Below are 106,012 nucleotides of genomic sequence, written 5' to 3'. Positions count from 1 at the left end.
TGACCCCGGAACAATATCGGGGCCATCTGATCGCCGCATAGAAAACGTGGGCTTTTTATTAAACTGTCCATTTTACGGGGCTCAGTTCAAGTCTTATCGTGATGGGTCTTTTTAATAATGATTCGGCGGTTCTTTTCGTAAATAAACACATATGCTCCATTTTCGATTCTTATTGATTTGGTAATGTGACTGGGAATGGTAACCTGTCCGCTTTTTGTGATTTTCTTTAAAATGGCCATACTTCAGCCCTTTCATTCGATTTATTATGAAAGGATAGCTGCCCAAGGAGGGCTTAGGCAGTATCTCCCTGTTATTCAGGCTTATTGCCTGCATCCGGATCTGGTGTAAAACTTGGTGTAAAGCCGTCATACTTCACCATATTTACCATACCGGCTGTAGCATGATGCAAATCATGGCAATGGAATAGCCAGTTACCAGGATTGTCTGCCTTAAATGCTACGACAACTTCTTCTCCCGGTTTTAAATTTATGGTATCCCTAATGATTGAAGAGCCTTCAACCGGCTTGCCGTTTTTGCTCAGGACTTGAAAGAAGTGTCCGTGCAAATGCATTGGGTGGTCGTCCATCATCGAACTGTTGGTTAAAGTAACTTTTACAAGATCTCCTTCTTTAACATTAATATTGTCTGTCTCAGGAAAGGTCTTTCCATTGATGGTAAATACTTGCCCCTCTCCATCCATTTTTGTATTAAGATCCATTGTATACTCAACATCATAATCCTGTTCGAGTGTGAACTCAGCATCTTCAAACACACCGTAATTCATATAGTTAAATTCTGGGAGCTGCATTTCCTGGTTAGAAGTGTCAGTGGACCCTTCTGTATCTTCATATTTGATTAGAGTCTTCATGCCTGCTGTGCCTTCCATGTCACCATGACATTCAATGAACCATTCACCAGGGTTATCAGCCGTAAATTCTATATCGTAACGCTCGCCTGGTGCTATAGAGATTACTTGATCCTTAATTTCCTGTGGTTCATTCAACTCTTGCCCATCAATGGCAGCCACTTTAAATTTATGTCCATGCAAATGGATTTTGTGGGACATAAAACCCACATTGACCAGACGGAGGCGGACTTTTTCTCCCTCTTTCACCATCAGCGGCTCAATGCTATCCCCACTTTTACCGTTTATCGTAAAGATATCATAAGCACTCATGTCATGGCCCATGCCGCCCATGCCGCCTTGATCCATGCCCTCCATTTTGCTTTCTTCTTCATTGCCTGCTTCGGAACTCATATTGCTGTGGTCCATGTTGCTTTCGCCTTCTGCTTCTTCATTGTTATTCATATTATTATGCTCCATACCTTCCATTTCGGCGCTTTCCTCTTCGGGATTGCTCATCCATTCATCAAGCATCAAGGTATAGTCGCGATCATAAGTTTTTTCTTCAGGCTCGACAATAATGGCCCCATAGAGGCCTTTATCCATTTGTTCTACAGCGTTTTGGTGCGTATGGTACATATAGGTTCCCGGATCCTCAGGCGTAAATTCATAAGTGAAGGACTCACCAGGCTGAACCGCATTTTGGGTTACCCCCGGAATTCCATCCATTTCATTTGGAACAGTAATTCCATGCCAGTGGATGGAAACCGGTTCAGAAAGTTCGTTTTTCAAATTCACTTTGACTTTTTCCCCTTGTTTTACCCTTATCTGGGAGCCGGGAACGGAGCGGTTAAAAGCAAGGGCATTAACACTGACACGATCATTCAACTGATGTGTTCCTTCTTTGGCAACAATGGTAAATTCGTTCCCTGTAAGTGTCTCGGAACTTACAGTTTGAGCACCATCAACCTTTTCAGGATTAACCTTATTTTTAGTTCCTTCTTCCTTTTTCGTATTTCCATGATCCATGCCTTCCATATCGCCGCTCTGCTGGCTGGAACAGGCAGCAAGGAAAAGGACAGCAAGGAAAAGGACAGCAAATGCAAACAAAGCAAGCAATTTTCTTTTCATAACCATACCTCCTGTTGTTTTTCATCCTAATAATAGTAAAAAATGTTGCAGAAAGTATGGATAAAAATGATTAAAATAGCTCATTCACTACATTTTCGCAGTTAAAATATGAAAGTTAACAGAGTCTCCATAATTTAACCAAGCCTATATTTTAGAAAGCATGAAATTTCTGCAAACTTAAGGGTTAACATTAAAAGTTAAATAGGAGGGTGGTTAAAATGGAAAAGGTGAATAGGGGAACATTCATTTCCAGTTCCTTAAAGGAGCAGCGGGTCTATTTGCTATATCAGTTCTTCCCTCAGTTTATCTGCGTGCAGCAATAGAGAGAAAGTGGATACTAGTGCAATGGCCAGCCTGGGCCCGCTCAGTGAACTGGAGAAAGGTGACTTTCCCAAAAAAGTGTTTTATAAAACAACGGTTCAGGATGCGTGGGTTGAACAGGAAATGGAAGGGTTTTTGTATATCAATAAAAACAAGGAGGATAATTCCCTGTTAATTATGTCACCTATCTGCACACATCTGGGCTGTGCAGCAGGAAACGCAGAAGTGTCCATGAAGGAAAATGAAGGAGTCGAGTTTTATTGTCCATGTCATGGAGGCAAGTATGATGAGCAGGGAATCAATGTAGGAGGGCCTCCACCAAGGTCGTTGGATGTTTTTGAATCCTTTATCGAGGATAAAAATGTTTGTATTGCCATTCTCAGTCCTATGGTGAGGGAAAAGCGGAAAAAGTGAATGGAGGTGCTCTATGGCATGCTGTTCGAATCAAAAGGAAAAGCAAGGAAGAAAAAAACTCTCGCCGTTCGCTTTCCTTATTTTCTGGTCACTAGTAGTTGCGGCCGCCGGACTGGCTGGTCTTTACTTTAAATGAGCAACTACAAATATCCCCTAGAGAACAGGCCCTTAATGCAGGCCATGTTCTTTTTTTATGACTTGAAAACCTTCTATCTTATAGGCAGAATATGCAGTTTTAATGGATTTCAACAAATTGTACGATTTTAAAAACCTTTTATTTGCCAAGTGAAATATATCACAGTTGGTACAAAAATTAGCTGTTATGATTGCCTTACATTGATAAAGGAGGAGCTTTACATGAATAAAGTGAAAATGAGTATATTTATTTTTCTATTAATGCTGGGAGTTCTGGGAGTTGTACTAGCAGGGTGTAGTTCAGGCAACAATGCAGTTGATGAAGGCCCCAACAAAAAGGAGCTTGTTGCAGCAGTGGGAGAAAATGAGAAGCAAGAAGGGGAGAATACTGAAGAAATGGCTGGGAATACAGCTGCCCAATATTATTATACTGCAAATGAAGGTGGAAGCATTTCCAAAATTGACGCCGCAACCAACACAATTATAAATACGATTGAGCTGGAAGGTTCTGTTCATAATGTCCAAGTATCTCCAGATGGAAAAATCATTGGTGCAACCCTTGTACCGGAAACAGGCGGCCATGACGAAGAGGATGAAAGCCATGAAGAAGAGGGCGGCCACGGAGAGGGGAATAGTGGAAAAGCGCTTTTCTTTGATGTGGAAAGTGATGAACTAATCAAGGAAGTTGAAGTAGGAAATCACCCTGCCCACATCGTATTTACTGAGAACGGGAACTTTGCGGTCGTGACGAATAATGAGGATAACAATATTTCTGTCATAGATATGGCAAGCTACGAGGTTGTCAATACGGTAGAGACAGGAATAGGCCCTCATGGATTCAGGATTTCAGCCGATAGCCAGAAGGCTTATATTGCGAACATGGGAGAAGACACAGTCAGTGTGGTGAACCTAGAAACGATGAAGGAAGAAAAACGGATCAAAGTCGGTGCAGTTCCCGTTACTGCAGGTGTCACATCGGATGGAAAAACCCTTGTGGCCACTTTAAATGCTGAAAATGCGTTGGCTGTAGTGGACCTTGAGACTGAAAAGGTTGAAAAAATCGAAGTTGGCGTGGGTCCGGCACAGGTTTATGTTGATGTAAATGATGAATTTGCCTATGTGGCAAACCAGGGTACAAAAGACGCTCCATCTAACTCCGTCACAGTGATTGAACTTGCCTTAAGGAAAGCAACTGCTGAAATTATAACCGGAAAAGGGGCGCACGGAGTCGTAACCAGTCCGGACAATAAGAAAGTATATGTAACCAATATGTTTGAAGATACAGTGTCAATCATCGACAAAGGGCAAAACAAGGTAATCGAAACGATCGAAGTGAAAGGTGTTCCAAATGGTATCAGCATAACAGAATAACGCCAAGCCCCGCTGCCCACATTGATATGCTCCCCAATAGGTAGACAGATGAAATAACAAATCTGTTTATTCTATTGGGGAGTGTTTTTTATGGCGAGAAGTCGGCATACGATCGAACAAAAATTGAGTGCGCTGCGCATGATGGAAGAAGAAACATATACTTGGAAAGAAATCATGGAGGCTCATGGCGTCTCTAGGCACACCCTCCAGGTGTGGAAAGTGAAATTCGATACCGGTGGGATCGATGCGTTGAAGGAATCGAAGGCATGGAAATCTTACACCAAGGAACTGAAAATCGCGGCCGTCCGCGACTATCTCGATGGGTTCACTAGAATGGAGGTACTCTCCAAGTATCAGATCAGTGATTGGTCTGTTCTTCGTAAATGGATTAAGAAGTATACTAGTCATAGCGAGTTAACAGATTCGAGAAAAGGGATGGATCGAGCTATGACAAAAGGAAGAAAAACTACATTCGAAGAGCGCCTTGAGATCGTGAAATATTGTTTGGAGAATGGACGCAACTACCAGCAGACCGCGGAACAATTTCAGGTGTCCTATGCCCAGGTCTATGGCTGGATCAAAAAGTATGACACGGGCGGGGCAGAGGCGCTCGTGGACCGCCGTGGGCGTACGAAGCCAGAGGACGAACTAAGCGAAGAAGAGAAGCTTAAGCGCCGTATCCAGCAAATGGAGCTTGAGAATGAACTTCTTCGTGCGGACATCTTGTTTCTAAAAAAGTTAGAGGAGATCGAGAGGAGGTCATAATCAGCCAGGTACGGCTACAGCAACGATATATCGCCATCAAAGAATTGAACGAAGAGGAGGCCCTTTCGATCGTGCTCCTCTGTCGAGTCGCCGGCATCTCACGGGCGGCCTATTACAAATGGTTGAATCGCACCATACCGGTGCGTCAAGAAGAGAACGAGAAGCTTCTGGAGGACATCCGTCTACTCTATGACCAGGCGAACGGCACATACGGGTACCGTCGGATCACGATGACGATCAACCGGTTGCGCCGACAACAAGGACTGTCCCTGTTCAATGAAAAGCGAGTCTATCGCTTGATGCATATCCATGGGATCCAATCGGTCATCCGGCGGAAGCGGAAGAAGCATAAGAAGTCAACGCCGCAGCACGTGGCCGAGAGTTCAGCGCGTCCCGACCGGACGAGAAATGGTGCACCGACGTCACCGAGTTTAAATATGGTGCCGGGAAAAAGGCATACCTGAGCGCAATCATCGACCTGTACGACGGCTCGATCGTCGCCTATCGCATCGGAAAGTCCAACAACAACGTTCTCGTCTTCCAGACGATGATGCCAGCCATCACGGGGCTCCGCACAGGAGCGCGTCCGATGATTCATAGCGCCAATATACCTCGAGAGGGTTCAAACGCATGGTGGAAGACGCGGGACTGACCCACAGCATGTCCCGGGTCGGACGTTGCATCGACAACGCCCCGATCGAGAGCTTTTGGGGTACCCTGAAAGTCGAGATGTACTACCTGCGTGAGTTTCAGGCCTATAGCGAACTCACATCGGCCATCGAGACCTACATATCGTTCTACAACCATGACCGTTTCCAGAAACGGCTAAACGGCTTGAGCCCTGTCGAATACAGGTCTCAAGCCGCCTAGTTCGGTTTTCATTATTTGCCCTGTCTACTTGACGGGGGGCAGTTCAGTATCGTCCGACGCGAGATATTGATATTCGCGTGACGGAGGGCGTCGTGACACCTGAATTGAAAGAGGCGCTTCATGAATATGAAATTGAAATTGTCGAAGGGGTGATTCAGTTCCCACCCCGTGAAGACTTTAGGGAAAATGAATTCCGGCATAAGATTGAAGGGCTGTTCGAGGCGATTGATGTGTATATCCCCGACATTGAACTTTTAGCATGTACCAAGATTTTCTCCTCTCGCCAAAAGGATCTAGAGGATCTCGAAAAAACGAATCTATTGGCACTTTGCGATAAAGATAAACTTCTCGACCTTGTAGAGGAATACAAAGCAAACATGACGTGGGACGATCCATTTTGTAACGTGCATGACTTGAGTCGAATTTTTCAGGAAAAGGGTATATAATAAATCAAAAGAAGAGTAGAGGAGGGTGACCGATGTCAGACAGTAATCATGTACTTCTGCAAAGCGAGCTAGCGGATGAACTGAATCGTATGCAGGCAGGCGGGACAAGCTATCGCTTAGAGACGGCTCAATTGGCCCTGGCATTAAGTCGTCATGTATCGGTCCCTGAATCGCTACGTGACCGAGAAATGGCTCGCCAGTATGTTCGATCTTCACTGCATGATTTACAGGACGACCGGGCAGAGGATGTGGCAAAAATGCTTAGTATGGCAGCACGGCGTGCCTACAACACTCCTGAAAATACGTTCTCGGTAGATATGAAAGTGAAATTAGAAGAAAAGCGTAATCGATTCAAGGTGCGTGGATTGCAGGTGAAATCTTAATTGGACCAAGCGGAGTCATTTTTTATACTCTCATGAGGTTATGATTCTACGTGTGAATGAAGCATCTTTGGTCAAGTCATTGAACATGTATCAGACGATTTCTTCAAACCGTTAAATCCTTACTTTGTAATAAATATAAGGGTACTAGATTCAGTCACTGGTTGACTCAACCTAGTACCCTTTTCGTATCATTGTTTATTTTGTTGGGTGCTCCGCTCACGCAGGACCGCGAGCTCGACCTGTTCCTGTAACCGGTTCTCGAATGTCTCTTTCTCTCGACGGAGGAGCTGGACTTCTAAGTGCAGTTTCTGGTTCTCTTCTTCAAGCTGGTCAAGACGGCGTGTACGAGCTTTTAAGTCGTCGACAGCGTCCATAAGACTTTGATTTTGCCGATAGAGCTGGCTACGTTCATCTTCTAGCTTTTTCATGTCTCCTTCTAGATGAAAAACTGTTTTTTTCTGCTCTTTTAGTTCTTCTTTGTTAGACACACGTTCTGTTTCCAATGCGTCTTCAACGATTCTCTTTTCAGCGATTAGTTGGTTGATTTGATCTTGTAATTGAGTGAGTGCAATTTCATGTGACGACACCTTTCGCTCATACTCTTCTTGGAGTCGTTCAGCTTCTGCAATTACGCTTTGTTCAAGGTCATGAATGGTATTTTTATATCGCGCGTTGATTCGCTCATGTTCTTTTTGTTGCGTTTCTAGTCGAGTGATTCGTTCTCCTTGACGACTAAGGGGTCCGGTGACTGTTTATCGGCCAATGATATTAATTGCTCGAATAATTGGTTGGTTGATATTTGACGTTGCTCCATTAAACGCTGAATATGTTCTTTCACTTCTTGTGACACGCGGAATGACGTCACCTTGGTCTCGTTTGATTCCAATTCTAATCCCTCATTTGGTTATTATTTTGTATACAGCATATGTAGTTCCTATATTTAAATCATTTAAATACAAGTTGTTATAAAAAAAATCACTCATAAACTGGCACTTTGTGGTGTAGGAAGGTATACATTTCGACGTCGAAATGTATACCTTCCTACACTTTTTACTTATGAGAATGTCTCAATAGTAAGCTAGTAGTCGAATCATCTATTTAATCCTAGCGACTAAGCAACAAAACGCTTAAGACAATTCCTACTTTGTTTTATTACATCATATAAGAGATGACAGTAGTTAACAATTTAAAGCTGTATGAGTTCAAAATAAATACGACCCAACTAAGTACGAATCGAATTAGTGTTTTGAGAGAAACAATAAGCTTAAAGAAACATACAAAATGGACACGAATATATAGATTGACAAATAACGTTTACAGTTGTAAATTTAAATCGATTACAAACGTAAACGAAAAGAGAGGAGAAAAAATGCTTTCGAAATTTCAATTATCTGATTTGCAAATGGTTAATCACTCTACGCAGCCTGTAGTCTTAAAGTTCACCACCTATTGGTGCCCGGGATGCCGTCAGCTCGCACTACTATTTGAAAGCGTTGCTGAAGGATATCCAGATGCGTTTTCTAGACAAGAATATAGCCAATGAAGACTGAATAGCGAACCCAAAAACATAATGGTTGACAGACGACGTTTACGATTGTAAACTTAAATCAAACAAAACGTTTACGATTGTAAACTTAAAATTTGGAGGTTAGACAAATGGCTGAACATGTCGAAAAACAAATCACGGATTCAGAATGGGAAGTCATGCGTATCGTTTGGGCCCAAAATCACGTGACCAGTAAAGAAATCATCGAGGTATTGGAAAAGAAGATGAGCTGGAAGCCTGCGACGACGAAGACATTCATTGGAAGGCTCGTGAAAAAAGGGATGCTCTCAACCGAGGCCGAGGGGAAGAAATTCATCTACTCCGCGAACGTCGTTGAAGGTGACGTCATCAGAGAGACGTTACACGATCTACTCGATCATATCTGTGACAGGGATGTCGGGAACACAATCGGAACGATGATCACACAGGCGACACTGAGTGTACAGGATATCGAGAATCTCAAAAAAATCCTTGAGATGAAGGAAAGTGAAGCGGTGGAGGACATTCCATGCACCTGTACCCCGGGTCAATGCAGATGTCAGGACCATTCTTGTGGATCCAGACATTGAGTTTGAAATGATGTCATGAATGTAGTGAATAGGAGGAGACTCAAGATGAAAAAAACGATTTTAACGATTAAAGGTATGTCATGCGCTCATTGTGTCAACAAAGTCGAGTCAGCACTTGAAGGTCTGAATGGGGTTGAAAGTGCGAAAGTCAACTTAAAGAAAGGCATCGCAAAAGTGAAGTACGATGAAACACGACTAGATGTGAATGAATTTAAAGAAGTTGTGGGCGAGGTCGGTTACGAAGTCGAATCAGCCCAATAATAATGGAGGTAAGACGATATGGAGAGTAAGACATTTGCCGTGGAAGGGATGACCTGTGCGTCCTGCGTTCAGACAGTTGAAAAAGCAACAAAAAAATTGCCTGGCGTAGTGACCTCCAACGTCAACCTAGCGACTGGGAAATTGAGCATTCATTACGATGAGACGAAAATCTCGCCGCTGGATATTCAGACGACCGTCGAGAAGGCTGGCTACAAGGCCTCAACCGAGACCGAGCAAAGATCATTTGTCATCACAGGGATGACTTGTGCCTCGTGTGTGCAGACGATTGAGAAGGCCACGAGGAAAATGGTGGGTGTGACTGAGTCGAATGTGAACTTGGCGACAGAAAAATTAGTTATTCGATATGATCCTCAGCTGGTGACTGTATCAGATGTCATCCGAGTGGTGGCAAACGCCGGATATGAGGCAAGAGAAGATCAAGAATCAGCGGATAGTCAAGATACCGAGAAAGAAAAGAAACTGAAAAAAATTCAATCGATGTGGAACCGATTTGTAGGGTCGGCGATTTTCACGATTCCATTACTCTATGTGGCGATGGGGCATATGATCGGCCTACCCCTACCGATGGCATTGCATCCAACGATGAACCCAGAATTGTTCGCTGTCTTGCAGCTCATGATGACCATCCCAGTGATGTTATTCGGATGGAAATTCTTCTCCGTCGGATTTAAGACATTGTTCCGAGGGCATCCGAATATGGATTCACTTGTCGCCCTAGGGACGAGCGCAGCCTTCTTCTATAGCGTCGGTGCCACCATGGCTATCCTCTCAGGTTATGAGGGATACGTGAATAGCCTCTACTATGAGACAGCCGCAGTCATTCTCACGCTGATCACATTAGGTAAATATCTTGAAGTCCGGTCGATGGGTAAAACATCCGAAGCGATTGAAAAATTGATGGGACTGGCACCTAAGACGGCAAAGGTCGTCCGCAACGGACAAGAGTTAGAAGTATCAATCGACGAAGTCATCGTCGGCGACACGGTTATCGTAAAGCCTGGTGAGAAGATTCCGGTGGATGGCGTGGTTCTATCAGGTAATACGTCTGTAGACGAATCCATGCTGACCGGTGAAAGTATCCCTGTTGAAAAAAATGTGGGTGCTCAAGTCATCGGTGCCAGCATCAACAAGAACGGGATCATCCAATACCGAGCCACGAAAGTCGGTAAGGATACAGCGCTATCTCAAATCATCAAATTGGTCGAGGATGCACAGGGCTCTCGAGCTCCTATCGCAAAACTGGCCGATATCATCTCCGGATACTTTGTACCGATTGTCATCGTCGTCGCGATCCTTTCAGGAATTGCATGGTATTTAGGCGGTCAGACCGGCCTCTTCGCCTTGACGATCACGATTTCAGTACTGGTCATCGCCTGCCCTTGTGCACTAGGTTTGGCCACACCAACAGCAATCATGGTGGGTACGGGCAAAGGTGCTGAGAATGGTGTGTTGATCAAGAGTGGCGGCGCCTTGGAGACGACCCATAAAGTCCAGACGATCGTGTTCGACAAGACAGGGACGATCACTGAAGGAAAACCGAAAGTGACAGATATCGTGACAGTGAATGGACATCAAGAAGATGAGTTGTTACGCTTGACCGCTTCCGCTGAAAAAGGGTCTGAACATCCATTGGGCGAAGCAATCGTAAGAGCGGCAGAGGACAGAATGATGCGTGTCATGGATATCGATCGTTTTGAAGCCATCCCAGGGCACGGGATCGAAGTCCTGATCGACGGAAAAGTCTTGCTTGCCGGAAACAGAAAATTGATGAAAGACCGCGGCATCTCACTGGATGTCCTTGAAGGCGCTTCAGACAAACTCGCACACCAAGGCAAGACGCCGATGTATATCGCGATTGACCAACAAATCGCAGGGATCATCGCTGTCGCAGACACCGTCAAAGAAAACAGTCGTAAAGCCATTCAGAAACTTCAACGAATGGGTATCGAAGTAGCCATGATCACCGGAGACAACAAAGGTACGGCCATGGCGATTGCGAGACAGGTCGGGATCGATCGGGTACTGAGTGAAGTGTTACCTGAAGACAAAGCGAACGAAGTGAAGAAGTTACAGGCCGAAGGGAAGAAGGTCGCAATGGTCGGTGATGGAATCAATGACGCACCAGCCTTGGCCCAAGCAGACATCGGAATCGCGATCGGTTCGGGTACTGACGTTGCGATCGAATCCGCAGACATCGTCTTGATGCGAAGCGATTTGATGGATGTACCTACAGCTGTCGAATTGAGCAAGTCAACCATCCGCAATATTAAACAGAACCTGTTTTGGGCATTTGCCTATAATGTCATGGGTATCCCGTTTGCGATGGGGATTGTTTATCTACTTGGTGGGCCCTTATTGAACCCGATTCTTGCTGGAGCGGCCATGAGTTTAAGCTCAGTCTCGGTCCTGGTGAACGCACTCCGTTTGAAACGATTCCAGCCTTCGATGATCAAATAAAAGGAGGAATTGGGATGGATAGAGATCTACAGCTCGAACTTTACACGCGTCCGACGTGTTCAGATTGTCAGGATGCCAAAAAATACTTAAAAACAATCTCAGTCTCTTATGTGAACAAAGATGTGGGTGTGAACCTTGACCTTGAACAAGAAATGGTAGCGATATCAGGGAATCGAATCGTACCACTGTTTGTCTTCTACAAAAAAGGGATGCTCAGAAAAAGAAGAGTAGTGAAGTACTTTGTTGGCTTCGAGAACAACAAAGAAGAGATTCTAACATTGCTACGATAAGCAACGATAGCTCACTCTCAGAACCTGTTGAAAGCGTGTCGCGCAATGAGGGACACGAACATAAGGTGGCGAGGGTGTAAAAAAATCGATACTTTTACACCCTACCCATGTATGGTAATTAAATAATCAGGAGGAACATATAATGAAAAAATCAACATTTCAGGTAGCGGGTATGTCTTGTGGATCTTGTATCAATAAGATTGAAGGACACGTTGGAAAGTTAGCGGGTATTGAATCAGTGAAGGTCAATCTTTCGGCGGGAGAGGTGGACGTGACGTTCGATGAAAGCCAACTCACACTTTCTGAGATTGAAACCGCAATTCAAGAGACTGGCTACGAGGTAACGGAGGCGACCGTTAAAATCGGTTGTTCTTGCTGCAAGTAATGGAGGTCGAGTGACGGTGCGATCAAGGACTACACAAAGGAGTGTTAAACGTGAAAGACCATGGACATCATCATATGAAGAACTTGACGGGAAATGAAGTGTCTGTAGAAGCTAAATATGAATTCGGGAAAATCAGTATCGAGTTAAAGGATCAACATCAGCAAGCCCCGGAACTCGAAGTCAGCCATGAAAAGGAATTCCATTTGATTCTCGTGAACGAAGACCTAACTGAGTACCGACACCCCCATCCGTTTAAAAAGGGTGAGGGTCGATTCGAGCAACCCGTCCAACTTGAGGCAGGGGCGTATAAACTCTTCGTGGATATTCAGCCTAAGGGACTGGCATATCAAGTGAAGCCGGTTCACTTACAGATTGATCATCAGTCCTCTTCCTCTATCGAATCGTCACTTAAAGTGGATGAGCGTCTGACGAAGACGATCGAAGGTCATACCGTCGAGCTGTCGATTGACTCTTTAAAAGCGCATGTCCCGACTGTCTTCAGCTATGACACCAAAGAAAGTAACCCGGAGCCATACCTTGGAGCACTTGGTCATGTCGTCATCTTGGATGAAGCCGGAGAACAGTTTATCCATGTGCATCCTTCTTCTCATGATACGACGGAATTTGAGACGGTCTTCCATAAACCTGGCCTATACAAGGTCTGGGCCGAATTCCAGTTCCATGGGACTGTGCACACCTATCCTTTCGTCATTCGTGTCTCAGATTGACCATGAGCGACCCATGGTTCCTCGTTGGGTCGCTTTCCTGTAATCGTTGTAAGCATAATTTTCGAAGGAGAGGACTCAGATGATAGAAAGTGAGCGGCTGGACACTCATGGTGATCGAAAAACCAAGATGAAATTCATCCTTCTACTCGCGTTACCAGCGGTTGCCGAGAATTTTTTCCAAACGTTGCTCGGATTTGTCGATACGCTGTTCGTCTCAAGAATCGGCCTAGCAGAAGTGTCAGCGGTAGGAGTGACGAATGCCATCCTCGCCATCTACTTTGCTGTCTTTATGGCAATCGGTGTGGCAGTAAACGTTTATGTCGCCAATAACTTAGGCTCAGAACGAATCGAGCGCGCGAGACATATCGCGCAGCAGGCCATCGTCCTATCTGTCGTGGTCGGGGTGACCTTTGGGGTCGTGACGCTATTTTTCGCTGAGCCTCTCCTGCGGTTGATGGGGGTGGAGAATGACGTTTTAGAAGCTGGTAGCACCTACTTCAAAATTGTCGGGATCCCATCGATCGTGATGGCATTGATGTTTGTGCTCAGTAGTATCTTACGAGGTGCGGGAGATACAAAATCACCGATGAAGGTGAGCATCGTCATCAATGTCGTCAATATTGTGCTCGACTATATGTTGATTTTCGGTTTTTGGATCATCCCCGAACTTGGTCTCGTCGGAGCGGCACTCGCGACCGTCATCGCCCGGCTCGTCGGGACGCTCTTATTGATGAACTATATTCGTAAGACGGAAGTGATCGCCTTCAGGAAAGATTTCTGGAGACCGGATCTCGAACACCAGTTGGAGCTCGTGAACCTTGGAAGCCCGGCGGCTATCGAGCGATTGGTCATGAGAGCCGGACAGATCGTGTATTTCGGATTCATCGTGGTACTCGGGACGAACACCTTCGCCGCGCATCAAATTGCAGGGAATCTAGAGGTGTTCTCTTATATGTTGGCATATGGTTTCGCGACAGCAGCAACCATTCTCGTCGGTCGCAACATCGGAGCGGGAGACCACGAGACCGCCAAAGAATATGCCAGATTGAGCACGTTCATGGCGATGGGCTTCATGTCCTTATTCGGGGTCGTCTTATTCTTCTTCGGAGGATGGGCAGGTTCACTTTTCACCGACGATCCCCAAGTCATCAAAGACATCGATGTCGCGTTAAAAATAGCAGCGGTCTTCCAGCCTTTCCTAGCAGTCGTCCTTGTATTGACCGGTGGATTCCAAGGAGCGAACAATACGAAGTTTCCAATGTATCTGACCACGATCGGTATGTGGGTGATCCGGACTGGGGCAGTATATGTATTGGCGATTCAGATGCAGATGGGCATTGCAGGAGTGTGGATCGCCATCGGTCTAGACATCGTCTTTAAGGCGATCGTCCTTTGGATTCAATTCAGCCGTGGGCGTTGGATTGTAGTGGAATCCGAACCGCAGAAGCCCTGTCATCCCAAAACCAAGCATGAAGACGTGCGATGTATAAATAATTATTAACACTTGACTGAAATTGTAGGAAAGAGCAAAGTTGTTCTTTCCTTTTATCTTTTCTGAAAAAGTTATTAAAGGAGCCCGTCACGCCGATCTAAAGAAATCGAATCAGTGGTGAAAAACACACATATGTCATGCGGCCTATAGCTGCTCGATTATAAAAAATGGATATTTTTTGTTCAATATAGAAAAAACCTGGTCTTCGTCAAAAAGAACCAGGTAATTAAAAAAGTTATTGTTTATTCAAATCCATATTAGTTGTCAGTCGATGAATATGAACGGCTAGATAAGCTAGTTCCTCATTAGGAATTGTCACACCGTGCAACTGTTTAAGGTAGTCCCGTACTTTGAATGAACCATTCATGGCCTTTGGGTAGATGTTCGCAATCTGCTCAAATAGTTGATCGGATTCTTCATTCAACATTTTTCCAGCATAAAAGCGTTCAGCAAAATATTTCACATGTGTGATGAATCGTGAATAATGAATATCTTCTTCATCGGTTTCAATGTTGTAAGCATTATGAAAACGTCCAATCATGAGAATTTTATTCAATTTCTAAACGAGCGCCAAGAAGTAGTGGAAGCCCATCGTGTATCAGGAGAAGGATGTTACCATCTAAAAATAAAAGTGACATCTCAGGAAGAACTGAATCTCTTTCTAAATTCGATTCTTGAATACGGGAATTATACGCTTTACTTGTCTATCAACGAAATCAAGCGGCGTCTCTCGCCAATAAAAGACGTATAAAATATATCGCTAGCTGTACAAAAGTTGATAGAGACAGTTAAACACTTTAGAAAAATCATTTAATTCTATGAAAAAGCTCAAATTCTTGTGAACTGCCCCATAAAAATTGGACATAAAAAAATCCAACTTTGGGCTAACCTAAATTTTTGAGACAATATAAAAACACCTTCGCAGTGGTCCACTTTAAAAAAGTGCTGGCATCGGAGGTGTTTTTGCGTGGGCAAAAACGTATATTCAAGTGAAGTGAAGTGAAGTGAAGTGAAGTGAAATGGGCAGTGGTGAGAGACAAACTAAGTTGTGAGTTGACGACTAGAGAGATTATGGAGAAACACGGAATCAAAAATGAATCCCAGATTCACACATGGATGAGATGGTATCGGTCCAATGAAATCTATCGATTCGGCCAACCGATCGGGAAGCAGTACACCTACGGACTCGGTCCTGATTCCGCCAGCGAGGATGACAAGAAAGAGCGTCAACTATCCCACCTGAAGACGGAGAACGAAATCTTAAAAAAATTCATGGAGATCGAAAGAGAGTTGAGAAAGAAGTAGTCCTAAAGGTTGTAGAGCTCCTGAGGAGCAAATATACAGTCACGACAATCCTACGTGTGATAGACGTTCCGCGGGCAACCTATTACCGTTGGGCCAGAGAACCGGTGAAGCACCCTTCGGTGCTAGAGCAAACAATCGTCGCAGTATGTAAGCTTACAAAGTATCGATATGGACATCGAAAGATAAAGGCCCTGTTAGAACAAACCTATGAATTGGCAGCAAACCGGAACACCGTACAGAGAATCATGAAGAAGCACCATCTCCAGTGTCGGATCAAACCCAAACGAAAATGGAAGTCTCAGGGTGAGAGTATCGTCATCGCCCCTGACCTTCTCAAGCGAGACTTCACTGCCAGTAGACCGAATAAGAAGTGGGTGACGGACATCACCTACATCCAATACGGGGGCACGACGAAGTACCTCTCCACGATCATCGACCTATTCAACAATGAGATTGTTGCCTATAAGCTATACGATCATCAACAGACGCCCCTCGTCATCGATACGTTAAGGATGGCGTTGGAGAGTCGGAACAATCCCGAAGGGGTTATCATCCATTCAGATCAAGGAAGTGTCTATACATCATATGCCTTTCAAGATTTCGTAAAGAGGAAGTATCTGACGAGCAGCATGTCTCGAAGAGGCAACTGTTGGGATAATGCGGTGATCGAATCGTTTCATTCGAACTTGAAGTCTGAGGTGTTCCAGTACGTCAAGTTCAACTCGTTAAGCGACTATGAAGTGCGTGAGCGGGTGAATAATTACTTAACTTACTACAACGAAGAACGTATCCAAGAAAAATTAGGCTACCTCACACCGATAAAATATGGTGTGGCGGTAGCCTAATCAAGGTATTTTTATTAGTGTCTCATATAGCTAGGTCAGTCTAATCTTTTCTTTTTTTTAGGTTACAAATAGTTCATTGGGTTGACACTATTCGCTGCAGAATAACTGCTGTATTTATAACTGTTTTTATGAATCTCAAAGTGCAAATGATTTCCGAACGAGTTTCCTGTATTCCCAACTGTTCCAATCTTCATACCTTTAGAGACTGTCTGACCACTTTTTACCGAAAGGCTGTTCATATGAGCATAAACGGTTACGTATTTTTGATTCTGTAGACTATGTGAAATCATAACGTGTTTACCGTATGCACCGCTGTTTTTAGATGTAATGACTTTTCCACTGGCAGAGGCGTAGACGGGTGTGCCTTTTGCTGCAGCTAGATCAACGCCATTATGGAATGTATAACCGTAAGCACCATTAGAGTTTCCGTATCCTTGGGTCAGCCGACCTTCTGTAGGAGAAGCAAAAAGAGAGTTATTATATGATGTTTTTTTGGCAACGTGGCTCTTATATTTTTTTAGGTAAGAACTATAGATATACCGTGTGTTTCCTTTGTAAAGTACTTTTGTCCAAGCTCCTTTTTTTCCTAAATAAGAAAAGGTCTGCCCAGTGTTAGTGATGCCGACAATTTTGTGATTGAGAGAAGGACCAGTCCGAACACGAAGATCGTCTGTCTTCACTTTTATGTTATATGCACTACTTGCTTCGACTTTTGGACTATGCATCGAAAAAGTTGTTGCGAGTAAGACACTAGAAGCGATAAGTATTACCTTGTTTTTCATTAGTTGTACTCCTTTAAAGATACAGTGACGAACGATTTGTTAAAAGGAGTATAGCATCACTATATTACAAAAAAGTATATCAAATTCATTTCAAACATTGACAAGAGATTTAATCAAAAAATGCATAGTTTTTTCACAAACGGATTTTATGATAAAAGTTAAACGCATTTCTTTTTTATAAATATTCCAAAAAATAGATTTATTTTTTGTGTGTAGGAGGAATTTGATGGAATTATCTTTTTTGTTAGCTTTTGGGGCAGGGTTTTTATCTTTCATTTCGCCATGTTGTCTGGCTTTATATCCCGTTTTTTTATCTTACATTACAGGGGTTTCAGTTAGAGAGTTAAAAGAAAATGAAAAGTGGAACTGGAATGGAGTTCCCCATACATTAGTTTTCCTACTTGGATTTTCGAGCGTATTTTTAGTGATGGGTTTTTCAACGTCATACTTGGCTGATTTTTTTATAGTGTATAAAGATGTTTTACGGATGAGCGGTGCACTTATTTTATTCATATTTGGTGTTATTCTAACTGGTCTATGGACTCCAACATTTTTACTTAAAGAGCGAAGATTGAACTTAGGAACAAGAAAGCGTGGCTATATCGGAACGTTTTTGGTCGGAGTCGGATCAGCTGCTGGATGGACTCCTTGTACAGGACCAATTCTCGCTGGAGTTATTGCTTTGATTGCCACAAATCCTGGTAATGGATTTTTATATATGCTCTTTTATGTTCTAGGTTTCTCCATTCCATTTTTCTTAATGTCGTTTTTGGTCGGGAAATCAAGATATTTAATGAAGTATTCTTCAAAGGTTACAAAAATAGGTGGAGGGTTTATGATTTTATTAGGTATCATATTGTATTTCGATGGTCTAACGAAACTAACTACAATATTGATTGATTTTACAGGGTTTAGAGGGTTCTGACGCTCTATTTTCTATTTCAAGAGGAGATGCATCGTAAATGTTTCGTAAAAATGTCCTGATAATGGGAGTAGAGGAAAACTGGAAAGTGATGGAGAACATAAAACAACTTAAACCCTCAGGTATAGATATTCATATTTCTTCAAAAGAAGGATGGGTTCGAAAGCTACTTCCTGATTTTAAATATTTTGATTCATTTTCAAAAAAAGAATCAGAAGAAGGGTATATTAGTAATCTCATTGAATATTGTACTTCTCAAAAAATAGGCTGGATTATTCCTTTAAGCGAACAAGAAGCAACTACGCTATCGAAACACAAGTTAAAAATGAGAGAAAATAACGTAATGTTTATAACATCCTTTGATTTGGATAAAACAATACTTCATGATTCATTTTCGGTTCAAGGTAATACCTTTACTTACTCTTTTGACCTAATAAAGAATGCGCCTGAAGGTGTAAAGCTGGGGAAAATTGATACATATATCGATTATCGATCTGATGAAGTGATTTGCTGTTTTTATGAGAGAAGAGTATGAACGGTACCAAGATACTGTTCTTTCATACGAGGTGTTTGCCAACTCGATTTTAGAGGAGTGCGTAGCAATAATTGCTCAAAGGCTTAATATAAAGGGTTCTTTTTCTTTCGATTATCAACGTGATTCGGAGGGAATGTATACGATTACAAAAATAGAATGTTTCATGACGCATTCTACTCGTGAGGCTATTTTTAGTGATTATGATTTCGCTAATTATTTGTGGAGCAATATTCAAGGAATTGTCCTTTTAAAAGAATCAAATGATAAAAGCTCTTTTGTGTATCGCCTAAATGAAGAATACTTTCTTTTCTAAATCTCAACAGTTTGTTTTTATATGTAATCATCTTAAATGAGAAAGGTACTTTATGAATAAACTTTCATTTAAAATAACGTTATTTTATTTTTTCGGGATTCTCATGATTTTCATTCTCTCATCTGCTATTGTATACAACATTCTTGAGCATCAACAAGTAGAAAGTGAACTGGAGAGCCTTCAAGAGAGAGGCAATAGTCATCGAGATGTTCTTTCCACTAACTTCGACAAGCAAACAGTTGAACACGTTGTTTTAATGGAGGAAAAGGCGATGACTGATGTGATTATCTTAGACAAAAATAATCAAGTCGTCGATTCATCTAACGACGCTGAACAATTTTTGAACCTGGATTGGATTCAAAAAAAGGATGGAATCGTAGAAGGTAATTGGAGAGAAGGCAAATTTTTAGTGACGGTGAGTAATATTGAAGATGGCGGTCAAATAATCATGTTAGAGCCGACGAAGTATATACAGCATTTGATGGGGGAATTGAAACAACAAGTAGTGTTCTCTATATTCTTGTTAGTACTTTTTCTATTAGTAAGTGTTTATTTTTTGAGTTATATCATTATAAAGCCACTTTTATCAATGAAAGAGGCAACGGTAAAGTTAAGTAAAGGCGAGGTGCTGAAAATCAGAGAAGCTGAGAGAAGCGACGAAGTAGGAGATTTAGCACGAGCGATCACTAAGTTATCTGTTGATTTACGTCACATTCAAAATACAAGAAAGCAATTTCTGACTTCAATCACACATGAATTGCGTACGCCGATTACCTACATCAAGGGATATGCAGGACTCCTCAAAAAAGACGAATCGAGATTTGGAGATATTATCTATGAGGAATCCGAAAGACTTCAAGAACTGATTGAGGATTTGTTTGAACTTGCTAGATTGGAAGAGCCACATTTTCAAATAGATCCTCAGATTACAGAGATGAATGATTTCTTAAAACAGATCAGTGAAAGAATAATTGTTAAATTTGAGGAGAAACAAGTGAAATTAATTCTTCAAATTAATAAAACTCCCATCTACAAAGAGATAGACCAAGCTAGATTCGATCAGGTTCTCTTAAATTTACTGGATAACGCGCTAAAATATACACATGCGAACAAACGCGTATTTTTAAAACTTGATGAAAACTTTATTGAAGTTACGGATGAAGGTGGTGGTGTGGATGAACAATCACTCCCGTATCTTTTTGATCGTTTTTATCGAGTAGATTCTTCACGAAATCGTGAAACAGGAGGTACTGGGCTCGGTCTGGCTATCACGAAAGAAATAGTTGAAGCGCACAAAGGGACCATCGTAGCTATTAATGTAGAAAACGGGTTGAAGGTTGTCATTGACTTGAGGGGGATTCCAGGATGAGAACCATTGCTTTAGTAGATGATGAGAATCGAATGTTAGAACTGATTGAACTCTATCTGCAAGACAGTTATACCTGTATTAAGCTGAACAACGGAAGAGAGATATTGAACTTGATTGATGTAGATGAGCCTGACTTAATCATATTGGATGTGATGATGCCTTTAATGGATGGTTTTGAGACTTGTCAAAGGATAAGGGAAGTTTCGAATGTACCAGTCATTTTATTGACAGCACTCGACGGAAAAGAAGAAATCGTAAAAGGATTACAACTGGGAGCAGATGATTATATTGTGAAACCGTTCGACGAGGCGGAATTGAAGGCAAGAATTCAATCGATTTTCAGACGAACTACAGTTTCTTCAGGATCAAAAATCGAATCGTCGGGTCTAATCTTAAATGAAGACGCCCATGAGCTGTATTACGATAATCATTTAGTCAAAGTCACACCAAAAGAATTTTCATTACTTGCTAAATTATTAAAAAATCCAGAACGTGTCTATTCAAGAGAGGAACTGCTCTCAAGTTTATGGTTAGCAAATGAGTGGACAGATGAACGAACGGTCGATTCTCATGTAAGAAACTTAAGAGAAAAGCTTAGGAAACTCGAGTTTCCTATTGAAGAACACTTTCGCACAGTATGGGGAATTGGTTACAAGTGGGTTCCTTAAATAAGGAGAAAGAAGACAAGAGAGGAACGGTTAAAAAACCGTTCCTCTCTTGTTTATCGTTTATTCTACAGATAGTTCGTCTTCAGTCACCCATTTATGATTTTTCACTTCTTCACCTGTAGTCGATTCAAAATCAATCATATACACTGTTGTTTGCTTAGCTGAATCGATAGTGGCCGTAGCATCCTTCATTCCTTTCATATGATCCGCGTCTACTTTTACTTCATCGCCTACTTCATAAGGAGATGATTTAGGATCTACAATCTCTTCTTGAATAATCCACTTATGATCCATGACACGTTTCCCACCATTTGTAGGGTCATAAGAAATGCTATAAGCAGTAGTATCATAAGCACCTACAATTTTAGCCTCGGCCCCTTTCATGCCTTCCATATGTGCTTCTTTGATCATCGCCATGTCGCCAACTTTAAATTTAGGGTTTTTAGCCTCTTGGAGCCCTTTCGGAACCTCTTTCGATCCAGACATGTCCATCGTCGAATGATCCATACCATCCATATTTTTATCCATGCTTCCTGTTGATTTAGAATCATCACTATTGCTTCCGCACGCAGCGAGTGCTAAAGAAAGCGAAGTAGCCATAGTTGTCATAAAAATCTTTTTCTTTAATTTCATAAAAATTACCTCCAATTGCTTTTTTATGCTTTCCATAGACTCTATCACATAAATTTGCAGAAACATTGCAGAGAGCAGAAAAGTAACACATTGAAAAAAACTATAAAATTCATGGGTAGAAAGACACAGTTCTTTCACAATCATTCTTTAAGTTAAAGATAATAATTGATTGGAAGGAATGATCCATATGAAGATAACATGGTTAATCGCAACTATCGGTATCTTCACTCTCATGATTATAGTGGGCGGTTCGTATTTACTTCTTACCCGAGGTACTATGTCAAACAACAAACAGCACATGGGATCTATGATGAATGGAGGAAACACTACTACAAATCAGAATATGATGGAAGGTATGGGACATGGTGCGAGTGTCGATTTAAAATCAACTGAAGAAAAAGAGCGACGATTAAACATCCCTAAGATACTAAAAGCCGATCGTGAAACCAAGAATTCCATTCAATACACGATTGTCGCTAAACAAGGGGAAACAAAGTTCTTTCGAGATGCTAAAAAAAACTAAAACTCTAGGATATAACGGAAATTATTTAGGTCCTGTAGTGGAGTTAAAAAAAGGGAAAACAGTAACAATCCGTACGGTGAATCGCTTATCAGAAGCCACTACATCCCATTGGCACGGTCTTGTTGTACCATCATCCGTAGATGGTGGACCACATCAGGTCGTGAAAGCTGGTGAGACGAAGGTAGTAAAGTTTAAAGTGAAGCAAAATGAATCGACATTGTGGTTTCATCCACATCCAATGGGTAAGACTGCTGAACAAGTATACAAGGGGTTGGCAGGATTGTTATACGTAAAAGATGAAAAAACTAAAGAGACGATGCTACCTCATAAATATGGTGAAAATGATATTCCATTAATTCTTCAAGATCGAAAAGTTAAAAATAGGAATGTCCTTGAATATGCTGATGTAGAAAAAATAGATGGGGCTTTAGGCGATACCCTCCTCGTAAACGGAACGATTAATCCGTATTTTAACGTGAAATATTCGCAACTTAGGGTCAGGTTGATAAATGGTCCAATGCACGGAACTATGCAGTGAAGTTATCTGACGGCTCATCCTTTAAAAAAAATTGCTGATGATGGTGGTTACATCTCAAAAGCGAAAAACGTGAAAAAATTTGAATTAAGTCCAGGCGAACGTATAGAGGTATTGGTAGATTTTTCAAAAAGAAAAATTGGTGAGACTGTTTCATTTGAGACGAATGGAGTAAGGGTCGTTAACTTCAAACTGAAGGATAAACAAGGGGCGAACCTAAGTGCATTGGCGCTGAAAAATGGATATGAAAAGCCGCTAAAGACCTTGTCTACAGTGAATCAAAAATTAACTCTTTTCGGAATGGGCAAAAATGTTGAAATCAATGGGAAAAAGTTTGATAAGACGAGAATTGATATTAAGGCGAAACAAGGAGAATCGGAAATTTGGGAGGTCTATAATAAAAAAGACATGATGGGTGGAATGACTCATCCCTTTCACATTCATGGAGTCCAATTCAAAGTATTAGAGCGAAACGGACAGAAACTGGATAATCAAGAAACAGGTCTAAAAGACACTATCGCTATAAAACCAGACGAACGAGTTAAGATTCAGATGACTTTCAAGGAAAAAGGGGTATTTATGTACCATTGCCATATCCTTGAACATGAAGAGAACGGAATGATGGGTCAGTTGAAAGTGGACTAAAAAATAGGTGAATGTTTTCATCTTTTCTTCACAAACTAAGGGAATAGGCTTTGTGTAAGTCAAAAAAGACGGAAAATGGAGGTATTTTAGAATGAATACTGGACAACAAGAAATCTTAGGTGCCCTACACAACTGTATAGTGACTTGTAATGAATGCTTTGATGCGTGTTTGAGTGAACATCATGTTTCTTCGATGGCAGAGTGTATACGTCTAGACAGAGATTGTTCTGAAATTTGTAGTCTTTTAGTACAAGCTATTTCTCGAAACAGCAGCAATATTGATGTTCTTGCAAGAAGCTGTGTTGAAATTTGTGAAAGATGTGCCGACGAATGTTCGAAACATGATCATGATCATTGTAAAAAGTGCGCTGAGGCCTGTAATGAATGTGCAAAAATCTGTCGTAAATTAATTGCTTAAAGCGAAGTGTTAAAAATGAAGGAGCATCTATGTCGCCATGCCGAAAAAGGTATGAGCTAAAAAGCTGATGCTCCTTTATCTATAAAAACTACGGTACTTAGTTATGAAAAATTTCATAACCTTTATAGACCAGTAGTATGGTGAGAAAAAAGAAGGATACATAGAGAGTAACGATTAAACTCTTCATAAATGCTTTCTATATAATCAACTCCATCCTATAGTTTGAGTTGATTATATAGAAAGTTCGTGAAAATAATGAGGAAATAGATTGACAATCATTTATTATTAAAAAATTCTAATGTAAGAGGTGGTGGCTAGGATGGATAAAATATTAATTGTTGATGATGAAATAAGAATGAGGCAATTATTAAGACTTTATCTAGAACCAATAGGATATGAATGTAGTATGGCGAATAATGGGATCGAAGCTTTGGAGAAAATGAAAAAAGAAACTTTTGATTTGATTTTATTGGACGTCATGATGCCAATGTACAATGGAGTCGAAGTATGTAAGAAAATAACGGATTCTCACCCGGAAGTCCCAATCATCATGATAACGGCTCTAAATGATGCTGAATCCATCGTCAAAGGACTAGATGCTGGAGCTACAGATTATGTCACAAAGCCGTTTAATGGGGACGTACTTTTAGCAAGAGTTCGATCTGTCATGAGAAGAAAAGCAAAAGAACCCGTTATATACCACGGACTTACGTTCGATGAGAGCAACGATTTAATTGTGTTAGATGGTAAGTCGATTGATTTCACACCCAAAGCACATGCGTTACTGAGATTATTTCTTCAACATCCTGGAAGGCTATTCAACAGATTGGAGCTTTATGAATTCGTTTGGTCTTATACATCAGAATCGGATCCAAGGACAGTGGACTCTCATATTAAAATGATCAGAGAGAAGTTAAGAGAGTTAGATTATCCAATTGATAGCCACCTGAAAACAATTTGGGGGAGAGGATATCGTTGGAGTGAGGATGAAACAAAATGACACCTTTGCTATACAAGTAAAAGTGTCATTATAAAAATCATAAAGGAGTGGGTGTCGGTTTCGAGTAGCCATCTTTATACGAAGAATCGATTTCAGAACGAATATCTTTAATCGATTCTCCATCCCGTTGCTTCAAAATAGACTTTACAGCAATCTCAAGACATGTGCTGCATGTTGTTCCGTGGCTTGTCCATTTCACCGACCCATCCGTCGTATTTTCTTCTATGAAGCAATCATAATTATTTTTGTGATTGACTGTTTCACCACAGCCACAATAACAAGGCATTTTCTCTAGTAGTTTACGATTTTTTGATACAGCTTGATAAACATTTCGTACATCTTCAGGTTGAGTTTTTAAAAATGTAGGAAGTATCACCGATGATGATGTTTCTTCAATCTTGTCACCGCTCAAATGTTTCGCATGATCGGCTTCCTTTGAATGATTGGGAGTAGAAGACTTCGTCGTGTCTTGAGCACAGCCGACCGCGATCAAGGACAGGCTAATAAGGCTTACTCTTTTTAAGAGTATGTTAAGTTTCACGATTCGATTCTCCCTCGAGATAATTTTGTAGGCGCGCAAAACAAAGCGTGTGAATTAGCATTTTTCGTATTTTCTAGTAGCTCTTTTTTCTGTTCAAGATAATACCTATTCATTCATTTGACATAGTTTTCATTGATTCAGTTAATTCATGAATCGTCATCAATCGTTTGATGTATACCTCGAACTTGTCCTTCAATTCCTTTTAAAGTTCCAGTACTTGTGTTTTTCACTCTAAATAGTCTTCTTTAAACAAAGGGTCTCATTTTAAAAGATATACCCTACTTGTATGATAGTTTTTAATTTTTAGTGTGTCAAAATACATTTTATATATAAATATAATTTAAAGAAAAAACGATATGTCACTCTATATAGACACCATACACGTATATATGAACTGAACCCCGAATGATGGACACTTGAAAAAAGTGCCTCACTCGGGGTTTTTCGTGTGCGCACGAATCGCTATAATGAATTCTGAGTGTACCGCTTTTTTTAGGTTATGCCTTTTTGTGTGGACAAGCACCTAAAAGAGAGGGACCTAATATGAAAGTTGTGAAAGTTTTTAACAATAATGTCGTTTTGATTGAAAATGATAATAATGTTGAAGAAATAGTGACTGGAAGTGGCATTGGTTCGGTATTCGAGAGGGAGACACCTTGAGAGATGTCAAAATCACACAAAAGTTTGTACTAGAACAACAGGCATCTGTGCATGAGCTGGAAGCACTTCTACAACGAATCGATGTGAAGGACATCGAATTGGCCGGCGATATTCTCCAACTTTATGAAACTGAAGTAGGGAATACGGTCAACAACATGGCTCTCCTTGGACTAGGTGATCACATTAATTTTGCGGTCGAACGTGCGCGAAAAGGGATGAACTTCCGTTCTGCGTTAGAGTGGGAAATTAAGCAGTTGTATGCGAAAGAGTACTCGGTCGCATCGGCGGAGATGAGTTCGTGATCCTTTCGCCTTATCCTTTGGACTTCAAGAAAGCGACATTTAAATACGAGCTCTCAATCGGAGATGTGCCGGTGACGCTCGATGCTTCAATTGGAGAAGCTGCTTATCCGACAGACGGGGACTCACTAGAGACACTGATTTTGGTCGCAGATGATGCGATGTACATACAAAAATATACATGATTGAGTCACGACATGCCATGACTCGACAACAAAAGAGAGTGTACACGTTTCGACGTCGAAATGTATACACTCTTTTATATATCCATCAAAGTGGAGTCGAATCGATTGTCTGGAAAGCACTCTGTCCCTTTAGAAATATACACATCTCAAAGTATTGTCGTCGCTTTTGATTATATATGACCATATATCATTTTTTTGTATACAAAAATCTAGATTGATCAGGAGAGGTAATTATCGAGATTAGGCGGTACGAGCGTAAGGTTAAGAAGGGCTCGATGAACGCATCAAGGACTCTTCCAACAACCGAGACTCTTCTAATAGTTCTTTTAACGTATTGCTATACGGGTTCAATGAGATTTGAGTATGTCCGATGCTTCCAAAACTGAACGAACGCTGCATCAATACACCCAGGAATGTCAGCTTGTCTGTACTCGTGTAAAACGATACGAATTCCGGGTCGTCGCTTAGCCTCGCCAGGAGGGCAGCCTCACGTTCTTGAGGGGGAAGTTGTTGAAAGACTGGATCACCGATCGATTGATAATAGGCGTCACAAGCGTAAACTAGTGTAAATTTAAGTTCGAGAGCAGCCGCGTGGTCATAGATGAGTTCAAAATGGCGAAGGTCGTTGTCATTCACTTGTGACAGAAGATGTAAGAAGAAAGCGGACTCACTATTCGCAGCGAGTTCTGGCCGGGCGAACACTTTCGCAGAGTAGATGGCCAATAGAATGGTCGCCTGATAAGAGTGATTGATCTCCGAAATCTCTTTAGCACGGGCGATGAACAGTTTGACGACATCGTCGCATGTCTTGAACTCTTCCATGAGCCAAGACATGTTCTCGAGGGTCATATCGCCCTCCGAATACAGTTTCCATGCGAGATAGTCCATGAAGCGGTGTCGGTATCTCACATAAGGAGACTTTTCGAGCTCATCGGAAAGACTGACCGAGAGAAGTTTGATTGGGTTAGTTGCTATTTCACAAGCAAGGGCTCCGTAATGACCGAGTGACACAGCAGACTCTAAAACAAGTTTAGGGGCATATTTGACGACTTTGCGGATTGGTTTTCGTTTCTTTCCCATGTAGCATCCTCACACCTTCCTGTAAGGGCTGGTCAACAAACGATTGGACGTCAATAGTGGCCGAACAATTTTTTGAGGGACCTCCACTTCGGCGGGTAAGCATTGCTGCCGCTATAGGAACTAGTCTCCCCCCCCTTCTTACAGACCTCCAACTTCCACTGGGTCCCATCGTGAGTGATTGTTTCTGTTTCTACGAACAACTCCGGCCAGAGATGCGTCTTAAAAGAATTGAATTTCTTTAAGACTTTTGCAGAGTCATCCTGGTTGTACCAACCGGATTCTATCCGTTGTTCCTCGCCAAACGTTTGAAGAATCAAGAGTTCTCGTTTAACGAAACCGTTCGAATGAAAAGTCAAAATGGACTCGTTATAAACGCCAAAACTCCCGATCCATAGCGTCACTTTCATGATAGGGTCTGTTAGTGTTAATTCACTAAGCGGAATGGTTGGCTCTAAAGCTGAAGACTGACGACGTTTGTTCTTTAACTCTGACTCCTGAAATTCCTTCTTGTCGAGAGAATCATCTTTTTTGTGCATCCTAATTCCTCCCGTTACATAAGTTTGATGTTGTACGAAAGTCATTTGTAATGGAGAATTACATAACTGTGTAGAATAAAGGAAGTAATTATCCGAAATGACTTTTCATGGGCTCATCACCATAAGGTGTGGTTGACACATAAAATCCATCGGATTTTGAATTGAACATAGAAAAAAAGCGAAAACCCCGGTATCGTAATTGTTGCTTAGACAAACCACGATTGGAGTTTTCGCTTTGTCCCAACAGTTTATCAAATTACTTCTTCCACTTCCAGCCCTTTTTCAGATCCAAATGTCGTCAGACGAAGAACCAAACGTTTTTCCGGTCATCCCGGGTCGACATGACATCCCTTGTCCGCTGTGCCAGAGAAAGACCATCCTGCATTCGAAAAAGCGGCGTCGCTTTCGACACGGTCATGCGTGGTACGTCGGTATACTCTGGATCGAACTGGATGTCCCACGTCAAAGATGCACCTCTTGTGATTTGACGTTCGTGTATGACTACGGTCTCGGGCTCGTCCGCACTTCCACCGAGGTTTTCCGGAAAGGCATCGCAAAACGTTGCCACGGACGGACAATCTCAGATGTCGCACGCGAGTACGGTCTCCCTTATACGACGGTGGAGCGCTGGTTCTATCAGTAGCTTCGGTGGAGCGTGCAACGCATGTCTTGGTCGACGAGTTCGCCACGAGAAAGGGGCACCACTATGCGACGATTGTCCTCGATGCCAAGAGTGGCCAGCTTCTGTCCATTGTCCCGGGCCGGGACGTGGCAGCCATCACGGCAGCACTTCAAGGCATATCCGGGGATATCCGTTCTGTCGTCAGTGATTTTGCACCGGCGATGGCGAAGGCCATCAACCATGTCTTCCCGGAGGCAGAACATGTGCTGGACCGGTTCCACCTCGTCCAGTTCGTCACGGACGCCCTTCGCCGACGGCGTCGTTTTTTGAACGAGGCAAGACGCCATCACCACGTTCGCGTGATCGATCGTTCGCTCGCGCGTCGCCCGGAAACACTGACTGGGGAAGACCGGGAGGTCGTCCGTTCCTGTATTCAGGAAGATCCATTCATTCGGAACCTCTATCAAGGGCTCCAGCATATTCGGTATGTGCTGAAGGCGACGTGCGAGATACAGGCGCAACGGCGGCTGTCGGACTGGTTGGACCGTTATCAGTTCCATCCGTGCGGGCCCCTGGCGAAGATCGCGAAAGCAATCCGGGTCCGGGAGCAAGCGATGCGCCAGACCATCGTGTCAAGGCTGTCGAACGGGAAGATGGAAGGGACGAACAACAAGATCAAGCTCATCAAACGCCGTGGTTATGGCTATCGAAACCTCGAACGATTCTTTTTAAGATTGCGCCTCGAGATCGGTCGTCAAAATAGCAACCACGAGTTATGGTGATGAGCCAGAAAAAGAGGATGAATTTATCGAAGTTTTCTCAAACAGGGGGTAAAATTACAAAGAATTTTTTCTTTTGTTCTTTGCCCAGATCACTAGAAACGATAGAAAGATCAAAATAAATAAGCCGTACTGATAACCGGGAGGTATGGATTCTACAAGGCCATAAACAACAGCCACTTCAAGAGAAACGGCCGGAATTTTACCGATGGTGCTGGCAATAATGAATAAGCCACCTGGAATGGGCGTCAAGGCCGCCCCTGCTGTTACCAGACCTGATGGGACAAAAGGAATTAAGCGCAGCAAGATGATTGCCCAGAAGACGCGGCTTATTGAAGAACTCTGGATGTACCTCCAGAACGGCCGCTTTAACCACTTTGGATTAACTTTTGAAAACCCATATCGATATAGGTAAAATCCGACGATAGCGCCAAAAATCTCCCCCGACAAAGAAAGGATGACGCCAATGGTTAACCCTAAAGAACTGATATTGAGAGACGTGAGCAAAAAGCTTGGGAAAAAGCCAACTGCACCCATACTTATGTTGAAAATGAGAAGCAGCAGAAATTCTAAAACGGGGAACTGAGTGTTTATGGTATAATCCGCCTCCTGCGCTGTTTAAAAAATTGATGGTATATAAAAGTTCAGTTGAATGAAATTTTAAGATAGAGAAGAGCGTTCTATATCCGTTTTTTTCGAATTCGGTAATACACTAATCCTGAAAAGCCAACGACGAGGAGGAACAAATAGATTGAACTTAAAATCCCAGGTGGGAAAAATGTGCGAACGTCTTCAGAATTAGAAGGAAGGTTTGTCTCAGAAGCACTGACAACGGGAAACTGATAAGAAGACAAAAGAGTGCCATCCTGATCAGTAATCCTTAATAGTCCATCTTCTTTTACAGCGATTGTCACTTGCTCATCTGTTTGGTGTGTATAAAAGAAATCGCCTGGCGTAATGTATTCCACATCACCGGCAAAAAAGCTGCTTTCTTTCGGAATGCTCACTGTTTTAAAATTTTCAAATCCAAAATCCAAAAGTTGAATAGTGTCAGCATAAGCTTCTGCCTCTGTGTCGCTTTTTAAGGTGACGACAATTAAATTCAGGTTTTCTCTTTTGGCTGTCGTGGCCAGCGTGACGCCTGCTTCTGGCACAAACCCGGTTTTACCACCCGTAACGCCTTCATAAGGTTTTTCCCTTAATAGTTTGTGGTGGGTATAAAGCGTGGTATCCCAGGATTCACCGTTCCAGGGCAGTTCTTTTGTTCCAAATATTTTCATGAATTCATCGTTCTTCATCGCATATCGGGTTAACTTCGCTAAATCTTCGGCTGTCGTAACATGCTCGGGATCAAAAAGACCGTGGGGATTTTCGAAGTTCGTATTCCGCAGGCCAATTACATCTTCTAAATATAAATTCATATCAGCAGAAAATAACTCAACGCTGCCGCTGATGTGTTCAGCAATGGCGACGCCGGCATCATTTCCAGAGTTGACTAAGAGGCCCAGCAACAGTTTTTCTAAAGTCACTTGTTCTCCCTCTTCCAAATAAACACGGGTGCCTTCCGTATTGCGTGCTTTTTTACTGATGGTTACAACATCATTTAATTTTCTGTTTTCAATTGCATAAATGGCTGTGGCAATTTTTGTTAGGCTGGCAGGATACATCTGCGACTGTGCATTTTTTTCATAGAGGATTTCTCCAGTCGTTGCTTCCATGACAATAGCTGCTTCACTGGATACGTTTGGCAGGGACGGGTCATCAGTTTTACTGAAAACGGACGAAACGATTAAAGTGTTGATCATGATTAAAATGGTTGAAACAACACTTAGTTTTTTCATAACTACTCCCTCCTGAGTGATTATTTTAGTTCTGCTTTATTATATAATTGACGGTTTCCCGGTCCGAATCAGTCGGTAAATGAAAGGTTTGCTGGTATTTCTCGTGTCCTTTACCGGTAATCACAATCCAGTCGCCTTCCTTGCTTTCATGGATTGCTTGCTGAATGGCGAGTGTACGGTCTGGAACGATGCTGCCTTTTGAGTTGCCGTATGTTTCATTTAGTTGGTTTAAAACTTCCAGCATATCTCCTGGAGAAACATTGTTCAGGTCGTCCAACGTTAAAATGTAGCGGTCACTCATTTCAGCAGATATGGATAGCATGTGCTTTCTCTTGCTGGCATCTCGATTTCCACGAAAGCCGAAAATATGGGTTATTCGTTGGGCCCCTTGTGATTTTGCAGTTTCCAGGCAGTAAGAGATGGCATCCGGAGTATGGGCATAATCCACAATAACGATCGAGCCCTTGGCCAGTTTCGTGATCTCAAAGCGTCCATCGACTCCCTTGAAATGGTGAATGGAGTTTAAGAGCTTTTCTTTGGGGATACCCAGCAACAATGATGTTCCGTAGGCCATTAAGGTGTTATACATATTGTGCATTCCGGTCATGGCAGCGACCATTTGATACGTTTCGTTACTTTCAATCACCCGCATAGTGGAGGACAGTGAATGAAATTTTGCAACACGCAGGTTGCATTCAGTGGATGTGCCAATTGCATAAATCGGTTTTCCCTTTGTTTGCAGGATTCCACAGAGCTTTCGTCCCCACTCATTATCTGTATTCACTACAGCAATCCCATGTTCTTTCATCTGATTGAACATTGTAAGCTTCGCCTGAAAATATTCTTCCATGGAACTGTGATAATCCAGGTGTTCATGGTGAAGATTGAGGAACAAGCCGTAATCAAATTCAATGCCTTCTAACCGATACTGGGCCAGTCCATGAGAAGAAACTTCCATAATGACGACCTCATCCTGACTGAGGGTCAACAGTTTATGGAGAGCGAGTGAATTTGGTGTGGTGTTCGAGCTTTTCATTTTTTCGCCATTGATAATATTTTGGTTGGTACCGATGACAGAACAACTCATACCGTTGCTTTCCAGAAAGTGCTGGAGCATATAGCTCGTCGTCGTTTTTCCGTTGGTGCCCGTAATTCCAATCATTATTTTCTGGTCAGATGGACGGCCATAAAAATTCCTGGCCAGGATGCCAAGCGCTTTCCGGCTATTTTCCACCTGTAAATAAGGGACACCTAACCGGGTAATTTCTTGTTCTCCGATGACAAGGGCTGCCCCTTTTTCAATTGCCTGGTCAATAAACCCGTGACCATCAATTTCAAATCCTTTAATAGCAACAAACACAAAACCTTTTTCCACATCGCTTGAGTTATCGGCAATCCCCTTGATGTCTAATTCTAATATTCTGGAATCTAATCGGGAGATTAGACCGGATTCGTTCAAAAGCTGATTTGTTTTCATAGATTTGGTGACCTCTCTAAAACTATTTAAATTTGATTTATTCTATTATAAAAATGTTGAAAAAATGTGCAGAATTTATACGGGAAGCCTAACTACTAAAACTTAATGTTTTTGTAATACAAACGAAATCGAATCCTTTATGAACCATTACAGATAAAAACCCGGGATCTTGTTGACAAGATCCCGGGTTTTGGCGCTTTTATTCGGGTGACAGTTCGCTTTCAGTCACCCATTTATGATTGGTGACTTCCTCGCCTCCGGTGGTCGGGACGAAATCAACCATATAGACGGTCGTTTCTTCGGTAGAATCAACCGTAGCCGTTGCGCCGTCCATTCCCTCCATATGGTCAGCGGCAATGGTCGCTTCATCGCCCGTTTCCAATGGTTCATCACCTGGATTTTCCAATTCTGCGTGAATCACCCATTTGTGATTTTCAACCGGCTCGCCTCCGTCCGTCGGCGTATAGGTCACTGCATAGGCGGTTGTATCATAAGCCCCGACAATTGTGGCTTCAGCACCTTTCATGCCTTCCATATGATCGGTTTCAATAATCGGCTGGCTTCCAACTTCAAAGGTTGGATTTTCGGCTTCCTGCAAATCATCCGGGACTTCACCTGAACCGGAATAGAAGAAACTGCACAGAAAATCAAGAATTAATCGGTAAACTGGATTGGTTGACGTCTTCTGGAACGGTTAAGCAAGCACGGGGAAGTAGAAGTTAAGAGAGGGGCTGTATTTAATTTTACATACCTTGAAATTCCCCGAGTCTTATATAGAAAATTTCATTTGATTCCTTAAGGGATACAAAAATGATAAAGAAGAGGATTCAACTTACTGTAATAGGAGGTGTACAAGTGGCGGAAATTAGTTTGTATCTTGCGTTTGGCGCAGGGCTTTTATCATTTATCTCTCCATGCTCCCTTCCTTTGTATCCGGCTTTTTTATCCTACCTTACTGGAGTTTCAGTCAATGAGTTAAAGACGGGCAAGGGAATGATGAGGAGCACGGCTTTGATTCATACGGTTCTATTTTTGATAGGTTTCTCCATCATTTTTTTAGCGTTGGGCTTGTCGACTTCGCTTATCGGAAACTTCTTCTTGGAATATCAAGTTCTTCTACGTCAATTGGGCGCTATTTTGATGGTGTTTTTTGGCTTGGTCCTAACCGGTATTCTGAAATTCGACTTCCTGCTGTCGGATAAGAAATTACAGTTCCAGAAAAGGCCCTCCGGATACGCGGGTTCTGTTCTGATCGGCATTGGCTTTGCAGCTGGATGGACCCCGTGTACCGGTCCCATACTTGCAGGAGTTATTGCACTCGGAGTAGCGGATCCGGACAGTGGCTTACTCTATATGCTGTTTTACGTTCTGGGATTTTCCATTCCTTTTCTCTTGATGTCGTTTTTTATTGAGAAAATGACTTTCTTGAAGAAGAAGAGCGCTCTTTTCATGTCAATAGGAGGAGCATTAATGATTCTGATGGGCGTTTTACTTTACTTTGACATGCTGACAGAAATCATCGCTTTTTATCGCAATTTACGGGTGGATTTACAGGGTTTTAATGGACTCAACCCAGCATCTAGGAAGGACGTGACAGTGTATGGCTGCTAAAAAGGATAAAAAGAGAAATCGCTTGATTATGAGGACAAGTATTTGTTCATTCTGGTTGTCGCTATTGCATTTACCATCTACAACGGATTAACAAAAGAGAAAAACGAATTGCTGCAAGTTGGAGATTCGGCACCCGATTTTGCGTTGACGGATTTGAACGGGGAACGGCATCAGCTGTCTGAGTACAAAGGGCAGGGGGTGTTCGTGAACTTTTGGGGTACTTGGTGCAAACCGTGCGAAAAAGAGTTCCCGCTGATGGAAAAGCAGTACCAGGTATACAAGGATCAAGGTGTGGAGATACTCGCTGTCAATATTGCGCAATCCGATTATGAAGTGAGACAATTTGCTGAACAGCGAAATTTAACGTTCCCGATTGTTATCGATAAGGACAAAAGTGTTATGGAAGCTTATAATATCCGTCCATTGCCGACTACTCTGTTAGTCAATCAAGAGGGCAAAATCAAGAAAATTATTACGGGTGAAATGTCCGAAGAGGATATCGCGAGTTATATGGAACAGATCAAACCGTGCTGATACCTCTGAATTTCCCAAGCATAATGCGGGCCACGTTATTTTGAAAAATGCTGCAAAGAAAAAACGAGAAAAAAACATTTCTTTAAAGTGGACTAACCGAAAGAAAAGAAATGTCAGGTGTAGAAAATTTATAAATAAAAATCAGGCAAAGATCCTCCACCGGACCGATTGGAAGGATTATTCCTTTTGGGTCAATTGTAGAGGGAATGGATTAGCTGTTTTGAAATCAAGATATCTGCACAAAAAGTCGAAACTTTTTCGTTAAACTTTAAGAATGTTATACTTATAAAAAATAAAAAATGACATATTCGGAGGGCATCTACATGAAAAAAAAGAGAATAGGAACGGCAGTGCTGTCGGCTTTTCTTTTGCTGGCAGGCTGCAGCAATGATACAACGGATTCATTTGAAGTGCCGTTTGAAGGGGAACTGAACCATGTTCATGGGATGGGTTATGCAGGAAATGAGAACGGACTGTATTTTGCCTCGCATACCGGGCTGAAAATTTACCGGGAAGAGGGCTGGTTCGAAACGGCGGATAATTTTCATGATTATATGGGCTTTAATGCAACAAATGAAGGATTTATTACGTCGGGCCACCCAAGTGCAGACTCAGAATTACCCAATCCCCTAGGGATACAGCGAAGCATCGACAGCGGTAAATCGATTGAAGAGATTGCATTTCAAGGAGAAACGGATTTTCATGCCATGGCGGTGGGATATAACAGTAACGACATTTTCCTAATCAATCCGGCCAAGAATTCCCTATTGGAAGCCGGCGTATATAAAAGCGGTGATGAAGGCGAATCATGGAAAACTGTGAAGGCTGAAGGGCTGGAAGGCGAAGTGACTTCGCTCGCTCTTCACCCGGCTGACTCAAACTTCGTCGCTGCAGCTACGGCTGCAGGGATTTATTTCTCACGGGATGGCGGAGAAAATTTTAAAGCCATTACAGACGGAAGTGAAACAGGCACAGCGGTGCATTTCACCGAAGACCATTTGTACTTCGGAAGCTACGGGACAGCGGCGGCTCTGGTGAAGTATACTATGGAAAATGAAGAACTCGAGCCGGTGAATACACCGGACCTTTCACAAGATGCCGTCGCTTTTATTGCACAAAACCCGATGGATGGAATGGAACTGGCGATCTACACATTTGAAGGCAATGCCTACTTGTCGGAAGACGGATTACAGACCTGGAAAACGCTGCTGGAAGAGGGAAAAACCAAGTAGAAACCAGCTAGCCGTTTGAAAGACGAACCGAATCCAACAGCTTTCGGCAGCAGTCTTTGTCTTGATTGCTGCTAACCAATCGACTTAAAGAGGGATGCCATGTTAAACAGGCTTGCATTGAAAATAGGTTTGCTGTTTTTTGTGTTTATTATCATCATTGAATTGGTTTTGTTTCTAACCCTGTACGTTACTTTTGTCAATGAACGGGTGGATGAAGTCATGACCAACCTGCTTGCAAGAGGGAACACCCACAGCGAAGTATTGGAAGACAGTTTTGAACCGGCGACATTGAACCATGTGGCGTTGATGGAATCGGCCTCCGATTTCATCGTCATCATCACGGATGCAGATGGCAACGAATTGACCCATTCCGATCTGATTGAACCTGAAATGAGGGAAGTGTTGGAACACACCGATTTTGATGAGGTTCTGCAGGGAGGGAAGGTCGTGGAAGAGCGATGGGACAAAAAAGAGTTTATTGCGACGGACAGCCCAATCACCATTGAAGGAGAACATAGAGGCCACGTGTTCATGTTTGCGGAAACCAATCATATCAAAGGGATGGTCAGTCATTTGCGAAACCAATTCCTGATTGTTGGCCTGATTGCTGTCGGGTTGACCGTCATCACAATTTTTCTGCTATCCCGATTGATTACGTTGCCGTTGATTCGGATGAAAGAAGCGACGGAACAGTTAAGCGAAGGGCACCACGAGGTCAGCCTGAATATTGGCCGAAACGATGAGTTGGGAGAGCTGGCGAACGCCATCACTGCTCTATCCAGTGACTTGGAACATTTAAAAAATGAGCGGAATGAATTTTTGGCGAGTATTTCGCACGAGTTGCGGACGCCGTTGACCTATATCAAAGGATATGCCGATATCGCGAGCCGGCCGGATGCATCCGAGGAAGAGAAAAAGGAATACATTGGCATCATCCGGGAAGAGACGGCCCATTTGACGGAATTGATCCGGCAGCTGTTTGAGCTGGCTCAGATGGATCATAACCAGTTCGCCATTCAAAAAGAGGAATTTTCACTGGAGATGCTTTTTGCATCCGTCGTTGCCTTGGTTCGGCCAGCTTTTGACGAGAAACAGATTTCATTGGCTGTCCATTGTGAACATGAGATTGTCGCCTTCATTGATCCCGAACGTTTTCAGCAGGTATTGCTGAATGTCTTGGACAACGCCCGCAAGCATTCTCCTGAAGGAACACAAGTGGTATTACAGGGAGTCCAAGATAAAGGTACCATCACCATAAGCATCCGTGATGAAGGAGAGGGCATACCGGAAAAAGATCTTCCTTTTGTCTTTGAACGATTGTATCGGGTCGATAAATCCAGATCCAGACAGTACGGAGGAAGCGGTCTTGGCCTGGCGATTGCGAAAGAAATCGTCGAATCGCACGGTGGTCTCATGACGCTTCAAAGTGAGTACGGACAAGGGACAACCGTCCTGATAGAATTGAAAAGGGGGGATTCGCTTGCAGAAAGTGCTGTTGGTTGATGATGAACAACGAATGCTGGATTTAGTGGCTTTATATTTGAAGCCGCATCAGTACCTCTGTAAAAAAGCACTGGGAGCTCATGAAGCCCTCGACTATTTGGAATCGGAACCTTTCGATCTCGTCTTACTGGATATCATGATGCCGGAAATGGATGGCTGGGAACTGTGCCGCGAAATCCGGAAATTTTCGGATGTGCCAATCATTATGCTGACGGCGCGGGAACAACAGGAGGATATTGTTAAGGGATTGAATATCGGGGCGGATGATTACATCACAAAGCCGTTTAATGAAGATGAGTTGCTGGCCCGGATGGGGGCGCTGCTTCGCAGGAGAACTCCGAAAAATACCATTGAAGTGGACGGTTTGGTGTGGGACGAAGACCGGTTTGAACTTACGTACGGCAAACATATCATCAAATTGACGCCAAAAGAATTTCTGATGGTGGGCCACCTGATGAAGAATGCCGACAAAGTGTTTACGAGGGAGCAGCTGATCCAGTTAATTTGGGGATTCGACTCAGAGACGGAAGGGCGGACCATCGATTCGCATGTGCGAAATGTTCGGGAAAAAATCCGCCAGTCCGGTTTTCCGGTCGATGATCATTTTCTCACGGTTTGGGGAATCGGCTACAAATGGATCCATGAAGCAGAATGATGCTTGATAAAAGAAAAGGTCCGTCGGAAAATATTTCCGACGGGCCTTTTTGAGTAAGGTTATGCGGCGTTACGGCAAGCTTCTGCACATCTACGGCAAGCTTCCGCACAGCGTCTGCAATGTTCATGATGATCGACGTGCTTCTCACATTCCTCTGCGCAAGCTTCGCAAATGGTTGCGCAAACGGCTGCCAGTTCGGAAACGAACGGTGAATTGTGAGTAATGGCATGTTCCAAAAATGCACAAATGTCCGCGCATTCCCGGTCTAATCGAATGCACTGTGCTAGCATCTTCACATCGTCTTCCTGCAGACAAGCGTCAAAACAATGGTTACATTCCGCTGCACAATCATGTAATGCCCGAATCAATTCCTGATGTTGTTCATGAGCCAAGTTAAAACCTCCATTTCTTATTTTTGCTTCATTTACTGAATTTCCCTCTCCTTTCCAAACTAAACAGAAATACCGAAACTCCATAGAAACTGCACATTTTATAGACAAGTAATCAAATATTAAAATCAATGGTGCGGTTTTTTTGGGGGGTCATTGTGAACTTCTAAATTAGAGTCATGGAAACAGCGATAAAGTAAAATGATACTAAACACTTGATATACCCTATCGGGGTATGTTAAGTTTAAGGAAATATTACTTTAGGAGGAATAATAATGATTGAAACATTAAAAGTACAAGGTATGTCCTGCGGCCACTGTGCAAACTCGGTTGAAACGGGCGTCGGTGAACTCGAAGGGATTTCATCTGTGACAGTTGATCTTAAAAAAGGCGAAGTGGCAGTAGACTATGATACTGCCAAGACATCATTAAACGAAATTCAGAAAGCGATTGAAGAACAAGGGTATGACGTCGTATAAGGGTGCTTTCACAGCACACTTTACTTTTAAATGAAATATACCCTCGCGTGGTATATTCGGCAAGAACTTTGTGAATGTTAAGAATGTAAATAGGGTTAAATAGGATAAGAACCACTAGTTTGGAGGAGGCGCACTGAATGGCTAAAAATGATAAAGACCATCACCACCATCAAGACGAACAGGTAGATCACAGTAAAATGGATCATTCCAAACATGTTGGGCATTCGTACCATGAAGACCAAGTGAAAGAAGGCATTCAAGACGACAGCAATCCTGCCAAAATTCATGATGATCATGCCCATCACAATCATGGTGGCCACGATCATAGTGACCATGGACATCACCATCATGGGAATTTCAAAGAAATTTTCCTGAAGTCGCTGCCCTTGGGCATTGTCATTCTATTATTGTCGCCGATGATGGACGTTCGGCTTCCTTTCCAATTTACTTTTCCATACTCGGATATTGTGGTCGCTGTATTAGCAACTATCTTATTGGTTTATGGCGGAAAACCCTTCTATCAAGGTGCAATCGCTGAATTTAAGGAAAAAGCACCGGGCATGATGGCCCTTATTTCATTAGGGATATCCGTTTCCTATTTGTACAGCATTTACGCCGTGCTGGCACGCTACGTAACCGGCGATCACATCATGGATTTCTTCTTTGAATTCGCGTCCTTGCTGTTGATCATGCTCCTTGGACACTGGATCGAAATGAAGGCTATCGGAGAAGCAGGAGACGCGCAAAAATCGCTCGCCGAATTGGTGCCGAAAGATGCACATGTGGTATTGGAAGATGATTCGATCGAGACGCGTCCCGTAAATGAGCTGAAAGTCGGAGACCTTGTACGGGTTCAGGCCGGAGAAAACGTCCCTGCCGATGGCATCATCAAAAGAGGCACCTCGCGGATCAATGAAGCTTTGCTGACGGGGGAATCTAAACCCATTGAAAAAGGAGCCGGAGACAAAGTGATCGGCGGTTCCACGAACGGTGCAGGCATCTTATATCTTGAAGTACAGGAAACCGGCGACCAATCGTTCATTTCCCAAGTACAAACCCTGATAAGCCAGGCGCAGGATCAACCTTCAAGAGCTGAAAATCTGGCTCAAAAAGTAGCCGGCTGGCTGTTTTATATCGCCATTGCGGCGGCTTTCCTCGCTTTTGTCGTTTGGCTGTACATTGCTGACATTCAAACCGCTGTTCTTTTTACGGTTACGACATTAGTCATTGCATGTCCACACGCTCTCGGCCTTGCCATTCCGCTGGTTATTGCACGAAGCACCAGTTTAGGTGCAAGCCGCGGGCTGTTGGTGAAAGACCGCGAAGCATTGGAGCTGGCAACTAAGGCTGATGTAATGATACTGGATAAAACGGGTACATTGACTACTGGCGAATTTAAAGTTTTGAACATGGAAACACTGGATGGTCAACATACCGAAGCCGAAATCGCGGCGTTAATGGCAGGGATTGAAGGCGGGTCCAGCCACCCAATCGCCCAGTCAATCGTCCAATACGCTGAGAAACAAGGGATTCAGCCTGTCCACTTTGATTCGATTGATGTTGTGTCGGGTGCGGGTATAGAAGGAAACGCCAATGGCCGCAAATACGAATTGATCAGCCAAAAGGCACTTGGAAGAGATGTAGCGGTGGATGTTCCCAAAGGGGCAACATTAAGTATACTAGTTGAGGACGGGAATCCGATCGGTACGGTCGCATTAGGCGATGAATTGAAAGAAACGAGCAGAACGCTGATACAGGCATTGAAGCATTACAATATAAAACCGATTATGGCTACAGGTGACAATGAAACGGCTGCCCAAGGAGTAGCAGAGGAACTGGGCATTGAATACAGAGCCAATCAATCACCGCAAGATAAATATGGTTTAGTGGAATCACTGAAAAATAATGGACAAACGGTTATCATGGTCGGCGATGGCGTCAACGATGCACCATCCCTTGCAATAGCAGACGTTGGGATAGCAGTCGGTGCCGGAACTCAAGTCGCCATCGATTCCGCTGATGTGATTTTGACTCAGTCGGATCCAGGCGATATTGAATCCTTTATCGAATTGGCCAATAAAACAACCAGTAAAATGAAACAGAACCTCGTGTGGGGAGCCGGTTATAACTTTATTGCCATTCCCATAGCGGCGGGTGTTCTAGCCTCCATTGGGATTACGTTGGCTCCTGCCGCAGGAGCAGTTCTGATGTCCGTGTCCACGGTTATCGTGGCTATCAATGCGATGACATTGAAACTAAGAAATAGAGCTGTTTAACACCGTGTTTAATTGTCGTACACGAAAAGTGCTGCCTCCCAAAAGTTGAATTTTCTTTAACCTTGGGGGCACAGTTTTGTATTAGGTTAAAGTCAAACGGAGGTTTGAAGACTTTGGATAATTAAATATATTTTTATAGTTAACATATGAGATATTATCAGTAAAAATAAAACTCCGTCTCAATTCTTTAGTATACTTAAAGTAGTGAGACAGAATGTGAAATTTGACGAAAGGGATTCAAGTTCGCGTAAAACGGATCAATGTGACGCCCGGTTCGGGTTCAAACTCGGCACTCGGTTCGAACCCGAGCTTCGTGTACAGTTTCTTGGCCGGTCCGTTATGTTTGCCGGTGTGCACATAGACGAGTTTGTCCTCGTGCAAGCTGAGCACGTGTTCGAGCAACGTCGTCGCAAGTCTCGCCCTGAAATATCTAGGATCGATGCACAGTTTTGTGACCTCGACCGTGTTCTCAGCCGCTTCAATCGTGATAAAGCCAATCAACCGCCCGTCGTTATACAAACCGTAGCTCGTACCGGGCAGATTCTGGATCACCTCGACCGTCTCATAACGCGCTGGGATCTCATCGAAGCCGATCAGCTCGGCCTCGACCGCATAAGCGTTTCGTTGAATCTCGAGCATTTGCTCGGCCAGTTGATAATCTGTCGTCTGAATCTCGCGTAATTCCACCTGTGAGCACCCCCGGATTATCGTAAAAATAGACGTGCTTGCTTGCGTTTGGCCCGCTTCAGTGCCAAATAGAGCCGATGTGTCCCGGCGACTGGTTGTCCATGGCCGACGAACGTACGTTGCGGTGCGAGATCGAGCAACTTCTCCGCATGCTCTAACGCTGCACGCTTATCCCATGTCGCGATACCCGGCAGCGGGAACAACGGACGGACGTCCCCTGCCACGGCGACTCCCCCACGCGTCTGAAATGCATCTCCCGCAAACAAAATCCGCTCTTTCTCATCGAAAAAAGCAATCGAACCAGGGGTATGACCCGCTGCCGGATAGACCCGTAAGCCGAACAGCCGCTCACCTGGGTCAAGCAATTTATCCGGCAAGGAGTGGATTTTCGGGAGAGAACCCTTCAGTTTGAGAGCCCGCTCGTCCGAGTCAGTCGTCCGGTCCCCTTCAAGGAGACGGGCGTCGCGCCTCGAGACGTACAGCTCGGCATGAGGATGGGCTTTCAAAATCGTATCGACACCGCCGACATGATCTCCATGGGCATGCGTCAACAAGATAGCGAGAAGCGGGCGTTCGAACGTCTCGATATACGCTAAAATCGATTCCGCGTTCTGCGCGAGCCCTGTATCGATCAAGACAAGCCCGAGCTCACGTTCAATCAGTTGGACGTTGATTGGTAAGATGGGTGCGAAAAACGTCAGTTGATGGACGTGATCAAAACGTGTGACTTTCATGGAATCCCCTCCCCTTAATCGAATAACGTGGTCCAATCTTCTTGCCAACGGGCCTCAAAACACATATAGAGCTGCTCTCGCGTGTTCCGCGCAAGTGACAAAGGTGGTAAGGCGTCTCGTGTAAAGAACGCAACCTCGCTCGTCTCATGACTAATTTGCGCCTCTCCACCAATCAACTCGCATTCGATAAACAGTTTATAGTAATGCTGCGACAACGGCGGATGGTCGTGATGATGCATATCGAACAAGGCAAGCAGCCGAATCGGTGCGACGTCGAAACCGGCCTCTTCCTCGATCTCTTTGATGATGTTCTCTGCCGGGGACAGTCCGATCTCACAAAAGCCACCCGGAAGCGTCCAAAGTCCGTCTGACCTTTCCTTGACGAGTAACACTGCGTCATCCTTGAAGACGACGCCTCGGACGTCGAGCTTCGGTGTCGGATAACCATCGACGTGGGTCAATTCGGTGATTTCATGCAAAGCAAGATTAGATTGTTGCTCGAACATCTCGGTCGCGATTCGTTGGAGTTCGAGGTAACGTTCTCGATCGAACTCGTCTTTCGTAAACGTCAAGCCAGCCTGTGACAGCGCCTGTAGCCGCTTGGCCCAATCGAGCCACTGTGACATACGTATCCCCCCATGATTTGTCCTCCTGTCCCATTCGCCAAAAGGGATCGTTGTTCCTTTTAGAAATACCCGCTCCTAAGAGAAACTAATGTGACATGGAGTTGAAAAAATCAACTGATGCCCCCGTGTTATACTGGATAGAGAATCAAATCGAAGGAGGTTGGACATGCCGATTTCACTGTTATCCCAGTTCAAAGCAGACTTGGACGGCTATACCGAGCGGCAGCTCCGTTATCAGGCAGCAGCAGACGTCTGGTCAATCGGACAGATGTACGACCATATCATCGTGGTGGCCGAGGAATATGCGGACGAGATTGACCGGTGTCTCGCTTCCACTGAAGAACAACCGCTCGGGAAGACCGAGTTCGGTGAACGATTGTTCCGGATGGGTGGTTTCCCACCGGTCAAAATCCGCTTACCTGATGAGATGAACCAACCCCCGAACAACACGGACAAGCGCGAGACGCTCGAAGGACGAATCGACGAGTTATCTGCACGCTTGAACCGCCTTGAACCGCTCGCCCGCGCGGCAAACCCTGACGTCAAAGCCCGACATGGCGGTTTCGGTTGGCTGAACGCCCAGGAATGGTACGACCTCATCGAGATGCATAGCCGTCATCATTTGCGCCAACAGGCCGATTTGGAGCGCTATCTGATAAAGGCGGAGCTTTGAATCCATAAGAAAAACCCTGTAGCAAAGACAATCGTCTCTGGTACAGGGTTTTGTTCGATCTCAATCGAGGTACACGTCCTCAATCTCACCGAACGTCTCTTCATCAAATACGAATGAGCCGTTGGCGTAGCGGTCCAAGAGCGTCAATTGCTTCGTCTTGACCGTCTTCGCTTTCTCTTTCCCGATGATGTGGAGCGTTTCATCGTCATGCACCGGGAGCACACGACGAATCTGGTGCGGTTTCGATTTGACTTCGCGGATGAGCATCGTCCCGCGCAAGTTGCGGTTCGTGCAGTCGAACTGATCCTCGAGCTTCATCTTCTTGACCGCTCCACGTTGCGTCACGAGGACGAACAGCGGCGGTGTGAAGAAGGCAAAGGCATCGGCGACCACATCGCCATCTTTCAAGTTCATCGCTTTGACGCCGGCGGCACGTTGGCCGACGACCGGAACGTCGTCTTCTTTGAACCAGAGGCCATAGCCGCGCTCAGAGACGAGGAACAGTTGTCCTGGACCGTCACTGATGCCCGCGAAGACGACCTCGTCGTCACCTTTTAACTTGAGCGCCATGAGCGCTTTCGACTTGCGTTGGGCGTCATAGTCACGGAGCGGCGTCCGTTTGACCATGCCTTCACGCGTGACGAACAGGCAATGCGCGTCGGTCTCGAACGTCGAGACGACATCGGCCGAGACGACTTGTTCGCCTTCGATCGGCACAAGGTTGGCGACATGCTGACCGGCGTCTTTCCATTTCGACTCTGGAATCTGATGGACCGGGATGAGCAAGTAACTGCCTTTGTTCGTCCAGACGAGCAAGTGGTCCGTCGTCATCGCCTGGGTGACGAGGACGGGACGGTCTTTCTGCTTCATCTCCGGCATCTCGTCGCTCGAGGCGCCATATGAGCGCATCGATGAACGTTTGACGTAACCGTCGCGGCTGACGAACACCATCGTCTCTTCGACGGCGATCATGACCTCTGTCTTCAGTTTCAACTCTTCGACCTCGGACTCGATGACCGAGCGCCGTGCGTCGCCGAACTCGTCACGGAGTGCGGTCAACTCTTTCGAGATGAGCTTCCGTTTCGTCGCGTCGACGTTCAAGATGTTGGCGAGGCGAGCAATCTCTTTTTGGAGCGCCTTCGCCTCTTTTTGGAGCTCGACGATATCCGTGTTCGTCAACCGATACAGTTGGAGCATGACGACCGCTTCGGCTTGACGGTCCGTGAACGAGAACCGCTCCATGAGCTTCTGTTTCGCCTCGGACTTGTCTTTGGCCGAACGGATGAGTTCGAGCGTCTCGTCTAGGACCGAGATGGCCTGTTCGAGCGCGTCGACGATTTCGGCGCGTTTCTTCGCCTGGTCGAGCTCGAACGTCGTGCGACGGGTGACGACCTCTTCGACGTGCTTCAAGTACGCGTCGATGATCGACAAGAGTCCCATCTGTTTCGGTGTCCGGTTGACGATGGCGACCATGTTGTAGTTGTAGGCGAGCTGCAGATCGGTATGCTTCAAGAAGAAATGGAGCACACCTTCCGCATCGGCTTCCTTCTTCAACTCGATGACGACGCGGACGCCGGTCCGGTCGGTCTCGTCACGGACTTCGGCGACACCTTCAACTTTGCGGTCGAGACGGAGCTCTTCCATCTTCTTGACGAGGTTCGCCTTGTTCACCTCATACGGGAGTTCGGTGATGGTGATCTGTTCACGGCCGCCCTTAAGTGGCTCGATGACCGATTTGGCACGGATGATGACCTTGCCTTTGCCGGTCTCGAACGCCTTCAAGATGCCGTCTTTGCCCATGACGATCCCGCCAGACGGGAAGTCAGGTCCTTGCATATAACGGAATGCGTCATTCGTCGTCTCGACCTCACCTTTCAAGCGGGCGATGGCGAGGTTGAGCACCTCGGTCAAGTTATGCGGCGGAATCTCGGTCGCATAACCGGCAGAGATCCCCGTCGTCCCGTTCATGAGCAGGTTCGGGAGGAGTGACGGCAAAACGAGCGGCTCTTCGGTCGAATCGTCAAAGTTCGGCGTATAGTCGACCGTGTTCTTAGAGATCGACGTCAGCATGACGCCGGCAATCTTCGACAGACGGGCCTCGGTATACCGCATCGCGGCGGCCGAGTCGCCGTCCATCGAGCCGTTGTTCCCGTGCATGTCGATGAGCGGGTAACGCAACTTCCAGTCCTGCGATAGGCGTACCATCGCCTCATAGACGGAACTATCACCGTGCGGGTGATAGTTACCGATGACGTTCCCGACCGTCTTGGCCGATTTGCGGTACGGTTTCTCGTTCGTGTTGCCTTCATGGTGCATCGCATACAGGATGCGGCGTTGAACGGGTTTGAGCCCGTCGCGCGCGTCCGGGAGGGCCCGGTCCTGGATGATATATTTCGAGTAACGCCCGAAGCGGTCACCGACGACCTGTTCGAGCGACAAGTTTAAAATATGTTGAATCGTCGACATCGTTACATCACTTCCTCAATCGCTTTAGTCACGTGTTCATTGGCGATGATTGAATCATCTTCCTGGAGGCCGAAGGCGACGTTCTCCTCGATCCATTCACGGCGATGGGCGACATTGTCTCCCATGAGCACCGAGACACGCTTGTCGGCGACGGCAGCGTCGTCGACCGTGACACGGATGAGCGTCCGTGTGTCCGGGTTCATCGTCGTCTCCCACAGCTGGTCGGCGTTCATCTCACCGAGACCTTTGTAGCGCTGGAGGATATAGCCCTTCTTATACACTTTGACGAGCTTCTCGAGCGCCTCTTCGTCCCAGGCGTACTCGAACTGTTCCGACTTGCCTTTCCCTTTCGAGATGCGATAGAGCGGCGGCAAGGCGACGAACACTTTGCCGGCCTCGACGAGCGGGCGCATATAACGGAAGAAGAACGTCAACAGGAGCACTTGGATGTGGGCCCCGTCCGTATCGGCATCAGTCATGATGATGATTTTGTCGAAATTGCAGTCCTCAAGGTCGAAGTCATGGCCGACCCCGGCACCGATCGCGTGGATGATCGTATTGATTTCCTCATTCTTCATGATGTCCTGGAGTTTCGACTTCTCCGAGTTGATGACCTTCCCGCGCAGCGGCAGGATGGCCTGGAATGTCCGGTCACGACCCTGTTTAGCCGAACCGCCGGCCGAGTCACCCTCGACGAGGAACAGTTCGTTCTTGGCGGCGTTCTTCGACGTCGCCGGCGTCAGTTTTCCGTTCAAGATGCTCGAACGTTTCTTCTTCTTGCCGTTGCGCGCCTCTTCCCGGGCTTTCCGGGCGGCTTCACGGGCCTGGGCGGCGCGGATCGCCTTCTTGATGAGCATCGTCGCCATCTGCGGGTTCTCCTCGAGGAAAATCGTCAGTTGTTTGGCCATGACACCATCAGCGCTCGTACGTGCCTCGGGCGAACCGAGTTTCGATTTCGTCTGCCCCTCGAACTGGAGGAATTCTTCCGGGATCCGTACCGAGACGATGAGCGTCAAGCCTTCGCGGACGTCACCGCCGTCGAGGTTCTTGTCTTTTTCTTTCAACAATCCGTTCTTACGGGCGTATTCATTCACGATGCGGGTCATCGCCGTCTTGGCGCCGACCTCGTGTGTGCCGCCGTCACGAGTCCGGACGTTGTTGACGAACGAGAGGACGTTCTCAGAATAGGCGTCCGTGAACTGGAAGGCGAGCTCTAGCTCGATATCGTTCTCCGTCCCTTCGAAGTAGACGATCGGATGGAGCGTCGCCTTGTCGTCGTTCAAATATTGGACGAACTCGGCAATCCCTTCCTCGTAATGGAACGTCTCTTCTTTATCCGAACGCTCGTCCGTCAACGTGATCGTCAATCCTTTTAACAGGAATGCCGATTCACGGAGCCGTTCAGCGAGCGTGTCGTAGTTATATGTCGTCGTCGAGAAGATCGAGGCGTCCGGTTTGAAGTAGACGCTCGTCCCCGTCTGACGCGTCTTTCCGGTCTCGAGGAGCGTCGTCTGCGGAATCCCGCCGTCGGCAAACGTCTGCTCGAACACTTTGCCGTCGCGATAAATCGTGACGAGGACCTTGCTCGAGAGTGCGTTCACGACCGAGGCGCCGACCCCGTGGAGTCCACCTGACGTCTTGTAGCCACCTTGGCCGAACTTACCGCCGGCGTGGAGGACCGTGAAGATGACCTCTGGCGTCGGTTTGCCGGAGGCGTGCATCCCGGTCGGCATACCACGCCCGTGGTCGCGTACCGTGATCGCGTCATCTTTATGGATGGTCACGTCGATTTGGCCACCGAATCCGGCGAGCGCCTCATCGATCGCGTTATCGACGATCTCATAGACGAGATGGTGCAAGCCGCGATGGTCGGTCGAACCGATATACATCCCCGGACGTTTCCGAACAGCAGTCAGTCCTTCGAGCACCTGGATGGCGTCTTCATTGTAATTAAATAAGTCTGTTGACATCTTCATCACCTCAATTTCGAACACACGTTCGTTTTTCTATCCTATTGTATAGCTGTTTTTAGATTCTGGCAAGCCTCCCTCCGCGAGCGGGGCTCGTGAAAAAAAGGAGACCTACCAAGGAGGTAGGTCTTAACCGAGAAGGCGGGCGTGCTCGACATAGATGCATCGATTTTCGATGTAGTCGAGTCCGGCATCGCGAGCGATCCGCTCGGCGTCCGGGCTGGTGAGCCCGAGCTGGTTGAAGACGAGACCGACATCCCCATGTCGGACGGCATCTTCGGCCACGCCGGCCAAATACTCATTGCGTCGGAAGACGTCGACGATATCGACGCGCCCCGGGATGCTCTCGACCGTCGGATAGACTTTGCGTCCGTTCCACGTCTCGAGCGTTGGATTGACAGGGATGACTGTGTAACCTTGCAAGATCAAATAGTCTGCGATTTGGTTCGCGGTCTTGTTCGGGTTCGCTGACACGCCGACGACAGCAATCGTCTTCGCCTCGGTGAGCCATTGTTTCAAACGTTGATCGTCCATCCTGAAATCCCCCTTTTGTTTACGTTCTCAGTGTACCTTTACCTGAATCACCGTTTCAAGCTTTATTTTCTTTTATCATACAACTGTAACTCTTTCAAATTTTTAAAACAAATCAATTGGTTCACCATAACTTATTATGTAAACCGGATTATATGACGTTATTTCTCCGGATCACAGGTCGATGTGTGTCTCGGATGAAAATGAAGTGTGAGCGAACGTTGCGTGAAATAGATATTTCACGCAATCATAATGACGTATTCAAGACGTTTTCGAGGTTGGGATTGACTTGATTCTCGAACGCCCATGGGCAAATCGATGACAGTTCGGTATACTAAGATTCAGGAGGTGTTCGCGTGGGAACTGCCTATGAGGAACGTCGCGGTACACTATATAATTACCGCATCACTTTTTACGGGAACGCGCTCGCTTGGCTCATCCACGTCGTGTTCTTGATCACGTTTTGGCAACTCGGCGTCACGGTACTCGCCTGGTCGAATCTACTCAGCATTCTCTATTACACGTTATCCTTTTATTTTGTACATAAACGATTGTATCGGGCGTTCTTCGTCGGTCTGTTCGTCGAAGTCGTCTATAACGCGATTATCTCGACGGTCGTGCTCGGTTGGGGTGCGAACGTCCACTATTTCATCATCATGGTCGCCTATGGCGTATTCTTCATGCCGAACGTCAGTCGGTCCATCCGGATTGCCTCGACGATGCTCGCCATGACGATTTACGGTTTCCTCTACCTGAACGTGACGACAGGGACGCAACCGCTCACGTCGTCGTTCGAGCAAATATTTGGCCTCTTTTGCCTCTTGTCGACGATTGCTTTGATTGCTGGGTTATCTTTCGTCTTCGAAGGTTCCGTCGTCGAGGTGACGTCCGAGCTTGAACGGACGAACGAACGGTTGCATACGCTCGCCTCAAGGGACGGGCTGACCGGTTTGTATAACCGGACGACGGGTTACCGTTTGGTCGAAGATGAGATTCGCGAAGCCGCCATCAATGGACGGCCATATGCCGTCGCCCTCGGGGACATTGACCATTTCAAGGCGTTCAATGAGCAACACGGTCATGACTGCGGCGATCTCGTCCTCAAACAAGTCGCCTCCGCGCTTGCCCGAACCGATGGGATTGCCATCCGTTGGGGCGGCGAGGAGTTCCTCATCTTCTTGACGGATAAGTCAGCTACAGAAGCCACGGAGACGATTGACCGCTTGCGGCAACGCATTAAATCACTCGAGACGATTTATGACGGCCGCCGACTCAGCGTGACGATGACGTTCGGCGTCACGACGCGGAGCGGATTCGAGGCCGTCGACACACTCGTCAAAGAGGCGGACGACAGGCTCCGGGCCGGCAAACAGGAAGGCAAGGACCGAATCGTCACGTCAATCCATCAGTAAGCAAGGAGAGATCTTTTGAGTATATTTCGCAAGCTCGGACAAGCGCCGACCAAGACCATGACGAAACGCTTTAACTTGAGCGGCTACGAATGCATGCCCAGCTTCATTCAACGTTTCCTGAACCACCTGGCTGCCAAACACTACTCCGAACAGACCGCGCAGCGCTATCTCTATGACTTTTTAGACTTTTTCCGTTGGGTCGAGGCCGCCAGCGCATCCGAGGTCGACCCAGCGTCGGTCGAGATTGACTCGTTCGTCGAGTTCGACCACGCGGGGGCCGAGGCGTACGCGACATATCTCGCTCTCGAGCTCGACAACGCGCCGAGTGTCATCAACCGCAAACTGTCCACGATGCAGTCACTGTTCAACCATTTGATTGAGACGGGCGTGACGGCCCATAACCCGTTCCAGGCAGTCGAGCGGCCGAAGCGCGCCAAACGCAACCCGGTCTATTTGACGGAGCAGGAATGGCTCGACTTCTCGACGCTCGTCCGTAGCAACGTCGGCATGTCCGACCGCGAGGCGAGTTGGTACGAGCGTAACCGGGACCGGGATTTCTTGATGATTCAATTGCTCGGGTTGACCGGGATGCGCGTCTCGGAACTCGTCGGCCTCGATTGGAACGATATCGACCGCGAGAGCGGGACGATTCGCGTCATCGGGAAAGGCAATAAGGAACGGGTCATCCCGATCGCCTCGCCGCTCGAGCCGCTCCTCGACGCCTATCGACGTCACGGGTCAGGTCCGCTGTTCCACTCGGAGCGAGGCAAGCGCATCTCGGTGCGGACGGTGCAACATACGTTGAAGGGGCACATCGACCGCTTGAAACCGTATTTGCCGTTTTTGACGCATAAACAGGTCACGCCGCATAAACTCCGGCATACGTTCGCTTCCCGGCTCGCCATGAGCGGAATCGATGTGTTGACGATTCAGCAGTTGCTCGGCCACGAATCAGTGGCGACGACACAAGTCTATGCCCATATCGGCGACGAGAAGAAAAAACAAGCTGTGATAGGTTTACGATAACTTATTATGTAAACCATTATAAAACACCTGAATCAATCACATCGATTGGTTCAGGTGTTTTCGTTATAATTGCTTCGTCGATAGAATCACAATCGTCTCATCGAGGACCGTATAATAGGCATCTTCGAACGTTTGCCGCTCGTTTGTCTCGAGATTGAACACGGTCACACCCCCACCTGTCTCATCTGCCGCCGACTCATGGATGAAATAGTTCGAGGCGAGCACGCGCTCGAATGGAGCCGTGTCGAGGAAGCGGGCACCGGTCGTCGCGTCAATCAATTCGGTGTGGTCCGTTGATTCTTCCACTTTAATGAAAATCGTCGAACTAACATCGTCATATGTGAAGTCAATCGGCTCGTAGGCGCCCCAGTCGACCACCGCCACCTCGCGGAGCACGTCCGGAGCGGTCAATTCATAAATCGTCTCCTCGTTCGCCTCGTCGACGAAAGTCGAGAACCGAAGTCGCTTGTCCCGTTCACCCAAGTATTGGACCGTGTCCCCTTCCCCGTGCAGACGAATCAAGTCCTCGAACGGAATCTCGTTTTGACGGGACCTGATCGCCTCGACCGCCTCGTCGAGCGAACAAATCAGAATCGCCTCCGAATGGTCGATCGCATCGTCCGGGGAGACCCGACCGTCTTCGAGTGCCTCGTAATAGGCAAACTCGTCCAAGCGGGCGTTGCAGACGATATATGGAATGCCATCGAGCTCGGTCGAGAACAGATAGAGCTCACGGAAATTCCCGGCATGTCCGACGAGTCGCTCGTCACGGATTCGCTCTTGGAACGACGTCTCCGTATCATACAACCATGCCTCATCGGTATCTCCGAAACTCGTCAGGAAGAGGAAGTAACGGTCCGCGAGAACCCAATAGAGCGTGCTGTTACCACGTTTCTCGAACGTCGCGAGCACATCTTCTCGTCCAGAGCGATAGTCGAACGCAATCAACTCCGTGCGGACGACACCCGTCCGGTCTGGTATCTCATTCAAGAAATAGACGCGGGCGTCACTGACGAAAAGCTTCGAGATCCCATAGTCTTCATAGGCGCGATGACTGATCGGCGTGACGGTACCGTCCGCTTCATCATAGCGATAGATCGAGAAACTCGTCTCGCCGGTCTTCTCTCGATAGTAGATGGACGTTTCGGTGACGGCGATCAAATCCTCATGGCTGATTGGCATGGCACGTGCGTCAACGATTCTCATAGGGCACCTCTCTCATAGGAAGATTCAACCGGCTCGACGGTGACGATACCGGGTGGTCGTTTCGGGAATGAAATCCGCAAATGGGCGAACTCGATGATGGATTGGTGAGGATCGGTCTTCTCGACCCAACGGACGCGTTGGCGGTTCGCCAACGCGTGGCCAATCTTTTCTTCAATTTGGAACTGGGAAATGCCACGATAGGCGACTTCTTGGATATAGGTCGATTCATCAGGCTCGAACTGTTGCCAAATGCCCATCACGAGCTGTCCGAGCGATGAGACCCGTCGCTCAGGCAAACGGACCGTCCGGAGCGTCTGCTCCACTTCCTTCAAACATTCGAGCGGGTCGTCCGCGACGGCGAACAACCGCTTAGCCGAGTTGTTCATGACTCGGTAACGTCGTTTCCCGCTCTCGAGCCGGAGCACTTGTGCATACGGCTCAACCGGAACCCCGTGGAAAAACGTATCTGTCCCACCCCAGGAATAGCCGAAGGCAGGGTCGAATTTCTGAATCGTCTTCATGAAGGCGAGCATGAAATCCTCGACCTCGCGACGCTCAAGCCGTAACCATTCGGCGAGCGCGAGCGTGCCGCGGTCCTTTTTGATGCGATGCACCGGGAAGAATAGGTCCCCTTCGGCCAGTCGATGCGGTTTGAGCTCGGTCCCGTCGGCGCGATAGTCCGTCGCCGGACGACCGCTCCGGCCCGCATAGATAATCCATTCGTCCTCGGTGCTTTCGAACGCGTAGGCTTGGTGCGCCCAAGGTGGTGTCACATATAGGGCCGGATACTCTTCATACGTCTCGAGGTGCAGATAGGAGCGGTCGGTCCACAGTTGCGCGAGCAAGCGCACGATTTCTCCCGTCTCTGATTCTTTCGGTGCGATATAGTTGCCGGTATTGCCGATATACGTCAAGACATGGAAGTCATAGGCGTGATACAAGTGTCGGACGATGCGCTCGAACACGGCGGCAATCATCCGTTCGAACAGCGGATGGTCCTCGTTCCGGTCGACCGATGTCGCATCGACCGTGCACATGAGCCACCCCATGCGGACGTACAGGCGAATCCGGAGCGGATACGAGATCAATGGGGATGATGACGCATGAATCTCCGTCAGACCGAGGTTGGCCATGTTCTCGACTTGTAACGTGAATCCGCTACGCCTCAGTTGTTCCTCCATCTTCTTTTTCCAATTGATCGTCTCCATTCACATTCACTCGCTTTCCGTGGCCATCGTTCTCGTGTGGCTCATTGTGAAATTTTTCCCGTTTCTTGATTCATACAAACGCCTTTCCGTCAGCATGTTCACGGAGACGTTTGAACGCCTCGTCGAGAATGGCGCGGGACGTCCCGAAATTGAGGCGTTCGAACGTCTGGCCCGACTCGCCGAACGGGCGACCTGGCGACAAGAACAGGCGGACGTCCTCATGCAGCCACTTCTTTCGCGCTTCCGGTTCTAAGTTGAGCGCCGCGAAGTCGATCCAAAGGAGATAACTCGCCTCAGGCAGGAACGTCTTCAATTGGGGCAATTCTTCCTGGAACCGCTCGACGAGGTAACTCGCCTGCTCCTCGAGTTCGGCCGTCAACTGGTCGAGCCAACGTTCGGCCCGCGGGTCCGCATAGGCGGCGGTGATGGCCGTGTTCGCGAACGGTGTAGGCAGCACATGGTGTTTGTTCTGTACTTGGATGATCCGCTTGCGCATCGCATCGTCCGGACAGATGATATACGATGCGAACAACCCGGCGATATTGAACGCCTTCGATGGGGCACTCACCGTGATGACATCGTCATCGAGGCGGTTGAGAGCGGTGTGTCGTTGTGACGGATAAGTCAAGTCGGCATGAATCTCATCCGCGACGAGGATGACGTCATGGCGACGCGCCAGTTCGACAACTTGCTTCAGCTCGGCCTCGGTCCATACCCGTCCGACCGGGTTATGCGGCGAGCAGAGCAAGAACAGTTTCGCCTTGCGCATCTGCGTCTCAAGCGCATCAAAGTCCATCTCGTAGCGGCCATCAGTTTGACGGAGCGGGGCATCGAGCAACTCCCGTTTCAACCCGGTCACCAGTTCATGAAACGGTGGGTAGACGGGCGATTGGATGACGATTCCGTCTCCTTCCTCGGTCAACGCCTCGACGATGTGTGTCAATCCAGGCACAACGCCGTTCGAGAACAGTACGTGATCGGCATCGACCTTGAGCTTGTGACGGCGGTCGTACCATGAACTCACGGCGGCTTGCGCGTCTCTCGAGAACAGCGTATACCCGAACTCCCCTGTCGCTGCCCGTGCCGTGAGCGCCTCTGAGATGGACGGCGCTGTGCGGATATCGATGTCTGCGACCCAGAGCGGCAGGACGTCGTCCTTGACGTGGAACCACCGGTCGAGCCCGTCCCATTTCACCGAATCTGTTCCCGTCCGGTCAAGCGATTGATGTAAGATTGATTTCATGTTCATCCCTCCTACTCCTACTGTAACAAAAAACGAGCGCATGAGTCCGCAAAACGATGGCAGATTCGGGGCGTGTCGGCTATAATCGACCAAGATACTTCAAGGAGGTGAACCCGATGACCGTGACCGTCATCCGCCATAAACGCCGGAAACGAGCAGCTTTTTTCGTGACACCGGACGGCATCGAGCTGCGGATTCCGGCGCGACTCCCGAACCGGGTCGTCGAGACGATTTTATCGAATCATGCCGGCTGGATCGCGGAACGCCTCGCGGCACTACCTAAGCGTGACGTCTTGCCCGATGACAGACTGCTTCTTCATGGGGAGACGTTCCCGCTCATCAAATGTGATTCCGAGACGACGTTCCGCTTCGATGGCGAGCGATTCTATTGTCCACTCGCGTGGGACGAGTCCTCGCTTCGGGAAGCGTATGTGGCCTGGCTCCGCGAACGGGCTCTCACTTATGTCACGACGCGTGCGCCCCATTATGAACGTATGCTCGGCGTGAAGGCGAACCGGATTCGCATCGGCCATCAAAAGACGCGCTGGGGGTCGTGCAGTTCGACCGGTACGATTTCCATCAACGTCCGGCTCATGCTCGCTCCAAAAGAAGTAATGGATTACGTCATCGCCCACGAATGGGCCCATCTCGTCCATTTCGACCACTCGAAAGCGTTCTGGTCGACGCTCGCATCAGTCTATCCTGATGTCACCGGCGCGATGGCCTGGTTGAAACAGTATGGCCATACACTGCAAATCAAAAAAACCAATTGAACGTGCCCTTCTCACGGGGCATGTCCGATTGGTTTTTTAGATGGCGGACGTGAACCGCTCGGCCGTGCCGTTCAGTGATTCGGCCGACTGTTCGATATGTGCGAACCGCTCGAGCGTCTGTTCCATGATGCGCACACTCTCTTGGATGTCTGCACTGGAGCGAGTGACACCGTCGACGATCGAGACGAGTTCTTTGTTCATCCCGTCCGTGTTCGCACGCACTTCGATGACGGCACGTTCGACGAGACGTGACAAGCTCCGGACCTCGGTCGCGACGACATTGAAACCGAGTCCGTGCTCCCCTGCCCGCGCGGCCTCGATGGCGGCGTTGAGTGACAACAGGTTCGTTTGGGCGGCAATCTCTTTAATCGTACTGGCGATTTTCGTGATCTCGGCTGCCTGCTCCTGCAAGTTCGCAAGCATCTTCAAGTTCTGATTCGAGTCCGCGTCGAGCCGTTCGATTGTCTGCTTCAGCTGTTGACTCTCCTCCATGCCACGACGGGCCCGGTCGTCAAGGTTATCGGCCATGTCACGAAACGAGCGCGCATATTCCTCAATCGTTTGTTGGCGACTCGTGATGTCGGAGGCGATTTTTACGACACCGACGACCTCGTCTTGTTCATAAATTGGCATATACGTCGCCTCGAGCCAAATCGAGTCACCTCGGGCGTCAATCCGTTCGATTTTGTCGGCCGAACTGAATCCGTCGAACAGCTTGTTCCAAAACGCTTGATAGTCGGGGCTGCTGACGAAACTTGGTGTGCAGAACAAGTGATGGTGCATCCCAATCATTTCATCACGTTTATATTTCATCGCCTTGGCGAACAGATCGTTCACATCGACGACGCGTCGTTGACGGTCGAATCGGATCATCGCCACGTTGGCTTCGAGGGCGCGGAGCACGTCAGGGGATGAGAGGCTAGCGGTTGTTGTCAGTTGCATTCCGATTATTCCTACCTTCTTTTCTCGATTTCCTGTAGTGCTTTCCTCCTGTAATGTAGCGGAATTCTAGTGTACCTTGTGCGAAAAGTCCTGAATAGCATCAGTTTTTGAAATCGAGTCAATATCTTGAATTTGAAGTGTTTTCCAGTCATTCTCGATGAGACCACAATCAAAAGGACCCGTGCTTTGCACGAGCCCTCAATCATTTCGATTTATCGAAGATGGCTTGCAACCGAGTGACCAGTTCGGCCGTGAGTTCGCCCCGGCTGTCCTTCGGATTGATGCCGCCGATTATCTGTTCTTCGTACCAAATCCCGAAGTCGAGCGAACGCTCGGGCGCATCGTCCGGCGTATAGACGAACGTCGCTCTCACATCCGGGTCCCGCTCGATTGGAACGGGTTGGTCTTCCCATTCAACCTCATCCGTCGTTCGATCAAGCTGAGTAATCGTCTCAGCGTCGGTAATGGTGCGTATCGGTCCATAGGCACCATCCGAGTTTAACGGCTGATAGTCGATGCGAGACGGATCCAAGTCTTCCTCGCTACTGGCACAACCGCCAAGAAGCAGTCCCATACAGATGACACATCCTGACAACATGCGTTTCAACAGGGCATCCCTCCTCGATTTACGTCCAATCCATTCATTCGAACGCCTGCGGGAACAGCTGTTGGAACGTCACCGCCCCGGCGCTCGACAGTTTGAACACTTTCCCGGTCTTCACGTCCTTCACATAGACATCGACTTTTTTCGACCGTTGCTGATAACTGACTTCGAACTGTTGACCGAGATTCCCACGCAACAGCGTCAAATACTTATAGTCATTCATTTCACCACTCTTCGTCGACGGGCGCGCGGTCTCGACGGCTTCGACCAACCGATCATAAGCTTTGCCGCTCACGTTCACAGCATCAGGGTAAGGGAGCGGGACTTCCCGGTGATACGGATACTGATGGAGGTAAGCGACCGCTATCTCGTCTTGATCTGCAGAATCGGTCAAGAGAGGGCTCGTTCGATAGCGCATCGACACGGTTTTTGTTACGTTTTGTCCGTCCACGTCAATCGTGACGTCATATAGCGGATAGGCTGTCATCGGTTCCATCGTGCCACCGTTATGGATTCGACGGAAGGTTAAACTGTCAGCCCCGTTGAGCAAATCGGCATCTTGTAAAATGGAGGAGGAATAGCGAGCCTTGTCTCCACCATAAGACTGGAGCAGATGAGGCATGTTCGTGGCCTTATCTCGTCCTAATGCGATAAACACATCGGACGGTCTAAGGTTCGGCAAAAAGTGGAAAGATGGGGTAAAGTACCCCCCTTCTTCAATCCCAATCTCGACCGTGCCACTAAATCCAGGCGAAATCCTCATAAGTGTGACCGGATACGGTTCGATGTCTTGTTCATTGTCATAGAAGGCGTCCGGCTTATGTAACGCAGCCCGTTCATTTTCGGTCGCGATATAGACGGTCGGAAGAGCAGACATTTCAGTTCCGACCTCGTCTTTCAAGTAGGCAGGTCTTTCTGCAAGCTCGACGGCCCGATACCCTTCCATCCCGTCCATCCGGTCTGATTTACAGAGCGCATAGATTGTATCCCCCTCGACATAGGTCACTTCATTAAAACTATATCCATAATAGTCATCATTCATAAGCGGGGCCCGGGTCGCATACGCCATTCCAAGCACGGAAAACGTCTCTCCATTCAGTTCGGACAGGGGTTCACCGTCTTCACATTGGTTCAATATGGCTTCGGCATCCACTACAGGCTCCTGACTGTTCATCGTAACCCGCTCGGCCTGCCAATGCTCCTCGATATGGCCATAGCGGACGACGTCAACGTCTTCCGAGCAGCCTGCCGTCAACCATAACAGTGACAATGCCATCAACGCTCGTTTTTTCATATTCAACCCACTCATTTCTTCTTCAAGTCAGGGAAGTAGGACAAGAACGTCTCGGCCCCTTCGCTCGTCAGTTTGTACGTTTCGTCGGTCGAGCGGTCGGTCACGTAAATATCCAGCTTCTTCGAGCGCTGTTTATACGTCACCTCGAACTCTTGTCCCTTGTGTCCATCGACGATTGTTAAAAGCGGATAGTCGCCTTCATCACCTTGACGCTTCGTCGGTTCAGCGGAATTGATCGCTTGGACGAGGTCATCCATCTCGTTCCCCGCTGCTTTTAAAAGAACCGGGTATGACAACGGAGATTCCGGGTTGAACGGCTGTTGATGAAGATAAACGAGCGGACCGACCACAAGTGGCATGTAGTCTTCGTCAGGTTGCGTCTCGAGCTGCTTTCGTTCCGCTGTCGATAATAAGTCAGAAGTGCGGTATGTGAACGTCATCGTCTCATTGACGACTTTTCCATCACGAGTATAGGTGAACTCATACAATGGATAAGTCTGGTCCGGGACGAGCTCCGCCTCGAGGGGGATGCGCTCGACGCTCAACGCTTCATATGTAAGCCCTTCTGCGGTTTGGTCAATCATCGACTCGAGTGGAGTCACCGAGAAATAAAGATCCGCAAACATGAGCAGCAAATACGGTTTCTCAGTAATCGTGTCGTAACCGATCGCTACTTTGATATCTTTCATGCTGGCCATCGACGGATCGAACGAGAACAACGGATATGGACTCGGCATTCCCCCGATTTCTACTTCAATCTCACCGTACAGAGCCGGGGAAAAGGCGACGAGCGTTTCGAGGAACGGTTCAATCGGGTTGCCTGACTCGTTCAATTCATCGGCATCCCGTAAGGCGGTTTTGGCGGACTTATCGGCCGGACCGACGACTGGATAACGACCGATCGGTGTCCCTGTTGATACGTCCACATCGTCAGGGAACGACTCGATCACTTCCGCCGAGTAGCGGTTCGAGGCCATGTCACGACAAAGCACATAATTCTCATCCCCTTTCATATATGATACGGCCTTGAACGCATACTCCTCACCCGTGTCCGTCATCGGATAGCGGTTCGCCACGATCGTATCGAACACGATCAAGTCGCCTTCCAGCTCGGTCGTCAACTTACCGCTACAGGCTTCAAGCGTCTCATCGGCTGAATGAAGGGAAATCAACTCCTCCTTGGCATACTTGCTGACGGTCCAATGCGCGTCGACGTAAGACAAGTTTACGACGTCCGGCTTTTCCACACCGCAACCAACCAATAAGCCTGTGGATAGTACAAATAAACCGACTAACTTTTTCAAATCATCCGCCCCTCACCATTTATTTGTACCAATTTTACCATTATATTACTTTAGGAGGGAACACGAAAAAACCCGTCCGACGACCTGGACGGGTTCAATGACCGTTACACAGTTTTATCGATGGCTCGGGTCAATCTCGTCTCGACATCGCGTGCTACAGCTTGGAGCGACTCATCCTCGATCAGTTCGATCAGTTTCGTCGGCTTTGGCATCCCGACATGGGTCGACCCGTCTTTCGTGAAGACGGCGAGCTTGCATGGGAGGAAATAACCGCCTTCCCGGTGCGCCGTGATGACTTTTTTCGCTTCTTTTGGATTGCACACTTCGAGGATGCGGTAGTCCCCATCAATCGCTTGACCTTTCTCTTCGAGCGTCTCACTCAAATTGAAGTCCCAAAGCACCCCGAACTCTTCCTCTTTGAGCGTCGTTTTCAGTTTCTCGACGACCGCTTCGACCGTCTGATCGGTCTTGACCGTGTAATCAAACATGTGAACCTCTCCTAAGATGTAGTCTCTCTCGTTTTGTACCCGAAGTGAGGACCGACAAATTGTCTGTTTGGTCGAAAAAAGTATATGTGATTTGAAACATATTCGATGTCCGTCACGTATGTATGAGAGAAAATAAAGAAGTCCAACCTTACGTAAAGGAGAAGTGGTTGCCGTGACGGTCACCGTATTCACACATACAAGCTGCAGTTCTTCCCGTAAGACGATCGATTGGTTACGCGAACAGAACATCCCGTTCATCGAGAAAAAATTGACCGACCAAGGGATGTCATTCACCGAGTTCAAAGATATGCTCCGCCTCACCGAGAACGGGACGACCGACCTGCTGTCCGTCCAAAAGAGCGTGTATAAACAAGCGGCGGATCAACTCGACGAGATGTCGCTCCGTGAGCTGTACAGTTTCGTGGCGTCGCATCCCCAGATTTTAAAAAGTCCCATCGTCGTCGACGACAACCGGATTCAAATCGGGTTCAGCGAGAAAGAGATCCGGACGTTCATCCCGCGCCATGACCGCATCGCCGAATTGAAACGATTACTCGACAACAAGTAAGAGCCCTGCCGAAGCAGAGCTCTTTTCTTATGCCTTCTTGAGTCGGGCCGCCAAGCGGTTGCCGAACGATTGAATCGATTGGACGAGCAGAATCAAGACGAAGATGGTCACGTACATGACCTCCGGCTCGAATCGAAGATGCCCGTACTGATAGGCGATATCGCCGAGTCCACCGGCCCCGACGAGTCCGGCCATCGCGGTCGCCCCGATCAAACCGATCGTCGCGATCGTCAAACCGAGCACAATCGAGGAGCGGGCCTCCCGAATCAATACGTACCAGATGATTTTCCGGGTCGAGATGCCCATCGCCTCATACGCCTCGACGACGCCGCGGTCGACCTCGAGCAGCGCCGACTCCATGAGTCGCGCGATATACGGGGCCGTGAACACGATTAGCGGTAACAGCACGCCTTGGACGCCGATCGTCGTTCCCATGATGAAGCGGGTGAACGGGAGGATGAAGAATAAGAGAATGATGAATGGGATTGAACGGACGACGTTGATGACGCTCGACAAGATGCCGTAGAAATAACGGTTGGCGAGCCGCCCGTGCGGTCGCGTCAAGACGAGCAGCGTCCCGAGCGGCAGTCCGATCAACGTCGAGATGACGAGCGCGATGCCGGTCATCGTGAGCGTCTGAATCGTCCCCGTCCAAATCAAGTCACCCCAATTTTCCCAAAACTGAAGCATGGTTCGTCACCTCCTTCACTTTCACACCGCTCGCCTCTAAGAAACGGACGGCTTGGTCGGTCTGGGCCTTATCGCCGTCCAAATGGACGAGCAGATTACCGACGAGACCACCTTTCAACTTTTTGATGCCGCCCCCGATGATGTTCGGCAGTAAGCCGAACCGTTTCGTCAATTGGGCGAGCACGGCCTGTTCACTTTGATGGCCGATGAACGACAAGTTGACGAGCGTCCCGTGCGTGCTCAATTCGTCGACGACCTCTTTCGGGACATCGAGGTTCGTTTTCAAGAATTTGCGCGTCGTCGCATGCTGCGGGTCAGAGAACACGTCGAGCACGTTCCCTTCTTCGATGATCCGGCCGGCCTCGATAACCGCGACCCGGTCGCAGATGCGCTCGATGACTTCCATCTCGTGGGTGATGAGGAAAATCGTCAGCCCGAGCTCGCGGTTGATGTCGAGCAACAGGTCGAGGATCGACTCGGTCGTCTCTGGGTCGAGCGCGCTCGTCGCCTCGTCGCTGAGCAAGATGTCCGGCTCATGCGCGAGGGCGCGGGCGATGGCGACACGTTGCTTCTGTCCGCCCGACAATTGCTCCGGGTAATGTTTCCGATGGTCCGTCAATCCGACGATGTCGAGATACTTGTCGACACGCTCACGGATCGTGCGCTTATCAAGCCCCTCGAGACGGAGCGGGATGGCGACGTTCTCTTCGACGGTCGCCGTCTTCAGCAGGTTGTAATGTTGGAAAATCATCCCGATGCGATGACGCAGCTTCGAGAGCCCTCGTTTGTCGAGTCTCGTGATGTCCTGTCCTTCGATTTCGACCTGGCCCGACGTCGGGCGTTCGAGCAGGTTGATCATACGGATGAGCGTGCTCTTGCCGGCCCCGCTTCGCCCGATGATACCGAAGATTTCGCCTTTATCGATGGTGAGCGAGACGTCGTCGAGTGCGGTGACGGCACTTTTATTTACCGTGAACGTCTTCGTGATGCCTTTAAGTGCGATCATAGGCCCTCCTTAAAACGCCGGGACGATCGAGCCGTCGAACGTCTCTTCGATGAACGTCCGGACCTCGTCCGAGTGATAGTACGATTTGAGCGTGGCGACGACTTCGTCATCCTTGTTGTCGGTGCGGACGACGACGTAGTTCGGATACGGGTTGTCGACCGTGTCCTCGTGGAACAAAGCGTCCTCGTTGATGGACAGGCCGGCACCCATCGCGAAGTTCGTGTTGATGGCCGCGAGCGCGACTTCCGGGAGCTGGGTCGGGAGCTGCGACGCCTCGAGCTCGATGAATTCAAGGTTGAGCGGGTTCTCGGCAATATCGCGTTTCGTCGCCTTGTCCGTCAAGCCTTCCTTCAGCGTGATGAGTCCCGCTGTCTCATACAGACGTAGCGCCCGCAACTCGTTCGCCGGGTCGTTCGGGACAGCGACCTTGTCGCCTTCTTTTAAATCTTTAATGTCCGTCAACTTCTCTGAGTAGAGACCCATCGGGAAGGCGACGGTCTTGAACACGTCGTCGATTTTATAGTCTTTATCGGCTTTTTGCAGTTCGAGGAATGAGAGCGTCTGATAGCTGTTGACGTCGAGGCTGCCCTCGGCGAGCGCTGTGTTCGGCGTATTGTAGTCGTTGAACACCTTGATATCAAGCTCGAGTCCGTCTTCGGCCGCGAGTTCTTTCACTTTCTCGGCGATCTGTTGGTGCGGCCCGCCCGTGACGCCGATCGTGAGCGACTCCGTGCTGAGCGCCTCACTTGCGTCCGATTGTCCGCATGCTGAGAGCGCGATGGCGGCGAGTAGTGATGTTCCTGCAAGTACTGTTTTCTGTTTGATGTTCATTTGTTTTCCTCCTCCAAAATGAAAGCCCGCTACTCATTCAGAGTGGCGGGCACGACAAGTCAAAGTCGGACACGCTCATCTCCCAGACGATTTCGTCTGTTGGAATTAGCACCATGATCATTACGATCTGGTTGCCGGGTTTCACAGGGCCAGTCCCTCCACCACTCTTGATAAGCAATCGGTCTATTTAGTTGTTATCATCTTACTTTTAATTGGTTTAATTGTAAATAGATAATTGTAAATTTTCAAAAATTATTTTCAGAAAATCTTTATCGAGCGGTGCCGGCAATTGTTGCAGCTCGGTCTCCGTCATGACGGAGTCGACCAGTACCGGGATGTCGCTCGACCCGACCCCGAGCGCCGCGAGCGTCGTCGGGGCACCGAACCGTTTCAACCAGGCTTCCAAATACGGGGCATCGGCCGAGCGCCGCAAGCGCTCTTGGACGATTAGGCCGAAGCCGACCTTGTCTCCGTGCAAGAATGAGTGGGTCGACTCGAACCGGCTGAGCGAGTTATGGACCGCATGGCCTACGGCGACGCGTGTCCCGGCGTCACCAAAGCCACCGACGGCGCCGCCGATGGCGAGCACGTGATCGACCGCGAAGCGGACGTCGTCACTATACGACTCAAAAGCGTGCTCGCTCAATTCAAGTTCGACGAGACGCCCGCACTGTTCGGCCAAGACGAGTCCGGTGTTGACGCCGGCGTCAGCTGAGCTGTCACCACTCAAATAACGGGCCTCGTAAAACTTCGCGACCGTGTCGATGACACCTGCCCGGAAGTATTCATATGGTGAGCGAGAGATGACCCGTGAGTCGACGATGACCCGTTCGATGACGACGCGGAACATGTCGTAGCGGTCGTAGCTCCCGTCCTCCTGATAGACGACGCTGAGCGGTGTGAACGCCGCACAGTTGGAGGCGAGCGTTGGGACGACGATGAGCGGGACGTTCCGTTGATAGGCGACAAGTTTGGCCGTATCGACGAGCTTGCCGCCGCCGATGGCGATTAACACGTCGGCGTCAAACGGTTTGAGCCGTTCGACTTCCGAGTCCGTGCACTCCCCGCTGAACCTTGTTGCCGGATAGTCCGCGATTCCCGGATCGATTTCCCGAACGATGCCATATCCGTTCTGACCGTGCAGGACGTGGGCACGTCGGCCGTCGACTAAGTCATCGAGACGGTCGAGCGCGTCATCGGCGTGGTCATATTCAAGGACGGCCTGACGAATCATGCCCGCACCTCCTCATAGGCGGCAAACAACCGCTCGATTCGTTCGACGGCCTCGTCAATCTTCGGTTCCGGTGAGACGAGGCCGAAGCGGACGTATCCGTTCCCTTCCGAGCCGAAGAAATAGCCCGGGGTGACGGCGACACCGGCTTCATGCAGCAGTTTCCGCGAGAACGACTTGGCATCACCCTCAGGCACTTTCGCCCAGACGAAGAACGAGCCTTCCGGCGGTTCGACGGCCCAGCCGGCCCGGTTCAACCCGTCGATCAGGCGATCACGCCGTGCCTCGTACAGTCGTGCCAAGTCATCGCGAATAGTACGGGGCGCCTCGAGTGCGGCGACGGCCGCCGCCTGGATGGCCGAGAACACGCTGACGTGGACGTGGTCCTGATACGTGTTGATCGCCTCGATGATGTCCGCGTTCCCGACGGCGAAGGCGACGCGCCAACCGGACATGTTGAACGCTTTCGACATCGTATATACCTCGATGCCCACTTCTTTCGCCCCTTCCGCCTGCAGGAAACTCGGCGGGACATGTCCATCGAATCCGATGCTGCCGTATGCGAAATCGTGGACGACCATCAAGTCCCGCTCCCGGGCGAAACGGACGGTATCGTCAAAGAAAGCGGGTGAGGCGACGGCTCCGGTCGGATTGCTCGGGTAGTTTAAATACATGAGTCTTGCCTCTTGCGTATCGAGCGTCTCATAGTCCGGCAAGAAGCCGTTCTCTTCCCGGAGGACGAGGTCACGGACGACGGCACCGGCGAGGCGTGCCCCCGAGATGTAATCAGGATAGCCGGGATTCGGTAGCAAAATCCCGTCGCCAGGTTCGAGTACGCATTGCGGCAACGTGATGAGACCTGATTTTGAGCCGATGAGAATCGCTACTTCTGTCTCGGGATCAAGTTCGACTCCATACTCATTCAAATAGAACGTCGCCACTGCTTGCTTCAGGCGGGCCTGACCGCGGAACGGACCGTATTGATGGGTCGAGGCGTCGAGGAGCGCCGTCTGAAGCGCGTCACAGATCGGCTCAGGCGTCGGCAGGTCAGGCGTCCCTTGTCCGAGTCGGATGATGTCGCGGCCGGCTTGTTCGAGTTCGGCCACCTCGTTCGCGAGTCCGACGAAATGTTGAGGTGGTAACGTTTTAAGTAGATGTGAGCGTCTGTCAGTCATGAATAGTCCTCCTATGCAAAAAACACCCCTTTCCGAGGAAAGGGGTGTCGAGATACGGACGTATTCAAACAACCACCTTTCCATCTCTCAAGGTCACCTTGCTGGAATTAGCACAGTATTGAAACAATCTGTTGCTGAAGCTTCATCGGGCCAGTCCCTCCGCTTCTCTTGATAGAAAGTGTTTTATATGCGATTTGTCTTTTTGTAATATGTCACTTAGTTAACCAAACGTTACCAATCTTGTCAATCCTTTTTTGAAAAAGAGCATGTCCTCTTGAATCCCGATAAAAAAACGTTCATAGTGAAAGTGAACGTTATTCTACAAAATTTAAAACATGAGGGGATGGACCATTGGAACTAAACCGTCAATTGATTTGGAAGTTGAGCGTGATCGGCCTGATCTTGCTCGTGCTCTGGAAAGTCATCAGCGAACCGGATACGATTTCGCAGATGATGCATTATACGTTCCAGTTGCTGACGCCGATTATTATGGGAATCGCCATCGCGCTGCTCCTGAATACCGTCCTGTCCTATATAGAAGAACGGTTTCAACTAAAACGATATCAAGGCTTGCTGATCGTCTATATCATTTTTATCGGGATTCTCGTCATCTCTGCGGTGACACTGTTCCCACGCATTTATTCGAGCCTCGCCTCGCTCATCGAGGAACTCCCGTCCTACATCCGTCAGATTGACGGGTATCTCTCACAGTTGAACACGTATTTGAAAGAGTATAACGCGACAGTCGCCCAGGCCATCGATTTCAGCCGGTTCGAGGAGCGCTACTCGGGCTGGGTCGAGACGGCCGTCTTGTCGTCGGTCAGCTACGTGTCGAGCTTCACGATGACGCTCATTAACTTCTTGATTGGGATCGTCATCTCGATTTATCTTTTAAAAGACAAAGAGATTTTTGCCCGCATGTTCAAGCGGCTGTTGTATGCGATGTTCCCGGTCGCGTCAGCCAAGACGACGATCGACATCTTCCAAGAGATGGATTATATCTTCAAACGCTATATCATCGGGAAGTCGCTCGACTGCCTCATCATCGGGGTGCTGGCCGTCGCCGGTCTGTTGATTATCGGTGCGCCATACGCGCTTCTGCTCGGCGTCATCGTCGGTGTCTTGAACTTCATCCCGTACGTCGGGCCGCTGCTCGGGATTATCCCGGCGTTCATCATCACTTACTTCTATGACCCGTTCACGGCGCTCATCGTCCTCTTGTTCATCTTCTTGTTGCAACAATTCGACGGACTCTGGCTCGGGCCAAAGATTCTCGGCGACAGCGTCGGCATCACGCCGTTCTGGGTCATCACGTCGATCATCATCGGCGGCAGCCTGTTCGGCCTCGTCGGAATGTTCATCAGCGTGCCGGTCACGGCGATGATTCAAGTCGTGTTCTCGCGCTTGATCGACTACCGGCTCAGTCGCAAGAACTTGAATGAATTGTTATGACACATTGACGATTTAGGTTGACACATTTCACAGAAATATCATAATCTTGAAGAGAAGACAGTCCAATGCAGAAAGGAGAGGTACCGATGTCAGTCATTCAACGCTCGCACGTCCAAGTCCATATTGACCGGCAGGCGCCTCTCCGTGATTTGAATCCGTGACGTTCCCCTGCCTTCCGAGGCATGTCTAAGATCGTAGGGACGCGTATGCCTTTGTGCATGTTGCGTCCCTTTTTTCATTCCAATAATTAAAGCAGGTGAACCTAATGATTCAATCACTCAAACGACTCGACCGCAATATTTGGATCCGTTTCCTCGGGGAGACGATCACCGGCGTCATGATGTTCATGATCGCGCCGTTCCTCGTCCTCTATTACAGTGACAAGCTCGACAGTTATATCCAGGTCGGTGTCATCATGGCGACCGGTCCAATCATGGCCCTCATCGGTTCGGTCGTCGGCGGACGGCTCGCGGATTTGTATGGCCGCAAACCGATCATGATGATCGCCATCCTCGGCGATGCGCTCGCGCTCGTAGGTTTCGCGTTCGCCGAGACGTTTTGGCCGCTCCTCCTTTTGAACGCCATGCTCGGCTTGACGAACTCGTTGTTCCATCCGGCCGCGAGCGCGATGGTGGCGGACGTGACCGAACCTGAACAGATGAACGAGGCGTTCGGCCTGTTGCGGATGGGCCATAACATCGGGGCTGCGCTCGGTCCGCTCCTCGGCAGTGCCGTCCTGTTCATCGACCGGCAGTATATCTTCTTCTCGGCGTCATTCGTCTTTATCCTTTATGCGCTCGTCCTCGGCCGCTTCATCCGGGAGTCGCTCCCGGAGACAACTGAGGCCGACACGCCGTCGAACCGAGACGTGCTACGGGTGTTCTATAACGACAAGGTCTTCCTCGTCTTCATCTTCGCCGGTGTGTTCATCTCGATGGGCTTCTCGCTCATCGAGAGCATGCTGCCGCTGTTCTTGCGTGAGTCGATGCCGTCGTTCACTGACCGTGAGAACCCGTTCGCCTATATGCTCGCCTTGAACGGTATCATGGTCGTGTTGTTCCAGTTCCCGATTGCCTCGAAACTCGGGCGCAAGCCGTTCGGCAACGTCATGCTCGCCGGGGCGACCATCTTCGGGGTCGGCATGATCCTGATTGCGGTCATGCCGCGTCTCCTCTACTCCCTCGGGACACCGTACCTCGTCCTCGTCAGCGTCTTGCTCGCGGTATACGCGTTCTATACGCTCGGTGAGATGATCATGTCCCCGGTCCAACAGACGTTCATCGCCTTGATCGCTCCGGAGAATATGCGTGGGGCCTATAACGGGGCCGCCAGTATCCAATGGTTGATCGGCGGGGTGACGGCTCCAATCATGGCGAGCCTATTCTTCGATCAGCGGGCCGGTCATATCGCCTTAATCCTCGTCGGGGCGGCCAGCTGTGTGTCAGGCCTCATCTACTGGCAGCTCGGACGTCGCGTCAGTGCGGCCGAAGCGAAACAAAAGACGGCTTGACCTATATAAATCACACTGAACCTAGTCGTTTAGTGTGATTTTTTAATTCGTTGCAAATTCGTTAAATTTTGAATATTTGCTTCTATTATTCTTTACAAACATAATGATTCTTTTTATGATAATACGGTTAAGGAGGGATCTTTCATGGAAAGGATCGATAAACAGAAAATTGTGGACAGCGTGCCACAAAAAGGTTTTTTCGGACAGCCTAAAGGGTTGTTCACGCTATTCTTCACTGAGTTTTGGGAACGGTTCTCGTATTACGGGATGCGTGCCATCCTCGTCTTCTACATGTATTACGAGGTATCAGATGGCGGTCTCGGTCTCGACCAGAACGTCGCCTTGTCCATCATGTCGGTGTATGGCGCACTCGTCTACATGTCGGGGGTCATCGGGGGATGGCTCGCTGACCGTGTGTTCGGGACGTCCCGGTCCGTCTTCTTCGGCGGTGTGTTCATCATGCTCGGTCATATCGTACTGTCGATTCCTGGTAGCCTGACGTTCTTGTTCATCTCGATGGCGTTGATCGTCATCGGGACCGGTCTCTTAAAACCGAACGTCTCGAGTATCGTCGGTGACCTGTACAATGAGACGGACCGTCGTCGTGACGCCGGGTTCAGTATCTTCTATATGGGGATCAACCTCGGTGCCTTCATCTCGCCTTTGATCGTCGGTGGGGTTCAAAAGAGTTATGGCTTCCATTGGGGCTTCGCCCTCGCCGCGGTCGGGATGTTCATCGGTCTCGTCGTCTTCATGGTCACGAAGAAAAAGAATCTCGGTCTCGCCGGTTCATACGTACCGAACCCGTTGACGCCGTCTGAAAAGAAAAACGCGATCAAGTATACGACGATCGCAGTCGTCCTCATCGGTGGTCTGTTGGCTGTCTTGATTCCACAAGGATTGTTCACGATTAACACGTTCATCGGTCTCGTCGGTGTGTTCGGGATCGCGATTCCGACGATTTATTTCATCGTCATGTATCGTAGCCCGAAAACGACGGAAGTCGAGCGGTCACGGATTATCGCCTATATCCCGCTCTTCATCGCCTCGGTCATGTTCTGGGCGATTCAAGAGCAAGGCGCGACGATTTTGGCCAGCTATGCCGATAAGCGGACCGACCTTGAATTTTTAGGGTTCACGCTGTCACCTGCCTGGTTCCAGTCGCTCAACCCGTTATTCATCATCATGCTCGCTCCGGTGTTCGCATGGCTTTGGGTCCGACTCGGTGACCGTGAGCCGAGCATCCCGACGAAGTTTGCCTTCGGGATTTTGTTCGCAGGGTTAAGTTTCTTGGTGATCTTGCTCCCGGCCTACTTCGGTGGCCCCGACACGCTCGTCAACCCGCTCTGGCTCGTCCTCAGTTACTTCATCGTCGTGCTCGGTGAGCTCAGCCTGTCGCCGGTCGGTCTGTCGGCGACGACGAAACTCGCCCCGGCCGCCTTCTCGGCCCAGACGATGTCACTCTGGTTCTTGTCGAACGCGGCGGCACAAGGGATTAACGCCCAGCTCGTTCGTTTCTATTCACCAGAGAACGAGATGCTCTACTTCGGGATTATCGGTGGAGCAGCGATTGTACTCAGTATGATTTTGTTCGCTCTCGCCCCGGTCATCAAAAAGTATATGCGCGGGATTCATTAAGCGTAAAAGCCCATTCCTCGGCCGAGGAATGGGCTTTTGTATACGTTGCTTATTTACGGACTTGGATGAGCGACAAGTAGCGGTCAATCAAGTCATGGTTGAAGTAATCATGGAACCGGTCCGACTTGAGCGATTGAATTGACTCATGGAACGTCGCCGGGAGTGACGAGATGCCTTGGCTCTCGATTTGCTTCGCCGAGTACTCGAACAAGTCGTCCTCGTTCGGTGCCGACGGCTCGAGCTGTTGCTCGATGCCCTCGAGTCCGGCATAAATCAATGCCGCAAGCGCGAAGTACGGGTTCGCACTCGGGTCTGGGTTACGGACTTCGACGCGCGTCGCGCTTCCACGTGACGCCGGGATCCGAATCATCGAACTGCGGTTCGACGGGCTCCAACAGATGTTAACCGGTGCCTCGAAACCTGGCACGAGACGCTCATACGACTCTGGGAGCGGGTTCGTGAAGATGGCCGTCGCGCGGGCATGCTTCAGAATCCCTTCGATGAAGTGACGGGCCGTGAGCGATAGACCGTAGTCTGACTCCGGCTCTTCGAATGCGTTCACCGTCGGGTTGCCGTCCTTGTCGTTCTTCCATACCGAGATGTTGAGGTGCATCCCCGAACCGTTCACGTCACGGAGCGGTTTCGGCAAGAACGATACTTTTGCACCTTTCTCTTGGGCTGCCAATTGAACGATTTCTTTGAAGAACTGGATGTTGTCGGCCGTGTGGAGCGCGTCATCATATTTGATCCCGATTTCGTGCTGGGCCGGTGCGACTTCGTGGTGGACCGCCTCGATGTTGAACCCGACTTCGCTCAAGCGGTTGGCGATATGTTGGCGGACCTCATACCCTTTGTCTTCCGAACGTGTCGAGAAGTAACCCGCCTCATCGTAAAATTCACCATTCTCGTCGAAGATGAAGAATTCTGGCTCGGCGCCGACGAAAATCGAGTAGCCGTCACGTGCAGCCCGCTCGAGGGCATCTTTCAAGACGTTGCGCGGGTCGAACTCGTAACGTTCGCCGTCCGGTGTGCAGACGTCACAGAAGAAGGCGAGAATGCTCTCGTCCCCATCCTGCTCGTAGCGTGGACAATCTAAATCCGGTCTCAAGAATAGGTCTGAGTTTTTGATGGAAGAAAAACCGGCGATGGATGAACCGTCAAACATCGTCTTCCCTTCAAAGACTTCCGGCAACAATTTTGCAGAGAGAGTCAGTAGCTTCAAGTCTCCAAGCACGTCGGAGAAGTACATGTGGATTTGTGTGATCCCATTCTCCTGAACCGTTTTTTCAATCTCTTCTTGCTTCTTCCTGTTGCCATCCTTGTCTGTTCCGAATAGATTAGCCATGATTCTAAAAAACCTCACTTAAGTTATTTGACAGATCAACACTGTCATGACGTATCCTTGCGTACGCTTCTCCTTAAGTCATAACCGACTTTAAAAATTGTTAAACCCCTAATTTTATTCTTTAGGTTGAAAGTGGCTCATTCCGTTGCCACTTGTTATGATGGGGAGAGACTGAAAAGAGAGGAAGAACGCTGTGAATATTTTTATGACCGGTGCGACCGGATTTTTGGGAGGACGGCTCGCCCGCGAGCTGATTCATTGTGGGCATACGCTGTGCGTCCTCGCCCGTACACCTGAGAAAATGGAGGCGATGTTCTCACGGGACGAACTTCGCTCCATCACCGTCCTAGCCGGGGATTTGACGGCCCCGTTCCTTGGAGCAGACGAGCGGTTCATCACCGACCATGACCGTTCCATCGACTTGGTGCTCCACATGGCGGCCCTCGTCAAATTCGATGAGGAGCTCCGTGAGGAACTGTTCGAGACGAATTTGACCGGGACGAGACAAGCGCTCGCGCTCGCAAAGGCGCTGCATTGCCCTCGCTTCTTCCACGTCAGCACGGCGTACACGCTCGGAGCACGCGAGGTCGGCGATGAGACGTTGTATGCGACCGACCAGACGTTCCATAATCCGTACGAGGAGAGCAAGGCGCACGCCGAACAGGCCGTCTGGGCGGAACGGGACCAGCTCGACGTCTCGATTTTCCGTCCCGCCATCATCGTTGGGGACTCGAAGACCGGCGAGGCCGACTCGAAGTTCACGATGTACGGCTATATGCGCGCCCTCGAGGTGTTCAAGCGCCGTCTCGAGCGCCGCGGGGCACCGGATGGACCGATTCGTCTGCTCGGCTCGGAGACCGGCACGTCGAACCTCGTCCCGGTCGATTACGTGGCCGATGTGCTCCTCGCCGCCATCGAACACGCCAAGCCGGACACGATTTATAACGTGACGAACGATGACCCGCCGCGCAATGTGACCATGCTCGACTATATGAAGCAAGCGCTCGCGTTCCCGCACTTGAAGATCACCGAGACGCCGACGTCTTCGCTCAGCCAAGCCGAACAGACGTTCAACGAGATGGTGAAAGTGTTCAACCCTTACTTGAATCGCAATATCGCGTTCGACGACGCCAACACGAAACGTCTGTTAGAGGACGCCGGGTACAAACCGCTCGACTTGAACGAGCGTTCGCTGCGCCGGATCGTGAACGCCTATTACGAGACAAAATGACGAAAAGAGCCGGGACTGACGAGGTCAGTTCCGGCTCTTTTTATGGTTTGTCGCAGACGAGGACGATTTTCCCGGCCTGAATCTCTCCTTCGAGCGATTCGACCATCTCTTTCGTCAGACCGAGGCTCTCGAGCTGCTCGATCCGGTCATCCGAATTTTTTGTAAACTTCGACATGAGTGACTCCCACAGCCCTTTTTCAGTGATGCGGTATGGTTGCACACCCGCTTCTGCAGCGAGCCGCACCGTCAATTCTTCATCTCTCGCAAATAAGTAAATGTGCTCGTTGACACATCCCCCTGACACCATCCCGTTCACTTCATGGTCGACCGAGGTCATATCCCGCACGATTCTTGTTTCTAACATATTCATCCTCCTAAACGTCCGCTGATCTAAAATCGAATAATATACTATTCCCGAAAAATGAGTCACAAAACCCATTTCGTTCAGCGATTTGAAAAAGAGGGGTTCAAGAAAACGTGGCAGTCCAGTCCTCGATTCCGAAATGGTCGACGATGCCTTGGATGCGGGTCCGTTCGTCCGATTCAGACGACACCTCTTCGCGACTGACCCGAACGATATTAATGCCGGTCTGCCAGTCGATCTTTCCAGACCGATAGCCTGCTTGTTGTAACAACCCGGCAACAATCTCGAGCTTCTCGCGCTCGGTCGATTTCAACGTATGGCTCACTCTCACGCGTGACACTCCTTCCCGTTCCAAACCGTATTGTATCATAGGGGCGGACAACAGATGCGACACCGATTTCTTTGATGCTATACTACATATAATGAGACAAGGAGTGATGTTGATGCCGAGACAGGATATGAACACGATCATGCTCGACTATATGAATGAGAAAGAAGATTACGAGGCGTTCGCAGCCAAGCTGAAGTTACTCCTCAGCGAGCTGTTGAACGACGCCGGCATCCAGTTCCACTCGATCGTCGCCCGGGCGAAGGAAGCCGAGAGCCTGTATGCCAAGTTATCCCGCAAACCGTATCAATACCGGTCGTTGCGCGACGTCCAGGATTTGGCGGGGATTCGGATCGTGACCTATTTCCACGACGATGTCCGTGCCGTGGCCCAAATCCTCGAGGATGAGTTCCGGATAGACCGCGAACAGTCGATTGATAAATCCACGTTGCTCGACCCGAATGAGTTCGGTTATTTGTCGGTCCATTACGTCGTCGGCTTGAGCGACACGCGGCTCGCCCTCGGGGAGTACCGTCGCTATGAGGACAAAGAAGCCGAGATTCAAGTCCGGTCCATCTTGCAGCACGCGTGGGCCGAAATCGAGCATGACCTCGGTTATAAGAACCCGAACGCCGTGCCACCGGAAATCAAGCGCAGCTTCAGCCGTGTCGCCGGGCTCCTCGAGATTGCCGACTCCGAGTTCGTCAATATCCGCAAACAGTTGCGGACGTTCGAACAAGAGACCGTCGAACGGATCGTCGAATCGCCCGATAAGGTGAGTATCACGCGAGATAATTTGAATTACTATATCGCCAATGACGTCACCGTCGAGAAGCTTGACAACGCCATCTTCCAGAGCGATTGGCTGCTCGACACCGACTTGTCGACGATCATCGAGCTGACGCGTATGTTCCATTACGCGGAGATTCGCACGTTCCAGGACTTGAGCGACACGCTCGACCTTTACTTCAATCGGGCTATCCAATGTGCGACGCTGTTGCCATCGTCTCTCCTGCCCCGTCAAGGGATGGGTGTCGTCTATGCCGTCCTCGCGAAATTGCTCGCAGAAGGCGATGACCAGCAGATCGAGTTCTTCTTCCGACGCTTCTATCCGGATTTGAAACATTACGACGAGGTCATCCAAGAACTTCGTACCCGCGAAGAGCCATCATAACTTTACAGACATCATGTTTTTGTTGTAGAATGTTTTTATGTTCTGAAATATATGCAAATAATGATATTTTATGTAGGAGGTATTCTTGAGGATGACAACACCTGTACAAACAGCATCCCGCCGTCAGCTCGTCGCCGATGCTGAGCGAGGGATTCGCATGAACTATCGCGGAGTGAAAAAGAACCTCCGGTCGATGTTCTCACAATACTTGACGCGAAACGAATTTTTCATTCTCCGCTCGCTTTGTCAAAACAGTCCTCAAATCGCCTCGGCTCTATCGAACGAGTTCCAATTCTCGGCTTCGATGATTACCGCTCTCGCGGATGAACTCACGAAAAAAGGGTTGATCTCCCGCGAACGCAGCGAACGTGATCGTCGTGTCGTCGAATTGCAAGCGACTGAAGAAGGCCGTGCCCTGTTCGAGACACTGGAAGACATGAAAATCGAGTATTTGATGGACGTGTTCACCGATTTCTCAGATGACGAATTGATTCTTCTGTCAAGACTGCTTGACCGAATGGACGCATAAGAACGACTGGGCCGATTATTGCGGCCTGGTCGTTTTTTGTTTCGCCACGCTACAACAAAAAACCCGAGTATGGTTGGACCACACTCGGGTTCATTCTTGATTTAAGACTTGACGATCGCCGTGACGACGATTCGGTCCCGGTATCCATACTCTGGGTCATAAGGGCCCGTACAAGTGATTAGCTGGAGCCGTTCCGCCTGGGTCGCCGCAAAAATCGAGGCGAGCGGGACGTCTTCGAGCCGATACCGTTCGACGGAAACGACTTCATACGCGATTGCCTTTTTGCCACGCTGGAGCGTCACCGATTCTCCGAGGCGTAAGTCGCCAAGGTTCGCGAAGATGGCCGGACCACTGAGGTCATCGAGATGACCAGATAATACCACGTTTCCGGTCGCCCCTGCTTTCGCCCCGTACCGATACCAGCCGACCTCATCTGTCTCCGTCGGAGTATCCATCCGGTCGAGTCGGTCTTTCCCGACCGGTTGGATGACCGCGTTGACATCAATTGACGGAATCTTCAGTCGTTTTGGGATAAATGTGTCGGTACGGAATGACTGCCGATCAATTTCGGTCGTTTCTAGGACGAGCGGTTCGGCGAAGCCGACCGTCGTCAATTTCGCGTCCGCATCCGGTGCGTCTGCGCCCGGTGCAATCATAAGGAACGATAACGTTCCGATGAAGAGTAGTTTAAGCGTCTTGCTTCTGACGACGAAAGACGTAGAAGCCAGCTGCTGCTGCACCAAGAACCGCTGCTGCGAGCAACCAGTTCATCGATGCTGTCTGAGCGAGACCACCTTGACCTGTGTCAGGTGCTCCAGCCATTTCCCCACCGTCTGCTGCGAGAAGGACTTCAAACGCTGGTTCGCCTTCAAGGAGTCCGATGGCGAATGCCGTGTAGTTTTTACCGCCTTCGAGAGCGACACCGTCAAGTGCCTTCACGACGTCAGTCGCGCCGGCCGGACGAACTTCAAGGTCATACGTGCCAGCGTCGAGTGTACCGTAGTCACTTACTGCTTTGAACTCGAGGTTCGAGAAGAGTGGGTCGCCGCCTTTAGGAGCGACATCGACTGCCGGTGCGTCAGGTGCGAAGTGAGCGACGCGGACTTTCGATTTTCCATCTTCGAAGTTCGCATCGTCTTCCATTGCTGCGATCTCGATGTTTTCAAGTTGACCGATTGCTGCCGCTGTGTAGAATTTGCCTGCTTCGATTGAGAGGTCTGCCGCAACGACGACCGTCTCTGTATCACCAGCTGGCTTGATTTCCACGTTGTAATCTCCAGCCGGGAGAGTCAAGTAGTCTGTGAGCGCTTTAAACTCTGCGCCTTCGACCGCGACTTCACCATTGACGTACACATCTACTGCAGGTGCGTCAGGTGAAGCGTGGAGTACACGTACCATCGCGTTCTCGTGTCCATCTGCACTGACCGGCACGATGAGTGCGAACGCCAAGGCGAGTGTACCAAGTAAAGACATCAATTTCTTCATGTGAAATTTCCTCCTTTTTCTGCTTGGGTTGACCGATTGACTGTTTACAACAAGTTTGATGCGGTGCTGCAATGTGTGCTACATCTGATTGCTATGTAGCTGGTGACATCTTAAATTTAAGACAACGGAGCAACGGCGTAAAGGTGACGGTATGCTCTCAATATGCCGCTCAGCACATTTGAAAGAAACCGCTTTCTTTACATTAACCAGACTTCCCCTTCCCTATTGTTTAAAAACCCCGTAACGCGTAACGTTACGGGGTTGAATGTGCTTTTGCCCAGTCGATGTCATTTACGAACACCGCATCGACGCCGAGTTGACTGAACCGCTCTAGGTCGTGGACTGTTTTCACGGTATAGGGACGTACGGAGAGACCTTCGTCCTGAAGATGAAGAATCTCTTCATCGGTCATCGTCAGGACATTCGGATGAACGGCGGTCGCGCCGACTTTCTTGCAATATGCGACGAGGTCATATAGCGGTTGTGCCAACAATACGGCACACTCAATTTCTGGCGCCAATTGGTTCAAACGCTGGAGCGTCGAATGGTTAAAAGAAGAGAACATGACTTGTCCAACTGGAAGACGCTGGTTTCGAATGGTGTCAATCAAGAGTTGTTCAATACCAGGATACCGCTCGATATCCGTCTTGACCTCGAGATTGAGGACCATCGATGTCCCTCGGCACAGATCGATCAGTTCGTCTAACGTCGGAATCTGTTCTTGGATAGCGGACGTGACACCGGCATTATAGCCTCGCAGCTCTGATAAAGTCATATCGGCGACACGTCCACGCCCATCTGTCGTCCGATTGATCGTCTCATCGTGGATAAGGACGAGCTTTCCGTCCTTTGTCATGTGCACGTCCGCCTCAATCCCATCGCTTTGTGCTTCGAGTGCTGCCCGGAACGCCGTCATCGTATTCTCCGGATGATGGGCCATCACCCCTCGGTGCGCGAAGAGTTTCATTCGTTTTCGCCTCAGTTCGTTTTGTATTTGTTCGTCAAATAGCGGATGAGCGGGCGGACCGAGATGTCCTCTCCGGTCACTTGCTTGATGAGTTCGTTCGGGGTCAGCGCTTTACCATGGCGGTGGACATTGTCCTCGAGCCATTGTTTGATTGGACCGAACGTGCCCGTGCTGATGAGCGACTCGAAGTCAGGATGCTCGTTCTTGAGTGATTCCGTCAATTGAGCGGCGTAAATCAGACCGAGGGCGTAACTCGGGAAGTAACCGAACGACCCGCCGGCCCAGTGAACGTCTTGTAGGACGCCTTTCGAATCACTCGGCACATCGACACCTAGATATTCCTTATAGAGCGCGTTCCATGCCGCTGGCAAATCCTCGACCGACAAATCACCTTGGATGAGTTGCTTTTCAAGCTCATAGCGGATGATGATATGCAGGCTGTATGTCAGTTCGTCCGCCTCGATCCGGATGAGAGACGGTTTCGCCTCGTTCACGCCGGCATAGAACGTATCAAAATCTATGTTCTGCAACTGTGGATGCTCGGATTGAAGGCGCGGATAGACGCTCTTCAAAAACACCTCGCTTCGTCCGACAAAGTTTTCAAAGAAGAGGGACTGTGACTCATGGATGCCCATCGAGGCACCGCCCCCGAGACCGAGTTCGTCGAGTTCAGAGTCGATTTGCTGTTCGTACGTCGCGTGCCCGGCCTCGTGCATCGTACCGAACAAGGCGTTACGGAAATCGGTCTCATCATATTTCGTCGTGATGCGCACATCGCGACGGTTGATCGTGATCTCGAACGGATGCACCGTGGCATCGAGACGGCCGCGCGTCAAATCATAGTCGACGACACGCATCCAGTCCTCACACAGTCGTTGCTGAACGGCCTTGTCCATCGACCAGTCGAGCACTTGGACCGGTTCAGGCAGCTGACGGATCAGCGGGACGAGCTCGTCGCGAAGCGTCCGGAACAATTCATCGAGCTGGTCGACGGTCATCCCTGGCTCATAATCGTAAAGGAGGGCGTCATACGGATGCGATTCGTAGCCGAAATAGTCGGCGAACTTCCGCTGAAATCCGATGATTTTCTCGAGATATGGGGCGAACATGTGCCAGTCATTCTGATCCTTCGCTTTCTCCCACGCCGTCTCAGCCTCAGAGACGAGCGTCACATACGCCTGATATTCTGAGGACGGGATTTTGGCATTCCGTTCATATTGGGTTTTGGCGACCGCGACCGAACGCAACTCGATCGGTGTCAAGTCCTCCGTCTCGGTCATCTCGGCCAACAGTGCCTTGAAGGATTCGCTCGTCTGGCGTTTGAACGCCTCGGTCGACAGATAACCGATTGTCTCGGCCCGTAGCGGTGCCGACTGTTCCGGCATCTGGGTACGCATGTCCCAATACAGTAAAGAAATCGCCTCGTCGAAGGCACGCAATTGTTTGAAATGGTCACGCCACTGCTTTGTTAGTTCCATTCTGATTCCACCCCTATGACAGTTATATCGTTACTTCTTTACTTTAATATAGACGACCCGCGTTGCCTATTGTTTCGGCACATCGATTTTCCGATCATAGGCGAGCGGTTGTGTCGCCGGTCCTTCCAACACGTTTCCTTTCGTGTCGAACCGTGAACCGTGGCACGGACAATCCCATGAGCGTTCCGCATCGTTCCAATTGACGGTACATCCCATATGGGTGCATCGTGTCGAGACGAGATGGCATTCGTTGTCGAGGTCACGGTACGCGCCGACCTTCTTGCCGTTTACCTGGACGATCCCGCCTTCATCAAGTTGCAGGTCGTCGAGTGTACCCGGTCTTTCCAGTGACCCTTTGACGAATTGAACGGCCGTGTCGAGGTTCGTCTTTAAGAATTGCCCGACGTCGGCCGGTTTCAATTTCGAGCGTTGTGGGTCCAATAAGTCGTTGAACCGATTCGGGCGCCCGGTCAGTCGATCGGCCAGCAACAGTCCGCCGGCAATCCCGTTCGTCATCCCCCATTTGGCGAACCCGGTGGCGACGAACACGTCCGGCTCACGGCTGAACATTTGCCCGATGTACGGGAGGTGGTCCAACGTGATCAGATCCTGGGATGACCAGCGGAAACTCGCTTTCTTGGCCCCGAACGAATCATGGGCGAAGCGGTCCAAGCGGTCATAGCGCGAGCGGGTCTCGGTGACGTGTCCGCTCAAGTGTCCTTCGCCTCCGACGAGCATATACGTCTTGTCGCCATCCTTGAACGTACGGAACGACCGGCTCGGCTGATCGACACTCAAATACATACCGTCCGGGACGCTCTGTTCCGTCTCACAAGCGACGATATAGGAACGCTCGACCTCAAACTTCGAGAAGTACAGCCCCCGGATGTCGTTGAACGGGTAATGGGTGGCGACCACGACCTGATTCGCCTGGACCCGTCGCCCTGTCGACGTCGTGACGATCGGGCGCGGTCCCGAACTGATTTCGGTCGCCCGTGTCTTCTCGTGGAGTCTCCCGCCAGCCGCGACGAAGCGGTTGGCGAGCTCGTGTAAGTATTTGACCGGATGCATCTGGGCCTGGTCGCGAATGACGATCGCTTGTTTGACCTCGAACGGGAGGACCGCCTTCACTTCCTCGGTCGCGTCTCCCCCGGGCAGCTCAAGTTGTGCATACGCCTCGCGCTCAGCGACGAGTTGACTCGACCCATCGATTGAATATAAATATGAATCTTTTGTCTCGAAATCGATGTCGAACCCGGCCTCGACCTGTTGCCGCAAATAGGCGAGTCCCTGCTCGTTGAACTCGTAATAGAGGCGCGCCGTCTCTTGATTGAACGTCCGAATCAATTTGGAATAGACGGTCCCATGCTGAACGGAACATTTCGCGGTCGTGTGGCCGGTCGTCCCCCGGCCGATTTCAGTCGCTTCGAGCAAGACGACTTGCTTGCCGCGCTGTTGCAACTCATATGCCGTGACGAGCCCGGCGATTCCTGCCCCGATGACGACAATGTCACACGAAATAGAGCTCTCAAGTCGCGGATAAGGTGTTGCCGCATTGTGCTGACGCCAGAGTGAATTGGTGAACGGATGACGATGCATAAACGTACCCCCTCTAAATAAGATAAGTGTCTGTTACTGTGTATACCCCTTCCGATTCATTTCATACGCCTCAATTATTGACCTGATTCTTGATTTTGAAGACGATTTCAGGAGGCCTCATCCATTATGGTAGAAAAGTAAACAATGAAGGAGCGATTATCTAGTGAAACGAAACCGCAGACATCGAAGAAACACGTACATCATGAGGCGACTCTTTGTCGGCCTCGCCATGATTGGATTACTTGCCATCATCCCTGCATTGATCGGCTTTAAACAAGAAGCAGAACCGAAAACCGTTGCGCCGGCCGCGGCCGCCGTACCGGTCAAACAAGGACCGTCGTTCCCCGAGATTCCAATCAAACCATGGACGACTCAACCGCTCGTGTCGCCCGACACGGCCGAACTTCTCGTCGGGTCGATGGCGTTCGTCAATTTGACAGATGGCCAGGTGCTGATTGACAAGAATGGTGCCGACCGCGTCTTCCCGGCCAGTACGACCAAACTGATGACCGCACTTCTCGCTTATGAGAAGGCCGTCGCCGAGAAAGAACTCGATCAAAACGTCGTCATCGTCAAAAAATCTACTTTGGATATCCCATGGGACAGCCATATTGTCCATCTCGCGGTCGGTGACCGCTTGACCGTTCGCCAGGCCTTATACGCGACATTGCTCGAATCAGGAAATGACGCGGCCAATAGTCTAGCCGAGTACGTGAGCGGCTCGACGAATGAGTTCGTCGAACTGATGAACGCACGCGCCCAAGTGCTTGGACTGACCGGGACCCAGTTCCGGAATGCCCATGGCTACTCCGACCCGAATCATTATACGACCGCGCTCGACATGGCTCGCATCACGTATGCGTTCGGCACTTATCCTGAACTCGTCGAGATTGCCGGAACGTATGAATATGAGGCAAAGTTTAAAGATGCTGCCGGAAATCAAAAGCGACGCTGGTGGTATCATCTCGGATCGGCCGTCAATGAACGGAGCATTCATTACTCGAAACTCGTCACAGCGACCAAGACCGGCTATACCGACGAATCGGGCTATACGATGGTGTTCTTGATGGAGCGGGATGGGAAACAATATGCCTTGGTAACGATGCAAGCCAAATCCGGGCAGACGTTCCCGACGATGCGTTCTGTCGAAAAAATCGCGTTCAATCTCACCACCGAATGATTTAAGCAATCAAACGACGGTTTCTCTCTGCAAAGGGAGAAGCCGTCGTTTGCGTTTAAAGACATAAAATATGACGAGTTATATGACAAATAGATGACACAGAAGTGTCACGAACATAACTAATTGTCAGAATGTTTAAACTTTAATCACGAAAAATAATGCACTCATCCGTTGATACTATGCGCTTTAGAGCCGTTTTTATGAAAACATGACAGTTTGCAATGATTTCCGTGGTCCGTTATGGTTAGTCACAAGTTCGCCTAGTCATTCAAGTTTGACTCATTTGTGTGAGACACACACATGATTGAACCGTGATTGATTGAATCGACACAATTGAAAGCAAACAGGAGGTAATCAAATGTTATGGCAAGAATGGGTATCCATCGCGCTTTACCTCGTGATGATGCTCCTCATCGGATACGTCGCTTATAAACGGACGACCGATTCATCAGATTATATGTTAGGTGGCCGCAAGATGGGGCCAGGTGTTACCGCCATGTCAGCCGGAGCTTCGGATATGAGTGGTTGGATGTTAATGGGACTTCCGGGCGCAATGTATGCCACGGGATTATCAGCGATTTGGTTAGCCGTTGGATTGGTCATCGGAGCTTACTTGAACTACTTGTTAGTCGCTCCCCGTCTACGTGTCTTCACAGAGATGGCAAATGACTCGATCACGATTCCTGACTTTTTAGAGAATCGGTTCCGAGATCACTCGAACTGGCTACGGATCCTGTCTGCATCCGTCATCATCATCTTTTTCACGTTCTATACGTCAGCTGGACTTGTCTCTGGCGGGAAGTTGTTTGAAAGCTCATTCGGGCTCGACTATCAGACAGGTGTCATCGTGACGATTAGCGTCGTCGCACTATATACACTGTTCGGCGGTTTCACAGCCGTCAGTTGGACGGACTTTGCGCAAGGTGTCATCATGTTCCTCGCTCTCGTCCTCGTCCCAGTCGTCGCCTTGACTGACGTCGGTGGTGTCTCGAACGCCGTCGATACGGCTTCGACAATCAACACGGAATTGTTCGACCTGTTCAAAGGAACAACGACGCTCGGAATTATCGGTCTCCTCGCTTGGGGACTTGGGTACTTCGGTCAACCGCACATCATCGTCCGCTTTATGGCGATTCGTGATGTGAAATCATTGAAGACGGCACGCCGTATCGGTATGGGCTGGATGACAGTCTCAATCATCGGTGCCGTCATGACTGGACTTGTCGGGATCGCCTACTTCCGTGGTCAAGGCAATCCTCTCGCTGACCCGGAGACGGTGTTCATCCGTTTCTCAGAAGTATTGTTCCACCCGTTCATCACTGGATTCTTGCTCGCTGCAATTCTGGCAGCGGTCATGTCGACGGTATCGTCGCAGCTTCTCGTGACATCTTCGGCTTTGACAGAAGACTTCTATCGCAAGTTCTTCAATAAAGATGCCAGTGAAAAAACGATGGTCCTCGCCGGTCGAATCGGCGTCTTGACGGTCGGACTTGTCGCGACACTCATGTCGCTCAGCCCGTCGAACACGATTTTGACGCTCGTCGGTTATGCTTGGGCCGGTTTTGGCTCAGCGTTCGGTCCAGCGATTCTCTTGTCACTCTACTGGAACAAGATGACGCGCCAAGGTGCACTTGCCGGTATCCTCGTCGGGGCCATCACGGTCATCGTTTGGATCGTCACCGGACTCTCGACGGTCATCTATGAAATGGTGCCAGGCTTCTTCCTCAGTATGCTCGCCATCGTGCTCGTCAGTACGTTCACGAGCCAAAGTGAGCAGAAACGGATCAACCGTGAATTCAGTGAAATGGAAGCTGAACTCGCCGTTGCGAAAAAAGAATAACATCAATCAAAAAACGCGGGCCGTTCGGCTCGCGTTTTTTGTTGCGCACGGTCACGTATCCTTATTCTAACGCGGCTCGTTTTATAAATGACTGTGACAATGGATTAAAGAAAAAACCACAGACATCTTGTCTGTGGTCTGAATAAATTACATCGCTCTCGCCATGAACCATAGTTGAATGAAGAATGGCACGAGGACGAGCACGAGCATCGCGTTGCGCATCCGACGATTCCGGTTCCAATAATACGCCATCAAGACGAACGGATGAAGCGCCGTCAGCTGGTAAGGGTTGAACCAGAACCAAGTGAGCAACAAGACGATAAAGAAATATAGGACCGAGCGCTGTTTCGTGGCACGCCATTCTCGCCACATATCGAACGCCCCTTTGAAGAACACAATAAACGTTACTACCCAAAATACCATCACAATCACACTATTCAATGATTAGACCACCTTCATGAGACATTTTCGATATAGAATCCGCCCCAGTAGATATGCCGATACGTGTACTCATTCCCACTCTCTGCCGTGATGATAATTTCATCCTCTGTCAACACGAGCACGTGTACTGGAATCTCACCTTTTCGAAGCATCGGACTGAACAATTGGAACTGCTTGTTCAACCACTTCCGTTCTGTGAAGTCACGGTAATGGTGTAAGGCGAGCGAAGGATGGACCAAGAACACGCCTAGCACAAAGGCGATGGCCCCTGGCGATGCTGAGACTTCAAGCAGTAAAGAGAAGACGAGGACGAGCGATAGCACCGCATAGCCGAATTCGAGTAACTCCATCAACGAAGCCCGGCTCGCAATCACGTACTGCATGACACGGAACGCCACATACAGCAACAGACTGACCGCCACATACTGGGAAAACGGGGCACTGCTCATCGAAACGTCTAGATAGAACAAGACCGGTAGTAACATAACCCACTTCCATAATTGTAAGGCGAGGTAAAACAATGTTTGATCGATGAAACGACGATTGTGTACGAGCCGTTGCATATCCATGTTTCCCACCTCCGATTAAAAGATGTGACCTTAACCGTATCATTCCCTGAATCAAAGAATGATAACAAGCATTTACACGTCAACCGGATATTTCTTTTCGTTCGATAAGCGTGGCGTTTAACAGCCCCCCGAGAAGGATGACCGAGGCCGCCAAATAAAACCAGATCAGCAAGATGATGAAGGCACCAAGTTGACCGTAAAACTGTTCATAGTTTGCATACTGTGAATAGTAGCTGAAGACGTTCGAAACTGTCAAGATGCCGATGGTAGCAAACGCCGCCCCGGCCCAACTGTCACGGAATGTTCCGCGATGGCTCGGCAACCACTTATAGACGAGCAAGAAGACGCTGAACAGGACGAGCGTGCCGACAATCCAACGGAAATAGAACCAGATTTGCGCATAGCGTTCGACGATGTCGTCAATAAAGATGATATGTGTCGCTAACTCCCTGAGCGCGGTCTCGATGACCGGGATCAGTAGCGAGAATGGCAAGACGAACATGAGCGCGAGCGTCACGGCGATGTCTTGCAAGACGCCCCGCCAGAACGCTTTGTTTCGGATCAGTCGATAGGCGTCGTTCAAGGAGCGAACGAGCGATTGGACGGCCATCGAAGAGATCCAAAGTGCCGGTAAGATGCTGAGCGAGGCCAAGCGTAGTCTCGAATCATCAAAAATGGCCTCGATGTTCCCTTGTAACAATCGATAACTCGCCTCGGGCATCACCAAGGACAACGCCGAGATGACGTCTCCGCTCGAGAACGGCAGCCACCCGACGATACCGAGGACGAACAATAGAAATGGGAATGTGGACAGGATGAAATAGTAAGCCAACATCGCGGCTTGATCGAAGAATCGTTCGGCAAAAAATCGTTTGAATGTGTGAAGAAAGGGTTGTATCATGTCGTGCGCTCTTTTCTATTTTTATTATATAAATACGGTACGTGAAATAAAAAGATTCAACAAGCAAAGGCAAGGCTGGCGCTGTGCGTCAATCCTTGCCTTACGCTCAACTAATATTCTCTCGTTTCGCTTCCCATGCTTCGACGTGCTCTTTCCCTGGCAGCTCGACGTCGTCCCGATTGAACACCGGATCGCGCCCTGCTCGTTTCTGGGCCACGTAATCATCAAGCAACAGTTTTGCGACTTTACTGAGCCGGAAGATGGCGTACATGTTGACGAGTGCCATCAGACCCATGAAGATGTCGGCGATCGACCAGACAAGCCCGGCCGAACGGACCGAACCGAACAACACCATCCCGATGACGGCAATCCGGTAAATGACGAGATACACTTTCCGTTCCGAGATGAACTCGATGTTCGTCTCCCCGTAATAATAGTTTGCCAAGATCGAGCTGAAGGCGAACAATAAAATCGCGATCGTCATGAGCGATGTCGCGACCGGCCCGATCTCGGTGAGGAGCGCCTCTTGGGCAAGTTCGATGCCTTGGAAATCTTCTGAACCCGGCACGCCGGAGATGAGGACGATCATCGCCGTCGCCGTACAAATAAAGAGCGTATCGACGAACACGCTGAGTGACTGAATGAGACCTTGCTTGACCGGGTGACTGACCTCGGCGGTCGCAGCCGCGTTCGGGGCCGACCCCATCCCCGCCTCGTTCGAGAACAAGCCTCGGCGAATCCCTTGCAAGACGGCCGCACCGACCGCTCCGCCAAGCAGTTGTCGGAACCCGAGCACACCTTCTGAGAAAATGGCCGAGAATACGGCCGGGACGACCTCCAAATTCGTCAAGACGACCCACAGGGCGAGCAAGATATAACCGCCAGCCATGATTGGGACGATAATCCCTGACAGCGTCGAGATGGACCGGATCCCACCGAAGATGACGATCCCCGTCACGACGGCCAAAATAATTCCGATCCAAAGCGTATCGATCTCGAAGACGTTGTTGACCGACAAGGCGATCGTGTTGGCCTGGACCGAGTTGAATGCAAATCCAAACGCGAACGTGATCAGAATGGCGAACACGACGCCGAGCCATCGCTGGCCGAGCGCCCGTTCGATATAGTAGGCCGGTCCGCCGCGCCACGCCTTGCCGTCATGCACTTTGTACACTTGGGCGAGCGTGCTCTCAACGAACGCTGACGCCGAACCGATCAACGCGATGAGCCACATCCAAAACACGGCACCCGGTCCCCCGAGTGCGATCGCGGTCGAGACGCCGGCGATATTCCCGGTCCCGACCCGTGCTGCCGTCCCGATGGCGAACGCCTGGAACGACGATACTTGTCCTTTTTCGTGCTTGATCCCTTTGACGAATAACAGCTTGAACATCTCGGGCAGCATCCGGAACTGGACGAACCCCATCCGAATCGTGAAATAAAGCCCACCGGCAATCAATACAAAAATAAGTACGTACGTCCATAACAAATCATTCGCCTGCATGACGAGCTCGCGAATGTCCATGCGCATCCCCTCCTTTTACGGAGTTATTACCCGCTCGACGGACCGCAGAAACGAGACGGTCAGCGCGAAGCCTCTTCTAGTATGCGTTCACAGAGCGCATGCGTCGTCAGACTATCAGCAGCGAGCACCGACTCGTTCGGTTCGCCGTTCAGTAGCTTGATGAACGCATCGATCATCGTCGTGAAGCCGCGACGCATAAGGTTCGACTCCCACGGACTCAGAGCCCGCTCGAGCATGCCGTCGCGCGTGAAGTCATACACGCGCTCGACGTCGCGGGTCACCCGCTTCAGACTCGGAGACATCACTTCCATCACTTCTTCCGTACAGCCGTTGTCGCGGTTCATGATCCCGAGCGCTTCGATCCCATCCGCCGTGAATTGAATCTGCAACTGTTTCAGCGTCTCTCCTTCATAGCGCGTCCGCACCGACAAATTCTCAACCGGTGCGAGCCCCGTCAAGTAACGGAGCGTGTCGACGACGTGGACGAAATCCTCGATAATGAACTCTCGGAGCGTCGCCGGTTGATACGTGCGATTCTTTTGAATGAGGACGAGGTTTTGGTCCGTGACTTCCTTCAAGGCCGCCGTCGCCGTCGCGAAACGACGATTGAAGCCGGTGACGAGTTCGACCCCGTTGTCTGCCGCGAGCCGCACGAGCCGCTCCGTCTCGTCGAGCGAGAACGTGACCGGCTTATCGATGAACACATGGACGCCCCGTTCGAGCACGTAGCCGACCTGGTCCGCGTGGGCCGACGTCGTCGAATGGATCAACACGCCATCCACCTCATCGAGCGGCACGTCTTGTAACGACCGGTAATGGCCGCTGAATCGGTATTTGTCGACGAGCTGCCCCGCTTTCGCCTCATCTCTCGAAACGAGATAGACGTCCACCCCTTCTAATCCGGCATAAACCGGTAAATACGCTTTTTTCGCGACATCCCCTAACCCAACAACCACGATCTTCATTTCAACATCTCTCCTCTTCGATGGACTGAACAAAACCCCATGGCGTACGCCCGGGGTCGATGGTTCACTTAATGGACGGCAAGAATCTCAAAACTCGTGATCGGCTTGCGAATCGCATCCGACACGATTTGATATAGGTCGGCGAGTTGCTCATTATCCTTTAAATCTGGCGTCCGGTCGAGCTCGACTTCACACGTTCGTGTCGTCTGTTCCTTATCTTGAAACGCATATTCAATCGTATATGTCTGCATGATATGTCTCCTCTCAAGCGATGTATACGTATGTATAGCCTGAAACGAAATGATTGAAACGCCTCGGGTGTGCGACTCAAATCGCTCGAGAGCCCCCTGTTCGACCCGTTCTCCCCCCATTGTACCATTCGTACCTAGGGCGACGCCTCCCCCATCTGTGACAAAATCTGTCTCGTTTGTCGGAAGCACGATTAAAACCGCCTCCAATCCGTTTGCTTGAAAATGTGGGCGAAGATTCCTAGAATGGACAAGTATGCATCAGAGACATAGGAGTTTTAACATGAAAAACAATCTTACTTATCTTGCCTTCCCGCTGGCCATGCTGTTGTTGGCCGGTTGCACGAACGAGACAGAACCGAATCCCGAGTCGAAGACGGAACCTCAGGAACAGGTTACCGTTGAGACGGAGCCCCCTGACCAGACCGAAACGAACGATCACTTCACGGGCTACGACTTGATTGAAGTCGAGGGTGGAGATTTGTCAGGCGACCGCGAGCATAATGTCGTCGTCGATATCGGATACGGGGAACGCGAGTACTGGGCGTTCACGAACGAGCACGGACAACTCGTGAAAGTGCTCGCCGACGAGATCGTCTTGCAAGATGATGAGCTCGAGGACGTCACGTCTTCGGGTCGCTATTATTCAGACGAGGCGAAAGTGCCTGGTGTCGAGCATCGCGACCTCGACGAAGGGCACGTCATCGCCGATTCGCTCGGCGGCGTCTCGAACGCCTTCAACATCACTCCGCAAGACAGCACGCTCAACCGCCACGGGGACCAGGCGTACATGGAGAGCGTGATCCGGAGCGCAGGCGGCGCGACCGACTTCGAGGCCATCATCACCTATCCGGATACGGAGACGCAAATCCCTTCACACTATGAGTACACATACACTGTCAAAGGAAATGTTATTACCGATTCGTTCGACAACGTGAACCCGGACGAGGTGAACGAGTCGCTCGGGCTGACCGAGAGTGCGACTGAAGCCGAGTCCGTGTCTGAAGACGGTGACGTCGCGAGCATCGATATGAATGGGAACGGCCAAGTGACGATCCAAGAAGCAAAAGATGCCGGGTTCAGCATGCCGATCACAAGCGATCATTGGCTCTATCCTTACATGCATGACAATGATGGCGACGGGATGGTCGGAGAATAAGCTATCGGGATCACCCACAACGATATGAAAGAATCATCGACGTCACGCTCTTCCTGATCAAAGGGAGAGCGTTTTTTTATGGCGCGTCGATATGAGATTGAATTGTCGGCCCTTCGATATTGTAAAACATAAAATCAAGCAAAAAAAGGACCATAGACGAGTGTCTACGATCCTTCGACCAATTGTTATTTTGAGTCAGCCGACTCAACAGGACGTCTCGGCGGACGCTTGCCGAAAAACTGGTAGTACTGTTTATAACATTCCATCCGTTATCAATCACCATCTCTTGATATCCATACGAAGTAAAATGATTGGGTTGACACCATTAATTATCCACCTAGTCTGCAATGCAGTGTGCAATGCAATATAAATACGATTCTGTGCAATATGGTTTATATAATTTAATAAAACAAATCATTATCCTGTATTATAATAGTAACTCTATACTTAAACGATGCCTTTATACATAAACGCTAAATATCTTGGGTATTCGGATTTCATGGTGGAAAAGGGCTTATAAATCACCCTTCTCCAAATTCTTAATAAGTGTGGAAAAATCGACACCAAAGTTGTCTGTAATGTCGTGATCATTCACTTCATACCAATTGAAAGTATCGTATAACATAGCTTTATTGAAAGCACTTGAATTAAATCGTGGCTTACGCTTTTTATGGAGCTTCTCATTGAAAAGGATTTTGGCTCGTAAGGCATCAAACGAGTAACCTCTACCCATTCGCTCTACCTGCCTAATAATGCTGTTAATTGACTCCGTATAAGCATTAGTGAGCCTTTTATCAAAGTAGTTGAATATTTCGACATGCCAGTTGTCTACGGCTCTCACGAGGTCTTTATATGCGTCTTTAGAGTTGCTGGACATGCAACGGTGTCTCCATTGACTATAACGAAGATGACCTTCATCTGGATCAGGAGTATCCCATATCCAGTAAAACTCTTCTTTGAGTTCATAGGCTTCTTTTAAAGCAGGAAGATTACCTAACCAAGTATCTAAGAGGAATGATTCACGTTCATTTAGATCGTGTTTACTCTTTAGAAGGATAAACCTTTCACGCATAAGGGTACGTCTTTCTTTTTGGCTCATATGGGCTTTCAAAGACTTTCTGACGTTATCTAAGGCTTGATTAGCCATTCTAACTACATGAAACTTATCTACGACAACTTTAGCGTGTGGAAGGATAGTGTTCACTGCATCTTTGTAGGGCTTCCACATATCCATTGTGACGTACTCAATGTAAGTCCTGTCACTGATTTCTGAAAGACGTTGGATGACTGTTTCCTTGTTACGGTTAGGCTTGATGTCATAAATAGTCCTGCGTTCAATATTAGTCAATACAAGCCGAGGTCTACGGATAATATGTATCTCGTCTATCCCAAGCCACTTAGGAGTTTCAAACTGGTATTCACGTTCTTTGAGTGCCACATAGTCCTTAAAAACGTTCCTAATGGTTTTCTCGTCAACACCAACGCTTTCTGCGACTTCTACAAAGGTCTTAGACATGGATTGCTCTTGAATGGACTTTAAAAGCCTTTTGGTCATACTACGCTTTTCATCTACAGATATTAGGCGTTCCCAGAAGGTAGATCCGCATTCACGACACTTGTATCGTCTACGGTTCAATTGTAAGCCCACTCGCTTTAAACGAATGGGCAAATCCATAATTAGTTGATTTCTTGAACTGTGTTTGTACAACTTGTCAAAACCACATTCAGGACAACGTTCAGGTGGTCCGACTGCTTCAACTTTAAACATCATATCGGTTTCATTTTCTTGTGGCGGTTCTATTGTTTTAATGTCTGGTAGGGATAATAAGTCTGACATATTATTCATCCTTTATTACTCTGCGGTGTTAAGGTATCAATTATAGATTTGATGTCGAAATCATCAGTGTTAAATTATTTTTGTGACTAAAAAATGCACTTAGAAAATCCCTTAAAGCATTAGCTGGTTCACTTGAATAGGGAGTTGTAAAAAAGTTCCCTTAGCCTGCACAACAAGATAATTTCGAAATATCTTTATCGAACGTAAGTGCAGCTAATTTTAGCCCTTCAGCCATTGTTAAATATGGTGCTAGGGTTTCTGTTAAATCTTCTATCGTTAAGCCAAATTTAACAGCTAATGATGCTGCATAGATGACATCTCCTGCATTCTCAGATACAATATGAACCCCTAATACTTTTAGTGTTTCTGCATCTGCTACTAGTTTAAATACACCGGTTGTTTCACGGTTTACAATTGCTCTTGGAACAGCATCTAAAGGTAATACAGATGTCTTCACATCATACCCTTTCTCTTTTGCTTGTTCTTCTGTTAAACCAACCGTTGCAACCGTCGGATTCGTAAACGTAACAGCAGGAACTACCGATAAATCTATTTTTTTGTTTAATCTACCAATAGCATTATCAGTAATAATTCCACCTTCATAGGCTGCTACATATACAAATTGTGGTCCTAAAGTCACATCTCCTGCTGCATAAATCTTTTCATTACTTGTTTGACCAAAATCATTGATCAGGATTTCATTATTTTTTCCAGTTTCAACACCTGCTGCACTTAAATTTAAAGAATCCGTATTTGGTTTTCTTCCAGTGGCAACAAGTAACTGATCTGATTCAATGACTTCTCTACTGCCATTTACTGTTACGTAAACCCTTTTTATCTCTCCACTTTGTTCAACACGCTCAAAAGTTGCCCCTTTGACAAGGTTTATACCCTGTTCAATTAACGCTTTTTCAACTGACTCTGAAATCTCATGATCATACTCCTTTAAAAGTCGCTCACTTCTTTGCATAAGCGTTATTTCTGAACCTAAATGATGAAATAGTTGTCCAAGCTCCATTCCAATGTATCCTGAACCAATTACAGTTAATCGTTTTGGTATTTTCTTTAACTCAAGAAGTGTTGTACTAGTTAAATAGTCCATTTTTTCAAGTCCTGAAATTTGGGGCAACGAAGGCGATGCACCTGTTGCAATTAAAAAGCGTTTTGCAGATAACTTTGCCCCATTGACCTCAACCGTACTAGCATCAACGAATTTTGCTTCACCTTTAATTAAATCAAAATTATATTCATCAATTAAATCCATATATTTTTGATTCCGAAGTTCGCTCACCAATTTATCCTTTTGCGTGATTAAACTAGCTAAATCCACTTCTCCAGCGGATGTTTGTAAACCTATAAACGGATTGTCTTTTGATAAATGATTGATTTCCCCTGCCCTAAGAAGAGTTTTTGACGGAACACAGCCAATATTCACACAGGTTCCCCCAACCGTTCCACGCTCAATCATTCCAACTTTTGCACCGTATTCTATAGCTTTAATTGCCGAAGAAAAGGCAGCAGCACCAGAACCAATAATAAGAAGGTCATAATTGTCTTCATTAATTAACGCCACGTTTTCTAGTGATGATACTTCTTCAATTTCTCCGGCTTGGTAATTTGCTTCATCAATCGCCTTTATTGCACTTTCAACCTCAATATCATCGGGCAGTTCAAATACTGCTTCACCACGACGATAACTAGACTCAATATTTTTAGCACCTATCTTTTCAAGTGCTGATTCTACGTGTTTTTCACAACCCGTACAAGTCATTCCTGAAATGTTTACCTTAAATTTATTCATAAAAAAGCTCCTTTCGTTAATTAATCTCTCATGTTAATGTTTCTATTATTGGACACGAATGTAATTGCTTTTCATCTGGACATCGTTGTTTTAAGTCGTCTAACATAGTTTCAATTCGTTTTAAATCCTCTATTTGTTTTTGCACTTCCTTTTGTTTTTTAGAAACAAATTCGAACATATCTTGACAACGAACTTCATCTTTATCTACAACACCAAGTAATTTATAAATCTCGCTTAAAGAAAAACCAAGTTCCTGTATTCGTTTAATAAACCCAACACGCTTAACGTCATCATATGAATATATCCGATAACCAGCTTCCGTTCGGTGAGGTTCTTGTAATAAATTTTTTCGCTCGTAATATCTGATCGTTTCTTTATTAACTCCACATTTATCTGCAAACTCACTAATGCGATAAATCATCTTATTTCACCCCATGAATATTATAAACCGTGTACCATAGTACACGGTCAAGTAAATTGGACTATTTTATTTTTTTCCCAAAGTATCACTCGTATGTGATTGATACTTTTATATAATATTATTGATTATCCTAACATCCCACCAGAAAATCCGATTTAAACACCAGTTGTTTTTAAACTATTAAGAAAGTAATTCCACTATATATTCCGAAGACCCATAATAATCAACTGGTATTTAAAACGCTTGACCAGGCAATCGTACGATTGCATCAAGAACACCCACTGATTCATAGTGATCGTGGATTCCAATACACCTCTAAGGCGTTCAAGCGTAAATTAGAGGCGGCAGGAATGACTCAAAGTATGTCACGGGTTGGTCGCTGTATTGATAATGGACCAATGGAATCTTTTTTCGGCACGTTAAAATGTGAAAAGTATTATTTACATAAGTATCAGACCTTTGAAGAACTTAACATTGCCATAAATGAGTACATCTATTTTTATAATCACGAAAGATACCAGAAACGATTAAACGGCCTCAGCCCTAAAGAATATAGAGCGAAAGCCGCTTAAATCACTTTTATTATTTCCACTGTCTACTTGACGGGGGGCAGTTCAGATTATTTTTTAATAATTTATTAAACTCAAAAGGGCACTAAACGTTTCGTTCTCTGCCATGATGTATACCCCTAATCCAACAAAGACTATAGGGATAATCCATCTTCCGTATTTCTCCAAAACTTCAGAAACATGTCTGAAGGAAGCTAAACGATATCCTACAAAACACCAGACAGCAACCATTATAAAGAAGATAATAACCGTAATTACCAGTTCATTCACACTTAAAGTTGTAAAATAAGGCACATAGATGCCGATATTGTCCCCGCCATTAGCGAATGTGATGAAGGCTACACTCATAAATAGTTTGTTAAATCTCCCTGAGTTTAAACTGGAGAGGATCGCACCTTCATCTTCATCTTCACCCTTAATAAACAGTTTAATCCCTAAATAGATCGGAATTAAACCAAGCAATCCAACCCATTTTTCTGGAATCAACATGACGCCAAAAGTTCCCAAAAGACTGATCAAAACCAGCAAGGCAAAACCTAAGTATTGCCCAATGACTATATCTTTAGGGTAGATCCGGTTACTCTTTGTCTGCGCGTTCATCTTTAAACCGCCAGTCGCTCTAGCCTGTGCATTTGCCTGAGAGAACAGCAGCATCAAAACAAAAATATCATCAATATTGGTTACTAAGAAAGCCCCAATTGCGGAAATAATAGTCAAAGCCACTTTTATCAACTCCATGGTAAGTTATTAAAACATTCACACGTATGTTTGAATGTTATGAATAGGTTCTCCCCTGCTTAGTGTAAATATACGGGAAGTAGCTCCCCTATCCAGTGAAGAGCAAAATATAGCAATATCCCTACAAAAAAGAAAAGAATAACGACTCTGTCTTCAGTGGCACTAACAACAGGCAGCAAGTCAACGGTAGATATGTATAGAAATATTCCTGCTGTAATGGAAAGAGCTATCGCGAGGATGCTGCTATCTACCATAAAAAATTGTGTTAGAGACACGGCTGCGATCGCGCCTGTTATCGTTGATAGACCCAATAAGAAAGATGCTCCTATCGCCTTCTTCTTGCTTTCAAAGCTTGCAAATACGATGGAAGAAATCGTTAAACCATCCGGAATTTTATGTATTAATACAGCAATCAATACAACAAATCCTATTCTCTCGTCTATTTTGAAACTGGCTACAATAGAGACACCATCAAAAAACGTGTGAACCAGCATGCCCAATAAAGCACTAAAGGTTGTGCTTTGAGAATGAGAATGTTTATGAGTCTCTTCTCCGAAATGAAAATGGGGTGCAAGAAACTGCTGGAACAAAAAGATCAAACCAAATCCAATAACAATATATAGGGCACTGGATTCCTGAATTTCTAATGCTTCTGGTATTAAATCCATAATCGCAATAGCGAAAAGTATCCCGGCGCTCAGCGCCATTAAGGCATTTAAGCCCCTTCTAGACCAATTTTTTTTAAGAAAGATCACAAAGCCACCCAGGACATTTGCGAAAGCCGCAGTTAGGACGTAAAACAAAATGTCCATTAATTCCCCCACTCCATTAAATGAAAAGTTTAACCTGCACTTATGAAAAGTGCCGGTCTGCTGCATTCACATTATTTCTTTTTATTCAGCATGTGAATGGCGTGCCCCATCACACCTTCCGCCGCTTCCATCAATGGCTCAGGCAACGTTGGATGGGCATGGATTGTAAGGCTTAGATCTTCGGCAGTTGCTCCAGATTCAATGGCAAAAACTGCTTCAGCAATAAGCGACGATACTTCTGGTCCTACCATCTGTGCGCCTAACACCCTTTTGCTGTTCTTCTCGGCTACAATCTGCACAAAGCCATCTGCATCTGAAACAGATAATGCCCTTCCGTTCGCTTGGAATGGAAAACGGCTGGAAACCGTTTCGTATCCCTGTTCTTTTGCTTCTTTCTCTGTTAATCCTGTGTAGGCAACTTCAGGATCACTGAAGATAACAAAAGGCATGGCTTGAAAATCAATGATGCTGTTTTGTCCGCTAATCACTTCTGCAGCTACTTTTCCTTCGTAGCTAGCTTTATGGGCAAGGAGGTATCCGCCAGCACAGTCACCTATTGCATAAACATGCTCCACGTTTGTCTGGCATTTCTCATTTATCTTAATAAAACCACGCTCGTCTAATTCTACTCCGATATTTTCCAACCCAATTTTCCCTGTGTTCGGCTTTCTTCCTATAGAAACTAAGCAATAATCTCCGTTAACCACTTCTTCCTTGCCATCAACCTGTACACGAACTTTTACTTCATCCCCTGTGTTTTCTCCGCCTTGGACCAGAGCATTGGTTACAACTGTGATACCTAGTTCTTTTAGATGCCGTTTTACCACATTTGTAAGCATAGGATCGGTACCTGGAAGAATCGTGTTGGACCCTTCGAGAATGGTCACTTTTGATCCGAATTTGGCATAAGCAGTGCCCAGCTCCAAACCAATATAACCACCGCCTACCACAACTAAATGTTTTGGTACTTCCTGCAGCACCAATGCCTCAGTGGAAGAAATGATTCTTTTTTTATCAAATGGCATACTTTTTAGTTCGAAAGGCAAAGATCCTATCGCAAGGATTAAATCTTTGTAGGAATATACTTGTTCTTCGTTATTCATTTTGATTTTAGCCGTATAGGGTTTAGTAAGATAGGCTTCTCCACTGATTACCTCTACTCCATTGCCTTTCAGTAAGGTCTTAACCCCGCTGGTTAACTTATTCACGATGCCGTCTTTCCACTTTACTACTTCCGGCATATCTACTTGAACTTCACCAGAAACCTTGATGCCCATTGCACTGGCGTGTTGAATATGTTTTACCCGCTCAGACGCACTAATAAGAGCTTTTGATGGGATACACCCCCGGTTAAGGCAAACGCCCCCTAGTTCTGCTTTATCTACCAGAACCACTTTTTTCCCCAACTGGGCCGCCCGTATGGCCGCCACATAACCTCCAGATCCTGCTCCTATTACTAACAAATCGACATCTTTTGTCATTTTAGCTTCCTCCTCCGGTGATTTCAGAATGAAATAAACGAACGGTCTTTCACGAAAAAACAGAACCGTTTTCGTGCAATATGTAATCCTAAAACTGCTGTGAACCAACCTGTAACGTATACCCATTTTTAATCATTTTTAATGTAACTAACCCCCAAATTTCTATACATGGTAAGAAAAAGGGCTTTCCAGACAACCAGAAAGCCCTTTTCCCTTTTATTCCTTGACCCGCATAAGCCGCATACTATTTAACGCTACCAGAAGAGTTGCCCCCATGTCTGAAAGGATGGCAATCCAAAGTGTTAACCAGCCCGGTATGACCAATAGCAAGGCAATAAATTTAATGGCAATTGCAAAGGTGATGTTAGCTTTGATGATATTTAGGGATTTACGGCTTAGTTTCACAGTGAATGGAAGTTTTCTTAAATCATCTCCCATTAAAGCAACGTCTGCCGTTTCCAGTGCTGTATCTGTACCAGCTCCACCCATTGCAATCCCAACGGTAGAAGCTGCTAACGCAGGGGCATCATTGACACCATCTCCAATCATGGCTACTTTTCCGTACTCGGATCTCAATTGTTTAATATAGTTTAATTTGTCCTCTGGCATCAGTTCTGCCTGAATATCCGATACGCCAACATGGCCGCCGATCGCATTCGCGGTACCTTGGTTATCGCCTGTAAGCATAATGGTCTTTTTGATGCCAAGTTGATGCAATTTCTGAATAACGTCTTTACTTGATTCACGTACTTCATCCGCTACCGCAATCACAGCAAGTATTTCTTTTTCAGTTCCGACCACCATAGCTGTCTTGCCTTGGTTTTGAAGAGTAGTAACATTTTGCTCTAAGTCTTTATCGAAATCATTAGTCAATAATTCCTTAAAGAGTTTCGGGCTACCGATGTAATAAGTCGTCCCGTTTACGATACCCTTTATACCCTTTCCTGTGATAGAAGAGAAATCCTCTACCTGTACGTCAGAATAATTAATGTTCTCCGCTTCTGCTTTTTTCATAATGGCTGAAGCAAGAGGATGCTGGGAACGATATTCTAATGCAGTAATGATGGACAGCAATTCTTTTTCATTTGCCTGCTTGTTCAACACATTAAAATCAGTTACCACTGGGACACCTTTTGTTAGTGTGCCCGTTTTATCAAATGCAATGGCCTTTAAGGCACCCATTTCTTCTAGATAAATACCGCCTTTTATAAGAACGCCCTTTTTCGCTGCATTCCCGATTGCTGAAACAATGGAAATCGGAGTGGAAATAACCAATGCACAAGGACAGCCGACAACAAGAACAGCTAATCCTTGATAAATCCATGTTTCCCAACTGCCATCAAAGAATAATGGAGGGACTATAGCGACTAAAGCTGCAATGACCATAATGACTGGCGTATAATATTTCGCGAATTTTTCGACAAATGCTTGAGATGGGGCACGTTCTCCCTGTGCTTCCTCTACAAGATGAATAATTTTTGCAATCGTTGTGTCTTCTACCAGCTTAGTTATTTTTACCTCAAGCAAGCCTTCTTCATTTAAAGTACCTGCAAACACTTCATCATCAACCGTTTTCGCAACAGGAACAGACTCGCCCGTAATGGCCGCCTGGTTAACAGCCGAATAGCCGCTTACTACAGTCCCGTCCATGGCAATCTTCTGGCCGGGTTTCACGATCATAATATCACCAATGGCAATGTCATCCACATGGATCATCATTTCTTGCCCATTTCGTCTAACGAGTGCCTCTTTTGGTGCAATATCCATTAATGAACGAATCGATTGTCTTGCTTTATCCATAGAGAATCGTTCAAGAGCTTCACTAATCGCAAAGAGAATGACAACAATGGCCACTTCTCCCCATTCCCCAATGATAGCGCCACCTATAACAGCCACTGTCATAAGGGTTTTCATGTCAAACTCAAAGCGAAACAAGTTTTGCAAACCGACTTTGAAAAGCGATAATCCTCCGATCAACATGGATGCTAAAAATAATAATGTAGTAACGAGGTTCTCTTCCCCATTCACACTCTGGGACAGGTAACCGAACGCAATCAATAAGGACGCAAAGAGCAGCGTACTGTGCTTTTTATAAAATGGCACTTTATCTTCTTTCGTATCTTCTTTTACCTCTTGTGATGCTTGGCGAGCAGATTTTTCAGGTGTCACTTTGAGATTCTCAAATGCACCTGCTTTTTCTAGTTCTTCTATCGTTGCATTACCATAAACAGCAATTTTAGATGCACCAAAATTTACTTTTGCATCCTCAACTCCAGATAGCTGTTTTACATTTTTTTCGAATTTACCCGCGCAGTTTGCGCAAGTAAAACCTTGTACACGATAGGCCTTCATTTCTTGTTCAGATGTTATTGCCTTTTGATCAGACATTGACATTCACTTCTTTCTTATGTTCTAGTACAATCATCATTATTTGTCTAATATGTTCATCGTCTAACGAATAAAACGCTAGTTTTCCTTCTTTTCTATATCTTACAATCCCCTGCTTATGAAGGGTCCTTAAATGATGAGAAGCATTTGCCACCGTAATACCAATAATATTTGCTATATCACACACACATAACTCTTCATCTTGACACAAAGCATAGGTAATCTTTGCCCTATTTTCATCCGCAATTGCTTTTAACATTTGGGCAACACTAACAATATCGATTGTTTTTAAATCACCTTGTATTCGATTGACCTTTTCCTCGTCATAACAAAAAATTTCACAAGTATCTTTCTTATTCACATTATCACCCCATTGATATTCAAGTGTTCACTTGAATATAGTATATACCTTTCCTTGGTCAATATTCAAGTGAATATTTGAATGAAAAACATAAAATGATTTTTCTAATAGTAATTCCCGTTAACGAACGTTAGAAAGACATATTTGTTTATCTTTTCACAAAAAATGAAAAGGGCTTTAAATAGTCCTTTTCATTTTGTCTTAATTGTCCATTAACTCATCTTTTTATCAATGTTCGTTTTTTATATTTGATGAGTAAGCAAACGAACAGAGGTCCTTAATGATGAAATTGGATATACACGAGTCTCAAACAACTTGGATTCACAGTCAGATAAATAAAAGAATTGGTAATACTGAAACTATTCATTCAAAGAGAAAGGAAATGAATTTCACTTACTCAGCCGCACCTCAAGCTATACCTTTATTTTCCTGATGTTCCCAATAGAGCAGTTCCTCTACAGTAGAGAACACAGAAAAAATACTTACGACAGAGGAAAAACATCAAGACGTCCGAGCCGGGCACCACGGAATCAAGTGCGGCGACTATTACAGAAGGACCTGTCGATATCAAATATGGGGATTGCGAGTATTGTGCGTCCACGAATGAGCATTGTAAATTGATCCGTGTCACGTCAGACGGTCGTTAAGGTTTCAGGCGTCGAATACAGTAAGCTCGACAGGTGACATGTTATCCGTAAGGACGGCGGCGCGATTGACTTTAAAATGATCATCACATATCTAGATACGAAAACTTATATTACATCACATTACCAATACACATATACGGTCAAAAGAAATGTGGTTACCGACTCGTTCGACAAGGTCAATCCGGACGAGTTGAACGAGGCACTCACAGAAAGTGAGTTGGAATCCCCAGCCACGAACGAGCCTGCTGGTGATGAGATACGAATGGAGACGGTCAGGTGACGATTCAATAGGCGAAAGACGCCGGTTTCACGATGCCGATAATGAGCGACCATTGGCTTTATCCTTATATGCGTGATAACGACAATGACGGGATGGTCGGGGAATGATTTCAACCCAAAAATTAAAACAATGATGATTGTAAAAAAGACATTCTCCATTTCTAAGAGAATGTCTTTTTATATTCATTTACGTTTTCGATTCACTTTATCGAGCCGAATTTTCTCAATTAACGCGTGGATGATTTGCTCATCTCTTCCACCGAAATCTTTATTGAAGGGAATCCGCTCTCCTTCGAACATGAAGTAATCGAGCAGGTACGGGACTCGAGGTGTTGCGTGGCCCCACGTGTGCTCCGAGCAACGTTCCCACACCTCGGCTTCGAACTCTTTTGAATAGCGCATATGCTCGACGGCAGCCTTGACCTCCGATTTCTTCAGGACAAAATAGTCTTCAAAGACGAATTTACCGAGAAGCTCATACCACATCTCCTCGCGGACCCGTTCTTTAATCGCTTCTACATCGACTTCAACATGATACGGGGCCTCTTCTTCATTCTTGATGACATCCCTTGCTTCCCCTGTCACCGACTCCGGATGCAGCTCCCACCCTTCAGGCATCCGTTCTTTGATGAACTGTTCGAGCGCCTCCTCACTGATCCGATATCCTTTTTTACGTGACTCGAGCGGTTCTGCCTGGATCACGCCTTTTCGTACCCAGTTGCGGACCGTCTCCTTATGGCTTGTGAGCTTGTTCTTCGATAAGATTTCAAATGCCTCATCAATCGTATACATGATAAGCCTCCTTTTAACACAACGATGATTTTATTAAATAATACCATGACCATTGTATTAAAGTAAGCTGTTACTTTAATCGGTTTCAAATTGATAAGAAATTACTAAATGGATACCAAACAAAAACACCATTCCGGAGAATGGTGTACCTCTAGAAAATTGTTTTCATTTCTTAAAAAATATTTTTAATACTTATTATACTGCTTAACGAGACTTATCTCCTACTTGCGAATACGTTTGAGTAACTTTAAGTCCAGTTGACGTAGAAGCATCCCATCTCACTTTACTTGTTATTGACATATCAAATGACATTAATCCAATTCCGTTATAGCCACCGACAGTAACGTTGTATAATCCCATAGCGTTAATATCGTATCCGATTTTTTCAGCACGTGAATCAATTGCTTGCGAAGAAGCTTTGATTGCTGTCGGAAAAATACTCGACGTCCCACTAGTACTGTGCCCAGTTAATCTTAAGCCATCAGATCTTGTGGTATAGGTAGTCACAAGACCACAAGTAGAATCAGGGTACAATAACGCACGGATACTATATGCAATTTTATAAGAATATGTACCAAAACTTCGTGTTAATTGAAGACTTTGAACAGTAGCTTTATTTTGAGGAGTTTTTGCCAATTCAACTAATTCGTTTGATGTCACCACTGTAATTTCTGCTCCAGTTTTAGGAAGTGTATACGTCACTTTAGAATTCCCTCCTAAATTTTCATCATCAGCGATAGAAAAAACAGAGATTTCCTCTTCTAACAATTCGTTATATTGATTAAGAACTTCTGGGCTAGTATTTTTAATTAATGTTAATTCTTCTGAAAGTAAACCTTCATTTGATGAGAGTACAGAATAACTGAAAGATTTAGAGTTGTTTATTTTAGTCAACTTTTGATTAGTTTTGCTAGCTTTTTTCTTATCCATTATTTCTTTACTTTCTTGTGAAAATTCACTCAAGCTATCAATAAAGTAGTTTACATTTTCTTCAGCGCCAACTGATGGGATAAATAGATTAGCAGAAAGTAAAGTTGCTAAAGTTAAAGTGGAAATTTTTTTCATTTTATTCCTCTGCTTTTGAGTTATAATAAGTATTAAAGAAGCAAATAGCCTCTATTTCTTTCTTACAGAATAATATTAGAACATTATTTTCTTTTAATAAACAAATTTTAGGATTTTTTTGGATTTGATTAATAATAAATACCTTTTTTATTCATCTTTATTGCTTATATGCGTAGGATTAACAAGTAATATCCTTCTTGAAAAATTAGGTATGTTTTCAAACAGTACATTTAGCATCTTAAGTATTCCTATTGGTTCAGTTGATAATTATTTTTATCCCGGATTATTTTTATTGTTTTTGACCACGATAGGTCTGTATTTATTGCCCTTCTCATTCCTTCTTATTAAATGAGAAAAAAGCCACTATTAGTTTCACATTCTTAGTAGCAGTTATAATCTTCCCTCACATTCCATTTTAATTTTTCAGTAAGTAAATGCTGGTTAGCATTAATCTTGGCGAGTGCGTCTGCTAGTTCGTCATCACTGACCTATGAGAAGTTTAAACCCTTCGGGAAGAACTAGCGGAGAAGACTGTTGAGGTTCACATCGCTCCCCTGCTACCGTGATGAATAAGGGTCGGCGAAATAAAGTGGCATGCCAAGTGAGGACCGGATGCGCTCGTAACAGCTGAACGCCTTGCCTCAGTCCGTCGTCGCCGTCATGAATGTACCCCTCTGGGAAGACGCCATGGAACGTGTTGATCACCTCCAAAATCGAGGCCGCACTGCGGTTCGCGATTGGTAGGACGAGGTAGAACCGGTCCTTGCGCTCGATGAACGTCGCGACGCAAGCCTCCGACCTCCCGCGGCCGGTCCGAGACGGTCAGCCCGACGTTGATGCGCCCGACGATCTGTTCCGGGGACCAGGTCGCCCGCAGTTTCTCGATGATCGTCAGACGCATCATGTCGTCGAGCTTCGTCTTAGCGCCACAGTTCTCTTTCGCCCTCACATAGCGTTCCTGTGCACGTTCCGATTTTTACCCGGGGTTCCGTCTGATCTCCCGCGAGACGGTCGAGGACTGCCGCCCAAGCCCCAGATAGGTCTCTATTTCCACGCGCTCGGTTGTGGTAAGATGGGTATAGCTCATGGCGACTCCTCCGTCTGAATGTTTGCGTCGTAACTTCATTCTACACTAGGCCGCCGCTATGGGCTTTTTTTGCGTTCACGTTGGGGTATTGCACTTAATTTTATAATTCATCTAATATAAATAATGGTACGATTTACAACTTCCACTTTGAAACTATTGAATTATATTTAATCACAGAATGTCATAATTTTAAAAAAAGTATATCCATCCAAATAAATATACGCACAATAGTCAGTTGTTGAAGATACACTAAAATTTACGGATGCCGCTTGATTTAGTCCGATGCTCGCGTCCCCGTTTGTGGTAATTGTATTGTTATTATAAAAATCTCCGTTCACAATCAAAAAATTCGACCATCGTTTTGTAAATGCGTGTCTCGATTTTCCGTAACAGTTGGTTCGCTGGCACGAGTTCGTCGAACGTTACTATCTCCAATTGAGTTCGGTTGGTTTTCCGATTTTGTTGATTTCCTGATCATTCGATTCTCCTACATAACTGTTTCTATGTCCCTCATTATAAAAAAGCGATGACGTTACGAAAAAAAGGATTGATGCGTGGACCGACCAAGGGCACGGCGAGACTTCCAGGGGATCAGCAAGCAAAGGGAGGTCCAGCAGCGACAATGTCTCGATGCGGCTCCCTGTTTGTCCTCAGAAAAGCGAACTGTGCCCGGTCGGGCAAATAAAAAAGACTGCAGACAATGTGATGTCTACAATCTGAGACAGCACGGGCCGTCTTAAGAGTTCTGTAAAATCTTGATGTCGTTGACGATGTCCTCGATCGGCACGTCTTGGAATCCTTGATACGCCTTGATGATTTTCCCGTCCTGATCGACGAGATAGAACCACGTCGCGTGATCCACTTGGGTGCCTTCTGACGGTTTGCGGACGAGCGCTTTGAAGTTTTGTTGCGCAAACGCCTCAATCTCTTCTTGCGAATAGCCCGTCAAGAATTGCCAATCGGCTTTCGCCAAGTCGTAATCAGCCATGAACGCTTGAATCTTGTCCGGCGTATCGACGGTCGGGTCGACGCTGAACGACACGAATTGGACGTCTTCGACGCCTTCCTCGACGAGCGCTTCATTGAGTTTCGTCATGTTGTACGTCATCGGTGGACAGACCGTCTCACAGTTTGTGAACACGAAGTCGGCCATCCATACCTTCCCTTTCAAATCATCGAGACTGACCATCTCTTCATTTTGATTCATATAATTGAACGACTCGATCTCCCAATTGAGCGGGTCTTCAATTTCATTGCTGCACGCGGCGAGCACCGCCATCAGGCTAATCAAGCCAATGAGCATCCATTTCTTCACACGTTCCATCTCCTTCATTGTCAGTTGCGTCTCACGCGCCAGACGAGGAGCGTGATCAAAGTAAATGCCGTCAAGGCAAGGAACGGGATCGTGACGAACCCGAACCAGTTGATGTATTGCACGTTGCACGGTACGCCTTGCACGCACGGCTTGATATCGGCGAAACCGGGTACTTTTTGAAC

The 106,012-nt window shown here is 47.5% G+C and carries 107 protein-coding genes, 6 pseudogenes and 2 riboswitches; of the genes and pseudogenes, 53 read left to right on the top strand and 60 right to left on the bottom strand.

The genetic code is table 11. The features are described from left to right. Positions 1-86: 86 nt before the first annotated feature. A complete protein-coding gene (locus tag KNP81_RS15490; protein ID WP_214720060.1) occupies positions 87-239 on the bottom strand; it encodes an AbrB/MazE/SpoVT family DNA-binding domain-containing protein in 153 nt (50 codons plus the stop codon). A gap of 71 nt (positions 240-310) precedes the next feature. After that, complete coding sequence (locus KNP81_RS11720; protein WP_214720059.1) at positions 311-1,975, bottom strand: multicopper oxidase family protein; 1,665 nt, start codon at positions 1,973-1,975, stop codon at positions 311-313. A 345-nt stretch (positions 1,976-2,320) separates the two neighbouring features. Here KNP81_RS11720 and KNP81_RS11715 point away from each other — a divergent pair, with 345 nt between their 5' ends. From KNP81_RS11715 to KNP81_RS11695, 5 genes and pseudogenes are all read left to right on the top strand, one after another. Further along, on the top strand, positions 2,321-2,710 hold the full coding sequence (locus KNP81_RS11715) for a QcrA and Rieske domain-containing protein (RefSeq protein ID WP_251129040.1): 390 nt from the start codon (positions 2,321-2,323) through the stop codon (positions 2,708-2,710). A 357-nt stretch (positions 2,711-3,067) separates the two neighbouring features. After that, a complete protein-coding gene (locus tag KNP81_RS11710; RefSeq protein WP_214720058.1) occupies positions 3,068-4,216 on the top strand; it encodes a YncE family protein in 1,149 nt (382 codons plus the stop codon). 90 nt (positions 4,217-4,306) lie between these two features. Beyond that, positions 4,307-5,851 (top strand): annotated as a pseudogene (locus KNP81_RS11705) (IS3 family transposase). Between the two features lie 59 nt (positions 5,852-5,910). Next, positions 5,911-6,297: pseudogene (locus KNP81_RS11700) on the top strand (DUF6036 family nucleotidyltransferase); the annotation flags it as partial. A 32-nt stretch (positions 6,298-6,329) separates the two neighbouring features. Next, positions 6,330-6,680 carry a hypothetical protein gene (locus KNP81_RS11695; protein ID WP_029336171.1) on the top strand — a complete coding sequence of 117 codons (351 nt, stop codon included), beginning with the start codon at positions 6,330-6,332 and terminating at the stop codon, positions 6,678-6,680. 188 nt (positions 6,681-6,868) lie between these two features. Here the strand turns inward: KNP81_RS11695 and KNP81_RS11690 are convergent, their stop codons facing one another. Next, a complete protein-coding gene (locus KNP81_RS11690) occupies positions 6,869-7,108 on the bottom strand; it encodes a hypothetical protein (RefSeq protein ID WP_058765841.1) in 240 nt (79 codons plus the stop codon). A 740-nt stretch (positions 7,109-7,848) separates the two neighbouring features. On the opposite strand from KNP81_RS11690, the gene KNP81_RS15485 reads away from it, so the two are divergent. From KNP81_RS15485 to KNP81_RS11650, 8 genes are all read left to right on the top strand, one after another. Beyond that, on the top strand, positions 7,849-8,223 hold the full coding sequence (locus KNP81_RS15485) for a thioredoxin domain-containing protein (protein ID WP_353048090.1): 375 nt from the start codon (positions 7,849-7,851) through the stop codon (positions 8,221-8,223). Positions 8,224-8,336: 113 nt separating this feature from the next. Then, on the top strand, positions 8,337-8,795 hold the full coding sequence (locus KNP81_RS11680) for a CopY/TcrY family copper transport repressor (RefSeq protein ID WP_034781861.1): 459 nt from the start codon (positions 8,337-8,339) through the stop codon (positions 8,793-8,795). A gap of 45 nt (positions 8,796-8,840) precedes the next feature. Beyond that, the gene (locus tag KNP81_RS11675) at positions 8,841-9,056 is read left to right on the top strand and encodes a heavy-metal-associated domain-containing protein (protein WP_029336168.1); all 216 of its coding nucleotides are present in this window, start codon (positions 8,841-8,843) and stop codon (positions 9,054-9,056) included. An 18-nt stretch (positions 9,057-9,074) separates the two neighbouring features. Next, positions 9,075-11,534 carry a heavy metal translocating P-type ATPase gene (locus KNP81_RS11670; protein ID WP_214720056.1) on the top strand — a complete coding sequence of 820 codons (2,460 nt, stop codon included), beginning with the start codon at positions 9,075-9,077 and terminating at the stop codon, positions 11,532-11,534. A gap of 14 nt (positions 11,535-11,548) precedes the next feature. After that, positions 11,549-11,824 carry a glutaredoxin family protein gene (locus KNP81_RS11665; protein ID WP_029336165.1) on the top strand — a complete coding sequence of 92 codons (276 nt, stop codon included), beginning with the start codon at positions 11,549-11,551 and terminating at the stop codon, positions 11,822-11,824. Between the two features lie 142 nt (positions 11,825-11,966). Then, positions 11,967-12,209, top strand: a complete 243-nt coding sequence (locus tag KNP81_RS11660; protein ID WP_051627724.1) for a heavy-metal-associated domain-containing protein — start codon at positions 11,967-11,969, stop codon at positions 12,207-12,209. A 50-nt stretch (positions 12,210-12,259) separates the two neighbouring features. After that, entirely contained in the window at positions 12,260-12,937 is a 678-nt protein-coding gene (locus KNP81_RS11655) for a hypothetical protein (RefSeq protein ID WP_353048089.1), read from the top strand. A gap of 127 nt (positions 12,938-13,064) precedes the next feature. Next, positions 13,065-14,438, top strand: coding sequence for an MATE family efflux transporter (locus KNP81_RS11650; RefSeq protein ID WP_236355810.1), 1,374 nt, complete (start codon positions 13,065-13,067; stop codon positions 14,436-14,438). Between the two features lie 226 nt (positions 14,439-14,664). On the opposite strand, the gene KNP81_RS11645 is transcribed toward KNP81_RS11650, so the two are convergent. Continuing rightward, positions 14,665-14,970, bottom strand: a complete 306-nt coding sequence (locus KNP81_RS11645; protein WP_214684166.1) for a PRD domain-containing protein — start codon at positions 14,968-14,970, stop codon at positions 14,665-14,667. Between KNP81_RS11645 and KNP81_RS11640 the strand changes: the two genes are divergently transcribed. Continuing rightward, positions 14,914-15,180, top strand: coding sequence for an Lrp/AsnC ligand binding domain-containing protein (locus KNP81_RS11640; protein WP_214684167.1), 267 nt, complete (start codon positions 14,914-14,916; stop codon positions 15,178-15,180). The two genes, KNP81_RS11645 and KNP81_RS11640, sit on opposite strands and share 57 nt — an antisense overlap. Positions 15,181-15,661: 481 nt before the next feature. Then, positions 15,662-16,579, top strand: a complete 918-nt coding sequence (locus KNP81_RS11635) for an IS3 family transposase (RefSeq protein ID WP_214720068.1) — start codon at positions 15,662-15,664, stop codon at positions 16,577-16,579. A 62-nt stretch (positions 16,580-16,641) separates the two neighbouring features. Here the strand turns inward: KNP81_RS11635 and KNP81_RS11630 are convergent, their stop codons facing one another. Next, complete coding sequence (locus tag KNP81_RS11630; RefSeq protein ID WP_214720055.1) at positions 16,642-17,361, bottom strand: peptidoglycan DD-metalloendopeptidase family protein; 720 nt, start codon at positions 17,359-17,361, stop codon at positions 16,642-16,644. A 226-nt stretch (positions 17,362-17,587) separates the two neighbouring features. On the opposite strand from KNP81_RS11630, the gene KNP81_RS11625 reads away from it, so the two are divergent. From KNP81_RS11625 to KNP81_RS11605, 5 genes are read left to right on the top strand one after another with little or no spacing between them, the layout of a single operon-like run. After that, entirely contained in the window at positions 17,588-18,286 is a 699-nt protein-coding gene (locus KNP81_RS11625; RefSeq protein ID WP_285222577.1) for a cytochrome c biogenesis CcdA family protein, read from the top strand. Between the two features lie 37 nt (positions 18,287-18,323). Beyond that, entirely contained in the window at positions 18,324-18,818 is a 495-nt protein-coding gene (locus KNP81_RS11620) for a hypothetical protein (protein ID WP_214720054.1), read from the top strand. Next, a complete protein-coding gene (locus KNP81_RS11615; protein ID WP_214720053.1) occupies positions 18,802-19,131 on the top strand; it encodes a hypothetical protein in 330 nt (109 codons plus the stop codon). The genes KNP81_RS11620 and KNP81_RS11615 overlap by 17 nt, the downstream gene beginning before the upstream one ends. 52 nt (positions 19,132-19,183) lie before the next feature. Then, positions 19,184-20,500, top strand: a complete 1,317-nt coding sequence (locus KNP81_RS11610) for a sensor histidine kinase (RefSeq protein ID WP_214720052.1) — start codon at positions 19,184-19,186, stop codon at positions 20,498-20,500. Continuing rightward, complete coding sequence (locus KNP81_RS11605; protein ID WP_214720051.1) at positions 20,497-21,168, top strand: response regulator transcription factor; 672 nt, start codon at positions 20,497-20,499, stop codon at positions 21,166-21,168. The genes KNP81_RS11610 and KNP81_RS11605 overlap by 4 nt, the downstream gene beginning before the upstream one ends. A 60-nt stretch (positions 21,169-21,228) precedes the next feature. Here the strand turns inward: KNP81_RS11605 and KNP81_RS11600 are convergent, their stop codons facing one another. Continuing rightward, on the bottom strand, positions 21,229-21,801 hold the full coding sequence (locus KNP81_RS11600; protein ID WP_214720050.1) for a YdhK family protein: 573 nt from the start codon (positions 21,799-21,801) through the stop codon (positions 21,229-21,231). 187 nt (positions 21,802-21,988) lie between these two features. Between KNP81_RS11600 and KNP81_RS11595 the strand changes: the two genes are divergently transcribed. The 5 genes from KNP81_RS11595 (at position 21,989) to KNP81_RS11575 (ending at position 24,922) form a co-directional block, all read left to right on the top strand. Further along, positions 21,989-22,324: a hypothetical protein gene (locus tag KNP81_RS11595; RefSeq protein ID WP_214686842.1), complete on the top strand. Its 336-nt coding sequence runs from the start codon at positions 21,989-21,991 to the stop codon at positions 22,322-22,324. Further along, entirely contained in the window at positions 22,308-22,862 is a 555-nt protein-coding gene (locus KNP81_RS11590; RefSeq protein ID WP_214720049.1) for a multicopper oxidase domain-containing protein, read from the top strand. The genes KNP81_RS11595 and KNP81_RS11590 overlap by 17 nt, the downstream gene beginning before the upstream one ends. Positions 22,863-22,931: 69 nt before the next feature. Further along, entirely contained in the window at positions 22,932-23,504 is a 573-nt protein-coding gene (locus KNP81_RS15325) for a multicopper oxidase family protein (protein WP_214720048.1), read from the top strand. A 91-nt stretch (positions 23,505-23,595) separates the two neighbouring features. Continuing rightward, positions 23,596-23,922, top strand: coding sequence for a four-helix bundle copper-binding protein (locus KNP81_RS11580; protein WP_214720047.1), 327 nt, complete (start codon positions 23,596-23,598; stop codon positions 23,920-23,922). Positions 23,923-24,241: 319 nt separating this feature from the next. Continuing rightward, complete coding sequence (locus KNP81_RS11575) at positions 24,242-24,922, top strand: response regulator transcription factor (protein ID WP_214720046.1); 681 nt, start codon at positions 24,242-24,244, stop codon at positions 24,920-24,922. 37 nt (positions 24,923-24,959) lie between these two features. Here KNP81_RS11575 and KNP81_RS11570 read toward each other — a convergent pair whose 3' ends face one another. Then, the gene (locus tag KNP81_RS11570) at positions 24,960-25,463 is read right to left on the bottom strand and encodes a PCYCGC motif-containing (lipo)protein (RefSeq protein ID WP_214684186.1); all 504 of its coding nucleotides are present in this window, start codon (positions 25,461-25,463) and stop codon (positions 24,960-24,962) included. A 543-nt stretch (positions 25,464-26,006) separates the two neighbouring features. On the opposite strand from KNP81_RS11570, the gene KNP81_RS11565 reads away from it, so the two are divergent. From KNP81_RS11565 to KNP81_RS11555, 3 genes are read left to right on the top strand one after another with little or no spacing between them, the layout of a single operon-like run. Next, positions 26,007-26,123, top strand: a complete 117-nt coding sequence (locus KNP81_RS11565) for a CAT RNA binding domain-containing protein (protein ID WP_081828354.1) — start codon at positions 26,007-26,009, stop codon at positions 26,121-26,123. Next, positions 26,120-26,425, top strand: coding sequence for a PRD domain-containing protein (locus KNP81_RS11560; RefSeq protein WP_051638972.1), 306 nt, complete (start codon positions 26,120-26,122; stop codon positions 26,423-26,425). The genes KNP81_RS11565 and KNP81_RS11560 overlap by 4 nt, the downstream gene beginning before the upstream one ends. Further along, on the top strand, positions 26,422-26,607 hold the full coding sequence (locus KNP81_RS11555; RefSeq protein ID WP_029336154.1) for a diguanylate cyclase: 186 nt from the start codon (positions 26,422-26,424) through the stop codon (positions 26,605-26,607). The genes KNP81_RS11560 and KNP81_RS11555 overlap by 4 nt, the downstream gene beginning before the upstream one ends. Before the next feature lie 261 nt (positions 26,608-26,868). On the opposite strand, the gene KNP81_RS11550 is transcribed toward KNP81_RS11555, so the two are convergent. The 3 genes from KNP81_RS11550 to KNP81_RS11540 all read right to left on the bottom strand — a co-directional run bounded on the left by KNP81_RS11550 (position 26,869) and on the right by KNP81_RS11540 (position 28,689). After that, the gene (locus KNP81_RS11550; RefSeq protein WP_214720045.1) at positions 26,869-27,687 is read right to left on the bottom strand and encodes a hypothetical protein; all 819 of its coding nucleotides are present in this window, start codon (positions 27,685-27,687) and stop codon (positions 26,869-26,871) included. A gap of 50 nt (positions 27,688-27,737) precedes the next feature. Further along, a complete protein-coding gene (locus tag KNP81_RS11545) occupies positions 27,738-28,223 on the bottom strand; it encodes a hypothetical protein (protein ID WP_214720044.1) in 486 nt (161 codons plus the stop codon). A 298-nt stretch (positions 28,224-28,521) separates the two neighbouring features. Further along, positions 28,522-28,689 carry a hypothetical protein gene (locus tag KNP81_RS11540; RefSeq protein ID WP_214720043.1) on the bottom strand — a complete coding sequence of 56 codons (168 nt, stop codon included), beginning with the start codon at positions 28,687-28,689 and terminating at the stop codon, positions 28,522-28,524. Between the two features lie 27 nt (positions 28,690-28,716). Between KNP81_RS11540 and KNP81_RS15475 the strand changes: the two genes are divergently transcribed. Together KNP81_RS15475 and KNP81_RS11530 are read left to right on the top strand one after the other, a co-directional pair. Beyond that, entirely contained in the window at positions 28,717-28,866 is a 150-nt protein-coding gene (locus KNP81_RS15475; protein ID WP_353048091.1) for a helix-turn-helix domain-containing protein, read from the top strand. A 5-nt stretch (positions 28,867-28,871) separates the two neighbouring features. Then, on the top strand, positions 28,872-29,627 hold the full coding sequence (locus KNP81_RS11530; protein ID WP_214720041.1) for an ISL3 family transposase: 756 nt from the start codon (positions 28,872-28,874) through the stop codon (positions 29,625-29,627). Positions 29,628-29,681: 54 nt separating this feature from the next. On the opposite strand, the gene KNP81_RS11525 is transcribed toward KNP81_RS11530, so the two are convergent. From KNP81_RS11525 to KNP81_RS11510, 4 genes are all read right to left on the bottom strand, one after another. Continuing rightward, a complete protein-coding gene (locus KNP81_RS11525) occupies positions 29,682-30,161 on the bottom strand; it encodes a TVP38/TMEM64 family protein (protein WP_214686824.1) in 480 nt (159 codons plus the stop codon). A 143-nt stretch (positions 30,162-30,304) separates the two neighbouring features. Then, entirely contained in the window at positions 30,305-31,465 is a 1,161-nt protein-coding gene (locus tag KNP81_RS11520; RefSeq protein WP_214720040.1) for a D-alanyl-D-alanine carboxypeptidase family protein, read from the bottom strand. A 25-nt stretch (positions 31,466-31,490) separates the two neighbouring features. After that, the gene (locus tag KNP81_RS11515; protein WP_214686820.1) at positions 31,491-32,942 is read right to left on the bottom strand and encodes a UDP-N-acetylmuramoyl-L-alanyl-D-glutamate--2,6-diaminopimelate ligase; all 1,452 of its coding nucleotides are present in this window, start codon (positions 32,940-32,942) and stop codon (positions 31,491-31,493) included. Positions 32,943-33,141: 199 nt separating this feature from the next. Then, positions 33,142-33,597 (bottom strand): YdhK family protein, encoded by a 456-nt coding sequence (locus tag KNP81_RS11510; protein ID WP_214720067.1) that lies wholly within the window; start codon positions 33,595-33,597, stop codon positions 33,142-33,144. A gap of 155 nt (positions 33,598-33,752) precedes the next feature. On the opposite strand from KNP81_RS11510, the pseudogene KNP81_RS11505 reads away from it, so the two are divergent. The 5 genes and pseudogenes from KNP81_RS11505 (at position 33,753) to KNP81_RS11485 (ending at position 38,477) form a co-directional block, all read left to right on the top strand. Further along, a pseudogene (locus KNP81_RS11505) lies at positions 33,753-34,504 on the top strand (cytochrome c biogenesis CcdA family protein). Between the two features lie 38 nt (positions 34,505-34,542). Then, a pseudogene (resA, locus tag KNP81_RS11500) lies at positions 34,543-35,087 on the top strand (thiol-disulfide oxidoreductase ResA). Between the two features lie 323 nt (positions 35,088-35,410). Beyond that, on the top strand, positions 35,411-36,319 hold the full coding sequence (locus KNP81_RS11495) for a F510_1955 family glycosylhydrolase (protein WP_214720039.1): 909 nt from the start codon (positions 35,411-35,413) through the stop codon (positions 36,317-36,319). A 99-nt stretch (positions 36,320-36,418) separates the two neighbouring features. Then, positions 36,419-37,822, top strand: coding sequence for a sensor histidine kinase (locus KNP81_RS11490; RefSeq protein WP_214720038.1), 1,404 nt, complete (start codon positions 36,419-36,421; stop codon positions 37,820-37,822). Further along, on the top strand, positions 37,800-38,477 hold the full coding sequence (locus KNP81_RS11485; protein WP_029595517.1) for a response regulator transcription factor: 678 nt from the start codon (positions 37,800-37,802) through the stop codon (positions 38,475-38,477). Before KNP81_RS11490 ends, KNP81_RS11485 begins: the two co-directional genes overlap by 23 nt. A 59-nt stretch (positions 38,478-38,536) precedes the next feature. On the opposite strand, the gene KNP81_RS11480 is transcribed toward KNP81_RS11485, so the two are convergent. Then, positions 38,537-38,869: a four-helix bundle copper-binding protein gene (locus tag KNP81_RS11480; protein WP_214720037.1), complete on the bottom strand. Its 333-nt coding sequence runs from the start codon at positions 38,867-38,869 to the stop codon at positions 38,537-38,539. Positions 38,870-39,141: 272 nt separating this feature from the next. On the opposite strand from KNP81_RS11480, the gene copZ reads away from it, so the two are divergent. Beyond that, positions 39,142-39,345, top strand: coding sequence for a copper chaperone CopZ (gene copZ, locus KNP81_RS11475; protein ID WP_029336157.1), 204 nt, complete (start codon positions 39,142-39,144; stop codon positions 39,343-39,345). 137 nt (positions 39,346-39,482) lie between these two features. Next, positions 39,483-41,621: a heavy metal translocating P-type ATPase gene (locus tag KNP81_RS11470; protein WP_251130345.1), complete on the top strand. Its 2,139-nt coding sequence runs from the start codon at positions 39,483-39,485 to the stop codon at positions 41,619-41,621. A gap of 237 nt (positions 41,622-41,858) precedes the next feature. On the opposite strand, the gene KNP81_RS11465 is transcribed toward KNP81_RS11470, so the two are convergent. The 3 genes from KNP81_RS11465 to KNP81_RS11455 are packed head-to-tail and all read right to left on the bottom strand — an operon-like array spanning position 41,859 to position 43,668. After that, positions 41,859-42,308 (bottom strand): GNAT family N-acetyltransferase, encoded by a 450-nt coding sequence (locus KNP81_RS11465; protein ID WP_214711375.1) that lies wholly within the window; start codon positions 42,306-42,308, stop codon positions 41,859-41,861. 17 nt (positions 42,309-42,325) lie between these two features. After that, positions 42,326-43,042, bottom strand: a complete 717-nt coding sequence (locus KNP81_RS11460) for an MBL fold metallo-hydrolase (protein WP_214707763.1) — start codon at positions 43,040-43,042, stop codon at positions 42,326-42,328. A gap of 14 nt (positions 43,043-43,056) precedes the next feature. Next, a complete protein-coding gene (locus tag KNP81_RS11455; RefSeq protein WP_034777626.1) occupies positions 43,057-43,668 on the bottom strand; it encodes an NUDIX hydrolase in 612 nt (203 codons plus the stop codon). 166 nt (positions 43,669-43,834) lie between these two features. Here KNP81_RS11455 and KNP81_RS11450 point away from each other — a divergent pair, with 166 nt between their 5' ends. Then, entirely contained in the window at positions 43,835-44,341 is a 507-nt protein-coding gene (locus tag KNP81_RS11450) for a DinB family protein (protein WP_214711373.1), read from the top strand. A 60-nt stretch (positions 44,342-44,401) separates the two neighbouring features. Here the strand turns inward: KNP81_RS11450 and parC are convergent, their stop codons facing one another. From parC to KNP81_RS11435, 3 genes are all read right to left on the bottom strand, one after another. Beyond that, complete coding sequence (gene parC / locus KNP81_RS11445) at positions 44,402-46,807, bottom strand: DNA topoisomerase IV subunit A (RefSeq protein WP_214711372.1); 2,406 nt, start codon at positions 46,805-46,807, stop codon at positions 44,402-44,404. A gap of 2 nt (positions 46,808-46,809) precedes the next feature. Continuing rightward, a complete protein-coding gene (gene parE / locus KNP81_RS11440; RefSeq protein ID WP_031200243.1) occupies positions 46,810-48,777 on the bottom strand; it encodes a DNA topoisomerase IV subunit B in 1,968 nt (655 codons plus the stop codon). A gap of 129 nt (positions 48,778-48,906) precedes the next feature. Further along, on the bottom strand, positions 48,907-49,311 hold the full coding sequence (locus KNP81_RS11435) for a CoA-binding protein (protein WP_021067467.1): 405 nt from the start codon (positions 49,309-49,311) through the stop codon (positions 48,907-48,909). Positions 49,312-49,664: 353 nt separating this feature from the next. Here KNP81_RS11435 and KNP81_RS15470 point away from each other — a divergent pair, with 353 nt between their 5' ends. Both KNP81_RS15470 and KNP81_RS11425 read left to right on the top strand, forming a co-directional pair. Further along, positions 49,665-50,720 (top strand): GGDEF domain-containing protein, encoded by a 1,056-nt coding sequence (locus KNP81_RS15470; RefSeq protein WP_214720036.1) that lies wholly within the window; start codon positions 49,665-49,667, stop codon positions 50,718-50,720. A 15-nt stretch (positions 50,721-50,735) separates the two neighbouring features. Beyond that, the gene (locus KNP81_RS11425; protein WP_214720035.1) at positions 50,736-51,746 is read left to right on the top strand and encodes a tyrosine-type recombinase/integrase; all 1,011 of its coding nucleotides are present in this window, start codon (positions 50,736-50,738) and stop codon (positions 51,744-51,746) included. Between the two features lie 63 nt (positions 51,747-51,809). On the opposite strand, the gene KNP81_RS11420 is transcribed toward KNP81_RS11425, so the two are convergent. The 3 genes from KNP81_RS11420 to KNP81_RS11410 form a co-directional block, all read right to left on the bottom strand. Further along, positions 51,810-52,952, bottom strand: a complete 1,143-nt coding sequence (locus KNP81_RS11420; RefSeq protein WP_214720034.1) for a hypothetical protein — start codon at positions 52,950-52,952, stop codon at positions 51,810-51,812. Beyond that, a complete protein-coding gene (locus KNP81_RS11415) occupies positions 52,949-54,160 on the bottom strand; it encodes a hypothetical protein (protein WP_214720033.1) in 1,212 nt (403 codons plus the stop codon). The genes KNP81_RS11420 and KNP81_RS11415 overlap by 4 nt, the downstream gene beginning before the upstream one ends. A 70-nt stretch (positions 54,161-54,230) precedes the next feature. Further along, entirely contained in the window at positions 54,231-55,403 is a 1,173-nt protein-coding gene (locus KNP81_RS11410; protein WP_214720032.1) for a MalY/PatB family protein, read from the bottom strand. Between the two features lie 116 nt (positions 55,404-55,519). On the opposite strand from KNP81_RS11410, the gene KNP81_RS11405 reads away from it, so the two are divergent. After that, positions 55,520-56,176, top strand: a complete 657-nt coding sequence (locus KNP81_RS11405; RefSeq protein ID WP_214720031.1) for a M48 family metallopeptidase — start codon at positions 55,520-55,522, stop codon at positions 56,174-56,176. A 36-nt stretch (positions 56,177-56,212) separates the two neighbouring features. Here the strand turns inward: KNP81_RS11405 and KNP81_RS11400 are convergent, their stop codons facing one another. The 5 genes from KNP81_RS11400 to KNP81_RS11380 all read right to left on the bottom strand — a co-directional run bounded on the left by KNP81_RS11400 (position 56,213) and on the right by KNP81_RS11380 (position 60,808). Continuing rightward, positions 56,213-57,118 carry a methyl-accepting chemotaxis protein gene (locus tag KNP81_RS11400; protein ID WP_214720030.1) on the bottom strand — a complete coding sequence of 302 codons (906 nt, stop codon included), beginning with the start codon at positions 57,116-57,118 and terminating at the stop codon, positions 56,213-56,215. Between the two features lie 202 nt (positions 57,119-57,320). After that, positions 57,321-57,725, bottom strand: a complete 405-nt coding sequence (locus tag KNP81_RS11395) for a hypothetical protein (protein WP_214720029.1) — start codon at positions 57,723-57,725, stop codon at positions 57,321-57,323. Between the two features lie 34 nt (positions 57,726-57,759). Next, positions 57,760-59,016: a hypothetical protein gene (locus KNP81_RS11390; RefSeq protein WP_214720028.1), complete on the bottom strand. Its 1,257-nt coding sequence runs from the start codon at positions 59,014-59,016 to the stop codon at positions 57,760-57,762. Positions 59,017-59,027: 11 nt separating this feature from the next. Next, positions 59,028-60,320 carry a hypothetical protein gene (locus KNP81_RS11385; RefSeq protein ID WP_214720027.1) on the bottom strand — a complete coding sequence of 431 codons (1,293 nt, stop codon included), beginning with the start codon at positions 60,318-60,320 and terminating at the stop codon, positions 59,028-59,030. A gap of 104 nt (positions 60,321-60,424) precedes the next feature. Beyond that, complete coding sequence (locus tag KNP81_RS11380) at positions 60,425-60,808, bottom strand: DUF302 domain-containing protein (RefSeq protein WP_131472636.1); 384 nt, start codon at positions 60,806-60,808, stop codon at positions 60,425-60,427. A 172-nt stretch (positions 60,809-60,980) separates the two neighbouring features. Here KNP81_RS11380 and KNP81_RS11375 point away from each other — a divergent pair, with 172 nt between their 5' ends. Further along, positions 60,981-61,376 (top strand): Spx/MgsR family RNA polymerase-binding regulatory protein, encoded by a 396-nt coding sequence (locus tag KNP81_RS11375; protein WP_021067479.1) that lies wholly within the window; start codon positions 60,981-60,983, stop codon positions 61,374-61,376. Between the two features lie 27 nt (positions 61,377-61,403). Here KNP81_RS11375 and KNP81_RS11370 read toward each other — a convergent pair whose 3' ends face one another. The 5 genes from KNP81_RS11370 to KNP81_RS11350 all read right to left on the bottom strand — a co-directional run bounded on the left by KNP81_RS11370 (position 61,404) and on the right by KNP81_RS11350 (position 66,309). Next, on the bottom strand, positions 61,404-62,066 hold the full coding sequence (locus KNP81_RS11370) for a methionine ABC transporter permease (protein WP_021067480.1): 663 nt from the start codon (positions 62,064-62,066) through the stop codon (positions 61,404-61,406). Beyond that, positions 62,038-63,072, bottom strand: a complete 1,035-nt coding sequence (locus tag KNP81_RS11365) for a methionine ABC transporter ATP-binding protein (RefSeq protein ID WP_214720026.1) — start codon at positions 63,070-63,072, stop codon at positions 62,038-62,040. Before KNP81_RS11365 ends, KNP81_RS11370 begins: the two co-directional genes overlap by 29 nt. Positions 63,073-63,081: 9 nt before the next feature. Then, positions 63,082-63,903: a MetQ/NlpA family ABC transporter substrate-binding protein gene (locus KNP81_RS11360; RefSeq protein ID WP_214720025.1), complete on the bottom strand. Its 822-nt coding sequence runs from the start codon at positions 63,901-63,903 to the stop codon at positions 63,082-63,084. Between the two features lie 72 nt (positions 63,904-63,975). Next, positions 63,976-64,080, bottom strand: a riboswitch (SAM riboswitch). A gap of 40 nt (positions 64,081-64,120) precedes the next feature. Next, on the bottom strand, positions 64,121-65,137 hold the full coding sequence (locus tag KNP81_RS11355; protein ID WP_214720024.1) for an iron-containing alcohol dehydrogenase: 1,017 nt from the start codon (positions 65,135-65,137) through the stop codon (positions 64,121-64,123). Next, positions 65,134-66,309, bottom strand: coding sequence for an aminotransferase class I/II-fold pyridoxal phosphate-dependent enzyme (locus tag KNP81_RS11350; RefSeq protein WP_214720023.1), 1,176 nt, complete (start codon positions 66,307-66,309; stop codon positions 65,134-65,136). The genes KNP81_RS11355 and KNP81_RS11350 overlap by 4 nt, the downstream gene beginning before the upstream one ends. Positions 66,310-66,386: 77 nt before the next feature. Further along, positions 66,387-66,487, bottom strand: a riboswitch (SAM riboswitch). Between the two features lie 173 nt (positions 66,488-66,660). Between KNP81_RS11350 and KNP81_RS11345 the strand changes: the two genes are divergently transcribed. The 3 genes from KNP81_RS11345 to KNP81_RS11335 all read left to right on the top strand — a co-directional run bounded on the left by KNP81_RS11345 (position 66,661) and on the right by KNP81_RS11335 (position 70,909). Then, the gene (locus KNP81_RS11345; protein ID WP_214720022.1) at positions 66,661-67,761 is read left to right on the top strand and encodes an AI-2E family transporter; all 1,101 of its coding nucleotides are present in this window, start codon (positions 66,661-66,663) and stop codon (positions 67,759-67,761) included. Between the two features lie 265 nt (positions 67,762-68,026). Beyond that, entirely contained in the window at positions 68,027-69,271 is a 1,245-nt protein-coding gene (locus KNP81_RS11340; protein WP_021067487.1) for an MDR family MFS transporter, read from the top strand. Positions 69,272-69,415: 144 nt separating this feature from the next. Further along, positions 69,416-70,909 carry a peptide MFS transporter gene (locus KNP81_RS11335; RefSeq protein WP_214720021.1) on the top strand — a complete coding sequence of 498 codons (1,494 nt, stop codon included), beginning with the start codon at positions 69,416-69,418 and terminating at the stop codon, positions 70,907-70,909. 49 nt (positions 70,910-70,958) lie between these two features. Here KNP81_RS11335 and KNP81_RS11330 read toward each other — a convergent pair whose 3' ends face one another. Next, a complete protein-coding gene (locus KNP81_RS11330) occupies positions 70,959-72,254 on the bottom strand; it encodes a glutamine synthetase family protein (RefSeq protein ID WP_214720020.1) in 1,296 nt (431 codons plus the stop codon). 193 nt (positions 72,255-72,447) lie between these two features. On the opposite strand from KNP81_RS11330, the gene KNP81_RS11325 reads away from it, so the two are divergent. Next, positions 72,448-73,485, top strand: a complete 1,038-nt coding sequence (locus KNP81_RS11325; protein ID WP_214720019.1) for an SDR family oxidoreductase — start codon at positions 72,448-72,450, stop codon at positions 73,483-73,485. Positions 73,486-73,525: 40 nt separating this feature from the next. Here KNP81_RS11325 and KNP81_RS11320 read toward each other — a convergent pair whose 3' ends face one another. Together KNP81_RS11320 and KNP81_RS11315 are read right to left on the bottom strand one after the other, a co-directional pair. Beyond that, on the bottom strand, positions 73,526-73,849 hold the full coding sequence (locus KNP81_RS11320; RefSeq protein ID WP_251128919.1) for a YflT domain-containing protein: 324 nt from the start codon (positions 73,847-73,849) through the stop codon (positions 73,526-73,528). 103 nt (positions 73,850-73,952) lie between these two features. Then, a complete protein-coding gene (locus KNP81_RS11315) occupies positions 73,953-74,180 on the bottom strand; it encodes a hypothetical protein (protein WP_214720018.1) in 228 nt (75 codons plus the stop codon). Positions 74,181-74,292: 112 nt separating this feature from the next. Between KNP81_RS11315 and KNP81_RS11310 the strand changes: the two genes are divergently transcribed. Together KNP81_RS11310 and KNP81_RS11305 are read left to right on the top strand one after the other, a co-directional pair. Further along, complete coding sequence (locus tag KNP81_RS11310) at positions 74,293-75,351, top strand: GTP pyrophosphokinase (RefSeq protein ID WP_021067493.1); 1,059 nt, start codon at positions 74,293-74,295, stop codon at positions 75,349-75,351. Positions 75,352-75,442: 91 nt separating this feature from the next. Next, positions 75,443-75,880: a MarR family winged helix-turn-helix transcriptional regulator gene (locus tag KNP81_RS11305; RefSeq protein WP_021067494.1), complete on the top strand. Its 438-nt coding sequence runs from the start codon at positions 75,443-75,445 to the stop codon at positions 75,878-75,880. Between the two features lie 101 nt (positions 75,881-75,981). Here the strand turns inward: KNP81_RS11305 and KNP81_RS11300 are convergent, their stop codons facing one another. The 5 genes from KNP81_RS11300 to KNP81_RS11280 all read right to left on the bottom strand — a co-directional run bounded on the left by KNP81_RS11300 (position 75,982) and on the right by KNP81_RS11280 (position 81,409). After that, complete coding sequence (locus tag KNP81_RS11300) at positions 75,982-76,620, bottom strand: class F sortase (RefSeq protein WP_286038195.1); 639 nt, start codon at positions 76,618-76,620, stop codon at positions 75,982-75,984. Next, positions 76,568-77,365: a DUF4397 domain-containing protein gene (locus KNP81_RS11295; protein ID WP_214720017.1), complete on the bottom strand. Its 798-nt coding sequence runs from the start codon at positions 77,363-77,365 to the stop codon at positions 76,568-76,570. The genes KNP81_RS11300 and KNP81_RS11295 overlap by 53 nt, the downstream gene beginning before the upstream one ends. Positions 77,366-77,618: 253 nt before the next feature. Beyond that, positions 77,619-78,332 (bottom strand): glycerophosphodiester phosphodiesterase, encoded by a 714-nt coding sequence (locus tag KNP81_RS11290; RefSeq protein ID WP_214720016.1) that lies wholly within the window; start codon positions 78,330-78,332, stop codon positions 77,619-77,621. Positions 78,333-78,343: 11 nt separating this feature from the next. After that, entirely contained in the window at positions 78,344-79,810 is a 1,467-nt protein-coding gene (locus KNP81_RS11285) for a carboxypeptidase M32 (RefSeq protein ID WP_214720015.1), read from the bottom strand. Positions 79,811-79,876: 66 nt separating this feature from the next. Further along, on the bottom strand, positions 79,877-81,409 hold the full coding sequence (locus KNP81_RS11280) for an FAD-dependent oxidoreductase (protein ID WP_214720014.1): 1,533 nt from the start codon (positions 81,407-81,409) through the stop codon (positions 79,877-79,879). A 202-nt stretch (positions 81,410-81,611) separates the two neighbouring features. Between KNP81_RS11280 and KNP81_RS11275 the strand changes: the two genes are divergently transcribed. Both KNP81_RS11275 and putP read left to right on the top strand, forming a co-directional pair. Beyond that, positions 81,612-82,589, top strand: a complete 978-nt coding sequence (locus KNP81_RS11275) for a D-alanyl-D-alanine carboxypeptidase family protein (protein WP_214720013.1) — start codon at positions 81,612-81,614, stop codon at positions 82,587-82,589. A 358-nt stretch (positions 82,590-82,947) separates the two neighbouring features. After that, the gene (putP, locus tag KNP81_RS11270) at positions 82,948-84,429 is read left to right on the top strand and encodes a sodium/proline symporter PutP (RefSeq protein ID WP_214720012.1); all 1,482 of its coding nucleotides are present in this window, start codon (positions 82,948-82,950) and stop codon (positions 84,427-84,429) included. 147 nt (positions 84,430-84,576) lie between these two features. Here the strand turns inward: putP and KNP81_RS11265 are convergent, their stop codons facing one another. The 6 genes from KNP81_RS11265 to KNP81_RS11240 all read right to left on the bottom strand — a co-directional run bounded on the left by KNP81_RS11265 (position 84,577) and on the right by KNP81_RS11240 (position 89,081). Beyond that, on the bottom strand, positions 84,577-84,801 hold the full coding sequence (locus KNP81_RS11265; protein ID WP_251026068.1) for a hypothetical protein: 225 nt from the start codon (positions 84,799-84,801) through the stop codon (positions 84,577-84,579). An 83-nt stretch (positions 84,802-84,884) separates the two neighbouring features. Continuing rightward, entirely contained in the window at positions 84,885-85,439 is a 555-nt protein-coding gene (locus KNP81_RS11260) for a hypothetical protein (RefSeq protein ID WP_214720011.1), read from the bottom strand. Between the two features lie 79 nt (positions 85,440-85,518). Continuing rightward, on the bottom strand, positions 85,519-86,340 hold the full coding sequence (locus KNP81_RS11255) for a YihY/virulence factor BrkB family protein (protein ID WP_214720010.1): 822 nt from the start codon (positions 86,338-86,340) through the stop codon (positions 85,519-85,521). Between the two features lie 106 nt (positions 86,341-86,446). Next, positions 86,447-87,865 carry an alanine/glycine:cation symporter family protein gene (locus tag KNP81_RS11250; protein WP_205729363.1) on the bottom strand — a complete coding sequence of 473 codons (1,419 nt, stop codon included), beginning with the start codon at positions 87,863-87,865 and terminating at the stop codon, positions 86,447-86,449. Positions 87,866-87,924: 59 nt separating this feature from the next. Further along, positions 87,925-88,830 (bottom strand): Gfo/Idh/MocA family protein, encoded by a 906-nt coding sequence (locus KNP81_RS11245; RefSeq protein ID WP_214720009.1) that lies wholly within the window; start codon positions 88,828-88,830, stop codon positions 87,925-87,927. Positions 88,831-88,898: 68 nt separating this feature from the next. After that, complete coding sequence (locus KNP81_RS11240) at positions 88,899-89,081, bottom strand: hypothetical protein (protein ID WP_034777673.1); 183 nt, start codon at positions 89,079-89,081, stop codon at positions 88,899-88,901. 280 nt (positions 89,082-89,361) lie between these two features. On the opposite strand from KNP81_RS11240, the gene KNP81_RS11235 reads away from it, so the two are divergent. Then, complete coding sequence (locus KNP81_RS11235; protein ID WP_214707710.1) at positions 89,362-90,237, top strand: DNA/RNA non-specific endonuclease; 876 nt, start codon at positions 89,362-89,364, stop codon at positions 90,235-90,237. Positions 90,238-90,751: 514 nt separating this feature from the next. Here the strand turns inward: KNP81_RS11235 and KNP81_RS11230 are convergent. The 3 genes from KNP81_RS11230 to merR form a co-directional block, all read right to left on the bottom strand. Continuing rightward, positions 90,752-92,074 (bottom strand): ISL3 family transposase, encoded by a 1,323-nt coding sequence (locus KNP81_RS11230; protein WP_214720008.1) that lies wholly within the window; start codon positions 92,072-92,074, stop codon positions 90,752-90,754. A gap of 160 nt (positions 92,075-92,234) precedes the next feature. Next, the gene (gene merA, locus KNP81_RS11225; RefSeq protein ID WP_214720007.1) at positions 92,235-93,875 is read right to left on the bottom strand and encodes a mercury(II) reductase; all 1,641 of its coding nucleotides are present in this window, start codon (positions 93,873-93,875) and stop codon (positions 92,235-92,237) included. A 28-nt stretch (positions 93,876-93,903) separates the two neighbouring features. Next, positions 93,904-94,296, bottom strand: coding sequence for a mercury resistance transcriptional regulator MerR (gene merR, locus KNP81_RS11220; protein WP_001863748.1), 393 nt, complete (start codon positions 94,294-94,296; stop codon positions 93,904-93,906). Positions 94,297-94,484: 188 nt separating this feature from the next. Between merR and KNP81_RS11215 the strand changes: the two are divergent. Next, positions 94,485-94,868 (top strand): annotated as a pseudogene (locus KNP81_RS11215) (transposase); the annotation flags it as partial. Between the two features lie 54 nt (positions 94,869-94,922). On the opposite strand, the gene KNP81_RS11210 reads toward KNP81_RS11215, so the two are convergent. The 5 genes from KNP81_RS11210 to cadC form a co-directional block, all read right to left on the bottom strand. Continuing rightward, positions 94,923-95,588: a CadD family cadmium resistance transporter gene (locus KNP81_RS11210; protein ID WP_435528659.1), complete on the bottom strand. Its 666-nt coding sequence runs from the start codon at positions 95,586-95,588 to the stop codon at positions 94,923-94,925. A gap of 74 nt (positions 95,589-95,662) precedes the next feature. After that, complete coding sequence (locus KNP81_RS11205) at positions 95,663-96,481, bottom strand: ZIP family metal transporter (RefSeq protein ID WP_251130344.1); 819 nt, start codon at positions 96,479-96,481, stop codon at positions 95,663-95,665. Positions 96,482-96,486: 5 nt separating this feature from the next. Beyond that, a complete protein-coding gene (lpdA, locus tag KNP81_RS11200) occupies positions 96,487-97,896 on the bottom strand; it encodes a dihydrolipoyl dehydrogenase (RefSeq protein WP_029336149.1) in 1,410 nt (469 codons plus the stop codon). Between the two features lie 216 nt (positions 97,897-98,112). After that, positions 98,113-100,284 carry a heavy metal translocating P-type ATPase gene (locus tag KNP81_RS11195; RefSeq protein ID WP_214720006.1) on the bottom strand — a complete coding sequence of 724 codons (2,172 nt, stop codon included), beginning with the start codon at positions 100,282-100,284 and terminating at the stop codon, positions 98,113-98,115. Next, positions 100,277-100,645, bottom strand: a complete 369-nt coding sequence (cadC, locus tag KNP81_RS11190; RefSeq protein ID WP_003322301.1) for a Cd(II)-sensing metalloregulatory transcriptional repressor CadC — start codon at positions 100,643-100,645, stop codon at positions 100,277-100,279. The genes KNP81_RS11195 and cadC overlap by 8 nt, the downstream gene beginning before the upstream one ends. A gap of 560 nt (positions 100,646-101,205) precedes the next feature. Between cadC and KNP81_RS15315 the strand changes: the two are divergent. Beyond that, positions 101,206-101,679: pseudogene (locus tag KNP81_RS15315) on the top strand (DNA/RNA non-specific endonuclease); the annotation flags it as partial. Between the two features lie 75 nt (positions 101,680-101,754). Here KNP81_RS15315 and KNP81_RS11185 read toward each other — a convergent pair. The 4 genes from KNP81_RS11185 to KNP81_RS15310 all read right to left on the bottom strand — a co-directional run. Beyond that, positions 101,755-102,363, bottom strand: a complete 609-nt coding sequence (locus KNP81_RS11185) for a helix-turn-helix domain-containing protein (RefSeq protein ID WP_214689682.1) — start codon at positions 102,361-102,363, stop codon at positions 101,755-101,757. 204 nt (positions 102,364-102,567) lie between these two features. Next, positions 102,568-103,428: a hypothetical protein gene (locus KNP81_RS11180; protein WP_214720005.1), complete on the bottom strand. Its 861-nt coding sequence runs from the start codon at positions 103,426-103,428 to the stop codon at positions 102,568-102,570. Between the two features lie 1,823 nt (positions 103,429-105,251). Beyond that, on the bottom strand, positions 105,252-105,839 hold the full coding sequence (locus tag KNP81_RS11175) for an SCO family protein (protein WP_214689690.1): 588 nt from the start codon (positions 105,837-105,839) through the stop codon (positions 105,252-105,254). An 11-nt stretch (positions 105,840-105,850) separates the two neighbouring features. Then, positions 105,851-106,012 (bottom strand): disulfide oxidoreductase (locus KNP81_RS15310; RefSeq protein ID WP_483297931.1); only part of this gene is annotated, 162 nt, incomplete at its 5' end.

Origin of the sequence: Exiguobacterium sp. s149, assembly GCF_018618395.1 — a bacterium.
Taxonomy (GTDB): domain Bacteria; phylum Bacillota; class Bacilli; order Exiguobacteriales; family Exiguobacteriaceae; genus Exiguobacterium; species Exiguobacterium chiriqhucha.
Note: the sequence above shows the minus strand (reverse complement) of the source record. Positions and strands in the feature narration are given on the sequence as shown.

What these genes read in the sequence shown, in the direction of transcription:
- KNP81_RS15490 (WP_214720060.1), bottom strand. Translation starts at nt 239, where the DNA reads ATGGCCATTTTAAAGAAAATCACAAAAAGCGGACAGGTTACCATTCCC.
- KNP81_RS11720 (WP_214720059.1), bottom strand. Translation starts at nt 1,975, where the DNA reads ATGAAAAGAAAATTGCTTGCTTTGTTTGCATTTGCTGTCCTTTTCCTT.
- KNP81_RS11715 (WP_251129040.1), top strand. Translation starts at nt 2,321, where the DNA reads ATGGCCAGCCTGGGCCCGCTCAGTGAACTGGAGAAAGGTGACTTTCCC.
- KNP81_RS11710 (WP_214720058.1), top strand. Translation starts at nt 3,068, where the DNA reads ATGAATAAAGTGAAAATGAGTATATTTATTTTTCTATTAATGCTGGGA.
- KNP81_RS11695 (WP_029336171.1), top strand. Translation starts at nt 6,330, where the DNA reads ATGTCAGACAGTAATCATGTACTTCTGCAAAGCGAGCTAGCGGATGAA.
- KNP81_RS11690 (WP_058765841.1), bottom strand. Translation starts at nt 7,108, where the DNA reads ATGAAAAAGCTAGAAGATGAACGTAGCCAGCTCTATCGGCAAAATCAA.
- KNP81_RS15485 (WP_353048090.1), top strand. Translation starts at nt 7,849, where the DNA reads ATGACAGTAGTTAACAATTTAAAGCTGTATGAGTTCAAAATAAATACG.
- KNP81_RS11680 (WP_034781861.1), top strand. Translation starts at nt 8,337, where the DNA reads ATGGCTGAACATGTCGAAAAACAAATCACGGATTCAGAATGGGAAGTC.
- KNP81_RS11675 (WP_029336168.1), top strand. Translation starts at nt 8,841, where the DNA reads ATGAAAAAAACGATTTTAACGATTAAAGGTATGTCATGCGCTCATTGT.
- KNP81_RS11670 (WP_214720056.1), top strand. Translation starts at nt 9,075, where the DNA reads ATGGAGAGTAAGACATTTGCCGTGGAAGGGATGACCTGTGCGTCCTGC.
- KNP81_RS11665 (WP_029336165.1), top strand. Translation starts at nt 11,549, where the DNA reads ATGGATAGAGATCTACAGCTCGAACTTTACACGCGTCCGACGTGTTCA.
- KNP81_RS11660 (WP_051627724.1), top strand. Translation starts at nt 11,967, where the DNA reads ATGAAAAAATCAACATTTCAGGTAGCGGGTATGTCTTGTGGATCTTGT.
- KNP81_RS11650 (WP_236355810.1), top strand. Translation starts at nt 13,065, where the DNA reads ATGAAATTCATCCTTCTACTCGCGTTACCAGCGGTTGCCGAGAATTTT.
- KNP81_RS11640 (WP_214684167.1), top strand. Translation starts at nt 14,914, where the DNA reads ATGAATATCTTCTTCATCGGTTTCAATGTTGTAAGCATTATGAAAACG.
- KNP81_RS11645 (WP_214684166.1), bottom strand. Translation starts at nt 14,970, where the DNA reads ATGATTGGACGTTTTCATAATGCTTACAACATTGAAACCGATGAAGAA.
- KNP81_RS11630 (WP_214720055.1), bottom strand. Translation starts at nt 17,361, where the DNA reads ATGAAAAACAAGGTAATACTTATCGCTTCTAGTGTCTTACTCGCAACA.
- KNP81_RS11625 (WP_285222577.1), top strand. Translation starts at nt 17,588, where the DNA reads ATGGAATTATCTTTTTTGTTAGCTTTTGGGGCAGGGTTTTTATCTTTC.
- KNP81_RS11620 (WP_214720054.1), top strand. Translation starts at nt 18,324, where the DNA reads ATGTTTCGTAAAAATGTCCTGATAATGGGAGTAGAGGAAAACTGGAAA.
- KNP81_RS11615 (WP_214720053.1), top strand. Translation starts at nt 18,802, where the DNA reads ATGAGAGAAGAGTATGAACGGTACCAAGATACTGTTCTTTCATACGAG.
- KNP81_RS11610 (WP_214720052.1), top strand. Translation starts at nt 19,184, where the DNA reads ATGAATAAACTTTCATTTAAAATAACGTTATTTTATTTTTTCGGGATT.
- KNP81_RS11605 (WP_214720051.1), top strand. Translation starts at nt 20,497, where the DNA reads ATGAGAACCATTGCTTTAGTAGATGATGAGAATCGAATGTTAGAACTG.
- KNP81_RS11600 (WP_214720050.1), bottom strand. Translation starts at nt 21,801, where the DNA reads ATGAAATTAAAGAAAAAGATTTTTATGACAACTATGGCTACTTCGCTT.
- KNP81_RS11595 (WP_214686842.1), top strand. Translation starts at nt 21,989, where the DNA reads ATGAAGATAACATGGTTAATCGCAACTATCGGTATCTTCACTCTCATG.
- KNP81_RS11590 (WP_214720049.1), top strand. Translation starts at nt 22,308, where the DNA reads ATGCTAAAAAAAACTAAAACTCTAGGATATAACGGAAATTATTTAGGT.
- KNP81_RS11580 (WP_214720047.1), top strand. Translation starts at nt 23,596, where the DNA reads ATGAATACTGGACAACAAGAAATCTTAGGTGCCCTACACAACTGTATA.
- KNP81_RS11575 (WP_214720046.1), top strand. Translation starts at nt 24,242, where the DNA reads ATGGATAAAATATTAATTGTTGATGATGAAATAAGAATGAGGCAATTA.
- KNP81_RS11565 (WP_081828354.1), top strand. Translation starts at nt 26,007, where the DNA reads ATGAAAGTTGTGAAAGTTTTTAACAATAATGTCGTTTTGATTGAAAAT.
- KNP81_RS11550 (WP_214720045.1), bottom strand. Translation starts at nt 27,687, where the DNA reads ATGGGAAAGAAACGAAAACCAATCCGCAAAGTCGTCAAATATGCCCCT.
- KNP81_RS11545 (WP_214720044.1), bottom strand. Translation starts at nt 28,223, where the DNA reads ATGCACAAAAAAGATGATTCTCTCGACAAGAAGGAATTTCAGGAGTCA.
- KNP81_RS11525 (WP_214686824.1), bottom strand. Translation starts at nt 30,161, where the DNA reads ATGGGTGCAGTTGGCTTTTTCCCAAGCTTTTTGCTCACGTCTCTCAAT.
- KNP81_RS11520 (WP_214720040.1), bottom strand. Translation starts at nt 31,465, where the DNA reads ATGAAAAAACTAAGTGTTGTTTCAACCATTTTAATCATGATCAACACT.
- KNP81_RS11515 (WP_214686820.1), bottom strand. Translation starts at nt 32,942, where the DNA reads ATGAAAACAAATCAGCTTTTGAACGAATCCGGTCTAATCTCCCGATTA.
- KNP81_RS11495 (WP_214720039.1), top strand. Translation starts at nt 35,411, where the DNA reads ATGAAAAAAAAGAGAATAGGAACGGCAGTGCTGTCGGCTTTTCTTTTG.
- KNP81_RS11490 (WP_214720038.1), top strand. Translation starts at nt 36,419, where the DNA reads ATGTTAAACAGGCTTGCATTGAAAATAGGTTTGCTGTTTTTTGTGTTT.
- copZ (WP_029336157.1), top strand. Translation starts at nt 39,142, where the DNA reads ATGATTGAAACATTAAAAGTACAAGGTATGTCCTGCGGCCACTGTGCA.
- KNP81_RS11470 (WP_251130345.1), top strand. Translation starts at nt 39,483, where the DNA reads ATGGCTAAAAATGATAAAGACCATCACCACCATCAAGACGAACAGGTA.
- KNP81_RS11460 (WP_214707763.1), bottom strand. Translation starts at nt 43,042, where the DNA reads ATGAAAGTCACACGTTTTGATCACGTCCATCAACTGACGTTTTTCGCA.
- KNP81_RS11455 (WP_034777626.1), bottom strand. Translation starts at nt 43,668, where the DNA reads ATGTCACAGTGGCTCGATTGGGCCAAGCGGCTACAGGCGCTGTCACAG.
- KNP81_RS11450 (WP_214711373.1), top strand. Translation starts at nt 43,835, where the DNA reads ATGCCGATTTCACTGTTATCCCAGTTCAAAGCAGACTTGGACGGCTAT.
- parC (WP_214711372.1), bottom strand. Translation starts at nt 46,807, where the DNA reads ATGTCGACGATTCAACATATTTTAAACTTGTCGCTCGAACAGGTCGTC.
- parE (WP_031200243.1), bottom strand. Translation starts at nt 48,777, where the DNA reads ATGTCAACAGACTTATTTAATTACAATGAAGACGCCATCCAGGTGCTC.
- KNP81_RS11435 (WP_021067467.1), bottom strand. Translation starts at nt 49,311, where the DNA reads ATGGACGATCAACGTTTGAAACAATGGCTCACCGAGGCGAAGACGATT.
- KNP81_RS11420 (WP_214720034.1), bottom strand. Translation starts at nt 52,952, where the DNA reads ATGAGAATCGTTGACGCACGTGCCATGCCAATCAGCCATGAGGATTTG.
- KNP81_RS11415 (WP_214720033.1), bottom strand. Translation starts at nt 54,160, where the DNA reads ATGGAGACGATCAATTGGAAAAAGAAGATGGAGGAACAACTGAGGCGT.
- KNP81_RS11410 (WP_214720032.1), bottom strand. Translation starts at nt 55,403, where the DNA reads ATGAAATCAATCTTACATCAATCGCTTGACCGGACGGGAACAGATTCG.
- KNP81_RS11405 (WP_214720031.1), top strand. Translation starts at nt 55,520, where the DNA reads ATGACCGTGACCGTCATCCGCCATAAACGCCGGAAACGAGCAGCTTTT.
- KNP81_RS11400 (WP_214720030.1), bottom strand. Translation starts at nt 57,118, where the DNA reads ATGCAACTGACAACAACCGCTAGCCTCTCATCCCCTGACGTGCTCCGC.
- KNP81_RS11390 (WP_214720028.1), bottom strand. Translation starts at nt 59,016, where the DNA reads ATGAAAAAACGAGCGTTGATGGCATTGTCACTGTTATGGTTGACGGCA.
- KNP81_RS11380 (WP_131472636.1), bottom strand. Translation starts at nt 60,808, where the DNA reads ATGTTTGATTACACGGTCAAGACCGATCAGACGGTCGAAGCGGTCGTC.
- KNP81_RS11370 (WP_021067480.1), bottom strand. Translation starts at nt 62,066, where the DNA reads ATGCTTCAGTTTTGGGAAAATTGGGGTGACTTGATTTGGACGGGGACG.
- KNP81_RS11365 (WP_214720026.1), bottom strand. Translation starts at nt 63,072, where the DNA reads ATGATCGCACTTAAAGGCATCACGAAGACGTTCACGGTAAATAAAAGT.
- KNP81_RS11360 (WP_214720025.1), bottom strand. Translation starts at nt 63,903, where the DNA reads ATGAACATCAAACAGAAAACAGTACTTGCAGGAACATCACTACTCGCC.
- KNP81_RS11355 (WP_214720024.1), bottom strand. Translation starts at nt 65,137, where the DNA reads ATGATTCGTCAGGCCGTCCTTGAATATGACCACGCCGATGACGCGCTC.
- KNP81_RS11350 (WP_214720023.1), bottom strand. Translation starts at nt 66,309, where the DNA reads ATGACTGACAGACGCTCACATCTACTTAAAACGTTACCACCTCAACAT.
- KNP81_RS11340 (WP_021067487.1), top strand. Translation starts at nt 68,027, where the DNA reads ATGATTCAATCACTCAAACGACTCGACCGCAATATTTGGATCCGTTTC.
- KNP81_RS11335 (WP_214720021.1), top strand. Translation starts at nt 69,416, where the DNA reads ATGGAAAGGATCGATAAACAGAAAATTGTGGACAGCGTGCCACAAAAA.
- KNP81_RS11330 (WP_214720020.1), bottom strand. Translation starts at nt 72,254, where the DNA reads ATGGCTAATCTATTCGGAACAGACAAGGATGGCAACAGGAAGAAGCAA.
- KNP81_RS11320 (WP_251128919.1), bottom strand. Translation starts at nt 73,849, where the DNA reads ATGTTAGAAACAAGAATCGTGCGGGATATGACCTCGGTCGACCATGAA.
- KNP81_RS11310 (WP_021067493.1), top strand. Translation starts at nt 74,293, where the DNA reads ATGCCGAGACAGGATATGAACACGATCATGCTCGACTATATGAATGAG.
- KNP81_RS11305 (WP_021067494.1), top strand. Translation starts at nt 75,443, where the DNA reads ATGACAACACCTGTACAAACAGCATCCCGCCGTCAGCTCGTCGCCGAT.
- KNP81_RS11295 (WP_214720017.1), bottom strand. Translation starts at nt 77,365, where the DNA reads ATGAAGAAATTGATGTCTTTACTTGGTACACTCGCCTTGGCGTTCGCA.
- KNP81_RS11290 (WP_214720016.1), bottom strand. Translation starts at nt 78,332, where the DNA reads ATGAAACTCTTCGCGCACCGAGGGGTGATGGCCCATCATCCGGAGAAT.
- KNP81_RS11285 (WP_214720015.1), bottom strand. Translation starts at nt 79,810, where the DNA reads ATGGAACTAACAAAGCAGTGGCGTGACCATTTCAAACAATTGCGTGCC.
- KNP81_RS11280 (WP_214720014.1), bottom strand. Translation starts at nt 81,409, where the DNA reads ATGCATCGTCATCCGTTCACCAATTCACTCTGGCGTCAGCACAATGCG.
- KNP81_RS11275 (WP_214720013.1), top strand. Translation starts at nt 81,612, where the DNA reads ATGAGGCGACTCTTTGTCGGCCTCGCCATGATTGGATTACTTGCCATC.
- putP (WP_214720012.1), top strand. Translation starts at nt 82,948, where the DNA reads ATGTTATGGCAAGAATGGGTATCCATCGCGCTTTACCTCGTGATGATG.
- KNP81_RS11265 (WP_251026068.1), bottom strand. Translation starts at nt 84,801, where the DNA reads ATGTGGCGAGAATGGCGTGCCACGAAACAGCGCTCGGTCCTATATTTC.
- KNP81_RS11260 (WP_214720011.1), bottom strand. Translation starts at nt 85,439, where the DNA reads ATGGATATGCAACGGCTCGTACACAATCGTCGTTTCATCGATCAAACA.
- KNP81_RS11255 (WP_214720010.1), bottom strand. Translation starts at nt 86,340, where the DNA reads ATGATACAACCCTTTCTTCACACATTCAAACGATTTTTTGCCGAACGA.
- KNP81_RS11250 (WP_205729363.1), bottom strand. Translation starts at nt 87,865, where the DNA reads ATGGACATTCGCGAGCTCGTCATGCAGGCGAATGATTTGTTATGGACG.
- KNP81_RS11245 (WP_214720009.1), bottom strand. Translation starts at nt 88,830, where the DNA reads ATGAAGATCGTGGTTGTTGGGTTAGGGGATGTCGCGAAAAAAGCGTAT.
- KNP81_RS11240 (WP_034777673.1), bottom strand. Translation starts at nt 89,081, where the DNA reads ATGCAGACATATACGATTGAATATGCGTTTCAAGATAAGGAACAGACG.
- KNP81_RS11235 (WP_214707710.1), top strand. Translation starts at nt 89,362, where the DNA reads ATGAAAAACAATCTTACTTATCTTGCCTTCCCGCTGGCCATGCTGTTG.
- KNP81_RS11230 (WP_214720008.1), bottom strand. Translation starts at nt 92,074, where the DNA reads ATGTCAGACTTATTATCCCTACCAGACATTAAAACAATAGAACCGCCA.
- merA (WP_214720007.1), bottom strand. Translation starts at nt 93,875, where the DNA reads ATGAATAAATTTAAGGTAAACATTTCAGGAATGACTTGTACGGGTTGT.
- merR (WP_001863748.1), bottom strand. Translation starts at nt 94,296, where the DNA reads ATGATTTATCGCATTAGTGAGTTTGCAGATAAATGTGGAGTTAATAAA.
- KNP81_RS11205 (WP_251130344.1), bottom strand. Translation starts at nt 96,481, where the DNA reads ATGCAGCAGACCGGCACTTTTCATAAGTGCAGGTTAAACTTTTCATTT.
- lpdA (WP_029336149.1), bottom strand. Translation starts at nt 97,896, where the DNA reads ATGACAAAAGATGTCGATTTGTTAGTAATAGGAGCAGGATCTGGAGGT.
- KNP81_RS11195 (WP_214720006.1), bottom strand. Translation starts at nt 100,284, where the DNA reads ATGTCTGATCAAAAGGCAATAACATCTGAACAAGAAATGAAGGCCTAT.
- KNP81_RS11185 (WP_214689682.1), bottom strand. Translation starts at nt 102,363, where the DNA reads ATGTATACGATTGATGAGGCATTTGAAATCTTATCGAAGAACAAGCTC.
- KNP81_RS11180 (WP_214720005.1), bottom strand. Translation starts at nt 103,428, where the DNA reads ATGAAAAAAATTTCCACTTTAACTTTAGCAACTTTACTTTCTGCTAAT.
- KNP81_RS11175 (WP_214689690.1), bottom strand. Translation starts at nt 105,839, where the DNA reads ATGGAACGTGTGAAGAAATGGATGCTCATTGGCTTGATTAGCCTGATG.